The organism is Maridesulfovibrio spiralis (SeqCode), from assembly GCF_048571135.1.
In the GTDB taxonomy this organism is placed as follows: domain Bacteria; phylum Desulfobacterota; class Desulfovibrionia; order Desulfovibrionales; family Desulfovibrionaceae; genus Maridesulfovibrio; species Maridesulfovibrio spiralis.
The window spans coordinates 1492458-1604869 of the sequence record NZ_CP182344.1 but is presented as its reverse complement, the minus strand read 5'-3'; the positions used below and the strand labels follow the sequence as shown (position 1 = coordinate 1604869).

General features: G+C 49.4%; 112 protein-coding genes, 2 tRNA genes and 1 pseudogene (2 of these 115 cut by a window edge). 55 read left to right on the top strand and 60 right to left on the bottom strand.

The window, feature by feature from the left end; all coding sequences use genetic code 11:
• From ACNI29_RS07255 to ACNI29_RS07205, 11 genes are all read left to right on the top strand, one after another.
• A protein-coding gene (locus ACNI29_RS07255) for a ParB/RepB/Spo0J family partition protein (protein ID WP_419781537.1) crosses the window boundary here: on the top strand, positions 1 to 510 show its 3' portion. Its footprint begins 417 nt before the window's first position; the window shows 510 of its 927 coding nt (coding positions 418-927); its start codon lies beyond the left edge, outside the window; the stop codon is at positions 508 to 510.
• A gap of 90 nt (positions 511 to 600) precedes the next feature.
• On the top strand, positions 601 to 1611 hold the full coding sequence (gene rfaE1 / locus ACNI29_RS07250; RefSeq protein WP_419781536.1) for a D-glycero-beta-D-manno-heptose-7-phosphate kinase: 1011 nt from the start codon (positions 601 to 603) through the stop codon (positions 1609 to 1611).
• Positions 1612 to 1696: 85 nt separating this feature from the next.
• A complete protein-coding gene (locus ACNI29_RS07245) occupies positions 1697 to 2956 on the top strand; it encodes a SpoIIE family protein phosphatase (RefSeq protein ID WP_419781535.1) in 1260 nt (419 codons plus the stop codon).
• A gap of 36 nt (positions 2957 to 2992) precedes the next feature.
• The gene (locus tag ACNI29_RS07240) at positions 2993 to 3301 is read left to right on the top strand and encodes an STAS domain-containing protein (protein ID WP_419781534.1); all 309 of its coding nucleotides are present in this window, start codon (positions 2993 to 2995) and stop codon (positions 3299 to 3301) included.
• A 37-nt stretch (positions 3302 to 3338) separates the two neighbouring features.
• A complete protein-coding gene (locus tag ACNI29_RS07235) occupies positions 3339 to 4088 on the top strand; it encodes an MlaE family ABC transporter permease (RefSeq protein ID WP_419781533.1) in 750 nt (249 codons plus the stop codon).
• Between the two features lie 5 nt (positions 4089 to 4093).
• Entirely contained in the window at positions 4094 to 4897 is an 804-nt protein-coding gene (locus ACNI29_RS07230; protein WP_419781532.1) for an ABC transporter ATP-binding protein, read from the top strand.
• 16 nt (positions 4898 to 4913) lie between these two features.
• The gene (locus ACNI29_RS07225) at positions 4914 to 5876 is read left to right on the top strand and encodes an MlaD family protein (RefSeq protein ID WP_419781531.1); all 963 of its coding nucleotides are present in this window, start codon (positions 4914 to 4916) and stop codon (positions 5874 to 5876) included.
• Positions 5869 to 6495, top strand: a complete 627-nt coding sequence (locus ACNI29_RS07220; protein ID WP_419781530.1) for a hypothetical protein — start codon at positions 5869 to 5871, stop codon at positions 6493 to 6495. The genes ACNI29_RS07225 and ACNI29_RS07220 overlap by 8 nt, the downstream gene beginning before the upstream one ends.
• Positions 6495 to 6893 carry a DnaJ family domain-containing protein gene (locus tag ACNI29_RS07215; protein ID WP_419781529.1) on the top strand — a complete coding sequence of 133 codons (399 nt, stop codon included), beginning with the start codon at positions 6495 to 6497 and terminating at the stop codon, positions 6891 to 6893. The genes ACNI29_RS07220 and ACNI29_RS07215 overlap by 1 nt, the downstream gene beginning before the upstream one ends.
• On the top strand, positions 6890 to 8263 hold the full coding sequence (locus ACNI29_RS07210) for a WD40 repeat domain-containing protein (protein ID WP_419781528.1): 1374 nt from the start codon (positions 6890 to 6892) through the stop codon (positions 8261 to 8263). The genes ACNI29_RS07215 and ACNI29_RS07210 overlap by 4 nt, the downstream gene beginning before the upstream one ends.
• A gap of 48 nt (positions 8264 to 8311) precedes the next feature.
• Entirely contained in the window at positions 8312 to 9649 is a 1338-nt protein-coding gene (locus ACNI29_RS07205; protein WP_419781527.1) for an ATP-dependent 6-phosphofructokinase, read from the top strand.
• Between the two features lie 79 nt (positions 9650 to 9728).
• Here ACNI29_RS07205 and ACNI29_RS07200 read toward each other — a convergent pair whose 3' ends face one another.
• The 11 genes from ACNI29_RS07200 to ACNI29_RS07150 all read right to left on the bottom strand — a co-directional run bounded on the left by ACNI29_RS07200 (position 9729) and on the right by ACNI29_RS07150 (position 22941).
• The gene (locus ACNI29_RS07200) at positions 9729 to 12023 is read right to left on the bottom strand and encodes a calcium-binding protein (RefSeq protein ID WP_419781526.1); all 2295 of its coding nucleotides are present in this window, start codon (positions 12021 to 12023) and stop codon (positions 9729 to 9731) included.
• A 233-nt stretch (positions 12024 to 12256) separates the two neighbouring features.
• The gene (locus ACNI29_RS07195; protein WP_419781525.1) at positions 12257 to 13582 is read right to left on the bottom strand and encodes an HD domain-containing protein; all 1326 of its coding nucleotides are present in this window, start codon (positions 13580 to 13582) and stop codon (positions 12257 to 12259) included.
• A 117-nt stretch (positions 13583 to 13699) separates the two neighbouring features.
• Entirely contained in the window at positions 13700 to 14971 is a 1272-nt protein-coding gene (locus tag ACNI29_RS07190) for a dihydroorotase (RefSeq protein WP_419781524.1), read from the bottom strand.
• 11 nt (positions 14972 to 14982) lie between these two features.
• Complete coding sequence (locus tag ACNI29_RS07185; protein ID WP_419781523.1) at positions 14983 to 15906, bottom strand: aspartate carbamoyltransferase catalytic subunit; 924 nt, start codon at positions 15904 to 15906, stop codon at positions 14983 to 14985.
• 33 nt (positions 15907 to 15939) lie between these two features.
• The gene (locus ACNI29_RS07180; protein WP_419781522.1) at positions 15940 to 17046 is read right to left on the bottom strand and encodes an amidohydrolase family protein; all 1107 of its coding nucleotides are present in this window, start codon (positions 17044 to 17046) and stop codon (positions 15940 to 15942) included.
• Between the two features lie 76 nt (positions 17047 to 17122).
• A complete protein-coding gene (locus tag ACNI29_RS07175) occupies positions 17123 to 17482 on the bottom strand; it encodes a hypothetical protein (RefSeq protein ID WP_419781521.1) in 360 nt (119 codons plus the stop codon).
• A gap of 89 nt (positions 17483 to 17571) precedes the next feature.
• Positions 17572 to 18540 carry a signal peptide peptidase SppA gene (gene sppA / locus ACNI29_RS07170; protein ID WP_419781520.1) on the bottom strand — a complete coding sequence of 323 codons (969 nt, stop codon included), beginning with the start codon at positions 18538 to 18540 and terminating at the stop codon, positions 17572 to 17574.
• Positions 18541 to 18675: 135 nt separating this feature from the next.
• A complete protein-coding gene (locus tag ACNI29_RS07165) occupies positions 18676 to 19311 on the bottom strand; it encodes a LysE family translocator (RefSeq protein WP_419781519.1) in 636 nt (211 codons plus the stop codon).
• Between the two features lie 355 nt (positions 19312 to 19666).
• Positions 19667 to 19918 (bottom strand): hypothetical protein, encoded by a 252-nt coding sequence (locus tag ACNI29_RS07160; protein ID WP_419781518.1) that lies wholly within the window; start codon positions 19916 to 19918, stop codon positions 19667 to 19669.
• A 703-nt stretch (positions 19919 to 20621) separates the two neighbouring features.
• Complete coding sequence (locus ACNI29_RS07155) at positions 20622 to 21512, bottom strand: zinc dependent phospholipase C family protein (RefSeq protein ID WP_419781517.1); 891 nt, start codon at positions 21510 to 21512, stop codon at positions 20622 to 20624.
• 43 nt (positions 21513 to 21555) lie between these two features.
• The gene (locus ACNI29_RS07150; RefSeq protein ID WP_419781516.1) at positions 21556 to 22941 is read right to left on the bottom strand and encodes a phospholipase D-like domain-containing protein; all 1386 of its coding nucleotides are present in this window, start codon (positions 22939 to 22941) and stop codon (positions 21556 to 21558) included.
• Between the two features lie 349 nt (positions 22942 to 23290).
• Here ACNI29_RS07150 and ACNI29_RS07145 point away from each other — a divergent pair, with 349 nt between their 5' ends.
• From ACNI29_RS07145 to ACNI29_RS07135, 3 genes are read left to right on the top strand one after another with little or no spacing between them, the layout of a single operon-like run.
• Entirely contained in the window at positions 23291 to 24457 is a 1167-nt protein-coding gene (locus ACNI29_RS07145; RefSeq protein WP_419781515.1) for a Crp/Fnr family transcriptional regulator, read from the top strand.
• Positions 24454 to 25230, top strand: coding sequence for a motility protein A (locus ACNI29_RS07140; protein ID WP_419781514.1), 777 nt, complete (start codon positions 24454 to 24456; stop codon positions 25228 to 25230). The genes ACNI29_RS07145 and ACNI29_RS07140 overlap by 4 nt, the downstream gene beginning before the upstream one ends.
• Before the next feature lie 12 nt (positions 25231 to 25242).
• The gene (locus ACNI29_RS07135; RefSeq protein WP_419781513.1) at positions 25243 to 25968 is read left to right on the top strand and encodes an OmpA/MotB family protein; all 726 of its coding nucleotides are present in this window, start codon (positions 25243 to 25245) and stop codon (positions 25966 to 25968) included.
• Between the two features lie 182 nt (positions 25969 to 26150).
• On the opposite strand, the gene ACNI29_RS07130 is transcribed toward ACNI29_RS07135, so the two are convergent.
• From ACNI29_RS07130 to ACNI29_RS07115, 4 genes are all read right to left on the bottom strand, one after another.
• Complete coding sequence (locus tag ACNI29_RS07130) at positions 26151 to 27122, bottom strand: glycosyltransferase (RefSeq protein WP_419781512.1); 972 nt, start codon at positions 27120 to 27122, stop codon at positions 26151 to 26153.
• Positions 27122 to 28000 carry a ChbG/HpnK family deacetylase gene (locus tag ACNI29_RS07125; RefSeq protein WP_419781511.1) on the bottom strand — a complete coding sequence of 293 codons (879 nt, stop codon included), beginning with the start codon at positions 27998 to 28000 and terminating at the stop codon, positions 27122 to 27124. Before ACNI29_RS07125 ends, ACNI29_RS07130 begins: the two co-directional genes overlap by 1 nt.
• A gap of 80 nt (positions 28001 to 28080) precedes the next feature.
• Positions 28081 to 28299: a flagellar biosynthesis anti-sigma factor FlgM gene (locus ACNI29_RS07120; RefSeq protein ID WP_419781510.1), complete on the bottom strand. Its 219-nt coding sequence runs from the start codon at positions 28297 to 28299 to the stop codon at positions 28081 to 28083.
• A gap of 263 nt (positions 28300 to 28562) precedes the next feature.
• On the bottom strand, positions 28563 to 31448 hold the full coding sequence (locus tag ACNI29_RS07115; RefSeq protein ID WP_419781509.1) for an insulinase family protein: 2886 nt from the start codon (positions 31446 to 31448) through the stop codon (positions 28563 to 28565).
• 243 nt (positions 31449 to 31691) lie between these two features.
• On the opposite strand from ACNI29_RS07115, the gene ACNI29_RS07110 reads away from it, so the two are divergent.
• From ACNI29_RS07110 to ACNI29_RS07100, 3 genes are all read left to right on the top strand, one after another.
• Positions 31692 to 32324, top strand: a complete 633-nt coding sequence (locus tag ACNI29_RS07110; protein WP_419781508.1) for a peroxiredoxin — start codon at positions 31692 to 31694, stop codon at positions 32322 to 32324.
• A 226-nt stretch (positions 32325 to 32550) separates the two neighbouring features.
• Positions 32551 to 33339, top strand: coding sequence for a class I SAM-dependent methyltransferase (locus ACNI29_RS07105; protein WP_419781507.1), 789 nt, complete (start codon positions 32551 to 32553; stop codon positions 33337 to 33339).
• Positions 33340 to 33358: 19 nt separating this feature from the next.
• Positions 33359 to 33790 (top strand): RT0821/Lpp0805 family surface protein, encoded by a 432-nt coding sequence (locus ACNI29_RS07100; protein WP_419781506.1) that lies wholly within the window; start codon positions 33359 to 33361, stop codon positions 33788 to 33790.
• A gap of 70 nt (positions 33791 to 33860) precedes the next feature.
• Here ACNI29_RS07100 and ACNI29_RS07095 read toward each other — a convergent pair whose 3' ends face one another.
• From ACNI29_RS07095 to ACNI29_RS07085, 3 genes are all read right to left on the bottom strand, one after another.
• Complete coding sequence (locus ACNI29_RS07095; RefSeq protein ID WP_419781505.1) at positions 33861 to 35963, bottom strand: HAMP domain-containing methyl-accepting chemotaxis protein; 2103 nt, start codon at positions 35961 to 35963, stop codon at positions 33861 to 33863.
• A 312-nt stretch (positions 35964 to 36275) separates the two neighbouring features.
• On the bottom strand, positions 36276 to 37721 hold the full coding sequence (locus ACNI29_RS07090; RefSeq protein ID WP_419781504.1) for a glycerate kinase type-2 family protein: 1446 nt from the start codon (positions 37719 to 37721) through the stop codon (positions 36276 to 36278).
• Between the two features lie 50 nt (positions 37722 to 37771).
• On the bottom strand, positions 37772 to 38473 hold the full coding sequence (locus ACNI29_RS07085) for a FadR/GntR family transcriptional regulator (RefSeq protein WP_419781503.1): 702 nt from the start codon (positions 38471 to 38473) through the stop codon (positions 37772 to 37774).
• A gap of 270 nt (positions 38474 to 38743) precedes the next feature.
• Between ACNI29_RS07085 and ACNI29_RS07080 the strand changes: the two genes are divergently transcribed.
• Positions 38744 to 40693 (top strand): methyl-accepting chemotaxis protein, encoded by a 1950-nt coding sequence (locus ACNI29_RS07080; RefSeq protein ID WP_419781502.1) that lies wholly within the window; start codon positions 38744 to 38746, stop codon positions 40691 to 40693.
• A gap of 220 nt (positions 40694 to 40913) precedes the next feature.
• Here the strand turns inward: ACNI29_RS07080 and ACNI29_RS07075 are convergent.
• Both ACNI29_RS07075 and ACNI29_RS07070 read right to left on the bottom strand, forming a co-directional pair.
• Positions 40914 to 40989 (bottom strand) — tRNA-Lys (locus ACNI29_RS07075).
• Between the two features lie 130 nt (positions 40990 to 41119).
• A tRNA-Lys gene (locus ACNI29_RS07070) sits at positions 41120 to 41195 on the bottom strand.
• Between the two features lie 272 nt (positions 41196 to 41467).
• On the opposite strand from ACNI29_RS07070, the gene ACNI29_RS07065 reads away from it, so the two are divergent.
• From ACNI29_RS07065 to ACNI29_RS07005, 13 genes and pseudogenes are all read left to right on the top strand, one after another.
• Positions 41468 to 42733, top strand: a complete 1266-nt coding sequence (locus ACNI29_RS07065) for a phenylacetate--CoA ligase family protein (protein WP_419781501.1) — start codon at positions 41468 to 41470, stop codon at positions 42731 to 42733.
• A gap of 6 nt (positions 42734 to 42739) precedes the next feature.
• Entirely contained in the window at positions 42740 to 43918 is a 1179-nt protein-coding gene (locus tag ACNI29_RS07060) for a ChaN family lipoprotein (RefSeq protein ID WP_419781500.1), read from the top strand.
• A gap of 19 nt (positions 43919 to 43937) precedes the next feature.
• Positions 43938 to 44762: a bifunctional DNA-formamidopyrimidine glycosylase/DNA-(apurinic or apyrimidinic site) lyase gene (mutM, locus tag ACNI29_RS07055; protein WP_419781499.1), complete on the top strand. Its 825-nt coding sequence runs from the start codon at positions 43938 to 43940 to the stop codon at positions 44760 to 44762.
• Between the two features lie 24 nt (positions 44763 to 44786).
• On the top strand, positions 44787 to 46307 hold the full coding sequence (gene murJ, locus ACNI29_RS07050; protein WP_419781498.1) for a murein biosynthesis integral membrane protein MurJ: 1521 nt from the start codon (positions 44787 to 44789) through the stop codon (positions 46305 to 46307).
• 30 nt (positions 46308 to 46337) lie between these two features.
• Complete coding sequence (locus ACNI29_RS07045; protein WP_419781497.1) at positions 46338 to 47063, top strand: tRNA1(Val) (adenine(37)-N6)-methyltransferase; 726 nt, start codon at positions 46338 to 46340, stop codon at positions 47061 to 47063.
• A gap of 222 nt (positions 47064 to 47285) precedes the next feature.
• On the top strand, positions 47286 to 48623 hold the full coding sequence (locus ACNI29_RS07040) for an AAA family ATPase (protein ID WP_419781496.1): 1338 nt from the start codon (positions 47286 to 47288) through the stop codon (positions 48621 to 48623).
• Complete coding sequence (locus ACNI29_RS07035) at positions 48613 to 49566, top strand: metallophosphoesterase (RefSeq protein ID WP_419781495.1); 954 nt, start codon at positions 48613 to 48615, stop codon at positions 49564 to 49566. The genes ACNI29_RS07040 and ACNI29_RS07035 overlap by 11 nt, the downstream gene beginning before the upstream one ends.
• Positions 49553 to 49867, top strand: a complete 315-nt coding sequence (locus ACNI29_RS07030) for a hypothetical protein (RefSeq protein ID WP_419781494.1) — start codon at positions 49553 to 49555, stop codon at positions 49865 to 49867. The genes ACNI29_RS07035 and ACNI29_RS07030 overlap by 14 nt, the downstream gene beginning before the upstream one ends.
• A gap of 288 nt (positions 49868 to 50155) precedes the next feature.
• On the top strand, positions 50156 to 50800 hold the full coding sequence (locus tag ACNI29_RS07025; RefSeq protein WP_419781493.1) for an AAA family ATPase: 645 nt from the start codon (positions 50156 to 50158) through the stop codon (positions 50798 to 50800).
• 113 nt (positions 50801 to 50913) lie between these two features.
• Positions 50914 to 51168: pseudogene (fliN, locus tag ACNI29_RS07020) on the top strand (flagellar motor switch protein FliN); the annotation flags it as partial.
• A 150-nt stretch (positions 51169 to 51318) separates the two neighbouring features.
• Positions 51319 to 52911 carry an ArnT family glycosyltransferase gene (locus tag ACNI29_RS07015; protein ID WP_419781492.1) on the top strand — a complete coding sequence of 531 codons (1593 nt, stop codon included), beginning with the start codon at positions 51319 to 51321 and terminating at the stop codon, positions 52909 to 52911.
• A 265-nt stretch (positions 52912 to 53176) separates the two neighbouring features.
• Positions 53177 to 53434 carry a helix-turn-helix domain-containing protein gene (locus tag ACNI29_RS07010; protein ID WP_419781491.1) on the top strand — a complete coding sequence of 86 codons (258 nt, stop codon included), beginning with the start codon at positions 53177 to 53179 and terminating at the stop codon, positions 53432 to 53434.
• A gap of 22 nt (positions 53435 to 53456) precedes the next feature.
• The gene (locus ACNI29_RS07005) at positions 53457 to 53840 is read left to right on the top strand and encodes a hypothetical protein (RefSeq protein WP_419781490.1); all 384 of its coding nucleotides are present in this window, start codon (positions 53457 to 53459) and stop codon (positions 53838 to 53840) included.
• 88 nt (positions 53841 to 53928) lie between these two features.
• On the opposite strand, the gene ACNI29_RS07000 is transcribed toward ACNI29_RS07005, so the two are convergent.
• Positions 53929 to 54585 carry a DUF2959 domain-containing protein gene (locus ACNI29_RS07000; protein WP_419781489.1) on the bottom strand — a complete coding sequence of 219 codons (657 nt, stop codon included), beginning with the start codon at positions 54583 to 54585 and terminating at the stop codon, positions 53929 to 53931.
• A gap of 122 nt (positions 54586 to 54707) precedes the next feature.
• Positions 54708 to 55292 carry a peptidylprolyl isomerase gene (locus ACNI29_RS06995; RefSeq protein WP_419781488.1) on the bottom strand — a complete coding sequence of 195 codons (585 nt, stop codon included), beginning with the start codon at positions 55290 to 55292 and terminating at the stop codon, positions 54708 to 54710.
• 172 nt (positions 55293 to 55464) lie between these two features.
• Here ACNI29_RS06995 and ACNI29_RS06990 point away from each other — a divergent pair, with 172 nt between their 5' ends.
• Complete coding sequence (locus tag ACNI29_RS06990) at positions 55465 to 55872, top strand: bacteriohemerythrin (protein ID WP_419781487.1); 408 nt, start codon at positions 55465 to 55467, stop codon at positions 55870 to 55872.
• Positions 55873 to 55958: 86 nt separating this feature from the next.
• On the opposite strand, the gene ACNI29_RS06985 is transcribed toward ACNI29_RS06990, so the two are convergent.
• The 4 genes from ACNI29_RS06985 to ACNI29_RS06970 all read right to left on the bottom strand — a co-directional run bounded on the left by ACNI29_RS06985 (position 55959) and on the right by ACNI29_RS06970 (position 57609).
• Positions 55959 to 56309 (bottom strand): Hsp20/alpha crystallin family protein, encoded by a 351-nt coding sequence (locus tag ACNI29_RS06985; protein WP_419781486.1) that lies wholly within the window; start codon positions 56307 to 56309, stop codon positions 55959 to 55961.
• A gap of 13 nt (positions 56310 to 56322) precedes the next feature.
• Positions 56323 to 56736 carry an Hsp20/alpha crystallin family protein gene (locus tag ACNI29_RS06980; protein WP_419781485.1) on the bottom strand — a complete coding sequence of 138 codons (414 nt, stop codon included), beginning with the start codon at positions 56734 to 56736 and terminating at the stop codon, positions 56323 to 56325.
• A gap of 193 nt (positions 56737 to 56929) precedes the next feature.
• Positions 56930 to 57361 (bottom strand): FKBP-type peptidyl-prolyl cis-trans isomerase, encoded by a 432-nt coding sequence (locus ACNI29_RS06975; protein WP_419781484.1) that lies wholly within the window; start codon positions 57359 to 57361, stop codon positions 56930 to 56932.
• Between the two features lie 62 nt (positions 57362 to 57423).
• Complete coding sequence (locus ACNI29_RS06970; RefSeq protein WP_419781483.1) at positions 57424 to 57609, bottom strand: Trm112 family protein; 186 nt, start codon at positions 57607 to 57609, stop codon at positions 57424 to 57426.
• Positions 57610 to 57706: 97 nt separating this feature from the next.
• On the opposite strand from ACNI29_RS06970, the gene ACNI29_RS06965 reads away from it, so the two are divergent.
• The 3 genes from ACNI29_RS06965 (at position 57707) to ACNI29_RS06955 (ending at position 60755) form a co-directional block, all read left to right on the top strand.
• On the top strand, positions 57707 to 58564 hold the full coding sequence (locus ACNI29_RS06965) for a PHP domain-containing protein (protein ID WP_419781482.1): 858 nt from the start codon (positions 57707 to 57709) through the stop codon (positions 58562 to 58564).
• Between the two features lie 24 nt (positions 58565 to 58588).
• Complete coding sequence (locus ACNI29_RS06960) at positions 58589 to 59878, top strand: peptidase U32 family protein (protein WP_419781481.1); 1290 nt, start codon at positions 58589 to 58591, stop codon at positions 59876 to 59878.
• A 199-nt stretch (positions 59879 to 60077) separates the two neighbouring features.
• Positions 60078 to 60755, top strand: a complete 678-nt coding sequence (locus tag ACNI29_RS06955; RefSeq protein WP_419781480.1) for a CBS and ACT domain-containing protein — start codon at positions 60078 to 60080, stop codon at positions 60753 to 60755.
• Between the two features lie 66 nt (positions 60756 to 60821).
• Here ACNI29_RS06955 and ACNI29_RS06950 read toward each other — a convergent pair whose 3' ends face one another.
• From ACNI29_RS06950 to ACNI29_RS06940, 3 genes are all read right to left on the bottom strand, one after another.
• Complete coding sequence (locus tag ACNI29_RS06950; protein ID WP_419781479.1) at positions 60822 to 61118, bottom strand: hypothetical protein; 297 nt, start codon at positions 61116 to 61118, stop codon at positions 60822 to 60824.
• Between the two features lie 285 nt (positions 61119 to 61403).
• Positions 61404 to 61886 (bottom strand): YchJ family protein, encoded by a 483-nt coding sequence (locus ACNI29_RS06945; protein WP_419781478.1) that lies wholly within the window; start codon positions 61884 to 61886, stop codon positions 61404 to 61406.
• Positions 61887 to 61953: 67 nt separating this feature from the next.
• Complete coding sequence (locus tag ACNI29_RS06940) at positions 61954 to 62313, bottom strand: NifB/NifX family molybdenum-iron cluster-binding protein (RefSeq protein WP_419781477.1); 360 nt, start codon at positions 62311 to 62313, stop codon at positions 61954 to 61956.
• Positions 62314 to 62423: 110 nt separating this feature from the next.
• On the opposite strand from ACNI29_RS06940, the gene arfB reads away from it, so the two are divergent.
• The 5 genes from arfB (at position 62424) to ACNI29_RS06915 (ending at position 68308) form a co-directional block, all read left to right on the top strand.
• A complete protein-coding gene (gene arfB, locus ACNI29_RS06935) occupies positions 62424 to 62840 on the top strand; it encodes an alternative ribosome rescue aminoacyl-tRNA hydrolase ArfB (protein WP_419781476.1) in 417 nt (138 codons plus the stop codon).
• An 86-nt stretch (positions 62841 to 62926) separates the two neighbouring features.
• The gene (locus tag ACNI29_RS06930; protein WP_419781475.1) at positions 62927 to 63454 is read left to right on the top strand and encodes an OmpA family protein; all 528 of its coding nucleotides are present in this window, start codon (positions 62927 to 62929) and stop codon (positions 63452 to 63454) included.
• A gap of 67 nt (positions 63455 to 63521) precedes the next feature.
• The gene (locus ACNI29_RS06925) at positions 63522 to 64103 is read left to right on the top strand and encodes a TetR family transcriptional regulator (RefSeq protein WP_419781474.1); all 582 of its coding nucleotides are present in this window, start codon (positions 63522 to 63524) and stop codon (positions 64101 to 64103) included.
• A gap of 69 nt (positions 64104 to 64172) precedes the next feature.
• The gene (locus ACNI29_RS06920) at positions 64173 to 65279 is read left to right on the top strand and encodes an efflux RND transporter periplasmic adaptor subunit (RefSeq protein WP_419781473.1); all 1107 of its coding nucleotides are present in this window, start codon (positions 64173 to 64175) and stop codon (positions 65277 to 65279) included.
• Positions 65276 to 68308, top strand: a complete 3033-nt coding sequence (locus ACNI29_RS06915) for an efflux RND transporter permease subunit (RefSeq protein WP_419781472.1) — start codon at positions 65276 to 65278, stop codon at positions 68306 to 68308. The genes ACNI29_RS06920 and ACNI29_RS06915 overlap by 4 nt, the downstream gene beginning before the upstream one ends.
• Before the next feature lie 60 nt (positions 68309 to 68368).
• Here the strand turns inward: ACNI29_RS06915 and ACNI29_RS06910 are convergent, their stop codons facing one another.
• The 6 genes from ACNI29_RS06910 to ACNI29_RS06885 form a co-directional block, all read right to left on the bottom strand.
• Entirely contained in the window at positions 68369 to 68971 is a 603-nt protein-coding gene (locus ACNI29_RS06910; RefSeq protein ID WP_419781471.1) for an FmdE family protein, read from the bottom strand.
• Positions 68972 to 69790, bottom strand: a complete 819-nt coding sequence (locus tag ACNI29_RS06905; RefSeq protein WP_419781470.1) for an ABC transporter ATP-binding protein — start codon at positions 69788 to 69790, stop codon at positions 68972 to 68974.
• Positions 69787 to 70854 carry a FecCD family ABC transporter permease gene (locus ACNI29_RS06900; protein WP_419781469.1) on the bottom strand — a complete coding sequence of 356 codons (1068 nt, stop codon included), beginning with the start codon at positions 70852 to 70854 and terminating at the stop codon, positions 69787 to 69789. Before ACNI29_RS06900 ends, ACNI29_RS06905 begins: the two co-directional genes overlap by 4 nt.
• A 3-nt stretch (positions 70855 to 70857) precedes the next feature.
• Positions 70858 to 71967, bottom strand: a complete 1110-nt coding sequence (locus tag ACNI29_RS06895) for an iron ABC transporter substrate-binding protein (RefSeq protein ID WP_419781468.1) — start codon at positions 71965 to 71967, stop codon at positions 70858 to 70860.
• 154 nt (positions 71968 to 72121) lie between these two features.
• Positions 72122 to 72388, bottom strand: a complete 267-nt coding sequence (locus ACNI29_RS06890) for a ribbon-helix-helix domain-containing protein (RefSeq protein WP_419781467.1) — start codon at positions 72386 to 72388, stop codon at positions 72122 to 72124.
• Between the two features lie 52 nt (positions 72389 to 72440).
• Positions 72441 to 72998 carry a DJ-1/PfpI family protein gene (locus ACNI29_RS06885; RefSeq protein WP_419781466.1) on the bottom strand — a complete coding sequence of 186 codons (558 nt, stop codon included), beginning with the start codon at positions 72996 to 72998 and terminating at the stop codon, positions 72441 to 72443.
• 264 nt (positions 72999 to 73262) lie between these two features.
• Between ACNI29_RS06885 and ACNI29_RS06880 the strand changes: the two genes are divergently transcribed.
• Positions 73263 to 74042 (top strand): hypothetical protein, encoded by a 780-nt coding sequence (locus tag ACNI29_RS06880; RefSeq protein WP_419781465.1) that lies wholly within the window; start codon positions 73263 to 73265, stop codon positions 74040 to 74042.
• A 94-nt stretch (positions 74043 to 74136) separates the two neighbouring features.
• On the opposite strand, the gene ACNI29_RS06875 is transcribed toward ACNI29_RS06880, so the two are convergent.
• The 10 genes from ACNI29_RS06875 to ACNI29_RS06830 form a co-directional block, all read right to left on the bottom strand.
• Positions 74137 to 74643: a ferritin gene (locus ACNI29_RS06875; RefSeq protein ID WP_419781464.1), complete on the bottom strand. Its 507-nt coding sequence runs from the start codon at positions 74641 to 74643 to the stop codon at positions 74137 to 74139.
• A gap of 32 nt (positions 74644 to 74675) precedes the next feature.
• Complete coding sequence (cydB, locus tag ACNI29_RS06870) at positions 74676 to 75689, bottom strand: cytochrome d ubiquinol oxidase subunit II (protein ID WP_419781463.1); 1014 nt, start codon at positions 75687 to 75689, stop codon at positions 74676 to 74678.
• Between the two features lie 25 nt (positions 75690 to 75714).
• A complete protein-coding gene (locus ACNI29_RS06865; RefSeq protein ID WP_419781462.1) occupies positions 75715 to 77028 on the bottom strand; it encodes a cytochrome ubiquinol oxidase subunit I in 1314 nt (437 codons plus the stop codon).
• 28 nt (positions 77029 to 77056) lie between these two features.
• On the bottom strand, positions 77057 to 77755 hold the full coding sequence (locus ACNI29_RS06860) for a DVU0298 family protein (RefSeq protein ID WP_419781461.1): 699 nt from the start codon (positions 77753 to 77755) through the stop codon (positions 77057 to 77059).
• A gap of 174 nt (positions 77756 to 77929) precedes the next feature.
• Positions 77930 to 79135: an FprA family A-type flavoprotein gene (locus tag ACNI29_RS06855; RefSeq protein ID WP_419781460.1), complete on the bottom strand. Its 1206-nt coding sequence runs from the start codon at positions 79133 to 79135 to the stop codon at positions 77930 to 77932.
• 109 nt (positions 79136 to 79244) lie between these two features.
• On the bottom strand, positions 79245 to 79403 hold the full coding sequence (rd, locus tag ACNI29_RS06850) for a rubredoxin (protein WP_319777514.1): 159 nt from the start codon (positions 79401 to 79403) through the stop codon (positions 79245 to 79247).
• Positions 79404 to 79428: 25 nt separating this feature from the next.
• Complete coding sequence (locus tag ACNI29_RS06845) at positions 79429 to 79608, bottom strand: rubredoxin (protein ID WP_419781459.1); 180 nt, start codon at positions 79606 to 79608, stop codon at positions 79429 to 79431.
• 15 nt (positions 79609 to 79623) lie between these two features.
• On the bottom strand, positions 79624 to 80001 hold the full coding sequence (locus ACNI29_RS06840; RefSeq protein ID WP_419781458.1) for a desulfoferrodoxin: 378 nt from the start codon (positions 79999 to 80001) through the stop codon (positions 79624 to 79626).
• A gap of 31 nt (positions 80002 to 80032) precedes the next feature.
• A complete protein-coding gene (gene rbr, locus ACNI29_RS06835) occupies positions 80033 to 80608 on the bottom strand; it encodes a rubrerythrin (RefSeq protein WP_419781457.1) in 576 nt (191 codons plus the stop codon).
• Positions 80609 to 80764: 156 nt separating this feature from the next.
• Positions 80765 to 81154 carry a Fur family transcriptional regulator gene (locus tag ACNI29_RS06830; RefSeq protein ID WP_419781456.1) on the bottom strand — a complete coding sequence of 130 codons (390 nt, stop codon included), beginning with the start codon at positions 81152 to 81154 and terminating at the stop codon, positions 80765 to 80767.
• 213 nt (positions 81155 to 81367) lie between these two features.
• Between ACNI29_RS06830 and ACNI29_RS06825 the strand changes: the two genes are divergently transcribed.
• Together ACNI29_RS06825 and acs are read left to right on the top strand one after the other, a co-directional pair.
• Positions 81368 to 82234: a LytR/AlgR family response regulator transcription factor gene (locus tag ACNI29_RS06825; protein WP_419781455.1), complete on the top strand. Its 867-nt coding sequence runs from the start codon at positions 81368 to 81370 to the stop codon at positions 82232 to 82234.
• Positions 82235 to 82396: 162 nt separating this feature from the next.
• A complete protein-coding gene (gene acs / locus ACNI29_RS06820) occupies positions 82397 to 84265 on the top strand; it encodes an acetate--CoA ligase (protein ID WP_419781454.1) in 1869 nt (622 codons plus the stop codon).
• Here acs and ACNI29_RS06815 read toward each other — a convergent pair.
• Positions 84262 to 85137, bottom strand: a complete 876-nt coding sequence (locus tag ACNI29_RS06815; RefSeq protein ID WP_419781453.1) for a LysR family transcriptional regulator — start codon at positions 85135 to 85137, stop codon at positions 84262 to 84264. The two genes, acs and ACNI29_RS06815, sit on opposite strands and share 4 nt — an antisense overlap.
• Positions 85138 to 85235: 98 nt before the next feature.
• On the opposite strand from ACNI29_RS06815, the gene ACNI29_RS06810 reads away from it, so the two are divergent.
• Both ACNI29_RS06810 and ACNI29_RS06805 read left to right on the top strand, forming a co-directional pair.
• On the top strand, positions 85236 to 85502 hold the full coding sequence (locus tag ACNI29_RS06810) for a hypothetical protein (protein WP_419781452.1): 267 nt from the start codon (positions 85236 to 85238) through the stop codon (positions 85500 to 85502).
• Positions 85503 to 85530: 28 nt separating this feature from the next.
• Positions 85531 to 85863: a DMT family transporter gene (locus ACNI29_RS06805; RefSeq protein WP_419781451.1), complete on the top strand. Its 333-nt coding sequence runs from the start codon at positions 85531 to 85533 to the stop codon at positions 85861 to 85863.
• Between the two features lie 87 nt (positions 85864 to 85950).
• Here the strand turns inward: ACNI29_RS06805 and ACNI29_RS06800 are convergent, their stop codons facing one another.
• From ACNI29_RS06800 to ACNI29_RS06790, 3 genes are read right to left on the bottom strand one after another with little or no spacing between them, the layout of a single operon-like run.
• Entirely contained in the window at positions 85951 to 86628 is a 678-nt protein-coding gene (locus ACNI29_RS06800; protein ID WP_419781450.1) for a DUF47 domain-containing protein, read from the bottom strand.
• Between the two features lie 19 nt (positions 86629 to 86647).
• On the bottom strand, positions 86648 to 87883 hold the full coding sequence (locus tag ACNI29_RS06795) for an inorganic phosphate transporter (RefSeq protein ID WP_419781449.1): 1236 nt from the start codon (positions 87881 to 87883) through the stop codon (positions 86648 to 86650).
• 14 nt (positions 87884 to 87897) lie between these two features.
• Positions 87898 to 89703 (bottom strand): ATP-binding protein, encoded by a 1806-nt coding sequence (locus tag ACNI29_RS06790; RefSeq protein WP_419781448.1) that lies wholly within the window; start codon positions 89701 to 89703, stop codon positions 87898 to 87900.
• A 341-nt stretch (positions 89704 to 90044) separates the two neighbouring features.
• Between ACNI29_RS06790 and ACNI29_RS06785 the strand changes: the two genes are divergently transcribed.
• Positions 90045 to 90287 carry a phage regulatory CII family protein gene (locus ACNI29_RS06785; RefSeq protein WP_419781447.1) on the top strand — a complete coding sequence of 81 codons (243 nt, stop codon included), beginning with the start codon at positions 90045 to 90047 and terminating at the stop codon, positions 90285 to 90287.
• Here ACNI29_RS06785 and ACNI29_RS06780 read toward each other — a convergent pair.
• Positions 90284 to 92959, bottom strand: a complete 2676-nt coding sequence (locus tag ACNI29_RS06780) for a tetratricopeptide repeat protein (protein ID WP_419781446.1) — start codon at positions 92957 to 92959, stop codon at positions 90284 to 90286. The genes ACNI29_RS06785 and ACNI29_RS06780 overlap by 4 nt on opposite strands.
• A 163-nt stretch (positions 92960 to 93122) precedes the next feature.
• Between ACNI29_RS06780 and ACNI29_RS06775 the strand changes: the two genes are divergently transcribed.
• Both ACNI29_RS06775 and rlmN read left to right on the top strand, forming a co-directional pair.
• Positions 93123 to 95057: a glycosyltransferase family 39 protein gene (locus ACNI29_RS06775; RefSeq protein ID WP_419781445.1), complete on the top strand. Its 1935-nt coding sequence runs from the start codon at positions 93123 to 93125 to the stop codon at positions 95055 to 95057.
• Positions 95057 to 96091 carry a dual-specificity RNA methyltransferase RlmN gene (rlmN, locus tag ACNI29_RS06770; protein WP_419781444.1) on the top strand — a complete coding sequence of 345 codons (1035 nt, stop codon included), beginning with the start codon at positions 95057 to 95059 and terminating at the stop codon, positions 96089 to 96091. Before ACNI29_RS06775 ends, rlmN begins: the two co-directional genes overlap by 1 nt.
• A 40-nt stretch (positions 96092 to 96131) precedes the next feature.
• Here rlmN and ACNI29_RS06765 read toward each other — a convergent pair whose 3' ends face one another.
• The 8 genes from ACNI29_RS06765 to ACNI29_RS06730 all read right to left on the bottom strand — a co-directional run bounded on the left by ACNI29_RS06765 (position 96132) and on the right by ACNI29_RS06730 (position 103590).
• Entirely contained in the window at positions 96132 to 96845 is a 714-nt protein-coding gene (locus ACNI29_RS06765) for a FeoA domain-containing protein (protein WP_419781443.1), read from the bottom strand.
• Entirely contained in the window at positions 96845 to 98968 is a 2124-nt protein-coding gene (locus ACNI29_RS06760) for a heavy metal translocating P-type ATPase (RefSeq protein ID WP_419781442.1), read from the bottom strand. Before ACNI29_RS06760 ends, ACNI29_RS06765 begins: the two co-directional genes overlap by 1 nt.
• The gene (locus ACNI29_RS06755) at positions 98965 to 99228 is read right to left on the bottom strand and encodes a hypothetical protein (RefSeq protein ID WP_419781441.1); all 264 of its coding nucleotides are present in this window, start codon (positions 99226 to 99228) and stop codon (positions 98965 to 98967) included. Before ACNI29_RS06755 ends, ACNI29_RS06760 begins: the two co-directional genes overlap by 4 nt.
• A 229-nt stretch (positions 99229 to 99457) precedes the next feature.
• Positions 99458 to 99775 carry a YtxH domain-containing protein gene (locus tag ACNI29_RS06750; protein ID WP_419781439.1) on the bottom strand — a complete coding sequence of 106 codons (318 nt, stop codon included), beginning with the start codon at positions 99773 to 99775 and terminating at the stop codon, positions 99458 to 99460.
• Between the two features lie 3 nt (positions 99776 to 99778).
• Complete coding sequence (locus tag ACNI29_RS06745; protein WP_419781438.1) at positions 99779 to 100501, bottom strand: hypothetical protein; 723 nt, start codon at positions 100499 to 100501, stop codon at positions 99779 to 99781.
• Positions 100502 to 100535: 34 nt separating this feature from the next.
• Positions 100536 to 100853 carry an HMA2 domain-containing protein gene (locus tag ACNI29_RS06740; protein WP_419781437.1) on the bottom strand — a complete coding sequence of 106 codons (318 nt, stop codon included), beginning with the start codon at positions 100851 to 100853 and terminating at the stop codon, positions 100536 to 100538.
• A complete protein-coding gene (locus tag ACNI29_RS06735) occupies positions 100831 to 103038 on the bottom strand; it encodes a heavy metal translocating P-type ATPase (RefSeq protein ID WP_419781436.1) in 2208 nt (735 codons plus the stop codon). Before ACNI29_RS06735 ends, ACNI29_RS06740 begins: the two co-directional genes overlap by 23 nt.
• Positions 103039 to 103245: 207 nt before the next feature.
• Entirely contained in the window at positions 103246 to 103590 is a 345-nt protein-coding gene (locus ACNI29_RS06730) for a magnetosome protein MamC family protein (protein WP_419781435.1), read from the bottom strand.
• 345 nt (positions 103591 to 103935) lie between these two features.
• On the opposite strand from ACNI29_RS06730, the gene ACNI29_RS06725 reads away from it, so the two are divergent.
• A complete protein-coding gene (locus tag ACNI29_RS06725) occupies positions 103936 to 104367 on the top strand; it encodes a Fur family transcriptional regulator (RefSeq protein WP_419781434.1) in 432 nt (143 codons plus the stop codon).
• A gap of 109 nt (positions 104368 to 104476) precedes the next feature.
• Positions 104477 to 104698, top strand: coding sequence for a hypothetical protein (locus tag ACNI29_RS06720; RefSeq protein WP_419781433.1), 222 nt, complete (start codon positions 104477 to 104479; stop codon positions 104696 to 104698).
• Positions 104699 to 104702: 4 nt separating this feature from the next.
• Here the strand turns inward: ACNI29_RS06720 and ACNI29_RS06715 are convergent, their stop codons facing one another.
• Positions 104703 to 105689, bottom strand: coding sequence for a GGDEF domain-containing protein (locus tag ACNI29_RS06715; protein ID WP_419781432.1), 987 nt, complete (start codon positions 105687 to 105689; stop codon positions 104703 to 104705).
• A gap of 480 nt (positions 105690 to 106169) precedes the next feature.
• Between ACNI29_RS06715 and ACNI29_RS06710 the strand changes: the two genes are divergently transcribed.
• The 4 genes from ACNI29_RS06710 to ACNI29_RS06695 all read left to right on the top strand — a co-directional run bounded on the left by ACNI29_RS06710 (position 106170) and on the right by ACNI29_RS06695 (position 110192).
• A complete protein-coding gene (locus ACNI29_RS06710) occupies positions 106170 to 106406 on the top strand; it encodes a FeoA family protein (RefSeq protein ID WP_419781431.1) in 237 nt (78 codons plus the stop codon).
• On the top strand, positions 106396 to 108924 hold the full coding sequence (gene feoB / locus ACNI29_RS06705) for a ferrous iron transport protein B (RefSeq protein WP_419781430.1): 2529 nt from the start codon (positions 106396 to 106398) through the stop codon (positions 108922 to 108924). Before ACNI29_RS06710 ends, feoB begins: the two co-directional genes overlap by 11 nt.
• Before the next feature lie 24 nt (positions 108925 to 108948).
• On the top strand, positions 108949 to 109272 hold the full coding sequence (locus ACNI29_RS06700) for a hypothetical protein (protein ID WP_419781429.1): 324 nt from the start codon (positions 108949 to 108951) through the stop codon (positions 109270 to 109272).
• Between the two features lie 95 nt (positions 109273 to 109367).
• Positions 109368 to 110192, top strand: coding sequence for a DUF4198 domain-containing protein (locus ACNI29_RS06695; protein ID WP_419781428.1), 825 nt, complete (start codon positions 109368 to 109370; stop codon positions 110190 to 110192).
• A gap of 142 nt (positions 110193 to 110334) precedes the next feature.
• Here the strand turns inward: ACNI29_RS06695 and serB are convergent, their stop codons facing one another.
• The gene (serB, locus tag ACNI29_RS06690) at positions 110335 to 111546 is read right to left on the bottom strand and encodes a phosphoserine phosphatase SerB (protein ID WP_419781427.1); all 1212 of its coding nucleotides are present in this window, start codon (positions 111544 to 111546) and stop codon (positions 110335 to 110337) included.
• Between the two features lie 163 nt (positions 111547 to 111709).
• Between serB and ACNI29_RS06685 the strand changes: the two genes are divergently transcribed.
• On the top strand, positions 111710 to 112412 hold the 5' portion of the coding sequence (locus ACNI29_RS06685) for a sensor histidine kinase (protein ID WP_419781426.1). Its footprint extends 689 nt past the window's final position; only the first 703 of its 1392 coding nucleotides appear in the window; it begins with the start codon at positions 111710 to 111712; the stop codon falls past the right edge of the window.

The window sequence follows — 112412 nt, the reverse complement described above, 5'->3', positions numbered from 1 at the left end:
GGCTATCAGGAACTGATCACAAAATTCGGTCTCAGTCAGGAGCAGCTTTCCGGTCAGGTAGGTAAAAGCCGTTCAGCTCTTTCCAACTCCATGCGTCTTTTGACTCTCTCTGAACCGATGCAGGACGCCATCGGGAACGGGAAAATATCTGCAGGTCATGGCCGCGCGCTTATGGCGGTGAATGAAGATGACGCCCGTGATGAACTGTTTGACCGGCTTATGAACAGCGGCATGTCTGTACGGCAGTGTGAAGGTGCGGCAATATATTTTAAAGAACATGGGGAGCTTCCAGAAGGGGAGTTCGTTGCGCCAAAGAAATCTTCCAAAAATAAAAAGAAAGAACCTAAAAAAGTAGATGAGAATTTGGAGCGCATCAAAGACCGTCTGGAGTCTGCACTCGAAACCAAAGTCTATTTCAGCGGTTCGCAGAAGAAGGGTAAGCTCAGCATCAGTTATGCCAACGAAGAAGAGCTTGAGCGTCTGGTGGCGATTCTTGAGCTTCGTTCATAATTACCTGCAGATCATCATCTCCGGAACAAACCACAATTGATTTGCTGTTCGTGCAGCTAAACAAGATTGCATGTTAAAGGAATTGATTTAATGGATAATATAATTTTAAGCGTTCTCCCGAAACTCAAGGACCGCAAGGTGTTGATCATCGGGGATGTGATGCTGGATCATTACGTGATCGGTTCTGTTGAGCGGATTTCCCCGGAAGCCCCGGTTCCTGTTGTGCAGGTGACTGAGGAAAAATATCTGCTCGGTGGAGCCGGGAACGTTGCCCGCAACATTTCCGCTCTGGGCGGAGAGCCGCATCTGACCGGATTTGTCGGTCATGACGGCGAAGGGCAGGTTTTTGAGAAGCTTTGTACTGAATCCGGTATCCCCTGTTCCCTCTATGAGTCAGATGATCGCCCGACAACCAAGAAAACCCGTGTCATGGCTCATAATCAGCAGATGGTCAGGGTTGATAGGGAAAAGACCGTAGATTTTGCTGATTCGCTCATGGATCAGCTCTTCGAATTTTTGGAGCGTGAGATCTGTGACTATAGCGTGGTCATCCTTTCCGACTATGGCAAAGGGCTGCTGTCACAATCATTTTTCGAACGTTTCTGGAATCTTTTGGAAGAGAAGAACCACAAACCGCACATTCTGGTCGATCCAAAAACAGTTAATTACGATCGTTACAAGTCGGTAAGCATGCTTACCCCCAACTCCAAAGAAGCGGGAGAGGGTGCGAATATGCAGGTCAAAACCCGCGAGGATGTTCTGGAAGCAGGTCGCAGGCTTTTTGACCGCATTAATCCAACACATCTTTTGATTACTTTAGGCGGTGACGGGATGGCTCTTTTTGAATCTCGTGATGTGGTTAAGCATGTGCCCACGTTCGCCCGTAAGGTTTTTGATGTGACCGGGGCAGGGGATACGGTTATCGCCACTCTCGGACTCGGCCTTGCGGCGGGTCTTGATCCGCTGACTTCCGCTGTACTGGCAAACTATGCCGCCGGTATCGTGGTCGGGCAGGTTGGTGCCGCCACTGCATCTGTTGATGAACTTGCTGAGGCAGTTCGCAACTGGCCCAAGCCGGAAGTGAATGTCTGGAGCAAATGATCAGTGTATAATTTCAAATCATAATGAAATGGTGTAATCTCTTTCGCCAGTATTAAAATATCAGCACTTTGATTCGGGAGGAGTTTTGAACACGCAGGCTAACAGGTTGAAGAAATTGATTCAGGCCAATCAGGTCCTGGCAAATATTGAATCTTTGGTTGATCTGCTGCCTCAATTACTGAGGCTTGCACAGGATGTTACCGGTGCCGAGGCTTCATCAATCCTTCTCTATAATGAACCGAAGAATGTGCTGGAGTTCGCCTGGGCAATGAATGATGTGCTTGGTGATAAGGCGATGAAGAACCTGAAGACCGGATTTGAGCTGCCCATGGGGCAAGGGATTGCCGGGTGGGTGGCTGAGAAACGTCAGGCACTTAACGTAACCGATGCCCAGAATGATGATCGCTTTTCAAAAGTTGCTGATAAGAAGTCAGGGTTCAGGACCAGATGCATTCTCTGCACACCGATCATCCATCAGGATAAATTGTTGGGGGTTGTTCAGGTCTTGAACTCGGTTGATGAAGACTGCTTTGGTCAGGAGGACGAAGAACTTCTCGAAAGTTTCGGACATCTGGCCGGGGTAGCCCTTGTTCGGTCCGAGCTGATGATACAGCGTCTTAATCAGCAGAAATTCGAAACCCAGCTTGAAGCAGCCGCTCGTATACAGAAGCAGTTCAATCCCCGCCAGCCGGAATTGGAAGGCGGCAATCTTATCTGGGGCAGTTCTGTTCCGGCTCAATTCGTTGGCGGAGATTTGTATGATTTTATACCCAATTCAGACGGAAGCTGGTATATTTATGTGGCAGATGTATCCGGTAAAGGGTTGCCTGCCGCTTTGATTATGTCGGCGTTGTGGACCAGAATCAGGGCCGAGGCCTTAAATGAAAGGGAACCGGGGGCAATGCTCAAGGCCGTCAATGCCGGGGCATATGAATTTATGAACGGTGAAGTATTCGCCACTATGGCTTTGCTGCGCTATGTGCCTGAAACTGGAAAATGTGAATATGCCATGGCGGGACATCCTCCGCCGTTGTTAATAAGTGAAGGTAAGGCTGATCCCATCGAAAAAACATTTGGACTACCCGTGGGTATCCTTGATGACGGTGAGTTTGAAACCAGCGAGATAACACTTGAGAAAGGGCAATCACTGATCATCGTCAGTGACGGGGTTGATGAAGCAAGAGACGCCGAAGGAAAATTCTTCGGGGAAGAGCGCATGGAAGAGACTCTCCGCCGGAGCGGTGTGCCGCAGGCCGGCGAGACTCTGCTAAAAGCCGTTGCAGATTGGAGAGGGGATACCCCTCCCAATGATGACACAACTGTGGTTGAAATATTCAGGGCCTGAGACCGGTCTTTGAAGATATAGTTCAAGGAGATTTTTATGGGTAAAGGTTGGAAGATGGAGTCTTCTCAGGAAGATTCTCTGATAAAAATTATCGGTGAAGTTGATTTTACCGGAACACCTGAGCTGCGCGATGAAATGCATAATTTTGTGAAGCAGACCTCGGGAGAAGTGAGTGTAGACCTTTCCGAGCTTGAATATCTTGACAGCTCCGGCCTTGCTTCACTTATCGAATTACGACGGATGCTGGTCAAAGACAGCCGGACGGTAAAAATTATTGCGGTTACCGATCAGGTCGACCGGCTTTTGAATCTCACACAGGTCAAGTCGCTGTTCGGTTTAGCCTAGATATTTTTCAGGCCGGTCTGGAAAGGAGTTATCAGGAATGAATGGATTGCAGGTACTTGCATGGATGGTTTCCAGACTCCTCGGCTGCCTGCGTTTCAAGCCCGGAAAGAAAAAATCATTCTACCGCAAAAGGCTTCTGCGCGACCTTGCGTCCGTGGGAGCTGATTCCATTCCCATCGTCAGCGTCATTTCTGCTTGTACGGGAATCATTCTGGCCCTCCAGTCCGCTCAGCAACTGGAAAAAGTCGGGGCCATCAGCTATGTCGCCAACCTCGTCGGCGTGACCATCATCCGTGAGCTTGGACCTTTGCTCACCGCCATAATCGTTACCGGCCGTTCCGGTGCTGCCTTCACCGCCGAAATCGCAACCATGCAGATATCCGAGGAGATTGATGCCCTCGAAGTCATGGGTATCGAACCGGTCCGTTTCCTTGTAGTTCCCAAAATGATTGCCATGTTGATCATGGTTCCCTGTCTGACAGTCTGGGCAGATTTTGTGGGTATCTTTTCCGGCGGGGCCTTTTCCGCCATTGCCCTGGGGATTAATGAAACTACATATTTCAATAATTCAGTTGAATTTCTCAAACTGCATGACGTTCTGGCCGGCTTGGTTAAGGCCGGGGGCTTTGCTGTAGCCATCACGATTATTGGTTGCTGGCAGGGTTTTCTGGCCCGCGAAGGTGCAGCGGATGTTGGACGCAAGACTACAAATTCTGTTGTCATTTCCATATTCATGATAATCTTGTTGGACCTTTTTTTTACGGCTCTCAACTTCCTTTTCCGGTAACGCTCATGAAATTATCAAGGTATGCACAGGACATAACATTGCAGAAGCTTAGCCTCGGATATCCGGGCAAGGTGCTTATGAGGGATTTGAATGCTGTGCTTCCAGCCGGAAAGATCAGCGTGATCCTTGGCGGCTCCGGGTGTGGTAAATCCACTCTGCTGCGTCATATTCTGGGCTTGAATGTCCCGGTCTCCGGGGAAATATTTTTGGGTGATACCAATCTGACCGCATTGAAGGATGAGCAGGAATACAAGCTGATCAGAACCCGCATGGGGGTTCTGTTTCAGGACGGGGCCATGCTTGGATCACTGACTTTAGGTGAGAACGTTGCCCTGCCCATGCAGGAGCATACCGAGCTTCCCGATTCGATCATCGAGGAAGTTGTGCTCATGAAGTTGCGCATGGTCGGGCTGGGTGATTTTATGCACTATTTCCCCAACCAGCTTTCCGGGGGGATGCGTAAAAGGGCAGGGCTTGCCCGGGCTATGGTTATGGACCCCACGACCCTGCTTTGTGATGAGCCTTCTTCCGGTCTGGACCCGATCACCGCTGCCGACCTTGACCAGTTGATTCTCAAGCTCAAGGAAACTTTCAATGTGACCATCGTGGTGGTCACTCATGATCTGGATAGTTTGTTCAACATTGCCGACCATGTGGTTGTCCTGCATCAGGGGCGTTGTCTTTATCAGGGCGATCTTGAAGGGCTTAAGCATTCCGAAGATGAATACATAATCGACTTTCTTGAGCGTAGGCCTACAGAAATTGATCCCGGTATGGAACGGGCCGTGAAGTTCCGCAGCCGGGCCTGATTACAGGAGATATGTAATGGTACTCAATCCGCGCAGCTCTGCTGCAGATATGATCAAGGCCGCTTTGGCCGTGCTGGCGGGGCTTGCTGTGCTCGGCATGTTTATTGTTTTTCTGGGAGGGCATGATTTCTTTTCCGATTACTCGCAGTACAAAATACTGTTCCGCAATGTAAAAGACCTGACTCCGGGACGACCGGTCAAATATGCAGGCCTGAGTGTGGGGAAGGTTGATTCCATAACTGTGGACACTGATAATCCCGGCCGGATTTCTGTGATCATCAATGTGGACCGGGATTTTCCCCTTTACCGGGGGACGGTCGCCATGGTCACTCAGAAAGGTCTGGTGGGGGATAATTACATCCTGTTGGAATTGCGCAGTGAGGCCGGTCCAAAATTGGCTGATGGCGATTCCATGCCCTCGGCAGTTATCATGAGCATGAACGAAGTTGCCGCCCAGATGGGTCGAAGTGTGGCCGCATTGACTCCTCAGCTGGAAAGGGCCGTAAATGCCTTTGAGAGGCTCTTTTCCCCTGAGAACATGTCCAACATCGGAAAAAGTTTAAAAATGGCTCCTGATGTGCTTGCTGAAACGAACGCAACACTGGTTACTTTCAGGAATGAGTGGACTAATCTGGCCCGCTCCGGTGCAGGTGCCATGAACACCGGCTCAAAGAATATTACAGCCCTGACTATGGAGCTTACTGACACTTTGCAGAAAGTGGAAACAGCCATAGCTGCTTTGCAGGGAGACATGAGTGTTACCCTGAGCGGTGTGGGTGCGGATGTGTCGCGGGCAGTAGATGGAATCGAAGGTTTGACCGCCGACCTGCGCCGCAATGTTGAGTACGATCAGGAAGAGTTGGAGCTCATACTTATCAATATAAATCGTCTTTCCCGAGAAATGAATCGTCTGGCCCGCTCATTGCGTGAACGTCCGTGGCAGGTATTAAATCCGCCGCAGGGAGCTGAAAATGATTAATAGAATTATTTCCGTTACCGTTCTGGTTTTGCTGTTAGCCTCTGCCGGGTGTATCGGCGGAAAGTCGGTGCAGTCTTCCTATCTGCGGGTAGGTGGCGAGAGTTACAAAAACGGTTGCGACAAGGTAGACCCCGATATGCAGCGTCTGGCCCTGAAACGTTTCATCAGCCTTCCGGCTTTGGACCGTGAGACTGTAATTATTGCGAAAGGGCAGGTGTTGAAGCCCGACTTCCGCTGGAGCTGGGAAGGAACCCCGGCTGAAGTTCTGGATCTGATTGCCGGCCCTGCTTTGAACTGTATGGAAAGCCATGAAGTCGTCACCCCGTACCGTCCCGGTATTGAGAGGGATCTAGTGCTTTCGGGTGTAATTACTTCCTTTGAGCTTCAGCGTAGCGGAGACGATAGGTTTATGGTCGCTGTTCATTATTCTCTTTGGGACAGCAGCGGTAAGGAATTACTTGCCCGCAGGCTTATAGAATATGAAGCACCTGTTAAATCCGTAAGCGGGGAAGGCATCGCAGCGGCAGCGCAGCATGCTGTCGAAGGTATGATGCAGAAAACCGCCGCATGGATAGACGGTTTCAGTGTGGACAGAGATTCCGCAAGGGTGGCTGAATAGTGTATTTTATTGCTGCCATAGCTGAATCACGAATTCAGGAAGCCGAGCGCAAGGGAGATTTCAAGGATCTTCCCGGAAAAGGAAAGCCGCTTGAACTTGAAGATGACTCCATGATTCCGGCTGAATTGCGCATGGCCTACAAGGCCTTAAAGAACGGCGGATATCTGCCTCCGGAAGTCCAGCTTAGAAAAGATATTCATTCTGCCCTTGATTTGCTTGAATATATGGAAGATGAAAAGGAACGTTACAAGCAGATGCAGAAGGTTAATCTGCTTTTTGAGCGCATAAAAAATACGCGCGGCAAAGAAATAGCCATTGGTGAGGAAGATGAATACTATAAAAGTATAGTTGAGCGTATCTCCTTGCAGAGCAGGAAAATTAAGGGAAACGAGGGATGATTTTTAAACATTACAAGGCCGGGTTTGCTGCTCTGGCCTTATTGGTTTTTACCGTCGGTAATCCGGGGGATGGTGAAGCTGCATCCCGTGAAAGAGTGGGGCAGGCTTATATCGGTGTCCCCGCTCAGCTGGAAAAGGGAACGACCAAATCGTTAAAGGGTTATGTCTCCAAGCTGCTGAAAAAAAAGTATGTAAGTACCAGCAAACTGTATGAACCTCCTTTATCAGGTCTGGAAGACAAGGTTTATGTCTCCGTAGTAAGAGAAAAAGCCCTGCCGATTATAGCCGGTGGAGTTTCTTCTTATGCCGGAAATGAAGAAGGGCTTGCCGCAGCTCTTTATGACGGAACCATCAGGGTCTGGAGCAGTCACAGGTGTCGCAAACTCCGTTTGCCCGGAGGTGGCGGAGCATTGCAGACCGGGTATGGTCCCGGAAGTCCTACAATTGCTGCGACTGGTAAAGACGGTAATAATATTTATGTTTTTGACCTCAGGCAGTGTGAACGAATTCCCGGAGAGCTGCCGTTGGAACATGGCCCGGTGAGAATGATGGCCCTCTCCCGCTCAGGTGACTGGATAGGCCTGATTGATAGTTTTAATGCCTTGCTCTGCGGTCCTGTTTCCGGTCCGCTTCATGAAGTTTCAATCATGGAAGGGACACCTCTTTTTCTCGGCTATACTCCGGGGCAGGGGGTGTTGATTGCCGTTGAAGCTTCAGGAAAAATTATCAAGCAGGGCATGAAGAACCAGACGAGTCTGTCTTCGGATCAAGTGCCCGGCGGTCCTTTTGCAAATGCCAGAATGGCCGGGTACGTGGTTTGTCTGACCCGTGATAACGGCAGCGAGGTTTACTGGGATCTGCGAAAAAGGGGAACGGTAAAGAAATCTGAAGCCCTTGAGCAGGAGCCTTCATGGATATATAAACATAACGGCGGATTGGTGTATTCTACCGGGGTGGATCGCTGGAAAATTACCGAGCATCTGGGCATGCCTATGTTTATTGTTTCCTATTCAGAATCAAAAAAGTTGCTTCGGGTGCGTGATCTTGACCGGGAAACCCGTTACTATAGTGTTCTGGACGGTAAAGAAATAAGTGGTGCTGAAGCTGATGACTGGAAATTAATTTCAGCCCGCAAGGGTGTTTATAAAGCAGGCAAGAAGAATTTCCGCCTTTATGACCTCATCTGCCAGCGAGGAACCATGCTCCTTTACGGCAGGCATATCGAGGACAAGGGCTTTTATCTCTGGTGGGAAAATTCCGGAAGAAATGGCCGTCAGGACCCCCATCCGTTGGAATTGCCCATACGTAAATCCGTTCTGGCGGACAGCCCTGCAGAATGGGTCCCGCTGACAGAAGATGAAGTAAAATAACTGCTATTTACGACTGGTGGAGCCCGTGTGTTCCGCAGGAGGTTTCAAATGGTTAAAAAGGCAGACAAGACTCAGCAGATCAATACTGAAATTCCGGTTCTGGGCAAGGCAAAAATACCTTCCCCTCTCAAACGTTGCGTATTTATTGAGGATAAGGAAAGGACTCTGGTCAACCTTGCTGAGGAGGAGATGGATTCCTCTTCTGATAACGATGTTTATCAGGAATTCGAAAAGGCCGGCCCGAGGGCTTTTACATATTTTGATCCTTCCAAAACCAAATGCGCGGTTGTGACTTGCGGCGGTTTGTGTCCCGGCCTGAATGATGTCATCAGGTCAATTGTGCTTGAGGCTCACTATCTTTATAAAGTTCCATCGGTTATCGGCATCAAATTCGGGCTTCAGGGGTTCATTCCCAAGTACGGGCATGATGTTGTTGAACTGACAGCTGATAAAGTTGCCAATATTCATCAGTTCGGCGGAACCATTCTCGGATCTTCACGTGGACCGCAGGACCCTGAAGAAGTTGTTGATGCTCTTGAGCGGATGAATATTTCCGTGCTGTTTATGATCGGCGGTGACGGGACCATGCGTGCGGCCCAGAAAATTGTGGAAGAGGTTGAAAAACGCCGCATCAGGATTTCAATTATCGGGGTTCCCAAGACCATTGATAACGACATCAGCTTTGTTACCAAGTCTTTTGGTTTTGATACCGCAGTAGACAAGGCCACCGAGGCTATCATGTCCGCCCATGTTGAATCCGTGGGTGTGGTTAACGGTATCGGTCTGGTTAAGCTTATGGGGCGTGAATCCGGTTTTATCGCCGCACAGGCCACTTTGGCGCTTAAAGACGTTAACTTCGTTCTTGTGCCGGAGCATCCTTTTGAGTTTGACGGGGAATACGGTTTGCTGCGTTCCCTCGAAAAACGTCTGGAAGAACGGCAGCATGCAGTTATTGTCTGCGCAGAGGGAGCAGGGCAGGAGCAGTGCGAATATACCGGGGAAAAGGACGCTTCCGGGAACCCGGTTCTCTGTGATGTCTGTACCCTGATCATTCGCCGCATCAAGGAATATTTTAATGAGGTCGGTAAAGATATTACCCTCAAATTCATCGACCCCAGTTATATTATCCGTTCGGTTCCTGCCAATGCCAATGACTGCGTTTATTGTGGTTTCTTAGGCCAGCATGCAGTCCACGCAGCCATGGCCGGAAAGACCGGAATGGTCGTCAGCCGCTTGCAGGCCCGGTACGTACATCTGCCTTTGAATCTGGTAACCATCAAGCGCAAGAAGCTGAACATTCGTTCCGATTACTGGCGTGCGGTTCTCGAATCCACCGGGCAGGGCCACCTGCGTAATGATATGGAAAGAGATATTTGTGAATTTTAGTGAAGTTTGAAATGCAATAGAAAGCGCCCTGTCGACTGGATCGGCAGGGCGCTTTTTTGGTGGTATAGTTTAGAGTTAATCAGTGTACGGAAATGTCCCCGGAAACAACATCATCACCACTGTCGATGGTGCTGATCAGAGTAGCGCCTCCGGCGTCATCTCCATTGGAATCGTACCAGAGTTGGTTGGCGTGATCGTCGTACACAAATGTCGGGTTGCTATTGCCGATTCCGGCATTTGTGCCATCGTATACGTCCCCGGCAGCGTCAGTATTGAAGGATTTGAATCCGGCTGTGTCGGAAAAGCCCCCTGAGGATGCAAAGTTGAAGTTGTCGGTTCCAGAATCGAAATTAGTGATGTGGTCGCCACCTTCGTTGGTTGCGTTGTAATATAACTTGCTGGTGCTTAAGTTGTTCAGATTAATTGTGTCCGCACCTTGCCCACCGGTGATCGATTCAGTGCCGGAATTGTTTGCGGTAATGTTATCATCCTGATTTGAACCGATAATGGATTCGATATGACTGATGGTATCCGTTCCCCATCCGGTCGCATTACCGGTCTCAAGATTTATAGTGATACTCCCTGTGGCATTGATATAGCTCAATGTGTCTGTGTCACTGCCGCCGTCGATATTATCGTTTCCGCTTCCGGCAAAAATAAAGTCATTGCCCTGACCTCCGTCTATGGAGTCATTACCATCGTCACCGTAAAGAGTATCGTTCCCTTTTTTGCCGTCAATGGTATCATCGTCTGCACCGCCCCAGATGTAGTCACTAACACCACCTCCATATAAGGTGTCTTCTCCAGCGCCACCTTCAATTGTTGCGTTGGCGGCGGCAAATGGACCTGTGGCATCAGCCAGGATTACCTTGTCATCGCCTGCTCCCGCATACACATATGCTTTGTCCCAGTACACGTAAATTTTATCATTACCCTCTCCGCCGAAAGCAGTATCAACACCGAGGTTAATAGAAATAATATCGTCTCCTGATCCACCGCTGATGTAGTCGTTGTTGCTGCCGTCAGTAAGGTAATCGTTGCCTTCTTCGCCATAAATGGTGTTCGTACCGGCTCTACCATAAATGGTGTCATTACCGGCTCCTCCGTACAATAGGTCACTGCCGTAGTTACTATAGATGGAATCGTCCCCATCTCCGCCCTTAATGGTGTTGGAGCCTGTTGTCCCCCTGATATAATCGTCTCCTGATCCACCAATAGCATTTTCAATGCTTTCCAGACTAACGGTGTATGCTACCGCTCCAGTTCCATCTTCGATCGTTGCAGTACTGGAAGAACTGCTGAGGGTGATGTTTATATCATTGGTGATACCGGTGAAAGATACAGTGTCAGATCCGTCTCCTCCATCCACCACATCATTGTTGTTGAGTCCGGGGATTATCAGGTCGTCGCCTTCGTCGCCATAAAGGGTATCGATAGAACTTTTTCCGGTAATCGTATCGTTCCCGGCTTTACCGTAAATAGTGGTGGAGTGATCATAACCGTTAAGCGTGTCAGGACCGTCTGTACCGTTTATTACAGTGATTTTTTCCGGTTCCGGTTCCGGTTCCGGTGTCGGTGTAGGAGTTGGTGTAGGCTCCGGTGTCGGTTCCGGCTCAGGTATGGGAGTCGGGGTCGGCTTTGGAATAGGTTGCGGCTCCGGTTTCGGGGTCGGTTTTTCCGGCTCAGGAATAGGATCAGTGGGAGTTTCAATTTTTACAGGCTCGGAAATCTTAACTTCTGCTATCGGCTGTTTCACAACACCGATGCGATCATTAAACTGAACGAGCGGCTGCACAGTAGGAATCAGAGGAGTTATGAATGTTGATTCAGATTCGGAATTGGAATTTTCCCCACTTGTTTGCTCAACGTTGTCAGAACTGATCTCATTTTCATTGTCAGCTCTGGTAACTTCCGGTTCTGCTTCAGATTTGGTGTCCGGCTGCGGGGGAGTGTCTAGAAATTTCGGTTCAAACTGCTGGATGTCAGCAAGGCTTTGTTCCCCGGGGTTGAGAATACCGAGGGCAGGACTGAGGATACCGCCGTAGCGGGAACCATGATCATTGAAGTCATTTCCATTGTGAATGGTAGGACCGGAAGAAATTCCGGGATTCGATCCGCCGGGAGTATTTGTGGAGCTTTCGGTGAAATTGGGGCTCAGGGCATCGGCTCCACCTAATGGTTGGTTGAATTCGTGCGCAAGCGGATTGCCGAGTGTTTCAATGTTGTGTGGTAGATTCTCATGGCCAGAGTTAAATTGTGTCAGGTTCTCATTATTTGATGTTGATATTTCATCAATGAAACTGGAATCTGTTTGCTGTTCCTGACTAGGCACTGCGGAAATATCGTTATCTGAATTAATGTTGTTCTGGCTCATATATTAAAAACACCTCTGTTGTTTACAAGTCAGCTACGATTATATTCTTTGTGTTGCTATTTGTAACAAACAATATCTTAGGTGTTGCATAAGTCAATAAGAATTTTGTGCAGTGGGTTGATGGGTTATAGAGATTAATGTTCTTAGTATATTTTCTGTTGCAGGTATGTACGTAAAAAAGCCTCTGAAACGTATGGTTCCAGAGGCTTTTCTTGTTGATATTATAGCTGGTGTTAAGCTTTCTTGGCCTGCTCAATCACATATTCAATGGCTTCTTCCATGTTGGTTACATCGCCTGAAATCTGCGCTTTAAGCAGGGATTCGCGGATGATACCGACGCCGGGACCGGGCTTGAGTCCGGTGTGCTGCATGATCTCGTTACCGTTGAGGAATGGATCAAGAGCTTCTTCAGGAATATCTGCGCGTTCAAGCATTTTCATATTATGGTTGAACTCTTTATAGGTGGTGTCGCGGGCTTTGATGTCCGCACGTACCATCTCGATAAGACGGGGATATTCATCCAATGCCTTGAATTTACGGATACCTTTATCTGTAAGCATGAACTGGAAGCGCATGTGGTTACGTACCAGATCGCAGATGAGATCCACGTCTTCCTGCGGGAAGTTGAGGCGGGTCAGGATTTTTCTGGTCACTTTTGCGCCTACACGGTGGTGCTGCAGGAACTGCCAGCGTCCGTCAACTTCTTCAGCAGTGTAGAGTTTACCTACATCGTGGAACATGCATGCTACTACGCCGAACCAGTCGTAAGGCAGTTCTTCGGGGTAGAGGCGCATAACATCGAGAGTGTGGGTAAAAACATCCTCGGTTTCGCCGGTCTTGCTGTTCTTAATCTGAGTGAGTCTGGAAAGAGCTGCAAGTTCGGGGATCAGACCGTGCAGGAGCATGGTTTCGAAAAGCAGGGAAACGAAAACGTACATGTTTTCGGATTCAACCTTGCGCCATTCGTCCATGATTTCAGGCACGGGAACGTAATCGAGAATACGCTTGCAGGAGCGGATAATCGCGATTTTAGTGTTTGTTTCAATGGGCAGGTTATAGTTGGCTGCAAAGCGCAAAGCCCTGATGCCCATCAGATAGTTGCTTTTGAGTGCCTGATCCGGGATACCAAGCAAACGAACTTCACCGCTGCTGAGTTCAGCAAATCCTTCATAAGGATCCTGAGCCTTTGGGATGTACGGGCAGGCCAGAGACATGGGAATCTGGTGCTTTTTCTCAAGGGCTTTGAGCAGTCTCGGGGTCATGCGGGATACGCATTCTTCCGGGTGAGATGAATTACTGGTTTCAGAGGGGTAAAAATAAAAAGTGTTCCCGCCTTCATTCAAAATAGCGGTAATGTCCTTCTGATTGGAGGGCTGGATGTTTGGGAACAGTTTGGCCAGCTTTTTGAAATCAAGCTCGGTGGAAATATCCAGTTCGACTTCTTCACCTTTATCGTCAATGGTCAGCTTCTGAAGCCTTTCGTTAATAATGTAAGCATCATAGCCGTTACGCATGATGGTTTTACAAATTCCCACCGCGTCCTTGAAAGGTTCGCTCATTAATATCTCCTTATCAAAAATAAACAACCTGCAGCCTAAGCAGCAGCTGATCAACTATATAAAATTATTAGTTTTAACCTTTGTTAAACAGACTTATGTGCGGTCTGTTAAAAGAGGTCATACTATTTTTTTGCCACTAAGGAAATGGCTTATGACCCGTCCTTTCAAGGTTTGTCCGCGGAAAGGAGTGTTTTTTCCCTTGGAGTGCATGCTTGATGCATCCAGCACCCATTCTTCACTGGGATCAAAAAGGAAGAAATCTGCAGGATCACCTTTCTTGAAGCTGTTCAGGGGCAGATTGAAAGTTTCGCAAGGGGCGGTGGTCCACATGCGGATGAAATTGTCGAAGGAGAGTTTGCCGTTCGCCACCAGTGACCATGTCAGGGATAGCGCTGAATCAAGGCCGGAAATGCCGCAGGGTGCGTGCATGAATTCCACTTCTTTTTCATGGGCGGCATGAGGCGCATGATCGGTGGCGAACATGTCGATGGTCCCGTCCTTGATTGCGGCGAGCAATGCTTTGACATCATCAGCAGTGCGTAGCGGCGGGTTGACCTTGGTGTCGGAATTGTAACCATGCAGGGCTTCTTCTGTGAGCAGCAGGTAGTGCGGGCATGTTTCAGCGGTGACTTTGACCCCGCGCTTTTTGGCCCACGCAATCAGGTCAACTGATTTGCGGCAGGAGATATGGGCCAGATGGATATGCAGGTCCAGATATTCGGCCATGAGCAGATCGCGGGCGACCTGTGCGGCTTCTGCAACATCTGGCTGTGCGGCAAGGCCGAGTACTGAGGAAACTTCACCTTCATTCACCCCGGCAGCCGGAGCAAGATAAGGGTCTTCACAATGGTCGATGACCGGTTTCCCGGTATCGGAGCAGTATTCCATGGCCCGACGGAAAAGTTCGCTGTTTTTGACCGGGAGGCCGTCGTTGGAGAAAGCGGCACATCCGGCATCAGCCATTTCATGCATTGGAGCCAGCTCTTCGCCTTTCAATCCCTTGGTCAGTGCGCCGATGGGGAAAAGTCTGGGGCCACCTTCAGGGAATGCGGCTCTGGCTTTACGCAGCATTTCATCCGTAACAACGGAATTGTCGTTAACCGGATCGGTGTTGGCCATGCACATAATGTTGGAAAAACCGCCGTGTACGGCAGCTTTCAGGCCGGATGCGATGTCTTCCTTGTACTCAAAGCCCGGCTCGCGCAGATGGGTGTGCACGTCAGTCAGCGAAGGCATAACCATCAAGCCTTTGGCTGCTACGATTTCAGCACCTTCATACATCTCATCAGATGAAGGTTTTACTTCTAAAATTTTACCGTCAGCAACAAGGAGATCGACTTCTTCGCCTTTCCATACTGCCTTGCGGATAACAAGTTCAGGATGAGTCATGTTTGTTCTCCTTATTTTTTACGGGTGAGGTAGAGGTACAGTAACGCCATGCGGGTAGCGACACCGGAAGCTACCTGATCGAGCACGAGGCTGGCTTCGCAGTCGGCAAGCTCGGAGTTGATTTCAACACCGCGGTTCATGGGGCCGGGGTGCATGATCTTTACATCCGGGTTGGCCTGTTCAATCTGCTTATGTCCGAGGCCGAAGTAGTTGGAATATTCGCGCAGATCGGGAAGCAGACCGTCTTGCTGGCGTTCCAGCTGCAAGCGCAGACACATGATGGCGTCAACGCCTTTGCAGGCTTCGTTGATGTCGGTGTAGACCTCTGCAGGCCATTTTCTGATGTACGGCGGCAGCAGGGTGCGTGGGCCGCAGAAGCGGACTTTTGCCCCCATCTTGTTGAGCAGGGTCAGGTTGGAGCGTGCTACGCGGCTGTGGGCGATGTCTCCGAGAATGAGGACGGTTTTGCCTTCAAGGGAACCCCATTGCTGATAGAGGGTAAAACCATCAAGCAGGGCTTGAGTGGGGTGCGCGTGGCGTCCATCTCCGGCATTGATGATGCTGCAGTCGAGGCGCTCAGCAAGAAACTGCGCTGCGCCGCTGGCCCAGTGGCGGATGACAATGCCGTCCGGGTTCATGGCCTGCAGGGTCAGGGCAGTATCCTTGAGGGTTTCGCCCTTGGTCAGGCTGCTGGAGCTTTTGGCAAGGGAGAAGGTGTCGCAGGAAAGCCGTTTTCCGGCCATGTCGAATGAGGTTTTTGTGCGGGTGCTCGGTTCGGCAAAAAAAAGGACCACACTATGGCCTTTTAAAGTCGGTACCTTCTTTACCGGACGGGAGTTGATTTCCTGAAAGTAAGTTGCAGTTTCGAAAACGTGCTGCACTTCCTCTTTGCTGAGCTGGTTTACATCCAGCAGATCCTTATGTCGCCATTCCATGAGTGTTCCTCTTAGGTTGCGGTGCGAAAAGTATTAAAACAAAAGATCTTCAAGACGGGCGGGAACGGTCGTATAAACCGCACGTTTGCCCTTTTCCAGAGATCCGTAAGATTCGTCTATTCTCAGGGCTCTTGCGCTGTTGGTGGTCACCAGAGCAAGGGCTTCAGCCGAAGATAATGAAATTTTGATGTTTTTAAGCAGGTATTCAAGCTCATTCCACATGGAAAGATCATGGTTTGAAGCTATACTGTCTGTACCCAGACAGGTGTTTATACCTGATTTCAGGATTAATTCCCACGGGGCGCGACCTTCGCCGATGTATGTATTGGAGCGGGGGCAAAGGCAGACATTCACCTTGCGTTCGAGAAGGGTGCTGATATCTTCTTCCGCAACACGAACGCAATGGACAGCAAGAGTGTATTCATCAAGCAATCCGAGCTTTTCAGCGTATTCTACGGGGCGTAAACCTTTGTTGCCGCAATCTGCCAGCAGTCCGGCTCCCTTGAGCATTCCGGCGAATTCCCCGGTCCCGTGGGCAACAATTTCATCCTCTTCCGCATTTTCGGCGAGGTGGATCGGGAAGGGCAGTCCTGCTGCATCGTTGGCCTTTTTTACTCTCTGCAAAAGTCCGGCTCCGGTGGAGTAGAGGGAATGACCGGACCCGGCTGCGCGCCCGTACTCAAATTCTTTTTGCGGAAAGAATTTGGCCTTTTCTTTGGGGGTCTGCACTCCTATAGCCTCGCAACAGGCATAGAAGCCCATGCCCAGTTCATCAAGGACCGATGCTACTTGAGCACAATTGCGGGTGGATATGTCTACGCAAAAAGCAGTTCCGGAGTCGCGCATCTCCTGCACTGCGTTACGGACAGCTTCGGTGTCGAGATCATAAAGGGGGTTGGAAAGCAGGGACTTGATCCAGCCGGTAAATCCCTTTTCCTGCACGGTTTTGCCGCGCAAATGGGAAAGCTCTAGATGGACATGGGCATTGATCAGGCCGGGAACCAAGGTCACTTCGCCGAGGTCTTCCACTTCTCCTGAAAAAGCGTTTTTCAGTTCGGACCATGTTCCTGTTTCAAGGATACATCTACCGTCATGGATCAGGGCAAAATCCTCGATTAGAGAATTATCCCTGTTCGTCATTGTTAGGGCACGCGCCGCTCTTATGCATTTTGTCATGGCAAAAAAATGCCGGACCATTATGGTCCGGCAGGAATAGTTATTTTTTAGCTTTGGGATCTTCAAAGAATACGTAATTGCAGGCGTAGTCGCTGAATTCAAAGTAGACCTTGTTTTCACCGGGGTCCGCTTTACCGTTCAGGTTGGCATCAAGGATACCGTAACCGAATCGGTAGGGGCGTTGAGTGCGTTCTTTGGTTCCGGAAGCAGTGGAAAGCTTGTCGATTTTTATGAATCGTTTGATCAGTTTGCCACCGGAATAAATTTCAAGAACTCCGTCTACGCCGGTCCAGTTCTGAATGGAACGTCCTATACGGTTCTGGGTTTCCTGTGTGCATGCGCTGAAAACAGCGAGGGAAAAAAGCAGGATGAATACCTTGATCAGTCTGTTTTTTTTCATTCGGTTCTCCGGTTAAGGGTTGCTGTCATCAGGTCAAACGGGCAGTTCATACATGTTTTTTGCCGGAAAGCAAAGCAGTGAAACTATCATTATTCCGCAGCGGGGAGCCAGAGGTAATGAAAGCCAGCCTTGGGCGGCATGAGGTTCCCGGCATCAATATTGATCAGTGCAGGGGCTGCTGCTTGTGATGATGCGGAGTTGTAGAGCGTATCGTTGGGGTAGCTCTTGCGTTTATAGGTGATGACTTTAGAGTCTTGCGCAATCCCGGCCAGCCTGCACGCTTGTTCAATGGCATCCGGCAGGTAGCCGAGGCTGTCAACAAGACCCGCTTTCTTAGCACCTTCGGCACTGAAGACCTGAGCGGTAAATATGGTTTTCAATTGGTTTTCAGGTATTGAGCGGTGCTTTTTTACCAGCCCCTGAAAGCGTTCAGCATAATCATTGATGATACCGTCAATGATCTTTTTCTGTTCCGGTGTATCGGGCTTGAAGGGAAAACCCATGTCCTTATTGCGACCGGACTTGGATACTTCCACGGAAACACCGATTTTATCCATCAACCCTTCAATTTTGGGGCGGATGAAGATTACCCCGATGGAACCGGTCAGGGTAGTGGGGTGGGCCATGATGTGATCGGCGGGCAGGCTGACATAGTAGCCGCCGGAAGCAGCCACATCCATCATGGATACCACTACTTTGGCTCCGGTCTTTTCTTTGAATCGCACGATTTCATTATATAAAATGTCGCTTGCGGTAACCCCGCCGCCGGGGGAGTTCACTTTAAGAACCAGAGCTTTGATGTCCTCGTCTTCGGCTGCTTTTTTCAAGCGGGAGGAAACTTCCTGCACAAGGCTGGGAGAACTGCCCAGCAGGCCGCGCTTGCCCTCGGCGGAGATGGTTCCATCAACAGAAATAACGAGTACCTTGTTGTCGCCTTCACCCTGCTGGACTTTTTCAAGCAGAGGGTCGGTTCCGTCCGGGAAGAAATTAACCCTCGGCTGGCAGCCGCAGAGTATTAATGATGCGAGTACGAATATGGTCAGTAATATTTTTTTCATGATTATGCTCCTTGGTAATGGGAAAGTAGCAGATGGGGTGGGGGCGGGCAACCGGTCTTGTTGTTGGGGCTAATAAAAAGCGTCCGACGTTAACTAACGGCGGACGCAGAAATTAGTGTTATTTGAGTGTGTTTCCTATCGTTCATACATAGCCAATTTAATCCCGAAAGCCACGAATACCGACCCCAGCGCGCGGTCCAGCCAGACCTGCAATCTTTCGCTGTTGCGCAATTTTCCGGTGATGCGGTCTCCTGCATAGATCAGCGGCGGTTCCACAAAGGCTGCGGTGACGATGATCAGGGTTCCGTGCAGCATGAGCTGGGCCCAGACCGGACCCGCTCCCGGCACTACGAATTGCGGCAGGAAAGCGATAAAGAAGGTAGCAACCTTGGGGTTGAGCAAATGGATGAACATGCCCTGCTTGAAGATGGCTGCAGTGTCCAGCGAATTAGAATTTTTCCTGATGTCCAAGGCACTTCCTTTTGAGCGAAAGGCATCAATGGCCAGCCAGAACAAATAAATTACCCCGACCCATTTGACGATGTTGAAGGCTGTTGCTGATGCCGCCACAACCGCCGCAAGGCCGAGGGCTGTCAGGATTACATAGAGAAATGCCCCGGACCAGATTCCGAACATGGCGGCAAATCCGGCTTTGCGTCCTCCGGTAACGGTATGGCTGAGTATGTAGGCCATATCCGGTCCCGGTGCGATGTTGAGCAGCAGGGCGGCGAGAAGGAAGGTTGTCCAATGGGCAAGATCGTATTCAAACATGGTTGAACCTCGGAAAGTTAGAAATGCACAAGACCACGACACATGAATGTGGCGTGTGACTTTAGACAAGGTTCTGTTTTTGGCGCGGGAAACAGGACAGCTGCTTCAGGCAAAGCAGCAGAAAGGCAGGCAAAGAATATTCAAATTGCCTGAGAAAAGAAACCACGGAAATGGATTCTCATTTGAAATATACCCGGCCCACTCGCAACTGATCACAAGGGACCGGGTTTTTAAAGATTTACCGGCTTACCATGTAAAGCGGCAAAAGATGTATTTTCCGAAAGCTGACAGTACAAAATAAACTTATGTCTATTCTGTAACTCAAATTTATACCGGTAAATTTGAGTGCGTTGCCCTAGCGGGACATGCGCGCGAGCTGTCTGCGGTATTCGGGGGAGATTTCAAGACGCTCAATGTGGCGCAGGTCCACAAGAGAACTTCTCATCTGTGCGCTTTTGGTTTCGCGGATTGCGGCTACGGTCCATACAGGAAGCCAGAGACCGAGGGTCGCGATGGTCAGCACAGCGTGCATGCTGTGGTTTACTTCGCCGCCGTTGCGTGCTGCGCGGGTAGCAGCCCAAGCCTTGATGGTTCCGATTGCGTACATATTATATTCCTCCAAAAAAATTTGGTTCAATTTGCGTTGTTCACAATTCCCACCTATGCCCGAGTCCAATGCAAGTCAACAGCTGTTAATGTAAAACTTAAAAATACATGGCAAATAATATTCATAGTGTTTTACTTCAATATTATCATATAAAATCAATATCTTGTATTTATTTATAATAGCTCTAGAGAGTGCTGTGTCAGGATTCAGACAGCGTTGATTTTAAAATCAATACGTTGGTGAAAAATTTCTCAAGCATGTCTGGTGTACACACCCTTTTACAATATTGGAACAAAGGTTGAATTGATATATAGTTGATATACTTATGGTAATTTTTAAAATAACCAAAAAAATGTCATTTTTGTAAAATCGCGGACAAGCAGACGAATGACCCGGAAAAGTAGGAATCGATTATCCAGCACTGTGTAATTTTTGCTAAATATGTTTGTGTTAATGCAGTGTTGATGTGTTGCTGATGTTGTATCAGAGTTTACAACATTGATATTTTTAAAACTGCATTGGATATACATAAAAGCTGCTTTTGCTAGAATATAAAACAAATTCATACGAACGAAATTTGTGTTATTGCGAAAATGGCCGACTTTTAGAGTGTAAAAAAATAAATATGCAGAACAAAATTCATGTGTTTCTGTGATGAAAGTTTTAACGACTTGAAAACAGTCCTGCCGACCGACGTAAGGGGTCAGCTTTTGAGCATGGTGGCGACTCCGCCAAGTTTGGCGAGGCTGGTAATCTTCTCATCAATCACGAAGCGTGGTTCGAATGGAACATTGCGCTTCAGGGCGGTTTTCCAGTTGTTTGCACCTTTTGCAAGGGCGATGTTCTCCGCGCCGATGGGGTCGAAATTTGTAGCAACGCCATCCTTGGGGGAGTTGAGCATGTCCACCACCACCCGATATGAATAATCAACAATTGAATGCAGGTAATTTTGCTGAAAAGCCGGGACGACTTTTTGGGATACTTTCAGGGATTTGCTGATCGCCTTATATTCCAGCAGGGCTATGGTCTGGTGAAATACTTTTTTCTTGAACAGAAAGCTGAATTTCTTTGCGTCCATGTGTTTGCGGAGAGTGAAGTCGGCATCCTGGTTGGCTTTGCGGAAAAGGCGGGCGGCCTCCTGCGCTGACCAGTTCACCTGATCATCCGCCAGCATTTCAATGTACACATGGCTGAGCCTGCTGCCGGAGCGGGCTTGCTGCATCAGGTTCGGTACATAATAATTATGGGCAATAATGTCCGCTGCCAGATGGGAAAGGTAGCCCAGTGCGTATGCTTTCAGGTGTTCATCATCAGATTCGTCCAGCAGGTTGAATCCGGTTTCCCAGTTGTGGCTGTGCAGTCTTTTGGCTTTACTGCCTTTGCCTATGAAAATATCTGCGCTCAAGCAGCCGTATAGAAATATTGCCGAGTTGGAGAGCAGCAGTCTGGCGACTCCGTCGGCCAGTACGGTCGTGTTGGAGAGGACGGCATTGCCGATAGCCATGTGGACACCCGGACCCCATGCGAAAGATGCCGCAGCACTACCGAGCAGCATGATTGCGGAAGAAATCAAAATCAGAAGCAGTTTTCTCATATCTATAAAATATCCCCGGCTTGGTCAGGTCTAAAAATTCCGCTTAGAGCAGAGGGGCCACCAGTCTTGCCGCACCTTCAATTGTGTCGCGTACCGGGCCGACAGGAACCGTGCCTTCAGTACTTGCGTCAATGAGTCCTTGTACCCAGTCGCTAACAGGTCTGACGTCTTGTTCGGAGTATGAGAAAAGGACGATTTCATAATTCAGGAACAGGCTGCGCATATCCATATTCGCTGATCCGACAACCGCTAGACGGTCATCAACAACAATGACTTTGGCATGGACCATGTGCGGGTACTTGACGACCCGTCCTCCGCATTCCTCCAGATCGCGCAGGTGCGTACCGCGCGCAAGGTCCGCCAATGAATGGTTTGACTTTGCCGGGACCACTACCCGCAGGTCAACACCACGTAAGGCTGCGAGACGCAGGGCCTGGGCCAGAGCCTCATCCGGAACGTAGTAGGGGGTAACGATCCAAAGCCTTTTTTCGGCTGTGAAAGCGGCAGTCAGCAGGGCATCGTGCACCGGATCACGGGGTACGTCAGGGCCGGAAGGAACAACCTGCATGACTCCGTCACCGCTGACCGCAGAACCTTTGGTGCAGGGGGGGATAATATTGACCTTTTCACCGGATGCAAAGAGCCAGTCGGATTGAAATACTTCAATGTAATGTCGTACCGCAGGGCCCTGCAGTACAAAGGAAAGATCGGTCCAGCGGTCCTCGCATGGCTCCGGGCCGATGTATTCATTGGCGATGTTGGTTCCACCGGCCAGCACATAGGTCTGGTCGGCGATTGCGATCTTGCGGTGATTGCGCAGATTGCTGTTTCCGTGAAAGGGGGCCCGGAAAAGAGGCATGAAGTAAGCCACTTTTCCGCCGTTATCGATAAGTTCTTTAAGGAAACGCCGGGTGGTGAACAGGGAGCCTATGTCGTCCAGCAGCAGACGGACAGTTACACCTGATGCTGCCTTGCGGGCCAGCCTATCTACAATGTCTTTACCTACATCATCCCGTGAAAGAATGAAGGTGGTGATCAGAATCTGGTGTTCTGCATTCTCAATCAGTTTGATCAACTCATTGTATATATCAATACCGGTAGGGCAGAGCCGCAGGCAGTTGCCGCTGGTCGCACCGGGGATTCCGTATTCACGGAGCATTATATCGATGGGGTCGGCGTCATCCGCTGGGATGGTTTCCTGAACTTCAAGATGAATGTCTGCCTTGGTGTGGGCGTCCCGTTTTAGCTTGCGGCCTCCGAATATCAGATAAAAGGGTACACCCACATAGGGAACAAAGAAGATTGCCAGCAACCAGGCAAATGCGGCCGAAGAAGTGCGCTGCTTACGCAGGATGGACATTACCAGTATCGCAGCCAGCAAAAAACCGCCTACAACAGCGAGGTGTCCGAATAAGAGATTCCATTCCATAATCAGTTCCTGAAGTCCGGTTAGTGTATTCGCGGATCGGGTCATGTACGCCTTGTCCAGTCTAGCAGGATTTAGTTCAAGTGGTAAGGTCTTTAATGCTTGGTAAAATCCTTTGGATTGAGTCCTCTGTCCCGTAAATAGAAAAGGTGCAACGGATGATAGATTTGTGTTATACTTGAACGCAAATCTCCGGTGTATTGTTCTTTATTGTGAACTAATATATGTTATTAACCGCAGGTGTTGATTTTGCCGTAGCGCAACACGTTGATTTGTCGGATATTTAGGTGTCAGTTGTTTTCGGGAGTTCGTATTTCTTGCCTGTTTCAGGGCAATACCGAGGGAGTCGTTAATGGGGGCCAGCAGTCCTAACATCAAGTCCTTTTACAAAGGGCAGGAAATTTTCAAGGAAGGACAGGAGAGTTCCGTAGCCTACATGATCAAGAAGGGTGCGGTTAACATCTACAAGATCCAGAACAACGAGAAGATTATCCTTGCCCGGCTCGGAGAAGGCGAAATTTTCGGCGAAATGGGCATCATTTCCAAGGGCGCTCGTTCCGCCAATGCCGAAGCAGCCGAGTACTGTGATCTGGTTATTCTAACCGACCAGATCATCCTCAAGCTGCTGGACCAGTGCCCAAGGACAATCCAGTACATGACCCGTTTGCTGGTCAAACGTCTGGCCCGTACCGGTGAAATGATTTCCTCCAAGGGACACCGCAGTAACTTTACCAGCATCTGCAATATATTAGACCTTGCCTATCGTACCCACATCAGCATGGACCGGGAACAGGCCCGCAAGGAACGTAACCATGACCTCGGTCTTGATTACACCAAACTCTGCAAGACCATCCGTAACATAATCCTTGTTTCTCAGGCTGAGATCGACGCAGTAATTAATAAGCTTAAAAGTCTCAAGATTCTCAATGCTATCGACCTGCGCACCGGCAAGGCGTTTCCGGACCGCTTTATCCAGATCGCCGATCCGGACAGCTTTCTTGAAGTAGCCAACAATCTTTTTAAGGAATTGCAGCAGACTGCTTATACTCCCACATCCGAGCTGCAGATTGTCGATATTTATGAAATCGCCAAGATGTTGGATAGTGATCCTAAAATTATCTACAAGAAAATCGGGCAGGAAGATTTTCCGGAGACCATGTTCATGTTCGACCGTAATAAGGTTAATGACTGGGCTTCCGAGAAAGAGCCGGACTATTTCAGCAAGGTTAAGAAAAAGAAGAAGTCCATTGATGAGCTGGAGGATATTGAGGACATCGTTTTTGTGGACAATGCAACCCTCAAGGAAGTTTTCACCCGCTTGGGTTACCATAAGCTTGGTGTGCTGATGAGCATTGCCGAGAATGACGCGCGCAAGAAAATTCTGGCCAACCTTGCCAAGAAGATTGCCAAAATCGTTCAGGATGAAGTGCGCGACAATGTGGATGAAACCGAGGCGGAAGATGTCCTTACCGAGCTTTTCGAGATGGTCCGGGAGATAAAAGGGGGGGATAAGAAGTGAATATAGCCACCATAATCGGTATATTTTGCGGTATCGCCATTCTCATGGTCGCTACCTACACCTCCACTGATTCGGTCGGGGTATTTATCAACCTGCCCGGTATCGCTATCGTTGGCGGTGGTACGATTGCTTCCACATTTATCTGTTACCCCCTGCGTGAGGTTATGCGCGTGCTTGGTGTCTTCATGATGGCCATGGGCGCGGATGAACTGCCCCTCGAAAACTACATCAACGTTATCGTCAACCTTTCCAAGGATGTTTCCTCCAAAGGTGAAGAACATCTTGAGGGTAGCCTGAAAAATATTGAAAACGATTTTTTGCGTGAAGGTTTGCAGATGCTTGTGGACGGTTATTCCAAAGAGGAAATCAAAGAGATTCTCGATAACCGCATTCAGCAGTACCATGAGCAGGAATACAGTGCCGCCGGAATTTATCGGACCATGTCCACCCTGTCTCCTGCATTCGGTATTATCGGGACCCTGATCGGTCTTATTGCCATGATGCAGGGAATGGGCAGCGATATTGCCGCTATCGGTCCGGCCATGGCAACTGCTCTGACCACAACCCTTTACGGTGCGCTTTTCGCCAACATGCTTTTCATGCCCATCGCTATTAAGGTGGAGAAGAGAATTGACGAGATTACCCTGCTGATGCGGGTTATCCGGGACGGTATTCTGTTCATCAAAGACAAGACTCCTTCTGCCATTGTAATGGACAAGCTTAAGGGCTATCTGCCCCCGCGTAAGTGGGCTACTGTCAAGGCTAAAAAGTAGGCGGAGTAAACTATGTCGGATGAATTCAGTTTAAAAAAGCCTCAGCAGGGCGGAGAAGAGGGCGGCTGGGCCCTTACTCTGGCAGATATGATGACTCTGTTGCTCTGTTTTTTTGTGCTTTTACTGGCTATTGCCGACGTGGATCAGAATAAATATAAGGATGTTTCTGATTCCCTTGCTTCAGCCATGGGTGTGCCCGTGCCGCCTAAGGGAGAGGCTGATACCTTTGAAGGTGCTCCGGTGGCCCGCAGGGTTATCAGTGAGAAACAACGTAATATTTTTGAAATGCAACTGGAAATGGCCCGGTTGGTGGGGCGTGAATCCAAGGCCCTGAAAATTAAGATGCGTCCGGATTCTGTCGCTATTGTGCTCAAGGGCGGTTTTTTCTTCCCCAGCGGTAAGGCGGACCTGACCCAAGGCGCGAAAAGGGTGCTGGGCAAGATTGCCCCGACACTCGCCAAGTCGCCGTATGACGTTGTTGTAGAAGGGCACTCGGATAACATCCCCATGCGCTCAAGACAGTTTCCGTCCAACTGGGAGCTTTCCTCAGCCCGCGCCAGTGCGGTTGCCCGCTACCTGCTTGATAACGGGTTCAGCAAGTCTCGCATTAAAGTTTTAGGCATGGCCGACACTGCTCCTGCATATCCCAATATTGATGAGAACGGCAAATCCCTTCCCGAGAATCAGAAACGTAACCGCAGGGTTGTATTGCTGGTTTATCCGGCGAAGAATAAATAGGCTTGTCTTATCTGCTACCTCTGAATCACCCCTCAAGGTATCCCTTAAATTACCTCAGGATGGGATGTTGGTGGTGGTTTATAGTTTTAAATATGTTTCAAACAAAAAAACCGGGGCAGTTGAATATTCAACTGCCCCGGTTTTTTATTGCAAGTTTTAAGAAAGTCAGCGGAAGGCTTACTTTACTCTTTCTCTACAACTTCCCGTATCTGGTAGGTCTTGGTTCCCATGACGGCGTCATAGGTGTTGGCCAGTGATTCGAGGATGAACCCGGTGGACATGAAACCCAGTGAACTCAGATAGAGCAGGATGCAGCCCATGAAAGGGGGGCGGGTTCCCATGTGGACCCCGAAAAAGACTTTTTCGTAAAGCAGCCAGACCATGACCAGTGATGCGAGCATGAACATGGCCAGACTGATGCGTCCAAACAGATAGATGGGACGCTGCTTGAAAGAGGACTGGAACCAGAGCATGACAATGTCGAAAAGCACGTCAATGGAGCGGGCCAGGCCGTAGTGGCTTTCCCCGGCAAAACGCGGGGGCGCGGAAATGGGTACTTCGGAAGTGGAACCGCCCATGCCGTAAACCAGCGCGGGAATGAGTCTGTGCTGACCTTCGCGCAGGGTCATGGAGCGGGCCAGTTTACCCTTGAGTACGGAAAGACCGCCCATGTCGCGTACCTGACAGCCGCTGGTTGCGCGCATCAGGTAGTTGGCTATCTTACTGGGCAGCTTGCGTTTGATCATGGATTCGCCACGGTTGGTGCGGCAGCCGGAAACAAGGTCGTATCCCTTGCGTATTTCTTCAATTAAGGAAGGAACTTCTTCAGGTTTGTGCTGCAGGTCTCCGTCCATGATAACTACATAACATCCTTTGCTTTCCTGAATCCCGGCGTAGATTGCGGTACATTGTCCACGGTTGCGGGCGAGCATGATTCCCTTGATGTTGGTGTCTTCGGCGGCAAGCTCGCGGATGATGGATTCCGTGCTGTCTGTGGAGCCGTCATTTACCAGCAGAATTTCGTAAGTTGTGCTCATCCCCTGCAAGGCGGCGGTAATACGTTTGTGGAATTCACGTACGCAACCTTCTTCGTTGTGCATGGGGGTGACAATGCTGATCTCAATCTCGCGTTCACATTTTTCAGCTTTTATCATTATTTGATTTCTCCGCTACGGGGATCAATCTGCCCGTAGTTGATGGGGGTAGCCCCCAGTTCATTAAATATTGCCAGCCATTCCTTGTGCAGCAGGGATTCGGATTCCTCTCTCCACTGCGTTTCAACCCGCATGGGACCGAACTCAGAGGGTAACGGCTCGTCACCATGTTCAGGGAGACCGGGATGGCAGACGATTTCAACTATTTCAGGTCGATATGTTTCGACGTACTTTTTAAAAAGTTGCGGGTCCAGATTCTCTTTCTGGTCGCCTATTCCCCAGACGCAATCAGCCGTGCGCGGCTCCTTGCCGGGAAAGCTTGCACCGAGGCAGAGCTGTAAAAAACGGGCGCGCAGCATGCCTTTGTCAAAACGGTTCATGGGAGTGTGCTCGAACGGGCGGCGTATCCATTTAATGCCGTACTTACTGGCGATTTTTCCGGCTAGATTGTAGAGTCCGGGCCATGCATGGATGTGTTTTTCACTGTCAAAGTGGGTTAGGCGGACTTTGTGGTCGAGCAGGTATTCCACCTGCGCGGACCATTCCTTCTCCACTTCAGAAAGCTTGATGCGTCCGGTTATGTAGCGCAGCAGCAGAGATGTGTAGTTGCCGAAAAGCAGACCGTCATCATCCACAAGGCTGGGGATGTGGTCCGGGTTGGAGATGGGTTTGCCGCGCAGCAGGTTAAGGTGCGCCCCAAGCCCCAAGCCTTCATGCTTGTCTTGCAAAAGCACGGATTCGGATAAATCCGGTCCATTGGCAAGGACTGTGGAAGAGGTTACAATCCCGCGTCCATCACCACATCTGGCAAGTCGATCCACAGCACGGCGAACAGCCGGATGCAGTCCAAGGTCATCCACATTTATTACAACTAACATCATACCTCCGGTTACAAACGCCGGAAGTTTAAATGCATGTGGCGTGAAGGTAAAGTAAAATGGTGTGGGACAGCCTTAAATCAGTTAAAACCGCTGATTTTGGCTTCGGAGCGGACCAGATTGATGGCAATTTCCCCGATGGCAGGGCGATAGGTTCCGGCCCGAATCTGGTCGCGGAGTTTGGAAAGTCTTTCTTGCCGTTCAGCGGAATCTTCCTCATTGAATGAGTATTCCTGTTCTTCTGGCGAGAGTGTGCAGGACAGCAGCATGCTGTCGTTATCAGTCCTGTCGAAAGTCATCTCCCCTCCCGGAGTGGTTTTTCAACTTCTACTGGTTATGGTTTTGTGTGTGGTTAATAATCATATCGTCCACAATCGGGAGATATTTAGTGTTGGTTAAAAGAAAAGAGCGATTTCATAAATGTATGAAATCGCTCTTTTTATTGATCTATAAGATTAGTTCAAAACAGATAACGGTTCAAAACTATTAAAAGTTTTTGAAGAGTCCAGAGAAACTTTTTTCAAAAAGTTTCTTTGGCCCCCGGAGGGCCGCCGGAGGCATTTTACAAAACATCCACGAGATCCAGATCAAGACCGGATTCTTCCATGGCTTTTTTGCTGCCGAGAACAACTACATCGCCGTTGTCAGCCACGGACTGTGCCGCCTTAGCGAAATTGCGGAAATCCTGCTCACTGCAAGCGAGAACCTGTTCGCGGATTGCCTGCCGGAAAGCAGCATCTTCGCCGCTCAAGTGGCGTACCATGGAGGTGAAACCTTTGGCATCGGGCAGCATGTAGCTGTCGATCTCACCGATACCGCCGAGCACCGCTTTTTCCAGCTCGTCGCTGTTAACTTCGAGATTGTTAAGGTAATCGGCTACACCGTCGTAGGTATCAAGGGTGCGGGTCAGGTTGGGGTCGCGGTAGGATACAAAGCTCAAACTGCCGGAAGAGCGGTCGAACATGGAGAAGGAACCGTAAGCTCCACCCTGCACGCGGACCTTATCCCAGAGGTATCCGGTACGCAGGTAGCGGCTGATCACATGGGCAGCGCCGGAATATTCGTAACCATGTTCGTAAACATTTGCCCCCTTGGCAACGTAGTTGACCTGTGCGGGGATGCACAGACCTTCGGCCTTGGAAAAAGCCTGTCTGTTACGGGTTGCGGAAGCTGTGCTGCCTGCGGGCAGATTACCGACCATATCGGCAATAGTGCTCTCGACAGAAGCAAAGTTCTTGGCATCAAGGGTTACGTTGGTCAGCAGGTTGGCCTGATTGAGGATTGCAGCCCTGATTGCTTCAAGGTCGGCAACCACGGAATCGAAATCGCTTTCAACCCGTCCGGCAAGTTCGCGCAGGAACTCAAGGCCGGAAATACCGTTCATGAGTTCGTTGATGTATCCGGCTTCGTTGAAGCGTGCTTTCATGCGGGTGGCAGCCATGATGTGGCCGGAAGGAACAAGGGCCTGCTCCTTGCGGGCTTTGGATTCCAGTACCAGCTGGCGGATGCGTTCCTTGTTGTCCAGGGAAGCTTCGCGGAGCAGCTCGCCCATGATGGAGCAAAGGTCTGAGCTGCGCTCGGCTGTGGCTTTACCGCGCAGTATGAAACGGGTGTAGCTCTCGTCCACGCCATGCTTGGAGTTCACGAGAGAAGAGGGGGAAATTCCACCGGTCTTGGCAGCCATGCGTCTGGTCATGGTCACGAAATCTGTGGATTTGGTCCCGGTCTGAACCAGTGCCCGTCCAAAAAGGGGCAGGTAGGGGATCAGCCTGTCTTCCAGTCCCGCAAAGTCAAAGGCCATATCAAGGTAGACAATGCCGTTGGTATCCAGATCGTGATAGAGCATTTCGCCTTTTTCTTCGCAGACGATCTCCTTACCTTTCTTGTCCAGATCGGAAACTTTGAGGCGGGGAATGGTAGCCAGTGCTTCAGGATCGTCATGCGCCTCCTGCTCTTTCTGGAGTTCTTCAGCTTTGGCGACCACGGCTTTATATTCGGCTTCATCCATGCTTTTCCGTGCAGCGGCAAGCTCGGCTTTTTCCCTTTCTTCGCGCTCAGGTCCGACATTGCTGTCCGGCAGGAGCAGCACAGAGGAGCGGTAGGTGTTGTTCAGGAAAATTTCCTCAATGAGCGGTTCGAAAATCTTCTCGCCCTTTTCAATGCGCGCTTTGAGATCTGCCAGAGGTTGTTCGTAACGCACGTATTCAAGTGGATGCTCGTCATATAACCATGAAGTCATGGCGGTGATCATCACTGAAAGACCGCGCGGATAGGAACCTGTGTTATTTTCACGCATATGAAATTCAATGGTGTTCAGGGCCGCATCAATATCCTCACGTGCAATGCCGGTTGCGGTGAGTTCTTTGAGAGTGGAGAAAACCAGTTCTTCAACTTTGGGTCCGTCTTCGGCTTCGATTCCTTTCAGTCCGGTGGAGAAGTAGAGCTGACGCAGTTCATTTTCCAGCCCGACCCCGGCCATATCTTCACCCAGTCCGGAATCATTGAGTGCTTTGCGCAGAGGAGAGGAGGGCAGACCGATGAGAATCTGTTCCAGAACGCTCAGTTCAAGATCGGACATGGAATCACGGTCCCGGCCGATGCCGAAGTTGACGGTGAACATGGCTTTCTGGTTTCCGTCATCGGATGCGGCGTACTTCTTTTCAACCGCAACAGGGGCGGTGAAGGGGGCCTGAATTCCTATTTCGGATTTGGGGTCGATCTTATCATACTGGGAAAAATATTCGTCGAGCATAACCAGACGGTGCTCAGGGTCATCATCCCCGTAGAAAAATGCATAGGCATTGGAGGGATGGTAGTATTTACCGTGAAAGTCCATGAACTCATCAAAGGTCAACTCGGGAATTACTTCCGGGTCACCCCCTGAATCAAGGCCGTAGGTGATGTCCGGGAACAGTGAGTGCTGAGTGGCTTCGTAAAGCAGGCTGTCCGGGGAAGAGTAGGCCCCTTTCATTTCATTGAAGACAACGCCCTTGTAGCTCAGGGTTCCGTCTTCTTCAGGAACATAGTGCCAGCCTTCCTGCATGAGGGTGTTGGGAGTCAGGTTGGGGAAGAATACCGCATCAAGGTATACACCGACAAGGTTGCGGAAATCCTGCTCGTTGGGGCTGGCTACCGGGTAAACGGTTTTGTCCGGGTAGGTCATTGCGTTGAGAAATGTTTGCAACGAGCATTTTAGAAGTTCAACAAAAGGTTCTTTGACCGGATATTTTTTGGAGCCGCAAAGTACCGAATGTTCGAGGATGTGCGGCAGCCCGGTGCTGTTTTCCGGGGGAGTGCGGAAGCTGATGCCGAAGGTTTTGTTTTCATCATTATTAATTACGGACAGAACCCGCCCGCCGGTCTTTTCATGTTCATAGATAACGGCCTCGCCGTTAAGCTCGCTGAGATGTTCACGTGATATTTCTTTAAAGCCGTGCATATTGGTCATTTATATCTCCATAAGGTTGATGATCACCTGAAATTACCTAAAATATTTTCTCAATGCAATGAACTAAACACTATTTCATCTATGTCCAGTTTACATAAAATCAGTAGCTTAGAGGTTAATTAATAAAAATTACGATTACTGTTGACACATAAAAAAGAATTTCATACTCTGCTTTCAACAGACAGGAAAAAAATGTTATTACCATATTGATTCTGAATTTAAATTCTCAAAGGAGATAGAAAAATGAGCTGCACAGAAGTTTACGAAGAAGTTCTTTCCTCAGCATCCATCGGTGAAACCATTCCAGATTTCGTCATGGAAGCTTATGACCCCGAAGATTGCGGGTTCACAGAAGTTAAGTTTGAAGAAATACGCAAAGCGGGAAAGTGGCTGGTTCTGTTTTTCTACCCGGCGGATTTTACATTCGTCTGCCCCACAGAGCTTGCCGACCTCGCGGATAAGCAAGCTGAACTGGAAAAACTCGGTTGTGAAGTGGTTTCCGTTTCCACCGATACCAAGTTCACACATCTGGCATGGAAAAATGACGAAAGACTGCTCCAGAATGTGAAGTACAAAATGGCAGCAGACCCTACCGGCGAAGTTTCCGACTTCTTCGGTGTCTATGACCACAACACCGGTCTGGCACTGCGTGGAACATTCGTTATCAACCCTGACGGAATGCTGGTTTCATCTGAAGTCAACTTCTACAACGTGGGCCGTAACGCTGCAGAGCTGCTGCGAAAGATCGAAGCCAACGTTTACCTCAAGGATCATCCGGAAGAAGCCTGTCCCGCACGCTGGACTCCCGGTGAAAAGACCCTGACTCCCAGTGAAAAGCTGGTTGGTAAGGTCTACGAAGAACTCAACGGAGAGTAGGCAGCTGGAACTTTTAAGCTGCCTGAATATATTAAGGATTTAGTTAACCAATTACAGTCTACCCCTCAGGTTAACACAAAACAGTCATTGCACCTCGTCTCCTCTAACAGCGCAGTACGCCCGGAATCCCCCATGTTCCGGGCGTACTTTTTTGCTTTGACCGGATCATACTTGGCGTTTATCCTTAAACACTGGGTGGAATTGTTCGATAAACTTTGAGGTAAGTATGATCTGGGACGGCTTTGACGCTGAAAAATTTGAAGCATGGTTTAAGACTCCTGCAGGGAAATTTGCCCTTGAGCAGGAGGTCGGTCTTATGGACCATCTTATTTCCAGTTGGCCTCGCCGCAAAAGGAAGCTGCTTGAAGTCGGCTGCGGAACAGGTCTTTTTTTGGACCATCTTTATCGTGCCGGCTTTGATGTCAGCGGAGTTGACCATTCCCCGGTTATGCTGGAAGCAGCACATAAGCGATTGGGCAACCGTGCTTCCCTTTATCTTTGTAACGGCGAGCATCTGCCGTTTTCAGATAATGAGTTTGATTTTACAGTGCTCTGGACCGTGCTGGAATTCTGCGCCGAACCGGAAGATATGCTGAGCGAGGCCGTGCGGGTTTCCGCAGGCGGTGTCCTGATCGGTTTTCTCAACCGCCATTCAATTTATTTTTTCACCCACGGAAGGATGTGGCCTTGGGCTTCCAGCTCAACTCTGCGTAATGCGAATTGGTTTTCGCCTTCGGAAATGCGCAGGGCGGTAAAAAAGGTGAGCGGATACGGTCCCGCCATGACCCGTTCCGTTTTACCCGGTCCCATGTGGAGCTGGCAGGAGAGGACACCGTTCAAGCAGCTGAATGGTTTGATTTATCCCCCATATTTTGGTGCCTTTACCGGTAGTCGCATAGATTTCACCAACCGTAGGCCCATGAACCCGTTGCACGCATGGAAAAATATGCCTTCAGCAGTAACTTCTGCTAAAAGAAAAGCTCTTAAACCGGAGTGCTTCCGGGATTCAAAGTAAATTTTCAAGGAGATTTGAGATGAAAAAAATTGTTCCCTTTCTGATCATCTGTTTTTTGTTTGTAGCCTCAGGTTGCGCCAATAAAGCCCAGTCCGGGGCCGGGATAGGTGCTCTGGCCGGGGCGACCATCGGTGCGCTGACCTTCAAGAACAAAGCCTCCGGTGCAGCCATCGGTGCAGGTATCGGGGCTCTTATGGGGTATGTGGTCGGTAATGAATGGGATAAGTACGACGAGAAACAGGTTGCCAAGACATTAGAGGACAATCCTTCCGGTCAGGTTTCAACCTGGACCAATCCCGATACCGGAAAATCCTATAGCGCAACTCCGGCTCCGGCTTACATGAATCAGGGCAAGGTATGTCGTGATGTCGTTATAACCGAAGACGGCGGCGAAAAGATTATGGCCAAGGCCTGTCGTGGAGAGGATGGTGTTTGGAGATTGAAGCAGTAGTTAATTATTTGATACCTATATAAAAACGCGGCTCCGTTCGGGGCCGCGTTTTTTATGGATTGCAGAAGCTCTAAGAAACCATTGCCTGAATCAGTTGATCCAGTTCCTTGGTCATCTCTGCGATCTCTTCTAGTGAGTTAGCGGCTTCGTGCATAGATCTGCTCGTTTCCTGAGATATGCGGTCAACTTCTTCGCTTGACCGTGTTATCTGTTCCGCAGATGCGGATTGTTCTTCTGATGCAGTTGCTATTGAATGTACCCGTTCAGATGAGTCGTCTGAATAGTTGACTATTTCTTCAAGTACGTTTCCGGCCTGTGCTGCCAATTCGGTGCTGGTTTCAACTGCTTTGACCGCTGCTTTGGAGGATTGGATGTTAGTGCGGCTGGAGTTCTGGATGGCGGTGATCGCTTCATTGACTTCCGTGGTCGCAGTCATTGTTTTTTCAGCAAGCTTACGCACTTCATCGGCAACAACAGCGAATCCTCTGCCGGCTTCTCCGGCCCGGGCTGCTTCAATGGCTGCGTTCAGAGCTAACAGGTTGGTCTGGTCTGCGATATCGCTGATTACTTCAATAATGCTGCTGATCCCTTCTGCCTGTCGACCCATTTCGACGGTATCAATGCGCAGAGTCTGAGCCTGTTTTTGAATATCTTCAATTGCATTAACCACCTTACCGACCACATCTGCACCTGTAGAGGCCTTGTCCCGGGTCAGTTCTGTGTTTTCTGCTGCTTCTCCGGCATTGCGGGCCACCTCTACAACTGTTGCGTTCATTTCTTCCATTGCAGTGGCTGTTTCGGCAGTCCGTTCACTCTGGGTCGCAGCACCGCGGCTTGCTTCATCTACCTGTCTGCTAAGTGACTCGGCTGAGGAGTTGAGTCTTTGGGATATAGAAGAAGCTTGCTCTGCCAGTCTTGCAACTTTGCGTTGCATGCCGATAACTTCGGTTTGATCAACGATTATTTCAAAAACACCGGTCAATTGCTGTGCATTATCGGTTATGGGGATACCGGTATAAGTTATAGTTGTGTCTGGGTTTGCATCTGCTTCAAGTTTAAGCCCCTTAGCATCAAAGATTTCTTCAAAATGTCCGTTTGCCTTGCCATTGCTTAGCTGAGCAATGCATTTTTGTCTGTTATCAGCAGAAGGGGTCAGGTTCGTAGAGCTTGCTGTTTTGTTTTGGAATATAGTGGTTTGATCTGTTGTTATGCAGATTATGGGGTTTGCGATGCTGTCGAGATAGTCCACTAGAGAATCCGCAAGATTGTTAGCATTCTTCATGATTCCGGCAAAGAAACCGGAAAGTTTTTGTGCATCAGCCCGGAAGCGCAGATCGCCGAACCTGATTTTTTCAACTGTCCCTTCAAGTTCAGTTGAAATAGCGGTCAGGCTGTCATTGATTTCCAACATGGCCAGACTTACCCCTTTAGCTTTTGCCCGGTTTATTTCGCTTGCAGCAGTTAGGTCACCGGAAGAAATACGACTGGCAATGTGTTGTATTGTTCTCGGTTCTCCTCCTAACTGGTTCATTATGGAGTGGCCGATCACTATAGTAATCAATATGGAAACAAGGGTTGCGGCGCAGATGATCAAGATCATCTGCGTACGGCCGGCTGCATAATCGGATTCAGCATGCCGGTATACCTTTTCGGCTACCACAAGCTGAACGTCGATTAGTTTTGATATTACTTCGGTGGCCGGGTCAATTACCTGATAAAGATCATCCCGTATGTAGTTGATAAGTTTTTGCTCGTCCTGGTTCTGGAGTATGGCCCTTAAGTTGGCAATGGATCTGTCCGCCCGTTCAAGTTTGGGCTTTAGTTCTTGGATCAATTTTTGTTCTTCAGGGACAAGTTCTGTTTCCAAAAAGGCATCAAGTTCCGTTTTGATGTGCCTCTGGGCGGTATCAATATTTGTAATGCCCTGATTCCAGTTTAGTGCATTACTCTGTACTTTGTGCGATGTGTCCACAATATTGACCGCATATTCGTCAGATATGATTTTCAATTGTTTCAGAGGCACAATACGATCAAGGTAGACAGTCTTTAAACCCAGATTCGATTTCTGGGTTAGATTAAGCCCCAGTATTACAGATGTAACCATCATTAACAGTAGAAATGCTGCCAGGAATCCAATACGAATGCTGACTTTCATGTTGCCAAGATAATTCATAACTACCCCTAAATGCGGTATAAAGTTATTTACGCAGCAAAAATATAAAAGTGTCTGGAGTGGAATATTTGGCAGTATACACCAAAATTTTCCTGAAACACATATTTATAAATAATTATGTGTTTGGGAGGAGAGAATTGTAGCGTTGATCAGCTGCTTGGTAAGTGAGTGCTGATTATAATAGATAGAATAGGTTGCGCTCAGATTAAATGAAAGCTAAAGGAAGTGCTTGCTCCTAGTTGGAAAGAAGACCACTACCTGGGGAAGTGGAAGAATGGCAGTGGCCCTCTTTTCAGCGGAAAATCCCACCAATTACTTAACGATTAGCAATTGGACGTCGCAAACGTTAGTGTTGGTGGGGCCTGTTTTAAACAAGGCTCCTACCGTTTGAAGGAAGTGGTAGGAGTCATTGTTTTTTAAATATTCGGCAATGGAAATTCCCATCTCGCGGGATCTTTCCAGAACAGCCTGATCGGCAAATCCTCCGGCCGCGTCTGTGGGGCCGTCATTGCCATCGGTAGATGCGGCGAGAAAGTGGATGGATTCGCCGTTCCGCTCATCCTGTCCCAGCCGCATAAGAAATTGCAGGGCCATTTCCTGATTACGGCCGCCCTTGCCGTCTCCTTTCAGAGTCACCACTGTTTCACCGCCTACGATTATGCAGGCAGGTTTCTTTTCCAGCAGTTCCCATTCCCGCTCATCCTGAGCCACAGCCCAGAGCATATCAGCGGCATCAGCAGCTTCACCCTGTAAACGGGAAGTAAGCATCCTTGCATTGTATCCCAGTTCTTCAGCTTTATCGCGAGCTCCAAGCAGGGCTATGCGGTTGGTTCCAATGAGGATGTTCTCAGCCCTAATTTCACTGAACTCTTCTTTCTTAAGAGTTTCCAGGAGTTTACCGGTGTTACCCAGCTCCAGAACCCGGACAACGTGAGCTGGAATTTTGTCCCGCAACTCGTAATTGTCGATGATGGACATAGCATCACAATATGTGGAGCGGTCATAGCTGGTCAGCCCGGAGGCGATGGTATCAAGGTTGTCGCCGACAACGTCAGAAAGAATGAAGTTCAGGCTACGGGCCGGGCGCAGGCAGCGCAGCAGCCTTCCACCCTTGAGAGATGAAAGATGTTTGCGGATACAGTTGATCTCGCTGATATCAGCACCGCAGGCCAGCAGGGCTTTGGTGGTGTTCTGTTTGTCTTCAAGGGTTACTTCGATCTTTTCCCCGTCCACATCGGCAAGCATCGGGCTGGAGAGCAGGGCAGAGCCACCGCCGGAAATGAGGTTGATGACCAGAGTTTTATCGGTAGTGGAGCAGGCCAGTTCTTCTATTTCACGGGCTGCACGAACGCTGTTATCGTCCGGGACCGGATGGGCAGCTTCAATGGTGCGGATGTATTCCAGTTCTTCGGTGTGTCCGTATTTTACCGAGATCAGACCTGATTCAATGCGTGATCCCAAAATTTCTTCGATGGCGAGTGCCATTTTCGCGGTAGCTTTTCCTGCACCGATAACGACAATACGTTCGAACTCCTGAAGATCAACCACCACATCACCCTCATCCATGGCAACAGTAAGGATGTCGCCTTCGAGGGTTACCCTGTTGGTGATGATTTTATATGGATCAACGCGGTCCAATGCTTCGGCAAAAATCTGCCGGAGATGTTCCTGCTCGTTGGTCATCATATTGTTGTTCTCCAGAGTTGTATTAACGATGCGGCAATGCGTGTCCCCGCCTAATAAACAACCGTACCGCATGTACGCTTGCCACACCTTCCGGCGGGGAATGCCCGCTAAGCGCGCATTGCCTATTTATTCAAGCCGGCATCGCCCAGTGCTTTAAAAGCCTCTCTCAAGTGGGAGGCCATGAGCCGGGCGGCCAGTTCGCCATCTTTATTCTTGATCGCAGCCAGAATTTCTTCGTGTTCTTTAAGGCTCTTGTTGGGCTGTCCCGGAATCTTCAAGGGGGCTTTCCAACCTTCGATCATCGATTTGTAAAGTGCATCCATTATGGAAGAGAGAACCTTGTTCCCTGTGGCTTTGCCGATAAGGCGGTGAAATTCCGCATCGACCATGATTGACCGGGGCAGGTCTTCTTCCTCTACGGTTTTCCTGAATTCTTCGTGAGTTTTTAAAAGTTCCTCAAAGTCTTCGTCGGAAATCCGCTCGGAAGCCATGCGTGCCGTGCTGGGTTCCAGCAGGGAGCGTACTTCGAAAAAGTGGCGCAGAGCTTCGTAATTGTCAGTCAGCCAGGTGGAGAGGGGGCTGAAAATATCCCCTTCATAGCTTTTTACAAAAGCTCCGATACCGGGCTGGGTTTCAATAAAGCCCTTAATCTCGAGGATTCGCAGTGCTTCACGGATAGACCCTCTTCCAACCTGCAACTCTTTCATGAGCTGGCGTTCGGAAGGAAGCGGTTCGCCTTCAACAAAAGTCTTGTTCTGTATCAGCTCTTCCAATTGTTTGGCTGCTGTTTCAGATACTCTGACTTTCTTGATGGGTTTAAACATTTTTGCGCACATATAACAATTTTGGGGTGTTACCTATTGTCCGACCCCGGAATCCTCTTTTGTTGGTCTGACATCTTACAGTCTGCTGGTCCTACCAGTATAACTGAGAGCAAAAATAGTCAAGCGAAGTCGCACTTGAAGCGGCGGATTCTGTACATAAAGGGGATTTTATTGTTCCTTTAGAAGATTGTCTGTGTTACTTTATGTGAATATGATGTGGGTGCCAGATCTGGCATTGTATTTTATGGGGAATTTTCACGGGAGAGTGATATGAGTTGGAAGGATTTGAGGCTGGCCTATAAGTTTACTGTAGGTTTTGGGTCAGTCTTGTTGTTATTGGTATTATTAGGAGGGTGGTCCATAAAGGGAATAGGGACTATAGTGTTTGATGCTGATGAAGTCATTGTAGGGAATAAGCTACGCGGTGATTTTGTGCAAAAGATTGTAGACCATTTGAATTGGGCCAACGAAGTCAATAAATTGCTGACGGATAAGGATGTACATGAAATTGATGTGCAAACTGATCCACATAAATGCGGTTTCGGTAAGTGGTACTATAGTGAAGAACGCAAAGAAGCAGAGCTTCTTGTTCCGGAAATCAAACCCCTGCTTGCAAAGATTGAGTCCCACCACAATAAGCTGCATAAGTCCGCTATTGCGATTCAAGAAAAGTACGAAAATGTGGATCCCGGCTTGGGCAGCTTCTTACGCGAGAAGAAGGCTGATCATCTGAACTGGATGATTGCCGTGTTGAAGCAGCTTATGGATCCTAAAACTACAAAAATATCTGTTCAGGCTGATCCTCATAAGTGTGGACTTGGCAAATGGCTGTACTCTGCAAAGATAAAAGCCATGGCCCGCCAGCACGAAGAGTTTGGTGCGCTGCTTGACAAAATCTATGCACCCCACACCAGACTTCACGAAACAGTTCAAGCCTTAGATGCATATCTTGGGCGTGGGGACCGTGCCGGGGCGCAGCAATACTTTTCTGATCACGTTGAAAAGTATGCTTTGGAGACTTTGGGCCATATCGATTCGCTGATTAATTGGCATGAAGAGGAGTTGAAGATACTTGCAGAAGCCACAAATATTTATGCCACTGTAACCGTCCCGGCCCTTACCGCCGTTCAGGGACTTCTTACTGAAGTTCGACAGACCGTTGCGGATAACATCATGACTGATCAGGAAATGCTTGATGCTGCATCTAAGACCAGACAGGTGATCATTATCGTAAGTGTGGTTGCCTTGCTCATTGGTATACTTATGGCTTGGGTTATAGCTCAGGGCATTCTCGGTCCCTTGAATAAGGGGCTGGAATTCGTATCAAAGGTCAGCGACGGTGATCTTTCTGCCGATGTGGAGCTGGAGCGTAAAGATGAGCTGGGTAAGCTGGCTGGCGGTATGAGGAGTATGGTGCACAGGCTGCGCAATGTAGTCGGTGATGTGAATAATGCCTCTGATAGTGTAGCCAGCGGTAGTGAGGAGCTTTCTGCTTCAGCTGAGAGTTTGTCACAAGGGGCTACTGAGCAGGCCGCGTCCATTGAAGAGGTTTCTTCTTCTATGGAAGAGATGGCGGCCAACATTAAGCAGAATGCTGAAAACGCCGTACAGACCGAAGGAGTGGCAGAAAAGTCTCAGCAACAGGCATCCCAGAGTGCTGAAGCAGTAGGTGAGGCAGTTCTGGCCATGAAGAGTATTGCTGAAAAGATTATGATTATCGAAGAAATTGCCCGGCAAACCAACCTGCTGGCTCTTAACGCTGCAATCGAGGCTGCCAGGGCAGGAGAGCACGGCAAGGGATTTGCCGTTGTTGCTGCCGAGGTTCGGAAGCTTGCAGAGCGTAGTGGGATTGCTGCTGCCGAGATCAGTGAGTTGTCTTCTTCCTCTGTGGTTGTTGCGGAGAAGGCCGGAGATATGCTTCAGGACTTGGTTCCCAGCATTAGTAGAACCGCAGAACTGGTTCAGGAGATTGCAGCGGCAAGTAATGAGCAGAATACCGGGGTTGGTCAGATTAACAAGGCCATTCAGCAGCTCGACACTGTTATCCAGCAGAATGCTTCCGCATCCGAAGAAATGGCATCCACCTCTGAAGAGCTTTCCCGTCAGGGTCAGCTCCTGCAGCAGGCCATGTCTTTCTTTAAGCTGAGCAGACACGAATCCACACCGATGCTGCCTGCGGGCGGTTCCTCTCCAGAGGATGACGGATTTGATAGATTCTAGGTGTTGGTGCTTTATCTTAAATAGCGAACCCCGCAATCTGGGACAGATTGCGGGGTTTTTGTTTGGAGTCCAGATAATGTTAGCAGGTGTCTGGTTGTCCTTAGAAAATTATGCTCATAGACCATCTCGCCATGAAAAGGTGAATTATTGAATCAAGTTATCGTTCTAAAATAGAAAAAGGGCATTTCATCTGAAGATGAAATGCCCTAATCTTTTAAAATGGTGGGTCGTGCTGGGCTCGAACCAGCGACTCTCTGCTTAAAAGGCAGATACTCTACCAACTGAGTTAACGACCCATATATTTCAAAGCGCGTCTGGCAAGAATATCTGTTTACTTGATTAGTGTCAAGCTTTTTTGTGATAAACTTTTGACCGCCATTTTGAAAAATAGGACCTGCTGTGCAGGCTTTTTTTCGGAGTGTTTGCTGGTGGGTCGTGCTGGGCTCGAACCAGCGACTCTCTGCTTAAAAGGCAGATACTCTACCAACTGAGTTAACGACCCTCTCCGTGCGAACGAAGAAGCTTTTATCCAGACAGCACTTTCCTGTCAACAAAAAAAATAAAAAAGTTTGAATTTTCTTTGTTTGGCATTAGAATTCGAGGTGTATAATATAGCGCGAGTTCTTGGTATGTTTAAAAATTGCTAGTTTAATATCTCGTAATTATTGTACAAAATGTAAAAAAGTTGACAAATTCGTTCTGTTTTCATATATTGACCACGCTAAATGAAGTGCAGACGCACATTTGGCAATAAATTATGGAGGAAACTTATAAATGACTCGTAAAGACCGTACCGAAGGCATCTACAGCCGTCGCGAAGTTCTTGATGAAGGCGAAAGACGCCAATACTGCGCCCTGCAGCTCAAGGAACTTCTGACCTATGCCTACCGTTATTCTGAAGACGTCAAAAAACGTTTCGACAGAGCTCAGTTTCAGGTTGATAAGTTCAACGAACTCTCCGACCTTAAACATATACCTATTTTGAAGAAGAAAGAGCTGATCTTTCTTCAGTCCATGGGCCCCCGTCTCGGTGGTCTGCTGACCAAAGACCTCGGCGAGCTGCGCCGTATCTTTCTTTCACCCGGTCCCATCTTCGATCCCGAAGACCGTGCAGAGGACTACTGGGGGTGGACTGAAGGTTTTTACGCTGCCGGTTTCCGTTCCGGTGATGTTGCACAGGTAACTTTCAACTACCATCTGGCTCCCGCCGGACTTATGTTCGAAGAACCCCTGCGTAACCTGAACTGCGCGGTTGTCCCTGCAGGTCCCGGTTCCACCAACAGCCAGCTCGAAATCATGCAGAAGCTGCGTGTTACCGGTTATGTCGGTACTCCCAGCTATCTCATGCACCTTGCACAGAAAGCTGAAGAAGCCGGTTTGAACCTGCGCAAAGACCTTTATCTTGAAGTTGCATTTGTTACCGGTGAAAAATTCTCCGAAAAAATGCGTTCCGATCTGGAGAAGAAATTCGACCTGATCATGCGTCAGGGTTACGGTACCGCAGACGTAGGTTGTATCGGTTATGAGTGCTACCACAAGAACGGCCTGCACATCACCAACCGTGCTTTTGTTGAAATCTGCCATCCCGACACCGGTATCCCGCTTAAGGACGGTGAAGTTGGTGAAATCGTAATTACCGCTTTCAACAAAACCTATCCGCTGATCAGGCTTGCTACCGGCGACCTGAGCTACATCGACCGCACACCTTGTCCTTGCGGACGTTCCACACCGCGTCTCGGCAACATCGTAGGCCGCGTGGATACCACCGCCCGCATCAAGGGTATGTTCGTATACCCCCATCAGGTCGAGCAGGTCATGGCACACTTCGAAGAAGTCAAACGCTGGCAGATCGAAGTTACCAACCCCGGCGGCATTGATGAAATGATCCTCAACATCGAGGTCTCCAACTTCAAGCGCGAAGATGAGCTGCTGCACATGTTCCGTGAGAAGATCAAGCTGCGCCCGATCCTCAAGGTTCTGACTCCCGGCTCACTGCCGCCGCAGATCAGACCCATTGAAGATAAGCGTAACTGGGATTAGCCCGGTATGGCTTTTAATACCACTGACAAGTGCGCAAGGACCGTTCTGGTCCTTTGCGCACTTTTTTTTGTCCTTGGCGGTTGCGTGAAGAAAACAGTAGCACCTGAAATGGCAGTCTCTTTCCTGCCCTGTTCCGGAGATTATATCGGTCAGACAGGAGATCCTCTGTCGTTCGATAAGCTTATGGAGCAGGCTGCTGAAGCCGACTATGTTCTTATCGGTGAGGGGCATAACAGTGTCTGTGACCACAAGGCTCAATTTGAAGTTATTGAAGGGCTGACCCGTGGGCACAATAAAGTTGCCATCGGTCTTGAAATGGTCACTGCCAGTAAGCAGGATATTCTTAACCGTTTCAATCTCGGTCAGATTCCGGTTTCGGAGATTGCCAAGGAGTTGGATTGGAAAAACGGCTGGCGTTACGATTTCAACATGTTCAAACCCATCTTCGAATTGGCTGAAAAGCGCAGGCTGACCGTAGCCGGATTAAATTTTCCTTTCCGTCTGGTTAAAGAAGTTCGCAAAAAGGGCCTTGACGGGCTTTCCCCTGAAGACCGGGCCATGTTGCCGCAGGATGTAATTTCGCCCGCACAGGAACAGGAGCAGGGACTCAAGGAAGTTCTTGCCATGCATCAGGGCCGCGATGCTTCTGATCCCAAGCAGATCGAACGTTTTTTTCTTGTCCAGTCTCTCTGGGATACAGGAATGGCTGAGAAGGCCGTGGAGTTGCGCCAACGTTCCGGCCATCCGGTGGTTATTCTTGCCGGAGGAGGTCATGTTGAGCATGGCTGGGGAATTCCGCGCAGGCTGAAAGTGCTTGACCCGGAGGCCAAAGTTATGACCATCATGCCTTGGCGTGGTGATGAATTTTATCCTACTGCAGCGGATTCTTTCTTTTATTGTCCGGCTTCCTATGAGAGCCGTATGGGCATGACCATTGAAATGCGTCAGGGCAGGGCGGTGATCACCGCAGTGAAGCGGGATCGCAAAGGGTACATGCAGGGTCTGCGTCCCGGTGATATTATTGCCAAAGCGCAGGGTATCCCTGTAACCAGCCTGTCAGCCCTGCACATGGCCGGGGCAAAAGCCCACAAAGAAGATAAGCCGCTGGTATTTACCATTGACCGCCGTGGGAATCGATTTGACCTTGATATGGGCAGACTGACTCGTATGAAAAAAGATAAATAAGATATTTCAGGAAGATAAAATGCCAGAATTGCCGGAAGTAGAAGTAATAGCGCGTGGTCTTGCCGACTCTCTTGAAGGCAAGACAATTGAATCTGTGAAAATTCTTAACCATAGCTCTGTTAAAATGCCGTGGTACCTGTTTTCCTCCCGCGTTGCCGGGGAGAAGATTACCCGGGTTCACCGCCGGGCCAAGCTTTTGATCATGGATCTCGGTGATGACCTGCATATCACTTTTCATCTCAAGATGACCGGACGCGTGCTGGCTCATGACGGTCCCACCAACCCGGAACCGCATACCCGTATTGTTTTTGGTCTGACCGACGGCGGTTCAATCGAATTTCACGATACCCGCAAGTTCGGAGAAGTGCGTGCGCTGAATAATGAAGAGTTGCAGGAATGGGATTTTTACAAGAATCTCGGCCCTGAACCTCTGGAAGTCAGCGCAGAATCCCTCGCCGAGCGTATTGCCGGACGTAAGGCCCAGATTAAAGGTCTGCTGCTCAATCAGTCCGTTGTGGCCGGATGTGGAAATATCTATGCTGATGAATCCTTGTTCCGTTCAGGAATTCACCCCAAAGCCAAGGCTTCCGATCTTTCCAAAGAGTCGCTGGTCAAGCTGTTCAGCGAACTTCAGGCTGTGCTTAAGCAGGCTATTCAGGAAAACGGCAGTTCCATCCGTGACTACGTTGACGCAGGTGGAGATGCCGGTGGATTCCAGAATTCCTTCAAAGTCTACGGTAAGAAAGGCGAAAAGTGCCCCGATTGCGGCAAGATTTTCGAAGGTGCAACCGTAGCCGGACGTTCGTCTACATTTTGTACTGATTGCCAGAAGATGTCTGATTAATTAGGTTGCCGCCGGAGGCATTCTTTGACTGCTGAATCAAGTAAAATAGTTCGCAATGCTTCTGTTGTTGCAGGAGCAACATTGCTTTCAAGGGTCCTTGGCTTTGCCAGGGACCTTATTGTTGCGTTTGCCCTCGGTGCAGGTTTACCTGCCGATGCTTTTTTTGTGGCTTTTAGGATACCGAACCTGTTGCGCAGGTTGTTCGGGGAAGGGTCCCTGACCATGGCCTTTGTCCCGGTATTCAGCCGGGTGCGTAAAGAAAAAGGCGAGGGGGCGGCTTTTGAAATGGCCCGTTCCGCCATGCTCTGGCTGTTGATTATCCTCGGCGTGCTGACCGTACTGGCAATTGTGGGTGCTAAATATCTGGTCCTGCTTATTGCTCCGGGGTTCGGTTCCAACCCGGAATTGATGACCCTTACGGTTGATCTGGTAAGAGTTTGTTTTCCTTATGTTATTTTTATTTGCGGAGTTGCACTTTGCATGGGCATCCTGAACAGCATGGGCCATTTTCTGGCTCCGGCATTGGCCCCGTGCATGTTGAATATAGCCTTGATCGGAGCTGCTCTGATCGCTTATTTTACCGGGAATAGCGTGGCTCTGTTCATGGCCTGGGGCGTGCTCCTTGGCGGTTTGCTGCAATGGATGCTGCAGCAACCATATCTCAAGCGTATGGGGTTGCAATGGCGTGGCAAGGCCGAGCTTAATAACCCCGGTGTAAAGCGCATGGGTAAGCTCATGCTGCCCACTGTTCTCGGGGCGGCGGTTTACCAGATCAACGTAGTGCTTGGAACTCTGTTGGCTTCATTCCTGCCCGTTGGGTCTGTTTCCTATCTTTATTATGCCGACCGTCTGGTACAGTTTCCGCTGGGTGTGTTCGGGATTGCCGTCGGCACAGCCGCTCTGCCCAGTCTTTCCAAGCTTTACGTGGAAGGGCATTATGATGAGTTTTCCCTGACCCTGAAGCAGAGTGTCGGGCTGATCCTGTTTATTTCCCTGCCTGCCATGGCCGGGCTGGTTTCCCTTGCCGAACCGCTTATAGGTTTGCTCTTCGAGCGTGGTGCTTTCGATGCACAGGCGGTAACAGCCACAGCTCAGGCTCTGATGGCCTACGGAATTGGTTTGCCTTTCATCGCTATGTCCCGTCCGTTGGTGTCTGCATTTTATGCACAGGAAGATACCCGGACTCCGGTTAAAATTGCGATTATCTGTTTGATCATCAATGTGGGCGTCGGCTATCTGCTGATGCAGCATATCGGGCACGTGGGGCTTGCTTTGGCGGTCTCTCTGTCCTCCATGTTCAACTGCCTGCTGCTCGCGGTGATAATGGGGCACAGGACCGGATTGTTCCCGTTCCCGGCTGTAAGCGTGGCTAAAAGTGCATTACTCAGTGTGCTGGTGGGTGTCGGGGCTTGGTATTCAACCCGCTATGAAATCCTTTGGTTTGCACTTATTCCGGTTTGGATCGCGATTTACGCTGGCGGGTCATTGCTTCTTAAGTCCGAAGATGCCCGGATGTTGATTGGCGCATTGAGAAGAAAAATTTGACGTAATATTTTTATTAATCTTATTCGTTGTATGTTTGAAAAGCAGAGAAATTATTTTCCCCGTGGACTTGTTCAGCCTGAGTCCGGTTTTAGATTTTCTACTGATTCTCTTTTGATCAGCAGTTTTGTTTCTGTTCCCAGCGGAGCAAGAGTGCTTGATCTCGGAACCGGGAGCGGAGTTATCCCGCTTGGGATTATGCTGCGTCACCCGGAGAAAGGGCTTACTGTTACCGGGCTGGAGATCAACCCGGATATGGTCGCTGCTGCACAGGAGAATGTGCAGAAGCTGGGCTTTGCCGATGAGATTAACATCGTAGATGGCAATGTTTGCCAGCCGGATTTCGCTCCTGCCGGGAGCTATGACCTGATTGTTTCCAATCCTCCATACCGTAACGAGGGTAAGGGCAAAGCCTGCCCGGATGAATCCCGCAACAAGGCCCGCTTCGAGGTTGATTGCGATCTCGATGCATTTGTTGCCACTGCTTCACGCATGGTGCGTAACCGAGGCAGGGTCTGTTTTGTTTTTCTTGCCGAACGGCTGACCGAGTTGATCAATTCTTTCACCAAGCATAAGTTGGAACCAAAGCGTATGAAGTTTATTCATGGGCGCATAGGTTTACCATCCAAAGTAGTCATGCTCGAAGCAGTCAAAGGCGGGAAATCGGGGCTGATTCTTGAACCGCCAGTAATTATTTTTGAGCAGGGCAATTCGCTCACTGAAGCTGCTGTTGAATACTGTCCGTTTATAGAAAAATGATATTGATTGAATCAAGTTGTAAAAATGAACTGCACAAATTTTTGATAGTTTTTTGTCTCTCTGCGAGGTAATGCGTAAGCTATAAATTAAATTATTTTGTCCCCCAACTAACGCGTTTTGGGAAAGGGGAGAGGAGTCCAGAGGAGAGGGGAAAACACTTTTTGGCGGTAGCAAAAGGGTTTTCCCCTCACCTCTGGTCCCCGAAGGGTCGCCGAAGGCATCATGATCAAAAAAATTATTCTTAAAGATTTCCTAGCCCATGCTGAGACTGAGATAGAGCTTGGTCCGGGCATGACGGTGCTGACCGGTCCCAATAACAGCGGCAAAAGTTCTGTTGTTGAGGCTTTGCGATGCATTGCGACCAACCCCTTGCCTAAGCCTTTCATACGCCACGGGGCCAAGAAAGCCCGTGTGGAGCTGGAGATGGACGACGGTGTGCGTGTGGCTTGGGTCCGCAAGAAAGCCACAGCATGGTACGAAGTGCTGCGTCCCGGCGAAGAAGAGTGGGAAGTATACGCCAAATTCGGACGCAATACCCCGGAAGATATCTTGAATATTCTGCGTCTCAATCAGGTCCCCCTGGAAGGTGGTAAATCGCTGGATGTGCATATCGGCAACCAGCGCAATCCTATTTTCCTGCTCGACCAGCCGTCATCAGTCGCGGCTCAATTCTTTGCCTCCTCGTCTGAAGCATCCCATTTGCTGGCCATGCAGACCGAACTAAAAAGCCGGGTCCGGGCCGCCAAGCGTGAGAAGAAATTTCAGCAGCAGAAAATGGATGAGATCTGTGCCGAGCTGGATGGTTTGCAGGCAATGCCGGATGTCAATCTGGAGCTGGAAGCCGCACGGGAATTGAAAGGTCTGATGGAAAAGTTCGAAAGCGAAATCCCGGTAGTTGAAAGCTATCTCAAGCGTAAATCCGAGCTGGAAAAACACAAAACCGACCTCGGAGCACGGGGTAAAGAGCTGGTCTATTTGCAGGAAGTGCCGGAATTGTTCCCGGACGCACCTTTGGATCGTCTGGTTGCCGGGCTGGAGAACCTGCGCGATCATGGGCAGAAATTAAAGCTGAGATCGGATTCTCTGAGTGGATTGGAAATCGCACCGGAACTTTTTCCGGTTCAGCGGCTGGAAGCCGACCTTGCACGGCAAAATCAACTGTCTTTTGCAGAAGGACAGCAGTCCGCACGGCGTAAGGCTCTGGAACAGTTGACATCTCCTCCGCAGATTGAAGATCTTTCCGCGCTTTCCACAACTCTCAGCAACGTAGATCGCGGCTGCGTCTTACGAGATAATATTTTACACCGGGCCGAGGTATTGACTTCTCTGGTCGAGCCGCCTGAACTTCATGATTTTTCGCCGCTTATGCAGGTTATGAACAGCTTGTCTTCCATGCGAAAAGCGCAGGCGGATGCGCAGGACAGGCTGAGTGAACTTGAAAAGTCCGAAGTGGAGCTGAAGCAGCAGATTGAGAACCGTCTGGCTGAGATCGGCAACTGCCCGCTTTGCGGCAGCGATCTGGATGCACAGAAGATGATCGGGGAGAGCCATGAGTCTTGATAAAGTAACAGGCAACGGGCTTTTGCTGATCGGGGACCCACACATTGCGTCCACCCCTCCGGGGCAGCGCATGGGCGATTTTGCCGCAGATGTGCTGGCTAAGCTGGAAGCCTGCTTCGTGCGGGCGCAGGAGTTGGACATGGTCCCGCTCATTCTTGGCGATCTGTTCCATTGGCCGCGCGATAATGGTAACTCACTGCTGGTGGATATGATCAGTCTGTTCGGGCAGTACAAGCCTTTTGTTCTGGTGGGCAACCATGATAAATATCAGGCCCGTTTTACCCCGGATGTTTCTATGGCCGTGCTTGATGCCGCCGGGGTTGTCCGGCTGATAAGCGAGCAGGGACCTGCCTTTGAACTTGAAACACCACAGGGGCTGGTGCTGGTTGGAGCTTCTCCGGACAGCACGCCCATTCCCAAAGAGTTTGAGCGCGAAGACGGCAGGTATATCAAGGTTGTCTGGATGACCCATCACAACATTTCTTTCCCTGATTGCGAGAAAAAGCAGCATGCCATCAAGGAAAAACCGGGCATCGACTGGATCATAAACGGTCATATCCACGGCCCGCGTGATTCCATAACCAAAGGCATGACCACATGGGCCAACCCCGGTAACATCACCCGGCTGGTTTTCTCCCGCTATGCCCTTGAGCGCAAAATGCAGGCTTCAATCTGGACCCCTGATTGCGTGGATCTTGAAAAATGGGAAATCCCGCACCGTGATTTTTACGAAGTCTTCCCGGATCAGGAATTCCTACCAGAAACAGAAGACGCCGCAGCAGCGGAATCAAAATTTTTACAGGGCCTTGAGCGTCTGGCATGGAAAAGAACCCATGAAGGCGAGGGCTTGAAGCAGTTTTTAACAGATAATATCGACCCGGAAGAGCCGGAAAGCAGGCTCATCTGGGAATTGTATACGGAGGTTACCGATGGCAATGGGTAATGGAGCAAACAACGGCATGAAGCAGCCTTTGAATGGCCTGGAACAGGAACTCAATCTGCTTAAAGAACAGTATAAATGGCTGCACGACAAGAAAATCCGTACCGAGCAGGAACTCGCCAGCACCACTGGCCAGCTGGCTGCTTTGGAAGAAGAAGCCAAAGCACAGTACGGGACCAGCGATCCACAGGAACTGACCAAGCTGCTCGAAGAAAAGAAATCTGAAAACGCACGGCTGGTGACTGAATACCGCAAGCATATCATGTCCATCAAAGAAGGACTTGATAATTTGGAGCAGGGGTAATTTGCCTCCGGCGGCTGGGGAAGGGGAGAAACCCTTTTGCTAACGCCCAAAAGGGTTTCTCCCCTTCCCCAGACCCCATCCCCTTATCCCAAAAGACGTTTTAGTTATGCTGGAGCAAATAGCTTTCTAAGACGTCATTTGATGTTTATATCAGCGAAGCTTAAGAAAAGGTTTTGGGATTCTTAAACCCTTTTGCAAAAGGGTTTAAGCCGCCGGCGGCGAAATCTTTTATTAAAAAGCGCGATAGCGCATCAAAATGGCTCCCGGCAGGGTCGCCGAAGGCATACTATGATGACAAATCAATCAGATATTACACTTGAATCTTTGGAACGCAGGGCGGACCGTTTGAGCGCGAAGGCCTCCTCCCGCATGGACGATTGGCTGTCTTTGCGTGAAGAGGGCCGCAGGGTGGATGAATTTCTGGAAATTGCGCCTGTTGCGGCAGAGCGGCTGGAAGAGCTTTCCACGGCTTTGTTCGGGGAGCTGCTGAGCGAACTGGAAACCAACCTGACCCATGCCATCCGGGAAATTCTGGGGCAGGACCGGGAGGTCAAAGCTGTTGCATCCATCCGTGACAAGAAATTGCAGGTGGATTTCCAGATTCTGAATCAGGGCGGCGAAGAAGATATAATGGTCGGTCAGGGCGGTTCGGTTTGCAATATTTTATCCGTGGGCCTGCGTTTGATTGCTTTGTCTCGCCTTAATCCTGAAGCGCACAGGCCTTTTCTGGTGCTTGATGAGCAGGATTGCTGGCTGCGCCCTGATCTTGTACCCAGATTTATGGAGCTGATCGGAACCATTGCCGAGCGGCTTGGCTTTCAGGTGTTGGTTATCAGCCACCATCCCCTGGATTTATTTTCCGAAAGTGCGGATGCTATTCTGGCCCTGCAACCGCAAAAAGAGGGTGGGCCGACTGTAGAGCAGGTTAAGTAAGGGCTTGAAATTAAAGAGCAGGTCTTTTGCTGGTTGTTTGCTGTTTTTTGCTGTATCCTGCCTGCAGTTAACCAAGATTATTAGTGGAGTTTATATAAATGGCTGAGCAAAGTCTGAAACGCATTCTGGATATCCCCCTCGAAGTTAAAGTCGAAATGGGACGGACCAAGCTTCTGGTCAACGAAATCATCCAGTTCGGTCAGGGTACGGTTATCGAGCTGCATAAGCTGGCCGGAGAACCGCTGGACATGTACGTGGAAGGGAGACTGGTTGCGCGCGGAGAACTTGTTGTTATCAATGAGAACTTTGGGTTCAGGGTAACCGAGATTATCAAGCCTGAGGACAGGATTAAAAAATTGGGTCTCTAACCGGGACGGGAAAAGCGCCGCAAAGAACATCTCGAAATTACCGCCCCCTGTTAACGGGGGCTTTGTTTTGGCTTGATCTGCCACAAAAGCGGGCTGTTGTCATCTCATGCAGCCTCGGATAAGAGTTTCCTCGCAAGGAGGTCACATTAAGTGTCATCGTTAAATGATTCGTTTGAAAAACAGCCTGTTATCTGGGCTGTAACCATAATTCTTATAAGTACGTTTGCAAGGCTCTGGTTTCTGGGAACCGGGCAGCTTAACCTTGTGCAGGATGAGGCCCAGTACTGGGACTGGACCCGGCACATGCAGCTTACCTACTACTCCAAAGGCCCGCTCATTGCGTGGATTATCGGGCTTTGGACTTCCGTTTTCGGCAATACCGAGTTCGGGGTCCGCTTTGGATCGGTGGTCGGACTCTTTTTGACCCAGATTGTGCTTTATCTGGGCATGGCAAAGATATGGAAACGGCCCGTTGCCGCTATCTGGACGTTGTTCATCTTCAATGCCATGCCTGTATATCTGGCTTTGGGAATCCTGATGACTACGGATAATCCCTTTATTCTCTGCTGGAGTTGTGCGTTTTTTGCACTCTACAAAGCCTCGCTTCCGCATCCGCCCGGCTTGGAACGTGACTCCAATGAATCGCGTACAAAGCCTTTCTGGGCAATCGCTTTCTTCTTCGGTCTGGGCATCCTTGCCAAGTATACCATGCTTGGATTTGCCGGACTTTCTGTCATGTACGGGCTGCTGCTTATGCGCAGGGAAAGACTGCCGCGCGGATTCTGGCACAAGTTGCTACTTGCTTTGGGAGGGGGGATATTCCTCGGCTTCCTGCCTACTTTGATCTGGAATATGCAGAACAATTTTGTAGGCTACAAGCACGTGCTGCATCTGATCGGTGCTTCCGGTGATAAGGCTTCACATTTGTTGCGCTTTGACCGCTTCCTGCCGTTCTTTGGTGAGCAGGTTGGCATGGCTACCCCGTGGTGGCTGACCTTTATGTTTATCGGAGGCTTCACAGCCCTGTTCTTTGTACTCAAAGGCAAAGGGCGCAATCTGATGAACTTGAGCTACCGCCAGAGTGCACTGCTTTCCGTGTTCTTTCTCCCGGTCTGGATTTTCTTTTTCCTGTGGAGTTTCCACGCCAAGGTACTCGGTAACTGGGCGGTTATCTCCTATGTCAGCGGGGTAATGATTGCCGGGTTCGCTTTTGAGAGCTTCTGGGCCCGCCGTGGCCGGATGCGTACCTTGTGGGTTACTTTGAGTCTGGTAATCTTCGTAGTTCTCCATTTCCAGAACCTCGTGCCCCTTCCGGACCATCTCAATCCCACCCACCGCTTGAAAGGCTGGACCGACCTCGGTCAGCAGGTGGTGGAGCTTGAAAAGAGCCAGTTCAAAGATCCGTCCAAGGTCTTTGTAATGAGCGATGAATACGACATGACCGCAGCACTTGCGTTCTATGTGCCGGGACAGCCGCGCACCTATTGTGCATGGATCGACCGCCGCATGAACCAGTACGATATGTGGCCCGGTCCGGAAGGAAAGGTCGGCTGGGATTGCATCTACGTAATCAAGAAGTTCCATGATGAAATCAATCAGGAGCTGCCGAAAATGTTTGAACGGGTCAGCTCTCCGATTCATATTCAGACCACTTTCCGTGGCAAGCCTTCCCGCAAATTCACGGTTTATCTCTGCTACGATTACAACGGCTACTGGCCGCGTGATCCTCGTTTGAGATTTTAGATTACCAGGTTTAGACGCTAAGAAAATCCCCTTTGGCCACGGTCAAAGGGGATTTTTTGCGTGTTTTGAAGAAAAAAGGGGAAATTATTTTTGAAGATTCATTGTGGTCTATTCCTGAAAACAGGAGTGGTGTTTGTTATTTCTTGTGTAATTTCAGTCAATTTAATGATTGTTGGAGTGTTGTTGCAGAAAAGAAGAGGCATCTGTGCATTTCTTTGACAATTTTTGACAAATAGTGTCATAAGAACTACATCGTAGTGTAATTTTGAAAAATCAGGAAAAGTCTTTGACTCCCTCGCCTACGCTATACACGGTACGTGAGATTGCCGACACGCTGAGAATCCATCCCCGGACGGCCTACAGGCTTGTTCAGGAGGGTAAGATTCGGGGTATTAAGGTGGGCAGTCAGTGGCGTGTGCCGGAAAGTTCCCTGCTGGAATATATTGAATCCGGTTTGAAGGCAGCGCCAAAGAAGGAGAAGGGGGCAAAGGATGGACCTGAGCAACTGAAACTGCCCATTTGACAAACATCGGTGGACAAGGATCATGAAAAAGTCAGCTGCCCTGAAACGGGTGACTCTGGAAAATGATTTTGGCGGCCAGATTTCCTTTATCGGAAAGCTTGAAAGTGAATCTCTCAATTACAACGAGAACAGCGGGGAGCTGGTATCTGAGAAGATTTTCAGTACCGAGAAGGGGCGCACAGGCTACTCCATTGCAACCAGAAACGGTGAGGAGCGTGACAGAAGGGCATATTTGATGGAAGATCAGGGTGATACCTGTATCGTTTCCAACGGGTCCATTCTACTGGGATTGGATACGGATGTGATGCTTACTTTCTGCGCGCAGGCTCTGGCTGAAATGGCTGAAAGCAGCTCTGAAGATGAATTGGAATTTGTAAAAAAACAATTGCAGGTGGTTAACGGATAACCCGTTTTCGCTGCAGCTGATTAACAAGCACGAAAAAAGTCCCCGGAACATTTGATGTTCCGGGGACTTTTTCGTGCCTTCGGGAATGTTAATTCTTCTTCAGTTCTTTGATAAACGCATCAGCTTCGTCAATTGAACGTTGCATTTCTTTGATCAGTCTGCCGATGTCGGCTTCAAGGGTGTTCAGTTCAGACTTGAGGGAAGCTATGGCCTGAGCGTTCAGGTTATGCTTCAGGTACAGAACCTGATCCTTGAATACGCTGAGCACCGGATCGATTTTCTTTTCTGCCTTGCGCATGGCAGAGAGCAGACGTTTGAATTTGCTTTTGGTCTTGGAAAGCTTTACCCGGCTGTCGTTGCGCAGTTTGGTGCTGGAGTACTGGGAAAGTTCGTTTTTCCATTCTTCGAAGAGATCGTTACCGACTTCTTCAACAGAATCGATCCTTTTGCGGACTTCGAGTGCTGCGGCTTCGCTGTGTTCATATTCATCGTTAAGGCGTTCGTATATTTCCTGAAGATCGCCGCCATGGAATCCGGTTAATGCGCTGAATTTTTCCAGTGCGCTTTTGAATTGTTCGCTGGCTTCTTCTTGAGATTCCTGCGCTTTTTCTACGTTTGAAACAAGAATGTCCCGTTTGTGGTATCCAAAGCCTTCCATTGTTTTGTAATATGCGGACTGGCATCCGGCCAGTCCCAGCGTCAGGGCGATGATAACGCCAAAGGCGATTCTATTCTTAAGGTGCATGAAATTTCCTCCGGGGATAATTTTAGTAGCTTGGGACCTACATAAAAGTTCGGGTGTTGCTTGTCAAAAAAAAGTCCCCAGCCACTTTGTGGTCGGGGACGTGAAGTCAAATTTGAAGTTGCTTACTGCTTAAGCTCTTCTGCCTTGATGATAGTAATGGGTTTTACCGGTACATCATCAAAACGACCTTTGCGGTAAGTCACGGTTTTAGCGATCTTGTCGACTACTTTTTTACCGCCGATGACTTTACCGAAAACAGCGTATCCCCAACCGGAGCCGGATTCGGACTTGAAGTTCAAGAATGCGTTGTCTTTTACGTTGATAAAAAACTGGTCAGTGGCGGAGTGCGGATCATTGGTCCGGGCCATGGCGATGGTGTACTTGTCGTTGTAAAGGCCATTGCGGGCTTCGTTTTTAACCGGTGCGTGAGTGGGGCGGGGCTGCATGTTTACATCGAAGTTACCACCCTGAATCATGAATCCGTCGATAACGCGGTGAAAGATTGTGCCGCTGTAGTGCCCTTCTTTGACATAGCGCAGAAAGTTGGCAACGGTTTCAGGGGCCTTGTCTTTATCCAGTTCGATTACGATGTTGCCAACGCTGGTCTGGAGCTTAACGAAAACTTTGTCTTCTGCTGCATTGGCGGTTCCGGCAAAAAGGGCAGCGCAGAAAAGGGCGCTGACCAGCATTATTTTGAAGAGTTTCATGTTGTGTTTTCCTCCTTGGAAGGGTTTCTAGCGGTTTATCAGAAACCTTCACCACGGGCAAATACAGGATGATGAAAATATTAATTTTATAAAGTGGACATTGCCTTAAAATGGAGAACTTGTGTCCTATATGGAAGATAGATAATATGTTTGAGACTAAAAAGGAGCAGCTATGCCGATTCTGAAATGGGATGAAAGTTACTCTGTAGGGGTAAAAGTTATTGATGACGAGCACAGGCAGCTTATTGCCATGATTAACAAGGCGTATGACTCAGTAACCAATATGGAAGAGGATAAGGTACTTGGAGAACTTGTTAAGGACATGTGCGCCTATGCTAAGAGCCATTTTGCCACTGAAGACAGCTTGATGAATAACTATGGATATCCGGCTGCGGAGAGGCATATAAAAATGCATGAAAATTTTGCTGTGAAGGCTGAAGCTCTCAATAATCTGGTTAGTTCAGGCGATAAAGTGGAGCCGGTGAAGGTATTCAAATTTTTAGCCGACTGGCTGCGTGATCATATTTTGAAGACAGATAAAGAGCTCGGGAAATTTTTGAATGAACAGGGCTTAAAGTAGTTTTTCATACCTATTCATGAAAAGCGAAAAAGGCTCCCCGTGGCAGAGGGAGCCTTTTTTCTTGGGGTGTGAAGGAGTGAGGGTTTTTATTTGCTTGTAATCTGTATTTTTCGGGGCTGAACTTCCGGCTGTTTGGGCAGGAACAGTTCCAGCACACCGTTTTTAAGGTTTGCTTTGATGTTTTCGCGGTCTACGACGTCTGCGATGGTAAATCTGCGGGTGTATTGACCTTCGCAGAATTCCTGATCAATGAATTTTTCCCCTTCGGCGAGGGCTGCAGCTGCTTTACCGGAAACAACAAGGGTGTTTTCATCGAGATCAATTTCAAGGGCTTCCCTGCTAACACCGGGCAGGTCCACGTACATGTAAAATCCCTGTTCGCTTTCAACGATGTCGGTTGCAGGGCTGAATTTTTCAATTTTTCTTTCTTCGCTCATAGTGAACCCTCCGTTATTCTACAGCAATATCAACTTTTCTGGGTGTTGATGCTTCTGTTTTGGGGAGAACTATATTCAGTATGCCGTCTTTTACTGATGCAGAAACATTATCTACATCAACAGTAGTGTTGATTGAGATGATTCTTTGGAATGTTCCTGACGGTCTTTCCTGCCTGAAGTATCTGCCTTCCGGCAATTTGCGTTCTCCCTTGAGTACAAGGTTCTTTGCTGTGATGGTGATTTCCATGTCATCAATGGAAATTCCAGGTACTTCCGCACGAATATATATGTTGTTTTCATCTTCACAGATGTTCAACGGAGGATATGACGCTTTTCGCCTGTTGTGATGATGAGGGTTGAATGCATCATTGAAGATTTTATCAAATTCATACGGAAAGTTATAGAATGAACTAAAGTCGATAACCATAAATAACCTCCTGTTATCTTCGTCTGGAATACAAATATGCATTCAAAAAGAGTTGTCAACATTGCTGGATATAATTTTTACATGCTAAAAGTTTTTTTGTCGGTTAATGTGTTGATATAAAACAAAAAATCCCCACGTTAAAAACACGCGGGGATTTTAAATTTCTGCACGGGCTTCATGCGCCCGTTTAAAACTAGGACAGGATTTCGAGCAGTTCGATCTCGAAGATCATGGTCTGTCCAGCGAGGGGGTGGTTGCCGTCGAGGACAACGTTCTCGTCGGAAACGGATTTGATGGTAACATTGGTAACACCCTGATCAGTGTTAACCTGAAGCATCATGCCCACTTCGGGATTGATTTCCGGCGGAATCTGGTTGCGGTCCACTTCAAAGGTGTGTTCTTCGTGGTAGGGGCCGTAGCCTTCTTCAGGGCTGATGGTTGCTTTAACCTTTTCGCCGGCGGAAAGGCCTTTGACAGCGTCTTCAAAACCCTTGATCAGCATGCCCTGACCGAGAACGATCTCAAGAGGTTCGCCTCTTTTGTAGGAGGAATCAAATTCAGTACCGTCTTCGAGGGAACCGGCATAGTGGACGCGGATTTTGTCGCCATCTTTGGCTTGGGACATGGAAACTCCTTGTTGTTCGCGGCTAGCCATGGGGCTTTCATCCGCATTGTTTATATTTTGAATTATTTCTTTTCCCACTGGTCTGCGGGAACAGCTTCATCAACGAGCATGATCGGGATTTCATCTTTGACCGGGTAGACTACTTTGCAGCTTTCACATTTAAGTCCGGATTCCCCGTCAAGAAGTTCCAGCTTGTCTTTGCATTTGGGACAGACGAGAATATCGATCAGTTCTTTATTCAGAGTCATAAAGGTACTCCTTGCACATTGTTTGATCCCTACCCTATAACTATAGAAAACAAATTCCTCAACCCCGCATTTTCCAGTGCTGCTACCGGAGATTACTATGTCTGCCATTGATCTGCATACTCATTCCACTGCATCTGACGGAACCCTCAGCCCCGTTGAGCTTGTCAGGGCTGCGAAAGAAGCAGGGCTAACCGCCATAGCTTTAACAGACCATGATACCATGGACGGTCTTCCTGATGCCCTTGAGACCGGGGTCAAAACCGGAGTAGAGGTCGTGCCGGGTTGTGAACTAAGTGTCCACAGTGATGTGGGGGTGCTGCATGTAGTCGGCCTTTGGGTAGATCCCTATTCCGAGCGGTTGAAGCGGGTTTTTAATGATGTGCGCAATATGCGCACCCAGCGCAATGTGGCTGTGGTGGAAAAACTGCAGCAGCTCGGCTTTGACATATCCATGGAAGAGGTGCAGGGTCAGGCCGCCGGAACCATCGGCAGGCCGCACATGGCCAGAATCATGCTCCAGAAAGGGTATGTTAAAAGCTATGATGAGGCTTTTAACGACTATCTCGGGAAAAAGGGCAAAGCCTATTTTCCCAAGAATAATATTTCAGCTGAAGAAGCCTTTGAACTGCTGCACTCTACAGAAGCAACTCCTATTTTAGCCCATCCCTTCCTGCTAAGTAAAAATGAAGAGGTATTGGACCGGGAAGTAGGGAGGTTAAAAGAGATGGGATTGCAGGGGATTGAAGTCTATTACAGTTCCCACACCATTGAAATGACCGATCGCATCAAGCGTCTGGCCCGCAAATATGATTTGCAGCCCAGCGGTGGATCGGATTTTCACGGCTCTGTGAAACCGGATATCCAGCTGGGTAAAGGGGCCGGAAAGTTGTTTGTGCACCACAGTGTGCTTGACGGGCTTAAGTCCTTCAGGCAGTCCAAGGGACTCAGAATTTAACCACTACTATTTAAATATACCGCTATGACCTACACAGAAGAAAAACCTGATAAACCGGAAATTGCCCGTCCCATCCTTGAAGAAATGCCGGAGCTGCTTTGCCCGGCCGGGAACATGGAAAAACTCGAAACCGCTGTCGCTTACGGTGCAGATGCCGTTTATCTTGGTGCAGGGGACCTGAACCTGCGTTCTGCAGGAGCCGGGTTCAAGTGGGAGGAATTGCCTGCAGCCTTTGAACTCTGTCGCAATAATAATGTTCAGGCATATTTTTGCGTCAATGCTTATCCCAAGGAAAAAGATCTCTCCAAGGTCCGCGCTGATCTTGAAAAACTTGCTAAGTGTCCGCCGGACGGGTTGATCATCGCTGATCCCGGTGTCCTCATGCTGGCATCTGAAATCCTGCCCGATATTTCAGTGCATATCAGCACACAAGCCAATACCGGTAACAGCGAAGCCGTGAAGTTCTGGAAGAAATTCGGAGCCACCAGAGTCAACCTTGCCCGAGAATTATCCGCTTCCGATGTGACTGACATTGCCGGAAAGGCCGAGGGCATGGAGCTGGAGATGTTTGTCCACGGGGCCATGTGCATGGCTATTTCCGGTCGCTGTTTCCTCAGTGCATGGCTGAATGACCGATCCGCGAATATGGGCCGCTGTACCCACCCCTGCCGTTTTGAATATAAAGCCACTGGCTTGCGGGTGGAAGAGAAAACCCGGCCCGGTCAGGATGTCTGGGAAGCGGTGGAGCATGAAGGATACACAGAATTCTTCGCAGCCGAAGACCTCTGCCTTGTGCATTACGTGCGCATGCTGGCGAGGCTGGGTGTTGCTTCCCTGAAGATTGAAGGGCGTACCAAGAGTTCTTCTTATCTCGCGCAGGTGGTGGATGTTTACCGCACGGTAATTGATAGAGCCAAAGAGGGCGGCCCGTTGCCCGGAAATGCCATGGAAGAGTTGGTAAACGCGGCTACCCGTCCGTTGACCACCGCATTCTTCAAGTCATCAGGTCCCAGCACAATAGCCCAGCCCCCGTCCAAGGAAGAGCGCAAGCCGGTAGTGGCCCGCGTTCTGGAACAGCGCGAAGACGGCAGCTGGCTGCTTTCCGTAAAGGCCCGCTGGGAGGATGATTGTGATGTAAGTATTTTGATTCCCGGCCTGAAAAGACCGTTAGTTGCTTCCGGTGATTATTCCTTTGCCGCAACCAATGGCGAGCCGAAAGATGTGATCCATTCCGGAACACAGGCTGTGCTGCGTTGCGACCACCCCGATATTGCGCCGGGTCTTTTTATCCGCAAAGAAACACCTAAGAATTAAATTCTGCTGCAAGAATGTTGGTTTTGCGCATTTTAAGTTTATGAAGATTGACCGCAGACCTTTGTTTATATAATCATATAAGTAGGAAAATGGAGAAGTTTAGCATCAGACGTAATGTTTTTTGCGGAATATAGCTGCATTGTTAACGCTGATCATCTTATAGAAACATCACAGGCCGACGGCCATAAGGAGGTTCCACATGCTGGTTAAAAACTGGATGTCCAAGGACGTAATCACCCTGACCCACGACCGTTCCATGATGAAAGCTGCAAAGCTGCTGAAGGATAATGACATCAGCAGGCTGCCGATCGTTGATGAAGACGGCGTTCTGGTCGGTATTGTTTCGGACAGGGACATCAAGGAAGCATCTCCCTCCAAAGCGACCACTCTCGATATGCATGAGCTTTACTACCTGCTCTCCGAAATCAAGATCAAGGACATCATGTCCCGCAAGGTTCTCACCGTATCCGTCGAAGATACCGTGGAAAAAGCAGCTGTGGTCATGGAAGAAAATAAGATCGGCGGTATCCCGGTTGTGGATGCGGAGAACAAGTGCGTCGGTATCATCACCAATACCGATGTATTCAAGGTTCTGATCAGTATTACCGGTGTTCTCGACGGCGGTGTGCAGGTTGGCCTTGCTCTTTCCAACAAGCCGGGATCTCTCAACGGAGTTCTTGACTATCTCAAGGACAACGGCGGACGGGTAATGTCCATCCTTACTTCCTATGAGCCGGAGCAGGAAAATATGCGTCATGTCTTTATACGAATTCATGACATGGACAAGGCTACCCTGAACAAGATCAGGGAAGGTCTGACCGAGAAGTTTAACCTGCTTTACTGGGTCCGTGATTCCGTTCACGGACTGACTTCATAAATTAGAAATAAGATTTGAAAAAACAAAACCCCCGTTCCTAGGAACGGGGGTTTTGTTTTAGGTCGTTTATTCGTGATCGTCGTCTTCTTCGCGGTCCCGGGTGTAATTAACCGATTCAACCTTAGGCCATTGATTAACAACTTCGCTTTTCATGACTCCAAAGGAGTCCTCCTGCTCCCTCATATTGATCAGTTGATATCCTTTCTGAGAGAGTTCATCCTGAACGTAGCTGACATACGAACCTTTGAGTCTGTTTTTTCCTGCGAGATCTTTAAAGTCATCAACATCAAGTGAGTATCGACGTTTTTGGTCATCGTATATTTCTATGAGTTGATGAGCCATTTCCTCTGGTGATAAAGCCATCTATCGCTCCTTTTAGGTTTAATATATGTGTGAATATTGAAAATGTTGTTTGCTTATAGGCTATGCGTATTGGTTTATGCAAGTAAGAATTCAATTAATTTGTATTAGTTATGAACTAGTCTATATTTATAAATAATAGCATGTGATAATTGCTTGGTGTTTTGGGAGTCATATTTGCTGTATGGATGTTGGTAATGTGACTTCGTTTTAGGGATAGAAAAAACAAAGCCCCCCGTTCCAAGGAACGGGGGGCTTTCTAATATTCAGACTTGCGGAAGGTTGCGGTTAGCCGCAGCACTTCTTGTATTTCTTGCCGCTGCCGCAGGGGCAGGGTTCGTTACGTCCTACTTTCTTGTCTTTCTTGATTGGCTGCTGGGGAACAAAGTCACCTTCGATGTAGAACCATTTGCCGTCATTTTTCTCGAAATGGCTGGCTTCGTGGTGAGTCTGGATAGCTCCCTGCTGCCTGAATTTGGCGATGAATTCCACCTCACCGGTTTCGTCATCTTCCATACCCTTGGAGGTAGAAACAATTTCAAGGCCGAGCCATGTGGATGTTTCCGCCCATACTTTGACCTGTGCCTCGTCGTAGTCATGTTTGCTTTCCGGGGCGAGGGTATCGCCGAGGTAATCAACCCGTTTTACAGCGAACGCTGTGTAACGGGAACGCATGAGTGCTTCGGCGGTAGGTGCTGGCTCTTTTCCTGTAATGTAGGGCTCACAGCAGCTTTCGTAAGCTTTGCCGGAACCGCAAGGACATTCATTCATGTTTCTATCTCCAAGTAATAATTGATTTCTAGTGCTGGCCCATCAAATCAATCCGATGGGTTTGGTACTAGTGGTTACCGCAGGAACCGTGGTCGTCGCAGACAGTTGCGGAATCAGTAATGTTGCCTGCAGCCCACTGTGCAACCGCTTCCTTGAGTTCACCACCACATCCGCGGATAACCTGAATACCGCTGTTCTGCAAGAGGTTAACTGCACCCTGGCCCATGTTACCTGCGAGCAGGATTTTGACGCCCATTTCAGCAAGAGTGGGGACGATGTTGGATTTGCAGCCGCATCCCGGGGGAGGGGTGAGTTTTTCTTCTTCGATGATATTTTTGGATTCGTCGAGAGTGAAAATGGTGAAAGCTTCACAGTGGCCGAAGTGACCGTCAACCATTCCGTCTCTGGAAGGAAGTGCGATTTTCATAATAAATCTCCTTGAAAAAAAGTAAGAACGATGCAAGACCCAAGCGTCGTACTTAAAAAAGGGTGCGCCGCCATTTGCGCAACAAAAAACAAAACATCCAGCCGAAAGCAATGATAAGTATCACTTCCACATTGTCCATACCCGATAATGAAATTAGTTTCTACGCCAGCCGCAGCTCCGGGCCGGGTGGACAGCATGTAAATAAAACATCTTCAAAAGTCACTCTTGTTTTCAATGTACAGGATTCTCCTTCCTTAAGTGAACACCGGAAATTGCTGATTATCAGCAGGCTTGGCGGGCGTATGAATTCTAAAGGTGAATTGCAGATTTCCTGTGAAGAACACCGTAGCCAGTTCCGCAACAAGGAGGAGGCAATTGCCCGTTTTGCCAAAATGCTGGCCGATGCCCTGAAGCCGGTGCGTAAGAGGCGCAATACCAAGGTTCCGAACTCCGCTAAACGCAAGCGTCTTGATAACAAAAAGAAACGTTCCGAAGTTAAGCGGGGCCGCTCAAAACCGGATTATTAGACCTTGGCGCAAACGGAAATCCTTGCTCCAAAGTCGGGGAGAGGGTATTTTGATGTTATTCCAGAAACCACGGCCCGGAGGTCCTTATGAAAAAATTGGCATTCATGTTCATCTTTGTGTTCTGCTGCGCGTCTGTTTCTTTTGCCGGGCAGGACGGTTTTGCCTCCAATTCAGATGACATCCTGCGCATGATAACCGATCCCGGTGGCCGGGCTTTCCTTAAGATCGAATTCAAGGTCAACTCATCTAAAATCAGCGAAAAAGCATATCCGGTGGTGAATTCGCTGGGAGAAGCACTTACTTCCAGCACCGGAAAGGGCATGCAGGTCAAGCTTGTCGGCCATACAGATTCCGCTGGAGACAAGGGTTACAACCAGACCTTGAGTCTGAAACGTGCTGAAGCTGTTAAAAATTATCTCGCCGTTCATTTCAATATCGATCCCGAGCGCATCGAAATTCAGGGTATGGGTGAAGAGCAACCCATCGCACCCAATGACAGCTCTCTGGGCCGCGCACAGAACCGCAGGGTGGAAGTCATTAATATAACGAAGAAATCATCCCTGCCAGACATGCCGGAAACAGTTAAGGAACTGGATACCAAGAACCTCTGGTAGAAATATATCCACTGAAATTATTAATCAGGTGATTGACAATTGTTAATCGCTTGATTAATTGGGTCCTATGACAAAACGCGAAAAGATTCTCCAAGCCGGGGCCAAACTCTTTGCCGAACGTTCCTTCAACACTGTCGGGATCAGGGATATCGCCCGTGAAGCTGACGTTAATAGTGCCATGATCTCTTACTATTTCGGTGGTAAGGCTGGATTGTTGCGTGAAATTTTCAGCGCGTTCAGTGAGCGGATGGTTGCCGTAATCCGGCAGTCCATGAATGAGGCCGGTGATCATGCTGAACTGGTGGAGTTGAATGTGGCCCGGTTTTTGGCGGATGCCCGCCAAAATCGAGATCTTTATCTCGTTGGTTTAAGCGAACTTAATCATGACAGTGAAGAGTTGCAGGATCTTAGGGACGGGCTTTATTCCACTGGCTGGGAAATGTTCAATGAATTTCTTACCCGAACCGGATCCAAAGCTAACCTCGCTGAAAATGTTAAAGACATCTGTTTTACCGCAGTGATCGGTACTATTTTTTCTGACTATCTGCTTGGTGGCGGTCATTACATAGACGATGACCAGAAGGTTGAAGAATACAGAAAAGTAGTGACTCTTCTTCTCAAGGCAGGCAGTCCGGCCCTCTGGGCATAATTTTTTTTGTCTTTCAATTAATCAACTGATTGATTGATGTTTTCATAAACATAAGCAAGGGGGGAAACCATGCGTAACAAACTAATATTTCTTATTTTAACAATGATGCTTTTACCGGGGTGCAAAGAGGAAGTTCTTGTTGAACAGCCCGTGCGCCCGGTTCGGGTTATGAAAATATCAGACCGGAATGCACCTGAACTGCGGAAATTTCCCGGTAAGGTAAAAGCAACACGTGAGGCGACTCTGGCTTTCCGTGTGTCCGGGCAGATTGAGCGGTTCAACGTCAAGGAAGGGGATTTTGTCAAAAAAGGACAGGTCATCGCCGTATTGGACCAGCGTGATTTTCAAGCCTCCATTGCGAACCTTGAAGCAAAGCTGATCGGAGCCCGTTCGGTGATGAATGAGGCCAAGCTGAATTATGACCGCAATGCGGAGCTGCTGGCCTCTGATACCGTAGCCCAGTCCGCTTATGACTCCGCCCAGAGTACTTTTGAAAGTAGCCGGGCAACGGTGAATTCCCTGATTCAGGAATTACGCCGGGCCAAGCTGAACCTGCAGTACACCCGTCTTGAAGCACCTTTTAGCGGGACTATCGCGGTTAAATCTGTTGAAAACCATGAGTTCGTTCAGGCCAAGGAACCTATTGTCCAGCTCGAAGACACTTCAGCCCTTGATGTGGTTGTTGATGTGCCGGAAAACATCTGGGTGCGTGGAATTATCAAGAAAGACAGCCAGAATTTCAAAGCCCGCGCAAAGTTCGAGACCTATCCCGGTCAGGAATTCAAACTGGATATCAAGGAATTTCAGACCAAGGCCAATGTAGAGACACAGACTTACGAAGTAACCCTGAAAATGGAAAACCCCGACGGTTTGTCCATCCATCCGGGTATGACTGCCGAAGTTGTGGCCAGCATGCCGGAACAAAAAGGTGTGAACTTTGTTTCTGTGCCCATTTCTGCTGTAGTCGGTTACCCGGATCAGGATAAGTTCGTCTGGATTTATGATAATGGTGCGGTGAAAAAGCGTACCGTTCAGGTGGGCCGGATTGTGAATGCCAATTTTGAGGTCCGTGAAGGCATCCGGTCCGGTGAGCAGGTGGTCGTCTCCGGTGCCCACTATTTACGTGAGGGGCAGGAAGTTAAAATTCTCAAGGGTAGAATCGGGAGTCGCGGATGAGTCTTGCACGGCTGACCATTGAAAAGAAAACTGTTTCATTGGTCCTGACAATTGTATTCTTCCTCGGCGGGGTGAAAGCCTTTCTGGATATGCCCCGTCTTGAGGATCCTGAATTTACCATCAAGGAAGCATTGGTCGTTACTAACTACCCCGGTGCAACGCCTGCTGAAATGGCCGATGAGGTCACTGACGTTATCGAAGGGGCGGCCCAGCAACTCAAACAGCTCAAGAAAGTAACTTCTATTTCCAACCGGGGACAGTCCATTGTCACTGTAGAAGTTCAGGACCAATATGATAAGGAAACCCTGCCCCAGGTCTGGGATGAACTCCGCCGCAAAGTCGGTGATGCCCAGTCCTCTCTTCCCCCCGGGGCAGGGCCTTCCCTTGTTATCGACGATTTTAGTGATGTTTACGGTATCCTGCTCTCGATAACCGGTGACGGTTACTCGCAGCAGGATTTACAGGACTATGTGACTTTCCTGCGTAAACAGCTTCTGCTGGTTGATAACGTTGCCAAGATTACGGTCTGGGGGGAGCAGCAGGAAACGGTATTTGTGGAGATTTCACGGGCGAGGATGTCCCAGCTGGGCGTGTCCCTTGATTCTGTCTACAAAACCCTCTCCAACCGCAACCTCGTGGTCAAATCCGGTAATGTCAAAGTAGGTCGTGAATATATCGAGATATCTCCGTCCGGCGGGGTGGAGTCAGTTGAAGACCTTGGTGACCTGTTTATTCGTGACGGTTCAGGCAGGCTTGTTCCTCTGCGCGATGTGGCTGAAATTCATCGCGGTTACCAGAGCCCGCCGTCACAGATTATGTCCTTTAACGGAAAGAACGCCGTAGCCATCGGCATTGCCGGGAACCCGGCGGCCAACGTTGTGGAACTGGGTGATGCCATCAATGCTAAATTGCAGCAATTGCAGGGCCAGACCCCAGTTGGCATTAATGTGGAGGAAGTCTACTTCCAGCCCAGCAGGGTTGATAACGCGGTTAATTCCTTTGTCATAAACCTCGCTGAGGCCGTGGCTATCGTTATCATTGTTTTGTTGCTTTTTATGGGTATGCAGTCCGGCCTGCTGATCGGGGCCATTCTGCTGATCACAATCTGCGGCTCATTTATCTTTATCCAGATGGCCGGGGTTGCCCTGGAGCGTATTTCGCTCGGTGCTTTGATCATTGCGCTGGGTATGCTGGTGGATAACGCCATTGTGGTTATCGAGGGGGTACTGATCCGTTACCAGAAGGGTATGGACCGTATTCAGGCCGCAGTGGATGTTGTTGAGCAGAGTAAATGGCCCCTGCTTGGCGGTACAATTATCGCCATCATGGCTTTTGCCGGAATCGGGCTAAGTCCTGACAAAGTCGGTGAGTTCTGCCGCTCCCTGTTTATTGTTCTGTTTATTTCATTGATGATGAGCTGGGTTACTGCTGTTACAGTCACCCCTTTGCTCTGTGAAATGTTCCTGCATCCGAAGGTCAGCGCAGAGGCTGATCCTTATGGCGGCGTCCTGTTTCGTGTGTATCGCTCAATTCTTGAGTACTGCCTGAAGCACAGGGTGCTGACCATGGTGACTCTGGTGGTCATGCTGGCCGGGTCAATCTATGGATTCGGGTTTGTTAAGCAGAGTTTCTTTCCGGATTCCACCCAGCCGCGTTTCTACATCCATTACTGGCTGCCTCAAGGCACTGATATACGGGCCACGGCAGAGGATGTGAACGAACTTGCCGGGGTTATCCTCAAGGATGAACAGGTCAAGAACGTGTCTACTTTCACCGGACAGGGTGCGCCCCGTTTCATCCTGACTTATTCCCCGGAAAAGACAGCTTCTTCATATGGCCTTCTGCTGGTGGAAGTTAAGGATTACGAGACCACCGGTGAAGTCATGGCCCGCTATAAGAAGTATGTGAATGAATATTATCCGCAGGCTGAAGCCAAGGTGAAGAAGTTCAAGCTCGGCCCCGGCCGTGCCGCTTCCATCGAGGTACGTTTCAGCGGTCCCGATACCAAGGTTCTGCGCGAGCTTTCCCGTGAAGCACAACAGATCATGCTTACCACCGGACATGCTGAATCCATCCGCGATGATTGGCGGCAGGACGTAAAAGTTCTCAGCCCGGTAATCATGGAAGCGCAGGCCAAAATTGCAGGTATTACCCGTCCCGACCTTGCCAAGGCTATGAATATGTTCTTTACCGGAACCAATATAGGTGTTTACCGGGAAGGGGATAAGCTGTTGCCCATCGTGGCCCGTCCCCCGGCACGGGAACGGCTTGATGTTTCCCAGATCGGTGATGTGCAGTTGTTCAGCCCTGTTGCCGGGCGCATGATTCCGGTTGAAGAAGTGGTTTCCGGCTTTGATACCCACATTGAGCCGGGCAAGTTACAGACCCGTAACCGTATGCTGACCATTACCGCGTCCTGCGAGCCGATTGCCGGACTGCCTTCCGTACTCTTTAAAGAGCTTCGTCCGCAGATTGAGGGCATGAAAATTCCGGCAGGATACACTATGGAGTGGGGCGGGGAATTCGAGGATTCAAGGGATGCCCAGACCAGCCTCGCTGCCAGCCTTGGAGGTCCGTTCCTGATTATGATCATTGCTACTGTAATGCTCTTCAATAATCTGCGAATTCCGGCCATCATCTGGCTGACCGTGCCGTTGTCCATCATCGGGGTCAGCTGCGGTCTGCTGGCAACCGGGGAACCCTTCGGCTTTATGGCTCTGCTCGGTTTCCTTTCCCTTTCGGGGATGCTGATCAAGAACGCCATAGTACTGCTTGATCAGATCAACATTGAGCTGGCAGAAGGCAAGGAACCGTACCGCGCGGTTGTCGATTCGGCCCTGAGCCGTATTCGACCTGTAGCAATGGCTGCCGGGACAACCATTCTCGGTATGCTCCCGTTGGTTACCGATGCCTTCTTTTCAGCAATGGCTGTAACCATCATGGCCGGTCTGGCCTTTGCCACCGTGTTGACCCTGCTGGTAGTTCCGGTGCTTTATACTATGTTCTACAAAGTTAAGAATCCGGCTTAAATCACAGCACACCTAATAACAAAGCGGGCCTCGGTCATTATGACTTAGGCCCGCTTTGTTTTAAATCTTCTGTTCTACCTTGGCGAAGCAGGGCAGGCAGAGCGTCCGTCCCCCGAATCTTCGGGAGCGGGATTCCATATGCATTTCCCCGCAATCCTCACAGGTCAGTGATTGCAATATGGCCGCCGGGCGGGGCATGCGGATTTGCGGTTCTTCCACCATAAACATGTCTTCAAGTCTGGCTTCGTAATACTCTTTTTCGCATTCAGCGCGGACCTTGGTGCATTGTTGCTTTTCTTCAGCAGTCGGATCGGAGAGGCCCATGAGTCTGCCCATTTCAGCGCGCAGTTCGTTGATAAAGCCGGGATTCAGCATGGCCCGCAGTCCTTTTCCGTCATTGTGGCGATAAAAAGTAAAGGCCATCTTACCGTGATCCTTAAGGATCAGGTTGCCTTTACCCACGGAACATCCGGTCAGAAATTGGATGGCGTCTACGCCGCACATGTCGGTTTCGCAAATGGCGACAATGGATGAGTCGTTGTTATGCCCCAGTTCGCGTAAGCAGAGTTCCGCCGCCCGGATGCCGATTGCCAGCCCCGGACACTGGTGTCCATGAAATTCAATTGTTTGGTTGATTTGGTCTTCTGAAAAATATGTGGTCATTTACTGCCTCACTTCATGAATATGCCCATGAGAATGTTCGTGTTCGTAATCCAGTGCTTCTAGATCTTCAACGGGATGGATAACCGGGCAGCCTTTACGCATTTCGATTTCCACTTCAACGCCGTAGACTTGTTCAATTATTTCCGGGCTGACGCAGGTTTTTCCTCCGCAGCCGCAGACGGTTCCGTTTTTAAGGAAAATGAATTTGTCCGCGTAACGCAGGGCGGTGTTCAGGTCATGCATGGTCATAATTGCCGATACCTTGTGTCCTTTGACAACCGCCCGGACCGTTCGCAGGATTTCCAGCTGGTTTTTGAGATCAAGAGAACTGGTCGGCTCATCAAGCAGCAGCACGTCCGGCTCCTGCACCAGCGCGCGGGCAATGCTGACTTTTTGCAATTCACCGCCGCTGAGCAGGTCGATGTAGCGCAGGGAAAGATGGTTAAGGGAAAGCCGTTTAAGCGCGGCGTCTACTATACGGATATCGTGATCGCGGACCCGCCATTTGATGTGCGGTTTGCGGCCCATGAGTACGGCATCGAAGACGGTTAACCGGGCAGGCTCCACCCGTTGCGGAACATAGCCGATCAGCCGGGCTATATCGTCCGAAGCGAGCTTGAAAACGTCTTTGTCCTTGACCAGAACTGAACCTCTGGCGGGTCTGTGGATTGCATTCATGCATTTGAGCAGGGTCGTCTTGCCCGCACCGTTGGGACCGAGGATAGCCAGCAGTTCCCCCTGATCCACAGAGAAATCGACAGATTCAAGAACCGGGGTTCCGTGGTAGCTGAAATTTATGCCGTTTACCTTGATGTTCATTTATTCCCCCTGATGATCAGCCAGATGAAAACCGGAGCGCCGAGAAAGGCGGTCAGCACCGAGACGGGCAGTACGTTGGGAGCCAGCATGAGCCGGGCCGCAGTGTCAGCCGCCAGCAGCAGTACCGCACCGACAATGCAGGAAGCCGGAAGCAGGAAACGGTAATCATCACCGATCATGCGCCGGACCATATGCGGACAGACCAGCCCCACAAAGCCGATGATGCCGAGGAAAGATACAATGACCGCCGTAACCAGTGAGGCGAGCAGCATTCCGGTCATGCGGACCTGCTCCACCTTGACGCCTAAACCCTTGGCGGTCTCATCCCCGGCCTCAATGGCATTGAAATTCCAGCGATTTGCCGTGAACCAGATGTAAGCGACTACAGTCACCGCTGTGATGATAGCCAGTTCGGTCCATGTGGCCCGGGCAACGTCCCCGAAAGTCCAGAAGACCATTGCTGCCAGCTGCACGTCATCAGCGAAATATTGCAGGAACATGGTTCCGGCAGTGAAGAGTGCGCCCAGTGCCACCCCGGTCAGGACCATCACTTCAGGGGTGGCTCTACGAGTGCGTGAAATAGCGATGATTGCAAAAGTGGCGATCAGGCTGAACCCGAAAGCTACCATGGTGGTCAGGTAGGGGGAGTTGATGGTTACCGCCCCCACATTGGAACTGGCCATGGTTCCAAGATCAAGCAGCATGACTGATACGGCGGCACCGAAAGCTGCAGCATGGGAGATTCCCAGAGTGAAAGGGGAACCGAGCGGATTGCGCAGGATAGCCTGCATGACAGCTCCGGCCACAGAGAGACCAGCCCCTGCGGCCAGAGCGGTCAGGGCTTGCGGAAGTCTTATGTTCCAGATGATCAGGTCATATCTTTTGGAGACCGTGTCGCCCAGCAGGGTCAGCAGGGTTTCCAGTCCCGAAATAGATACCGGCCCCATGCCGATGGAGGTTATCAGCATAATCCCGGCTGCAAACAAACCTGCTACGATAAATAAAAACTTCCGCCTGATGTGGAGGGAGTATTCTGCGGGAATCTGACCGTCATCAAAATGCATAGGCTAGTTCAGCTCCATTTTATGAAAACCTTTGACACTGAATGCTTTTTCCATGGTTTGCAGCACAGGTTCGCCGACCATGAAGGTGTAAATTTCATCAGCCTTTGCTTCGGGGTCTATGTCCTGAAATTTAGAAGGATAGAGCACTTTGCCTACGTAGTATGCGTCCGCGATGATGGAACCGTAGTTCCGGGAATACCAGTTGTATGGCAGCACGGTATATACCTCTCCGGAGGAGACAGCGTCCAGTGACTGGTATGCGGGATCGGTCTTGATTTCGTAGATGGCCCCGGCATTTTCGCCCAGCTGAGAGGTCGAGATATCTACAAATAGAATCTCCGGGTTCCAGGCCACGATCTGTTCCTTGGAAACATTGGCATGCTGCAGGGGCTTTCCTTTGCTTTTGGGCGGGCAGGCTACGTTCATGGCATTAACAAAACGGAACGGGGGGTAAGCCGGTTCGGTTGACTGGAATCCGTGCGGGCCTTTTTTGGCAATGCCGCCTACGTAGCAGGTCTTACGCTGTTCTTTGGGGATATTTGCGGTTCTATTCTGTAAGTCGGTGATTTCTTTTTCCATAAAATCGAAGACTTCCTTGGCTCTTTTCTCCTTGCCGATAACTTCACCCATGAGTTGCAGTGATTTGTAGATAACATCCCGTTTCGCGGCGAGGCTGGCGTAGGATAGGCAGATGACCGGAATCCCGGTTTTGGCCTGAAGTTCGTCCGGGTCGTAGCCCATATCCTTGTATGTCTTGAAGATAACCTGCGGCTGCGGTTCCAGGCCGAGGATCAGTTCCGGGTTGTCGTGACCACGGAATTCACCGATCAACGGCATATTTTTGAATTGCGGATTCGCGATGGCGTAGGGCCGGGCATCGAATCTGGTTTTGCGGTGTTCAATGGAATCAACGCCGACAATCATGTCCTGCCCTTGCAGGTAGGTCAGGTATCTGAGGCAGCCCGGACCGGAACAGATAACTCTTTCCACTTTTGCCGGGATTTCCACCGTGCGTCCGGCCATATCAGTAATGGTCCGCGTTCCCGCCGTTGCGGGCAGGGAAATGCAAATGGTGATGAGCAAGGTTAGTAGAGCAGAAAGGGGTTTGTTCATGATTACCTCAGAATTAGATTTTGAGTGGTGTTCATTAGGATGTTATCAAAAATCAATATGCATTTGATGTATACAGATTAAAAAAACGTGTCAACGAGTGTCCATAAAAAAGCCCGTCTTTAAGGCGGGCTTTTTGTTTTTATTAAGGGCGGGGTCAGGAATTTTTATTTGCAAGATAGGTGGTGCAGACCACACGGAGCAGTGACGCAAAGTTGGATATCTCACCGTTCATGCTGTACGCTTCGGTATGAAGCGTGGAAATGAATTTACCGGTGCTGGTTTGCTCTTCGGCTGCCAGTTCATCCAGAATATTCCAAAACCTTCGCTCAATGCGAATGCTGGTCACAGCTCCGTTTATCCTGATGGAGCGGTTGACCTGTTCATATTCCTGCGGCGGGGTGGAAGCATATATTTCACACATGGATAGCCTCGTGGATTTGCCTCCCGCCGATCAGTGTTCCCGGTTGTCCGGATTATCCGATCTGCTCAACCAGCAGGCGCAACCATTTGGGATGAGCGGGCCATGCGGGAGCGGTTATGAGATTGCCGTCACAAATTGCATCATCAAGGTCTATTTCAACGTATTCACCGCCGGCAAGCTTAACTTCAGGGCTGCATGCCGGGTAGGCTGATACTTTCTTGTCTTCAAGTACTCCTGCTGCGGCGAGGAGCTGAGGTCCGTGGCAGATTGCGGCGATGGGGCGGTCAGAGAAGTCACGGACAATACCGAGAACATCTTCATTAAGGCGCAGATATTCGGGAGCCCTGCCTCCGGGAACCACCAGAGCAGCATAATCTCCGGTTTTAACGCTGTCAAAGTCGGCGTTGAGGGTAAAATTGTGTCCGGGACGTTCCAGATAGGTCTGGTGCGCTTCAAAGTCGTGCACAGCGGTGGCTACCTGTTCGCCTGCTTTCTTGTCCGGGCAGATTGCATCCACTTCAAAGCCCATGGCCTGCAAAGCCTGAAAAGGAACCATTACTTCGTAGTCTTCCACAAAGTCACCGACGATCATAAGAATTTTTTTAGCCATTGTTTTTCTCCTGTTTGTTGCGTTGTCCCATGAAATTATCAGAGTGGAACGAGGCAGTGGTAGCATTCCTGTACTACAGGGAAAGTGGAGGATATATCCATACGTAAATTTTTGGCTGTCGGTCTCCTTCGATTGAGTTTGTAGATGCTTAACCAATATTAATTTGCATAATTATGGGAATGATAATTGCTTAACTTTTCTTAGTGCGTTTCTAGCGGGCAATAACTTCCATTCTTCCCGTGCTAATAAACTAGGAGTATTAGGATGAGCCTTTCAGGAATTGATAGCCCTGAACTGTCGCAGGTTAATGCGGATTTTGCTCCTGATGAATCAGGAATTCTAGAGAAACAGCAGCAAAGCGATTTTCTAGATACGTTAATGATTTCGAAGGATAAGGATAGTAATGGCATCCTTAGTCTTGAAGAGTTTGGGCTGAGCAAAGAAGAGTTTTCAAAGTTTGATGCCGACGGCAATAACATGGTCACACCTGCAGAAATGCAGGCTGTGCTGGAGAAATTGCATAAGGAAAAAGGGGAATTCGGCAAGCTTGTTGTTGAGATGCAGCAGGCGGCAGAATCTTCCGCGGAAAGTCCAAATGCGGATTCCAAAAATATGGTCGGGTTCGAGACTGGCGGGTTGGATGAAGTTGCATCCAACATGCTCGATTCCGATGAAGACGATAAGGTTTCGAACGATGCGGCTGATCTTCTGAAGACCGAAGATCAGGGTGAAGGCGGAAATGGCGTTTTCTCTGAGGCTTTGTCCGAGTTTCAAAAGAATTTCTTCCGCAAGGAAGAGGATGAAGAAGAAAAGGACTTAGATAAAGACGGTGTAGTTTCTCCGGAAGAAGAGGAACAGGCGCAGCAGAAGGCAGCGCAGATTACCGGTGTGAACACCAAAGAAAACGAGAATAACGCCAGGGATTCAGAACCTCAAGGCAGGAGTTTCTCAGCGAGGCAGATGGCCGGAGTCCGGGCCTACCAGAGTCAGGCTTCAGAAATTTTTGCAACTGCCGCGCAGGCTACAGTTAATTTTCAGTACTAAAGACTGGCTTAAATATATTTAGTCTCTCTCAAAAAACAAAGCCCCCGGTACATCTGTACCGGGGGGCTTATTTTCGTCTTGCGTAAGGCGGGAACTATTCAGCGGGTGCGTTGAATACGCGGGTGCTCAGTTCCTTGTCGAGGATGAACATGCCGTTGCCTTCACCGTTGAGCAGGCGGAGCTTGTTCAGTACTGCGTTTACGCTGTCTTCTTCCTCAACCTGCTCGGTTACGAACCACTGCAGGAAGATGTTGGTTGCATGGTCTCTCTCCTGAATTGCGAGGTCAACGAGGTTGTTAACCAGAGAAGTTACATGCTGTTCGTGTTCAAGCACTGCTTCAATGCAGGCCAGCGGGGATTCCCATTCGGTTTTGGGGCCTTCGATGGCGGTAAGGAGAACACGGCCGCCGCGTTCATTGATGTAATCATAGAACTTCATTGCATGGAACTGTTCTTCCTTGGCCTGTACACGCATCCAGTTGGCGAAGCCGTCCAGTCCGATGTCGCTGAAGTAAGCGGACATGGAAAGGTAGAGGTATGCAGAGTACATTTCAGCATTGAGCTGTTCATTGAGTGCTTTTTCAAGAACTTTGTTAGACATTTGGGTTGTTCTCCATAATTGGGATCTTGTGTTTAGTAGCCCAGATCTTCGTCGGTGATCTTGGTTCCGAATACCTTATGCATCCAGACCTGGTAACCGATGACGATGGGGACCATGATCAATGCAACAGTCAGCATGATTTTCAGGGTCAGCTGGCTTGAAGCAGCATTGTGGATGGTGATGGAGTATGCCGGATTGATGCTGGAAGGCAGCAGTGCCGGGAACAGTCCGATCACGCCGAACATGGTAGTGGAAACGATGAGAACTGCGGAGCAGGCCCATGCTTTCCACCACTTGCGTGCTGCGATAAGGGTACGGACCTTGACGATTGCAAAGATCGGGATCAACAGGATCAGCATCAGGGCCGGGTAGGCCAGGAAGTTGCTGAGCAGCTGAGTGTATACCCCGGTAAGGGCCAGAAATGCAACATAAACCGCAGCAAGAACCGGCCAGATGGTTGCTGCAAGGTTGCCGGCCCGGGCATTAAGCTCTCCTTCGGTGCGTACGGCAAGCCAGAGGCAGCCATGCTGGGCGAAAAGCAGTACAAAAAGGATACCGCCGCCGAGACCGTAGGGGTTGAGCAGGGTGAACAGGTTACCCTGAAAAATGCCGTTTTCATCAATGGGGATGCCCATGAAGTTGTTTGCAAAGGCAACGCCGAGCAGCAGTCCGGGCAGGAGGCTGCCGACAACCATTGCTTTATCCCACAATTTGCGAGCCCATTCGCTTTCAACCAGTCCCCTGAATTCAAAGGCAACACCGCGAATGATAAGTGCGATGAGCAGCAGCATGAGCGCAGTGTAGAGACCGCTGAACATTACTGCGTAGGCCTTGGGGAATGCGGCGAAGGTTACACCACCAGCGGTGATGAGCCATACTTCGTTGCCGTCCCAGAAGGGGCCGATAGATTTGTATATTGCTTTTCTGTCTTTTTCATCTTTAGCCAGAAAGGGCATCACGGAACCCAGACCCAGATCATACCCGTCGAGCATGAAGTAGATGGCCCAGAGTAAGCCCCACAACAAGAACCATATGGTTTCTAACATAATATTCTCCTTGTTTTACAGCTTATTAAGCCTTTTCAGGTTCAGGGCCTCTACGGGCGAATCTCGCCAGCAGGTAAATTTCACACGCACCGAGGATGGTGTACAATGTGGTCAGGGCAATGAATGAGAACGCAACCTGACTTGTGGCAATGTGAGAGACTGCATCGGATGTCTTCATGATGCCGTATACGATCCACGGCTGGCGTCCAACCTCGGCAACAGCCCAGCCAGCCCAGATGGCTATGTAGGGAAGGGGAATAGCGAACAGCATGATGCGCAGGTAGAGCTTGTTTTCCATGAGTTCTTTGCGCTTTATCCAACCCCAGATGCACAGGAGCGGGAATACGGTTCCCAGTCCGACCATGATACGGAAAGCAAGGAAGGTAATGGTTACCGGAGGACGGTCTTCCTTGGGCCATTCCTTGAGACCTTTCACAGGAGCGTTAAAATCGTTGAAGGCGAGGAAGCTGAGTGCGCCGGGGATACCGAAAAGTTCAATGGAGTTTCTCTCGTTCTTTTCATCCGGCACGGCCAGCAGGTACATGGGGGCTCCGTCGGGTGCTGTCTCCCAGAGAGCTTCCATGGCGGCCAGTTTTTCAGGCTGCATCTTGGCAACGGTCTGGGCATGGTGATGTCCCTGAGCGGCAACAAGAATGGAGAAGATGAAAGCCACGATCAGGCCCATTTTAAAAGACTTGCTGAAGAATTCAACTTCGTTCTTGCGCAGCAGATGGTAGGCACTGATGCCCATGACGAAGAAGCTGGCGACCATGAATGCGGCAAAGCCGTTATGCAGGAACTGGCCCCATGCGAAGGGGTTGGTGATAACTTCTGTGAAATTATCCAGTTCTGCGCGACCGTTTCTGATTACATAACCAACCGGGTTCTGCATCCAGCCGTTGGCAAGGATGATCCATACTGCAGAAATATTAGAGGCGATAGCCACAATCCAGATACAGGCTGCGTGCATTTTGGGGGAAAGTTTTTTCCAGCCGAAAATCCATGCAGCGAGAAATGTCGATTCCATGAAAAAGGCGACAGTGGCTTCAATGGCCAGCAGCGACCCGAAAATGTCACCTACATATTCGGAATAGCGGGACCAGTTGGTTCCGAACTGGAATTCAAGAGTGATTCCGGTCACGATTCCGAGAACAAAGTTAATGACGAACAGCTTTCCCCAGAATTTAGTCATGCGCAGGTAAATGTCTTTTTTAGTGCGCACGTACATGGTTTCCATGATGGCGACCATGATGGAAAGCCCCAGTGTGAGCGGTACGAAAATGAAGTGGAACATTGTTGCCATGGCAAATTGCAGCCTTGACAGCATCAGAACATCCATCATTCCTCTCCTTGTTCAAGTTGTTGAGTTAGTTCCCTGAAATTTTTTCCAGAGCTTCCTGAGCCAGCCTTCCCACCGTTACAGACTGCAATGAAGAGTCCTTGTAAATATCTATAACAGTATCATTATCCGCCAAAGCTTCAAGCTTTTTAACGGACTCGGCAGCTTTCAGTCCTCCCAAAGCCCAGCAGGCCGTTCCCTGTATCACCGGGTCGGGGAAGGAAAGAAAACGGATCATATCTTCTGTGGCCTGAGCCGCTATTTGCGGGCGGTCCTGCGCCAGCCGGGCAACTCCCCAGACCGCTCCCCTGAGCAGGGTCGGGAATTCAAGATAGTTTTCCGGGCCTTTTTCGTCCTCATGGCTGTAGCTGAGCAGGATTTTTCCATATTCAGCCCCCATTGTTTCGTTTACCGCAGAAATTTCACCCATGGCTTCAGGTACGCCCCAGGCGCACCCGCCGGATTCTTCATTAAGCATCCACATGATCCTGCGCATGACGATTCGTGCCTTCGGTGCGTCTTCTTCCACCATTCGGGAAATCACCTTGCCGAAGCAGGTTATTCCGTGCCAGCGGACAATTACCGTGGGCGCACAAAGTGACGAGAAAAGTGGAGAAACAAGGCTCTGCATGGAATACTTTTCCATCAGGGTTTCAAACCCTGTTTCCCAGTTTTCACTTGCCAGAGTCTCCATGACTTCTTTTTTTATTCTGCGTCCGACAGCCATTGCGAACCTCCATTTGAAGATTATCGCTAAAAAAAACTATTATCGATACTAGTGTAACGGGTTCCTATTTTTACATTTTCAATATCTTGATAACATAAAAGGAAAGGCTTTGTGAATTAGTTTTTATTAAAAGGCAAAACTCCCGGGCAGAACAAATCTGCCCGGGAGAAGGTCTTATTTACCGGTTTTTTCCTTGATGGCAGCAGCAATGGCTACACCAAGCTGAAAGCATTCTTTCAGGGCGTCGTGGTCAGGACGGTTCTTGGCTTTGATTTTAGGATCGATAATGTCGCAACCCATTTTTTCAAGCCATTCGTTGAGAATGTTAACGCATTCGCCGGACCAACCGAAGGAACCGACACATGCACCGATTTTATCTTTGGGACGCAGACCTTTTACGTAGGTCAGTGCATCAGCCATACCGGGCAGAATGCCGTTGTTGTGGGTCGGGGAACCGATAACAATGGCAGCGGAGTCAAAAACTTCGCTCATGATATCACTGTGGTGGTTTGCCTTAACGGACATGACCTTAACGGAGATGCCTTCAGAAACCAGACCGGAAGCAACAGCGTTGATCATGCGCTCGGTGGAGCTCCACATGGTATCGTAGAAAAGGGTGGCCTTGTTTTTAGGAGTCTGATTTGCGTACTCCATGTATTTTTCAAGGGCGAAAGCACAATCATCACCGCGGTACATGAGGCCGTGGTCAGGGCAGATCATGTCTACGTCAAGGTTGAGGCCGGCGAAAGTTTCAAGGGTTTTAATTACCTTGGAGGAATAAGGGGTGATGATGTTGGCGAAGTACTGCTGCATGTGGTCTTCGACCATTTCTTTGCTCATTTCATCAACCCAGCGTTCACTGGCTGCGATGTTCTGGCCGAAAGCGTCACTGGTGAAGAGCAGTTTGTCTTCGGGGACGAAGGTGAACATATTGTCAGGCCAGTGCAGCATGCGGGTTTCGTAGAAACGCAGGGTGCGTTTACCGATGGAGACTTCTTCACCGGGCTTAACAACGTGAACAGGCCAGTCTTCGCAGTCGAAGAAAGTTTTCAGTGCTTTGCCGCCCATTACGGAAACAAAGATTTTTTCAGGCTTGCAAAGTTCAACCATTTTAGCGAGGCAGCCTGCGTGGTCGGGTTCGAGGTGGTTGACCACGATGTAGTCGATTTCTTCTGGCTTGGTCAGGTGGGAGAGGGAGCATATGAACTGGCTTTCAGATCCTTTGGATACTGTATCCACTAGAACTTTTTTTTCGTCTTCAATGTAAAAAGCATTGTAGGTGGTGCCGTTAGCGGAGCGTGCATAGCCGTGAAAATTACGGCAGTTCCAGTCTACCACTCCGATCCAGTGTACGCCTTCTTTGATTTCAACAGGTCTCACTTTGTTATTCCTAATATATTTTCTGGTTGGTGTTTGATGCGCAGAAAGCCGGGGCAGGCCCGGCTTTCTGTGTGTTTTTTTTATTCATATCCGGGAGATCCCGGAATAATTAATCTTCAGGCTCGAAATCGTCCTTGCCTGCGCCGCAGACAGGGCATTCCCAATCATCGGGAATGTCTTCGAATTTGGTACCGGGTGCAATTCCGCCATCAGGATCGCCTTCAGCCGGGTCGTAAACCCAGCCGCAAATTGTACATACGTATTTCATTTCTATATCTCCGTATTAAAGTTATTTAGCCCAACGGTTTGAAAGCTTTTTTACTTGCGCCGCATACAGGGCATTTCCAGTCTTCAGGCAGGTCGGCAAACGAAGTCCCTTTGGGAGTCTTGCTTTTGCGGTCGCCTTTGTCAGGGTTGTAGATGTAACCGCAGTTACTCATCTGACACTGGTACATATCTTTAGGTTCAGCCATATTCTTGTTCCTGTCTTATGCCTTCCAGAGGCCGTGCAGGTTACAGTATGCGCGTGCAGTTACCGGGCCTTCTGATTTTACGCAGAATTCAGCTTCGGGTTCTTCACCGGCATTAAGCTGCTTGAAAAAACGCTCATTTCCACAAACAAGCTCAATCCATTCGATCCAGTGCTTTTCGATCATGGGGTGGGCAACGTCGCCGACTTTTACCTTGTAGCCGCCTTCGATTTTTTCGATAACGGGAACGTGCTTTTCTTTAGCTGCGTCAACGGTGTTTTCAGCCATGAGGATCATATCAGAACCACAGCAGGCGAGGTTACCGGGACCGGCATGAAGAACCATAGTAATATTACCGCAACCTTCACATTTATAAACTTCGTACAGTTCAGCCATCTCTAAATCTCCACTTGGTTAAGGTTATCGACTACCAGTTTTCACAAACTACCTGAAAATGTGCCTGAGGATGGTCACATGCAGGGCATTTATGCGGTGCAGAATCACCTTCATGGGTGTATCCACAGTTCTGACACTGCCAGATGATGGAGGTGTCTTTCTTAAATACTTTATCGTCTTCAATGTTCTTGGCAAGAGCAAGATATCTTTTTTCGTGAAATTCTTCTGCTATGGCAATTGCACGGAAAACGGCTGCAATGGATTTGAAGCCTTCTTCTTCTGCAATCTTAGCGAATTCGGGGTACATTTCTTCCCATTCATGTCTTTCGCCGCCGGCAGCTTCCTTGAGGTTTTCGATGGTGGAACCGATAACGCCGGCCGGGAATGCAGCGGTAACTTCCACTTCGCCGCCTTCAAGAAGTTTGAACAGTCTTTTAGCGTGTTCTTTTTCCTGATTTGCAGTTTCTTCGAAAACTTTGGAAATCTGTACGTATCCTTCTTTTTTCGCTTTGGAAGCGAAGTAAGTGTAGCGGTTACGGGCCTGAGACTCGCCTGCAAATGCGGTCAGGATATTTTTTTCAGTTCTGGAACCTTTAAGTTGGGACATGAGTTTCTCCTTCTCACGCTGATGCGTGTATTCGGTAGTAATCGAAATTGGTAGTGCAATATTTAGCAGTTAATAACGCCGCTGTCAGGTTATTTAGGCAAAAAATAACATCTCCATATTTAAGCATTAGTATTATATGAAGATGCTATTTAAATATTAATGTACTTTATTTAAGCACTCCGGGCATAATCCGAAGTACTCAATTGAGCATCCTTTTACGTCATAACCACGCGCCGCAGTTTCGCCTATCGCGGGGGCTATTACTTCTTCCATGACATCGTCCACTTTTCCGCACTGCATGCACCGAATGTGGGGGTGCGGCTCTGCGTGGCCGTCAAATCTGTTTTTTCCACCAGTCTCGAGCTTAAGAATGATACCGTTTTCTGCAAGTAATTCGAGGTTACGGTATACGGTACCAAGACTGATGTTGGGTAATCTTTTACGAACCCGCTCATATAGTTCATCCGCAGTGGGATGGCAGGTCAATCCTTTGAGCTCCTCAAGTATGAGTTCTCTCTGTTTTGATCTTCTTTGTCCTATTTTCATGTGCACCTCTTGCTCATAAAACTAGTAATAGTTCTCGTTTAAGTCAAGAGTCTTTTTGCTATGTGTATAAAAAATTTTAAATTCAGCTGGTTGAGTACCATACTTAAATAGTGTGATAAAGGATAAGTTATTGAAAGGGAATAGAGGGTTGCAGTTGGAAGGGATTCAAGCTATCCCTAGAATAATTGAATTAATGTAGATTCTGGAGTGGTCGTGCCAAGTCTTAAAAGCTTAATCCTTCATTCGGACGCCGAGGTCCGTGCTGCAATCCGAAAAGCTCTGCGCGGGGTCGATCTGGTGCGTGTTCTTGGCGAAACAGTAAACGCAGATGAAGCGTTGGAACTGCATAAGAGTGTGGGGTACGGGATTATTTTTCTGGGTTTTGACTTTGAGGAAGGAATAAGCGGGGCTGAGCTGGCACAGGCTCTCGGCGGAAGTAAGCATAAACCGGGGCTGATCTTTATAGCGGGTGATGAAACAAGGGCTTACGAAGCTTTTGAGCTGGGTGCTCTTGATTATTTGATCTGGCCGCCTGAAGAAGAGCGTATGGAGAAGACCCTTGAGCGTATCTCACGCTTCAAAAGTCATTTCCGGGAAATTCCCGAACCTTCCGATTGGAAAGAGTCAGGAACCGGGGTGGAGACCGGCGAGGAAACCCTGCAGCTTTCCCTTGGTGAAGATGAGCAGGACAAATTTCTTTCCGCCCTCAAAAATGCATGGGATTTTTCGCAGACCCGACAACCGGAGATAGAAAAGCTTCCGGTCAACCAGGATGGGCGCATGATACTCATCCCTTACACTCAGATCATTTTTGTTGAGGCTTACGAAGACTACTCTTACGTGCACACTGCCAACCAGAAATTTCTCACCTCCCACCGCTTAAAGAATCTTGAAGAACGTCTCGGGCCGCACCGTTTTTTCAGAGTACACCGCAAATATTTGGTTAATTTGGAAATGGTTACTGAGATAGCCTCACTGCCGGGTAGTAACTTTATGTTGCGCACTGCCGGGCGAACAAGGATCGAGCTGCCCATCAGCCGCAGACGGATCAGCAAACTCAAGCAGATTCTGGGGATGTGATGATGAGCATACCGTTTACCGATACTCATGTGCCGTTTGCCGAATATGGGATGAATTGCCTCTTACCGGTGTGTATCCCTAGAATAGGAAGACCCGTTTTAGGGAAGAAGCATGTTTTAAATATCGAGGTGTGTTTGGCGGTTTTAAATAAAGGAGGTCTCTGTGGATCATAAAGAAACACTGGACAGCCTGTTGCACGAAGAGAGGGTTTTCCGGCCTTTGCCTCAGATGCTTATCGAGGCCGGAGTCAATCCGCAGGATCTGCGCGCTGCGCGGGAACTGGCGGATGTGGATCTCTGTTCTTATTGGGAAGAAGCCGCTGAAGAACTGGATTGGTTTACCAAATGGGAGCAGGTCTGTGATATTTCCGATGCGCCTAATTACCGCTGGTTCAGGGGCGCGCGCTGCAACATTGTTTATAATGCCCTTGACCGCCATATAGAGACCGTCAACAAGAACCGTCTGGCATTGATCTGGGAAGGTGAGCCGGGCGATTCCCGCCAGTTTACATATTTCGAGCTTTACCGGGCCGTTAACCGTTTTGCCAACGGTCTTAAGGGCTTGGGAGTAGGCAAGGGAGATCGGGTTGTACTCTACATGCCGCAGCTTCCCGAAACCGTAATCGCCATGCTGGCCTGTGCCCGTATCGGTGCGGTGCATTCGCTGGTCTTTTCCGGTTTTTCCGCCCGTTTGCTGCGTGAACGTGTCCGTGAAGTAAATCCCCGTGTTGTGGTCACCGTGGATGGCTTTTACCGCAACGGACAGGTCATCCGTTTGAAGGAAGAGGTGGACCGCGCGCTGCTAGATGATCCGGCAGAAGCACTTGAGTCTGTTGTGGTCGTGCATCGGGCCAACGTGGACGTGAACATGGATTCCGCCCGTGACTGCTGGTACGAGGATCTGGTCCGCCATGAGCGTCCCCATGCTCCGGCGGAGATAATGGCCGCCGACGATCCCCTGTTCATACTGCATACTTCCGGGACTACCGGTAAATCCAAGGGGCTGGTCCATTCCCACGGCGGATACATGGTCGGTGTGCAGCGCACATTCAAATGGGTATTCGACCTCAAGCCCACTGATATTTTTTGGTGTTCCGCTGATCCTGGCTGGATTACCGGGCACAGTTATCTTGTCTACGGCCCGCTTCTGGCCGGAACGACTACTGTAATGTATGAGGGGCATTCCCTCTACCCGCAGGCCGACCGCGTCTGGAATATTGTTTCAAAATACGGGGTTACAATTTTCTACACCTCGCCGACCCAGGTCAGGACCCTGATGCGTTTCGGGCCTCGTTATCCGGAGCAGCATGACCTTTCTTCCCTGCGTATTCTCGGTGCTGTGGGTGAGCCTTTCAATCCTGAAGCATGGCTTTGGATGTATGAGAACATCGGCAAAGGCCAATGTCCTGTGTTGGATACATGGTGGCAGACCGAGACCGGAATGATCATGATCAGCCCCATGCCTGTATCGGTGCTCAAGCCCGGTTCGGTAACCCGTCCTCTACCCGGTATTGATGCCGATGTGGTGGACGCAGACGGCAATCCTGTGCCTGACGGCAAGGGTGGCTTTCTGGTTATCAAGAAGCCGTGGCCGGCAATGTTCGTTGATGTGATCGGCGACCGTCAGGAGGTCATGGACCACTATTGGAAGCGCATACCGGGCATGTTCTATGCCGGGGATGTGGCCCGCAAGGATGAAGACGGTTACTTCTGGATTCAGGGACGGGCCGATGACGTGCTTAATATTTCAGGACATCGTATCGGAACCGCAGAGGTTGAATGCGCTTTGACCCGCCATGCACAGGTTGCGGAAGCGGTTGTGGTTGGCGTTGCGGACAAGATCAAAGGGCAGGTTGCCAAGGCTTATGTGACCCTCAATCATGGGGTGGTTGAGTCTGACGATCTGCACCGCGAACTGAAAGAGCAGGTCCGTCGCGAACTTGGCCCTATCGTCATTGTGCGCAGCATTGAATTCCGCGATGAGCTGCCTAAGACCTCAAGTGGGAAGATCAAGCGCACTGAGCTGTGTTAGCCTTTTAAATTTTCCAATCCCATCTCACTGCTGATGAATTCAGCAAATGAAGATACTACCTTGGAGCAGCGACCGGGAGGATAGTGCAGAGTGAGGTGGACTGGTGCAATGGCAGGCAGTCCATCCATTGGTAAGGCATGGCGGCATCCTTCGACCTGTGTATCTTTAGTTACCGGTGCAATGGCGATTCCTGCTTTGACTGCAGCTGTTACCCCGGCAAGGCTCGGGCTACGGTATACAACTTTATTTTTTTGAGAATTTCCTTCCAGAGCCTGCAAAGCATGGTGGCAATAACAGCAGCTCTGGTGATACATGGCCAGCGGCAATACGTCATGATTCGAGGGAGTGAAATATTCAGACATGATCCATACCAGCTCAAGGGGAATTGAATTGTCCGAGCTTTTCCCTTCGGCTTTTATCAGCAGGTCCAGTGAACCGTCGGTAAGCATGGGATTAAGATTATGGGTGTCATCGCAGAGTACTTCAACTTGAACCATGGGATGTGAACTGGCAAATCGCTTCAGTGCTTCCGGCAGATGCTGGGCGGCATAGTCATCCGGTGCTCCTATGCGCACTACCCCGCTCAGCTCCGGTTGAACGGTGGACGCTACTGCTTCATCATATAAATCAAGTATCTTTCGGGCATAGCCATATAGAATTTCCCCTTTCGGGGTCAGTGTGGCCTTTCTACCTTCACGTATAAAGAGATCATAACCAAGTTCTGCTTCCAACCGTTTGATTTGCAGACTGACTGCAGCCTGAGTGCGAAATACAAGTTTGGCAGCCTGGGTGAAGCTGCCGGTATCTGCAACGAGTATAAAGGAGCGCAAGACGTCCGGGGGGAGTTGCCCCAATCTATTTCGATTAGCCATTTTTATAGATTATATAAAAACGATTAATTTGTCTAATTTTAAATAGTAGGTCATATTTTTCACAGGAATAATTATGTTGACGAATTAGTGAGTTAAAGTTGAAACAACCGGTGAAAATAAGACTGCTTCAGATTGTTAATGAAAAAGGACGTATTGCCTCGGATGATCTTTTTGAGCTTTTAGTTCAAGAGTATGAAGGGGAGTCTTTTTTTACTCCAGAACTTTTAAATGAATATTTATATGCATTTACCCTAAAGGGGCTGCTTGAGTCCCGGCAGACAAATATTACAACAGCAGATGGAATAGATCAAAAAATCTGTAGTGTAACGGATGTGGGTAAGCGGAGCCTGCAGGCTCTGTTGTGATTTATAATGAATAAGGAAATGAGATAGTATGACCGCTTATGTTAATCTTATCATAGCAATTGTATTTGAAGTTGTGGCGACCAGTGCTTTAAAAGCTTCAGAAGGCTTTACCAAGTTGATCCCCAGCCTGATTGTGATTGTCGGGTATGTGGCAACTTTTTATTTCTTTTCACTGGTTCTTAAAACTATGCCGGTAGGCGTTGCTTATGCCATTTGGTGTGGGCTGGGAATTGTTCTGGTAACACTTATGGGTATTTTCCTGTACGGACAGACTCCAGACCTGCCCGCTGTTCTGGGTATGGGCCTGATTCTGTCCGGAGTCTGTGTCATTAATTATTTTTCTAAAACTATTGTTCATTAAGTAATCTTCCTCCCTTATAGCAAAGCCCCTCCTGCAAACCGGTGTTCGCAGGAGGGGCTTTGTTTTTATTCTATGTCGGCTTGTTATTTATCGTGCGATCATAGCGCGGAGCATGTCAGCGCATGTTTCAGCCTGATGTGCCATTTCGTTCAGGCAGTCAACGAAGTGCATGAGCTGGTAGATGTCTTTGAAGTCCATGTCGGAATTGTAAATGCGCTTGGAGAGTTCTCTGCGCAGTTCCATGGAGCGTGCGTAGTGTTTACGCACTTTGCGGAACTTGTTCTTGGTTCCTTCGCGGTCGATGGATTTACCTTCATTCAGGGCGATGGTTGCCTTGAGTGCGGGGCCGAGGCTGGTTGTGGTGTCGTTAACCTCGGAGAGCAGCAGGATCAGGTCCTTCTGGTATTCTGCGGGGATGGATACCTTGCGCATAGCCAGCCAGTGCAGGGCTTCCTGAGCGTTGTCCAGAATGTTGTCCTGACTGCGGGTGTAGTTAAAGAACAGAACCTTATCCACGGCCATGAACATGGAGTGGGGCAGATGGTTGCGGATGGAACGCTTGATTTTGTCTGCCTGTCCTTCAACTGTGTCGATCTGTTCGATCAGTTCGGTGAATTCGCGGCAGGTGTCGTTTCCGGCAACATAACACTCAACGGAATCATTGATGATGTGAATACACTCAGCGATTTTGTTGTAGTGTTTGACCAGCCCGTCCATAGGGTTCTTGTTGACTATAAGACCTAAGAAAGGAAGACGAAAGTGCATAGTGTTCTCCTTGTGTTATCTAAATGAAAGCCCATTTAAGCAGGCTGAAAATTGTTATACTTGTGATCGCGGCAATGGGTACTGTCAGTACCCAGTAGAGCACGATTCTTCCGAGAATTTTAAAGTTGACGGCTGAGAAGCCTCTTGCGAGACCAACACCAACAACTGCGCCGACTGCGGCGTGGGTGGAAGATACTGGCAGGCCGAGGTTGGAGGCTGTGAGTACGGTCGAAGCGGCACCGAAGTCGACAGCAAACCCGCGTGTGTTGGTCAGGACTGTGATTTTTTCACCAACAGTACCCATGACCTTGTGGCCCATAAGCGAAATACCAATCGCAATACCGAGTCCACCCATTACCAAGAGTCCCATAGGAACATCCGCTTTGGCAAGCAGAACATGTTCCTTGGAGATTAGGTAAATAGCAGCTACCGGGCCGATGGCGTTGGCAACGTCGTTTGCACCCTGAGAGAGGGCTACGTAACAGGATGTGCCGACCTGAAGCTTACGGAAAGTTGCTTCAACTGCTTCTGCGCCATCTTCCGGATCGCCTACAAGCTTATTAATCGCCAGACGTCCGGCAAACCAGACCAGTGCGGCAATACCGAAGCCGAGAGCCAGTGAACCCAAGAAGGGCAGCTTTAAATCCTTACCCATGGGGGTCTTATATAAGAAAGAAAGGGAAATCAGCAAAACTGTCAAGCCCATCCAGATGGGAGCCCATTTTTTGGCCTGATTGATAAAATCCTTTTTAAACAGGATTGTTTTCCTGATGTGGGTGAAGATGGCAAAGGCGATGGTGGCTGCAAAGAACGGTGAAATAATCCATGACATCACAATGCCGACCATTTTCAGCCAGTTGACAACATCAGGTCCGCCTGCAACCAGACCGAAGCCGAGAATAGCACCGACAATGGAGTGGGTCGAAGATACCGGCAGGGCGGTAAACGTTGATATCAGTACCCATAATCCCGCTGCCAGCAATGCCGAGAACATGCCGATCATGATGATTTTGGGATCGGCAATCGCTGCCGGGTTGATGATTCCCTTACTTACTGTTGCTGTTACGTGCGAGCCGAGGAAGACCGCACCTGCAAAGTTCAGTGTCCCTGCGATCAGTACTGCCTGCCGGATTGTGATGGCCTTAGCGCCTACAGCAGAGGCCATGGAGTTGGCTACGTCGTTTGCGCCGAGGTTGAAAGCCATCATGAACCCTGCAAACAGGGACATGTAGAAAAACAGATCGTAAATATCCATTAGAGATAATCCCCTTATTGTGAATCCTGAACGGACTCAGAAGCTTGTTCAGCTGTTACCGGGAGTTTCACACAAAATGAAGATCCGGTTCCTGTTGCTGCGTCAACCGGGCTTTCCACCCAGATGTCGCCGTTGAAGTTTCGTGCAAGGCTGCGGCACAGGGCCAGTCCCAGACCGGAACTGCCATGTCCCACAGCGTTCTCATCCAATTTGAAAAATCTTTCGAAAATACGTTCTTTGTCAGCGGGAGCAATGCCCGGACCTTCATCTACAACCCTAATTACTGCGCAGCCATCGACAATTTCGCCTTGAATGTTCACTTCGGTATTATCCGGAGCGTATTTAATGGCATTTTCAATAAGATTGTCGAAAATCTGGACCAGTCCTTCGTTGGTTCCGGTGACGTTAACCTGCGGCAGCTTTCCACGGTTTAAATTAATACCTTTACTTTCAGCAGTTGAGATCAGGTTGGCTATGCTCAGGGTTATGCACTTGTGCAGGTCCGTAGGTCTGGTGCGTAATTTTTTCCCTGAATATTCACTGCGGGCAAGTGCGAACATGCCGGTGATAACCTTGGACATATGGTCGGCGTTATCACGAATAGTTCCGAGAAAATTTGTCAGTATTTTTTGATCATCAGGCGGGTTGTCTATAAGTGTTTCAGAATAACCCTTGATGCTGGTCAGCGGGGTGCGCAACTGGTGGGATGCATTGGAAACAAAATCCCGGAGGACTTTTTCCACCCGCCTGACTTCGCTTATATCATGGAATACAAGGATCAGCTTTCTGCGTTCTTTATAGTCTTTGTAAGAACAGATTGTTACGCTCATGGAGCGGCCGTCTGTAAGATCCACGATGAGTGAAACGGAATCTTTGTCGCTGTCATGTTTTATTATCTTGTCTACCGCGTCTTGTATTTCATGCTTAGTCAGAACTTCAAGAGGTGCTCTGCCGACAAATTCCTGTGTATCCGGGACCAATGCGGTCATGGATTTGTTGACCGATTCAATTTTCCCCCTCGGGTCGAGGACCATGATTCCTTCGGTCATGTTCTCGAACATGGCGTCCAGTTGGTTGCGCTGGTCTTCTATTATGCGAATGTGGCCCTGAATCTTTTTGGCCATGGTGTTGATGGATTCAGCCATCAATTTATATTCCCCACCCGGAATGATGCGGATACGCTTACTGTAATCGCCATCCCCGATAGCCTGTGCAGTGGCAGAAACTTCTTTGACTGCGGCGGTAGTCTGACGGCCGACAAAAATGAGGATTATGGCAGCACCGAAAGTGAGCAGGGCAAGCGTGACTGTGAGGTGGAGCATTACCCGGTCGAGTCTTTCTCCGATGACCGAATACGGCATTGCCATACGTAGAAATTCCCCATGAGCGTCCATTCCCTGTGCTACGTAGAGCATGCGGGTTTGTAAGGTGGTGCTGTAGCGGATGTTTTGTCCGGTTCCGGAGGCTTCGGCGGCAATCACTTCAGGTCGGTTGGAGTGATCGTCCAGTTCCGGCAGTCGTTCTGATTTTACGCCGGAATCGGCGAGAACCTTACCGCTCTTAATATATGTAATGCGAATATTGAGATGTGAACCCAGCTCTTTGATTTCATTTTGAAATTGGGGGGTTCCGGGTTTGACAGGACTATGGCTTATTTTCCAACGTACATAGTTCAGCAAGCGGGAGGTATTCTGATTACTGGAGCTGGTGAGTTCTTCTGTTACTGTTCCATAATAGAACCAGAAACTCAGCAACAGGGTGCAGAGCATGATGGCCCAGCCCCAGAGTAGAATTTTCATATGCAAAGATTTGTTAGGCAAAAAAGTCCTCCCTGAGGATTACCTTGAACAAAATATAACTACCTTTTTGTAACAGAGGAGTAACAAGCACGTTAATATACTTAGGTCAAGTTTTGTTACAAATGGCTGTTTTTGGTTTAAGCTTTTGAAATATTGCATAATGTTAAGGTGAGCTAGTGCCGGACGGCCAAAAGTGACTGTTACAATACTGTGACAATTGGCTTTTGTCAGCAAAGAGTTTCTGTAATGGGTGGAATTGAGGCTAAAAAAAAGATCATTGCGAAGGGATATTGAAGGGTGAATCATTTTAGTTTATTAAATGTCTTAGGAACTCGAAATGAACAATGATAGGGCAAATATAAATGTCAGAAAAAGTAGAAAAAGCGATTCAGGAGTTGGTCCTGAACGGACCTGTTTCAATTGAGGAATTGGCTGAGAAGTTGGGTAAGTCACCCAAAACCCTTGCGCGTGAAGTTAATCCGGAAGACAAGAAAGCCAAGCTTGGCGCAGAAACCCTTGTTGAAATCATGCGCATCACGGGCGGGGTTGAGCCGTTGCGCCTGATGGCTGAAGAATTGGACCTTACTATAGAATCTCTTGATTAATCCCTGCCGGTGCTTTCCAGAAACGGCAGCAGCCAGATATTGCTGCTGTAGTTGAAATTGATCCACAGACCTGAGTAATTGTCATAACCACTTGAAATGTAGTGGCTCTCGTTTAAGAAGTTAGTGCTCATACTCTGAACTGCTTCTTCTTTAGTTGCGCCTGATTCATTTTTGGAAGCTTTGTTCTTGAGCGAGGCGAAGAAACCTTTACCTTTAAGACTTTCCAGTGCCGCCTCTTTTTCTTCCTCGGAAAGGGAAGATATTGCTTTACCCAACTCAACGGCCTCAGGGATTTTCGGGGAGCTGTCCAAAGCTTCATCATAGATGTCGTCAGCTTCATCCGTCATGCCGAGGGCAAGTGTCACACAGGCCAGATTGTTCAACAGTCTGCCGTCTCCCTTTTCATTTGAATCCAGTACCAGAGTATAGAGTGATCTGGCTCTTTCAAGTGTTTCAGTAGAATTATTGTACATTCCGGCAACAGCCAAAGCGTCGGCTTTCAGGATAACTGCTTGTTCTCTGTTTATTGCATCGGAAAAGCTGGACCTTCCGGCCTGTTCCAGAGCTTTAGCCATGTCAGCGGAAGGTGCAAGGACCATTTCGCGGATCAACAGGTTGAGCTGCAGAAATCGCGGTTTTATGCTTGTTTTTACAGACAGGGGTTTGAAGAGCAGTTCTTCGGCTTCATCCTTTTCTGAAGCACTGCTTGAAAAGTAGAGGTTGGCCGCCATAATTTCCGGCTGTTCTTCCATTTCCTTTGCAAGGTCCTGAGTTCTCCTGAACATATTTTCATAGGCTTCTTCCGTGGTCATGGCAGGGTATGCCAGCCATTCTCCGAGGACATCTATACCGGCGTTAATAAGTTTTGCCTGCGGACGGTTGTATGCTTCATACCCGGTCGCATAGCCCCGGGCCTTGGGTAAAAGAAATCTGGTGGCTGATGCTTCTTCTGAATCTCGCCCGTGCAGTTTAATGTTCGGCAGGGCTTCCGCTGTGATGCGCTCCAGTTTGTAGGCCAGTGCCAGTTCGTAAAAAAAACGGTCCTTGTTGCGCAGGTGTTCGGCCCTTTCAATATATGGACGAACCGAAAGCAGGGTTCCGGTTCTTTGGAAGGCAAGGCGTCCGAATCCGGTGAGGGGTCTGGCATCATCTGGTTTTATGCCGTGCAGTCTATGGAATAAGGGTTCGGCAAGGTCAGGTCTGTCCAGTAGGATGAGTGCGTCACCTTTATCCAGCAACCGTTCAAAGCTATCGTTTTCGGATATGGATATGGCTGTTTCACAAAGGGCTGCCAGTCGGGGCAGGGCTTGGATTTCCCTGCGCAGTTCACTGTCCAGCTCAGGGTCGGCGAGCAGAGGCTTGAGCTCTGAGGATGCGGCCCCGCCTGCTTTACCGTCCAGATTGCTGTACTGCGCTTTAGCGGTGGTCAGCAGCATTTCAGGGGAAACAGGCAGGGATGAGATGGAAACTGCACCATTCAGCAAGGGGGCGGCACGGGTAATGTCTTCGGCTTTAAGGGCTTGTTCTCCGAGTGAAAAGAGTATCCACGGAACAACCGGTGAATGGGTCCTGCCATGGAAGATTCGGGAAGCCAGCACCTGCTGTGCTTCACGCGCCGTGTTGTGAGCTTGAGTCAGAAACTCGATCCGTTGCAGGTTTTTTTCCAATGTTTCAGGGTTTTGCTCACTGAGAACCATGGATTGCTGAAGTTTCTCAGTGATCGCACGGGTGGTCTTTGAATCCAGCATGGAGCACATTTTGAGCAGAATGATGCACATGTCCCGGCAGGAAGTATCATAGGTGGCAATACTGTTTCTGATTTCACCGGCGATCATAACCAACTCTTCAACATCTTCAACATTGAAATCAGTATCGCTGTGTCTTAACCGTGTGAGGATGCTTTCGGCACGGTAGGCAAGGTATCCTGTAGAGGCATTGGTGTTTTGCTTCGGTAGAGCAGCAGTGGTAACCGGAAATTCCGGCAGGGTGGTTTCAGGCGGTCCCAGAATATTATCAAGCATGGCTTTTCCCGGTCCGGGAATTGATGCCGGAATGATTGAATCCCGCTCGGTAACTGAAATTTTGACTTTGCGTCCTTGTGGTCCGGGGGTCAAATAAATACGGGCCTTTTCAAAAAGGCCGCAATTTTCAAGAATGATCCTTCCTGCAATGATCTTTTGTGGAGTTGCTTGTTCTCCGGGCAGGATCTGGGCCAGTGCCATGACTGCATTGGGTGTTAAACGGGAATATCCGGTTACTTCAATGGAGGCTACGGACTGGTTGGAAATGAGTTCAGCGGTGGATTCTGCAAGTTCTGTTGCGGCAGGTTCCGAAGTGCTGCCGCCGACCTGTTTTCCTTTGAGAAATACATCCGGTTCCAGATGAAAGTTATCGGTCAGCAGGGCGGAAAAAGAAGTGCCTTTTCCGTCTTTAAGCATCAGTCCGGAAAGGGTGTATCTGGTTTGAGCTGATTCAGCGGTGCAATTCGCGCAACTCAGTCCGGAATCTACCAGTTTATCGGTTACATACCCTTTAAATTCAACAGAAGGCATGCCGGAGGGGCTCAGAAAGTCACCGATGGAGATAAGCGTGGGGGATGCGTTGGCTGCGGCTGGCAGTATAAAAATAGTAACTGCAAAAATAAGAACTCTTATGGAAAATGAAAAACGCATCTAGTCCTCGTAGTAGATATGGTATGATCTTTTTTAATCATTACCCTATCGCGCCCATTTAATCCAGCCCCGCATGTTTCGACTTGCTGTGCGAACTCTGGTAGAGCTACACCACAAAGTGAAAATGTGTTTTCTAAAATAGATTATGAACCGGAATTAACAAATGGATAAGAAACCAGAATCAGGACTTAATGAATTTTGCCGCAAAAACTGGCCCCTGCTGCTCGGTTTGCTGCTTTTGTTTTCTGCCGTTGTTTCTTTTTACGGAACATGGCTGAATTATTTCTACGATATTGATGAGCCGAAATATGCCCGTGCGGTTTATGAGATGATCCATAGCGGTAATCCGCTGGCTCCCATGTTCGACGGCATGCCGCGTATGGAAAAGCCGCCGCTGGTTTACTGGGTCATGTATCCCTTTGCATGGCTGGCATCCCTTGGTGATTTTCAAGGAAATGTGCTGACTCTTCTGCGTCTGCCCACAGTCATCTGTTCCGTGCTCATGGTGCTTGGCACAGCCCTGACCGGGCGTAGGCTTTTCGGTCCGGCGACCGGACTTTTGGCGGGTATGATCCTGCAAAGCTCATTACTGTTCAAATTCATGGCAGTAATGATGAAGGTCGATGTGGTCTTTGCATGCTGCGTTACCTGGGCCACATATTTCTACCTGTTGCGCTATCTCGGCGATAAAAGTTCTCGCGTGGCAGCCGGAGGTGCAATCCTGACAGCGCTGGGCGTGTTGGCTAAAGGGCCTTTCGCTTTCCTGCCCATGGCCGGGTATGCACTGGCAGTAGGTGTCCGCCACAACGTCAGCAAAAAGCACGCAGTTGATGAATCTGCTACTTTCATGTCCGCGTTTAACATCAAAGGTTTGGTTGCGGCCAAGTGGGCGGACCGCAATATCCTGCTGTTCTGGTTCATTGCCGGATGTGTGCCTTTTTTCCTCTGGCTTTATTTTGCGTGGCTGAGCAGTGGTTTCAACTACACAGAGGGGCTTCTGGGGCAGTTTTTCCATAACACCGCCTCCTCAAGTTCCAAAGTTGTGGATAAATTGAGTGGTCTCGATCCCTATTTTGATACCCTGACGGTCATATTTTTCCCTTGGGGCGGTTATGTGTTCGGAGCCTTTTATGGGATATACCGGACTGTTCGTGAGAAATTTAATGAGAAGTATGTGTTCATGGCCTGCGTTTTTCTGGTTTACCTGCTGGTCTTCACCCTGCTTTTCAAGCTGAAATCCAACCGTTATATGCTCCCGGTGCTTCCGCTGCTGGCTATTGCGGTCTGCGATTGGCTGCTTAATGCCAAGCGGGATAAAACATACAGCACCCTCTTTGAGATGGGCTTTGTCTGGATTTTATCAATGGCCGGCATGCTCGGATACCGTTCCGTGAAATCTGCCAGTGTATCGGTCAATCTTGCTGACCGTGTCCCGGTGGGCCAGTATATGGAGTTGATGTTTCCATTTTTTATCGCTCTCGGTGCTTTTTTTCTGGTCATGCTTGTGGTCAGCATTAAGCAGTATAAACGTCCGGCCCTGCATATAGTGGTCGTTTCGCTGGCGATTACATGTGTGATGCCTTTTTATTACAATGCACTACCATCTTATACTTCACTGACTGAAAATCGGCCCATGCCCATTCTGGGACAAGCCCTGACTGACAGGATTGCTGAATTTTCAGATGGTAACACCCTCGTTCTGCACCGTCCGTTCTTCATTAAAACCTTCCCGGACGTGGTTTACTACCTTAAAAAGCTTGATAAGGGCGGGAACTGCGTGTACTCGCTCGGTTCCAACGCACGGTCCGGTGATCTGGTGCAGGCTTTGGCTACCCCGAATATTGCTGCGGACCTGTTTAAGAGGGAACATCCCGATGCGGAGAAATATCCGCTCTACCAGTTCCTGAAGAATACAAAATTTAAAAATGCAGTATTAGTGCTTTCACCTGCAGATTATCAGAATGTGAAACTTTTCATCGACTCTCTTCCGTCTATGTTTAAAAAGTTCATTGAAGTCGAGGAAAGGGATATGCTGACTATTAAATGGATTAAGGACAAAGTTTTCATTGTCCGTTTCAATCCGGGTAAAATTAAATAATGATAGATATACTTGATTTGGAATACAGCGAGCTGGAATCATTTGTCTCGCAGGAGCTTAAAGCCCCTCGTTTCCGTACTGACCAGATCTGGCAGTGGCTTTGGCAGAAGGGTGTCGCGGATTTTGATTCCATGACCAACCTTGCCAAGAATCTGCGTGAGGAAATGAAAAAAAAAGCAGTCATCAACCATCCTCAGGTTGATGTGGTCCAGACCAGCAAGGACGGTACCATTAAGCTGTTGCTGCGTCTTAATGACGGTGCGCTGGTGGAAACAGTGCTCATCCCCATGGAAGGGCGCTACACTCAGTGTCTGTCCACTCAGGTGGGCTGCGCTATGGCTTGCACCTTCTGCAATACCGGGCTGATGGGATTTGAACGCAACATGTCCATGTCCGAAATGCTGGGGCAGGTTCTGGCCGGACGCAAATATCTGCGTGAAAACAACCTTGATCCGCTCAAGAATCTTGTTTTCATGGGTATGGGCGAGCCGCTGCTAAACCTTGAGAACCTGATCCGTACCCTGCGTAATCTCAATAATCAGGACGGTCTTTCCTTTGTGCCCCGGCGTATAACCGTTTCTTCTGTTGGCTTCGTCAAGCAGTTGGAAGAGTTGGGTAAAACCGGTTTGACACTTCCGGCCATTTCCTTGCATGCCCCCACTCAGGAATTGCGTGAGAAGATCATGCCCAAGGCTGCCAAGACCCATATCAAAGACCTGCTTGCAGCAATGGACCGTTTCCCGCTTAAGCCGCGTGAAAAAGTAACCTATGAATATCTGCTGCTGGGCGGTGTCAACGATTCCATTGAGCACGCCAAGCAATTGGTCAAGCTGCTCGGCCATCGCCGCTGCAAGGTCAACCTCATCGCCTACAACCCCGGTGATGAGCCGCTGTACAAGGCTCCCACAAGGGAAAAGGTGTTGGCTTTTGAAAAGTATCTCTGGGATAAAAAGATAACCGCAACCATCCGCAGATCCATGGGACAGGATATCAAAGCGGCTTGCGGACAGCTTAAAGCTGATCAGATGAAGTAAATAGAAAAGGGGTAGTTAAAACTACCCCTTTTTTTTTATTTTACAGCTCACTCACAACCATTGATTCTGCCTGATCCTGCCGGAGGTGCAGGCGCAGACCTTCTTTGGTCATGATGATTATTCTAGCGCCGGGATTCATGCCGATGGACCGGGCAGGTTCAACCGTTTCAAGGGTGATTTTTGCTCCGGGCTTGATACCTATAGAGCTGATCGATTCAGCAGCCCTTGGACCTCCGAGAATACTTTCTACTTCGAAAGGACGTCTCTTGCCGCAGGTTGCCAGCTGGCAGGGAACATTGTCGCAATTGCCCCAGAGCTTGGCGGCCATGCCTTCTGTGAGGCTGGTCCTTTTGCCGTCGACTACGGTTTTATATTCCATGGGTGGCAGACAGCGGATTAGCTCGATGTTGTCCCCCTCGGAAATACCTAGAATTTTAAGGCTTTTCTCCAGATGAGAACCGGCAATCAGACCTTCGATGTGGCCTTTTTCTCCGGGATTCATTTCAAACACCGGAGTCTTGTGTCCGTCATCATGGTGGACAATCACCTTGGAGGCCATTCCTGCTGCCAGCAGCACTTCACCCTGCGGGCCTTTGATGCGTACCGGATGCTGGACCGAATCTTCGGACATGATTTCCAGTTCCGATCCTATATGAAGCCCCATGCGTTCAAATCTGGTTTTAAGTGATTCAATCCCAACCTCTCTGAGCATCAGGGGCTTTTCTACGGGGGCTTTATCAAGTGTCAGGGACATTAGTCGATCTCCTTTGCAGCCTGTGGTGTTGATTGCCCAGGGGAAGATGTTTTCATTGCTGCGTAGCCAAGTATACCCACGGTGCTTAAGTTGTGGGTCATGGCTGCGGCGAGGGTGGATATCTTACCCATCCCGGCAAGCAGCAGGGTGGCGGAGTTGATGACTACAGCAGACCACAGGCAGTTGTTCAGTGTGTCGCGGTTGGTAAGGGCAATGCGGTGGGCTTCCACAAGGGTACGCATATCTTCGTTAAGCATGACCACCTGTGCGGATTCACGGGCGAGGTCGGCCCCGGAAGGCATGCAGATTCCGACATCGGCGCAGACAAGGGCCGGGGTATCATTCACCCCGTCTCCGGCAAAAGCCACTCTGGCCCCGCCTTCCTTGAGTTCCTTGACAATGTTGGCTTTATCCTCAGGCTTGAGTTCCCAGTGGACAGCATCTACCGGGGACAGCTGTGCCGCGAGGGCCAGTGCTGTTGATTTATGGTCTCCGGTGAGGATTTCAATACGCTTGATTCCGGCAGCCTTGAAAGCTTCGAGTGCTTCGAGTGCTTCCGGGCGCAGTTCGTCGCGCATGGCAATAATGCCGATCAGCTCTTCATCCATAGCAACGAAGAGCAGGTTCTTACCTGCATTACGCAGCTGGCGGGCTTTCTTTTCCATGTAAGAGCAATCAACATGCTCATCTTCTTCTACAAAATGCTGGCTGCCGACCAGAACTCGTTTACCATCAACATAGGCAGAAACACCGTGGGCCACGATGAAGTCGACCCCGCTGACATCAGGAAGTTCTATCCCCTGCTTTTTGGCCTCGTTGACCACAGCCTTGGCTACAGGATGTCCGTAGTGCTCCTCTGCTCCGGCAGCGATGGAAAGCAGTTCTTCCTCTTCGTAAAGAGGCATGGGTACGATATCGGTGACAATGAGTTCCCCTTTGGTCAGGGTTCCGGTCTTGTCAAAAACGATGGTGTCGATTGCTGCGAGGTTGTCGAGAGCCTGACCGCCCTTGAGCAGCACGCCGCTTTGGCTGGCGGTGTACATGGAAGTACGGGTGGCAACCGGAGTGGATAGCTTGATGGCGCAGGAATAATCAACTGTCAGTACTGATGCCGCGCGGGCTGCATCTCCGGTCAAGGCGTATACCCCCAGTCCGGCCCCGAAAGTCAGGGGAACCAGCTTATCGGCCAGTTCGGCGGATTTGATCTGGTTCTTGGATTGTGAGCGCAGTGAGCTTTCAAGATAGCGGTTGATACGGGCCATTCCGGTTTCAGCGCCGACTTTATCGGCCCTGATTTTCAGAGTGCCTTCTTCGACAACCGCGCCGGAAAGGGTAGAGTCTCCGGGCTGCAGGTGTACGGGAACAGATTCACCGGTGATGGAACTTTGGTTTATTGAACCGTCGCCTTCAATAATTGTCCCTTCGATGGGAATAAGTTCGCCAGCACCGCAGACCACAATGTCGCCTACTTGCAGATCATTGAAGTTTATTTCAAGTTCACGGCCTTCTTTTTCAATCCATATTTTTTCCACCTGCGGTCTGAGCAGGGTTTTAAGCAGGTCGGTTGATTTCTGTTCGGACTGGTCTTCGAGATATGCACCAAGACTGAGCAGGGCGCCCACTGAGTTGGAGGTGAAGTAGTCGCCGCGCAGCAGGGAAAGAGCTTTAACTGTACCATCCAGTACTTCGATTTTAACCCCGCGGGTGAACAGGGTTTCCAGCCCATCCATGATGCCGGGGATGCCCAGCATCCAACTTGTTGCAGTCTGAACTGGCAGGGGCAAAAACGGGGTAGCTGCAGCCGCTGCGGTCCGTGCTCCTACTTCAAGCATGTCCACGCCGTGTTCCCTCTCCGCCCCTTTGAGGAAAGCTTCTTTTGGAATGGTATCCAGAGCTGCTAAAATAGCCGTGCGAACTGCATGGCTGCCGTCATACTCCACGGCAATAGAGAAGGCCGGGCCGTTGATACGCACCGAGGTTACCCCGGTAAGGGATTCAACGCTGGCTTGCAGATAGTTGTGGTCCAGATCAGGTGCGAGCAGAATCAGCGATTTAAGTCTGATCCTTTTCGGCAGCTCATGGACTATCTCAAAACGTTTTTTTCTACTGGGAGTTCCGATCATCTGGTGGTCCTTTGCGGTCTTGTGGAAACCGCCCAATGCAAAGCAGTGAATCCGATAAAAGCTACCGAAGCCCAAAGGTGAAGCGGTTTAGCTCCCTTGAATTTCAATAACCCGGAAGCCGCTGAGGCCCCGAGTGTGGCAACCATTCCGACTTTGGCGGCAGTCTTGCTCTTACTGGGTGTAAGAGGACAGTCCCTGCACTGGCGAAACGGTTTCTTCCTGCTTTTGGTCAAGTCGGTCTTTTCAGGTAAAGCGTTCATGTTAAGCTCCCTTCTGATTTGCCTCCGGCGGCTGGGGAAGGGGAGCCTTTGGGAAAAGTTCCCCTTCCCCAGACCCCATCCCCTCAAAACTTTTTAGTATGCTTCGTATCTAGCGCGCTAAAACGGCCTTTGATTAACAAACATGCGAAGCCTTAATAAAAGGTTTTGGGATTCTTAAACCCTTTTGCAAAAGGGTTTAAGGCCCCCGGCAGGGTCCCCGAAGGGATAATTATTCAGATTGTGCTTCTGCTTTGATGTCGTGGATTTTTTCTTTGGCTTCTTCGATGCCGCCTTGGACAGCGGACCATGTTTTCACGGCTCCTGATACTACTGCTTTCTGCACCTTGGGATTGGAGGCTACGAGAGCCACTCCGGCCCCGACGAGGAAACCTTTCAGGTAGCGTGAATCGGTGAAATTAACCCAGCTTTTTGCTGTGTTGTCCTGCTGGACAGGTTCAACCTGCTGCAGGGTGTCAACGCGCTGTTGTTCAGTCAGCTGCGGGTCCTGATAATTATATACGTAGTCGTTGTTGTAATCCTGACTCATTGTCTACTCCTTTTCCGCTGCTGCTTTTGCAGCCTGTGCGGCCATGTATTCTTGTTCGGCTTTGAGGTCTTCCATTCTTTCCATTTCTTCTGCGGACATTTCTTCTTTGCCGCCGGAAGTGAAGATGGATCTTACTGTTTTGCTGGTGCAGACAAAGGTAATGCCTGCGCCGACGAGGAGTCCTTTCCAGAAACCGTCGTCAATGCCATTGAAAAAGCTTAAGAAACTTGCGGGGTCCGCTTTGCCTTCAGCAGTATCTTTAACGAGGTCGACGAATTGCTTAACCTGTTCTTCGGATGTGTTGGGAGCTGCTTCCGGGGCCTGCTGGACGGGCTGCTGCAGAGGTTGTTGGTAGACCGGCTGCTGAACGGGTTGCTGAATCGGCTGCTGGTATACTGGTTGCTGCACCGGCTGCTGGTAAACCGGCTGCCCGTACACCGGCTGAGCGTAATAAGCCGGCTGTTGTATCGGCTGCTGGTAAACCGGCTGCTGCATGGGTTGCTGAGCGGGCTGCTGGTAGACAGGCTGCTGCACGGGCTGTTGCACGGGTTGCTGGTAAACGGGCTGAACAGCCTGCATATTCCCGGCAACCGGTGCGCCCTGATAGGGATCACCGGGAGTTGTGTATGAAAAATGGGGCTGACCCTGGTCCGGGCCCATGACAGGCTGGGATGTGTTGGGCTGCTGCGGTGCTGCTGTTTCGGTATGGCTGGTTTCTGTGCTCATCTCTGGCTCCTGTTTTGTTTTCAGGGGGTTGTTTTTATGATGCGTTCTTCATCAGCCGTCCGTAGAGGTCGCTGACTATTTCCGCTTTTTTTGCCTGATCCTTTCCTTGAATGAGTTCTTCAATCAATTCAGGGCTTATCTCTTCAGGATCGTACTCAATCACCACCGAGCGGGCGGACATATTGACCCGTGCATCCTTGATAGCTTCAGGGAGTTCCGCGTGTTCTTTCATGGCCGCTAAAGCCACCGGGCGGGTGAGAATGAGCGGGCTGAATTTTATCCTGATCCGGCCCGGTATGTGGTGGGCCACATCAAGGTATTTTTCCAGTTCAACTATTTTGTGGAAGTTCATAAATTTTGCCTTGTCTGGTTTCAATTGATTCAGGGGAATGCAGGAGTAATCTTGATGAGTTGGCTATTACTCCCATGGTATGAAGAATGTGCAGGAATCCGGCCATTACCGGGGAGAGATACCCGGCAGCACCCATGATGACTCCCGCAATATTTGAACCTGTCGCCAGCCAGAAGTTCTGGTAGGCGATTCTGGTTGTATCCTGACTGAGCTGCTGCACGTACATCAGCCCTCTGAGGTCGTCGTCCACCAGCGCGATGTCTGCGGCTTCTACCGCAACTTCCGCACCCCCGGTTCCCATGGCGACACCTACATCGGACTGCGCAAGCGCGAGGGCATCGTTGATGCCGTCACCGACCATCATGACTTTGCCGCCTTCTGCCTGAAGGTTGCGGACCAGTGTCGCTTTTTCTTCGGGCATGGCCGAAGCGTGTATTTCCGGGATGTTCAGGGTCCGGGCGAGGTCGTTTGCAGTCGCAGGTTCATCCCCGGTCACTAGAACGGTTCGGCTCACACCGCCTGCTTCCAGCGAAGCAAGGGTCATGGCAGATTCTTCGCGGATGGTATTGGCAAAAGCCAGCAGCCCGATGGGTTCCTTGTCCTTAACCACATAAAGGACGGTCAGTCCTTTGCGTTTGAGGTTGGAAACCTGTCTGCTGACCGAGCCGATGCGCACATCAAATTGTTCTGCGAGCTTTTTGTTACCGACGAGGATTTCCATGGAATGGTTTTCATTATCAGGTAGTTCTGCGCGCATACCCTTGCCTAAGAAATATTCACACACAGTGTGGGGTAGGGGGGAAAGCTGTCGAAGCTCGGCTTCGTGCTTAATAGCCTGAGCCAGCGGATGGTGGTTGTGGGTTTCCACAGAGAAAGCATAACTCAGCAGATCGTTTTCGGTAATGCCTTCAATCACGTGGATATGCTCAAGTCTTGGTTCACTTCCGGTAAGAGTCCCGGTTTTATCAAAGCAGGCCACATCACAACGCCCGACTTCTTCAAGATACCTGCCGCCCTTGATGAGAATATTGTTTTTAGCTGCGGTGCTGATGGCTGCGCTGATGGGAGTTGAGGCAGAAAGCACGGTGGCACAGGGGCAGGCCATGACCAGCAGGACGGTGAATGCCCGCCAGGGATCAAGGGTCAGGGCAAGTGTTCCCACTGTACAGGCAAAGCCGATTTTAACCAGCCTTACGGAAAGTTTATCTGCCGTGGTTTCAATGTCGGTCTTGTTTTCGAGGGAATCCTCAACCTTGTGGAGAATGCGGGCCAGATATGTTTTATCGCCGACTTCATCCGCTTTGACATAGATGACACCTTCGCGGACAAAAGTTCCGGCAAAAACCTGATCATCCTGTTGTTTGTGGATGAAATCGGCCCGTCCGGTGATGGGTGCTTCGTTAATCAAGCCCTGACCGTCCACGATAGTCCCGTCTACGCAGATTTTCTCACCGGTATGGAGAACAACAACATCACCCTTTTGGAGATTGTTGATTTCAACCTCAACTTCCACTCCGTCCTTAAGGACAAATGTATGGTGGGTGGTGTTATCCAGAATGCTGGAAATCGCCCGGCGGGAACGTTCGGTTATCCATGCGGTAAGCAGTTCCGCGCCCGCATTGATCCAGAGAATCTCAAAGGCGGTCATGGCTTCCCCGGCTACGACGGCAGCAATTATCCCCCCGGCCAGAATTCCTTCAAGCCCGAATTTCTTCTCGCGCAATTTTTGGACCGCTTCCTTAACCAGCGGTACTGCAGCAAGCACCGTCAGGAAGCCAAGCGGACTAAGCAGAGTCTGGGCTACAGTGATTCCTAGAAGGGATTCGCTGATCAGCACCGCACCGCCTACAGCGGAAACAAAAGAGAAATATCCGAGAGCACTCTTAACCTGCGGACAGCCGCATTCACTTTTGTCCTTGATGGGGCAGATTTCAGTGCTGTGTACGACCACAAGTTCCCTGACAGTTTCATAGATAGCTTCAGGGGATATGCTAAGCGGGTTGTAGCGGATAACCAGTGCTGCACATTTGTAGTTAGTTCGTGTCCGGCTGACTCCGACCACTCGTTGCATGTTGCGTTCAATGGTACTGCAAAGGAGCTTGTCCTTTTTCAGTTTAGGAACCTTGAACCGCATCCGCCCGGGAATAGAGTGTTTTACGGTTGCGTATGTTTGTTCTGTTTTCACTTGAAAGTCCTGTTTGGTTGCTGGATTATCAGACGGACATCCTGTGAGATTGAAATTGAATATCAACGCCACGGAATTGGAAATACAAATGTGTACTCTGTTTGTCAACGGAAATATGATTTTAGTTTTCAATCTCGTTTAGTGCTGAGACAGCCCCATATTCGCTAGGAAAAGGGGGCTGTCATAAATTTTTCAGACTTTATCGAACTAGGACGTTTCTGGCAGTTTTTTACTGCATTTCCTGTCGAGAGGAGTAGGGACCGCTTTATCCCAGAGCATTTTAGCCCCGGTAGCGGCAATGGTGAATCCCAGCAGTCCTGTCAGTCCTCCCAGCCCGAACATTGCGGTAGCAGCGACCCCGGCAGCAGTAGCGAGGCCGGTTCCGGCTGATTCTTGTGCAACTGTTTTTACAGCTTCTCCACTTGTGATGCGTCCTTCGTTAACTGCGATAGTAGAGCGGACTGCCGCTACGGTTCCGCCCACCAAGGCTCCGGTGGCGGCAGCGGAAGCAGATATAACCGGAAGAACCCGAGTTGTTGTGGTTGTGGTCATAATATCCTCCTTAATTTTGACGGCAGTTCCGTCACTTGTGTTTGGGGTATGTGTATAATTACTTTGCTTTGAAGTTTTAGAAAGCAGCACGATTGAGTTTCAATTGCAGATTTTCAATAGTATACTATGATCTTGACAATTGTTATCATCTTCGGCAGGTTTGAACTTCTTTCTTCCCCAGCCAAGAATGCGTTTTAAACTTGAGAAATGTGAGTTTCTGCTTTTTCAGGTTTCATTATTTATGGAAATTGAGGATTTGCGAGTGAGTGCTTAGTGGTTGACAAGCGTTCTCACTTGAGAATAGTCGTCAGTTTCATTTTCACAAAATCCACAACGGAGGAAAGGATGTCAAGTCCGCAAACCACATTTCTGGAGTATCTTTCCAAAAACAATATGGCAGCCACAGAGCAGCGTCGTATAGTCCTTGAAGTTTTTCTCGGGACTGAGGGCCATCACTCATGCGAAGAGCTTTATGTGCATGTCAGCAAACGGGATTCGTCAATCAGCCCGGCGACTGTTTACCGGACCATCAAGCTGCTTGCCGAGAGCGGTATAGCTGAGTCCCTTGATTTCGGTGACGGAGTGACCCGCTTTGAATGCCGGCATAACAAACATCACCATGACCATCTTGTCTGCATCCGCTGCAATCGCCGGATTGAGGTGATCGAGGATCGAATTGAAGAACTTCAAGATAAGCTGGCCCGCAAACATAGCTTTGCTGTTAAGAGGCATAAAATGGTGCTTTACGGAATTTGCCCGGATTGTCGTACCCAATAGTGTGCATAAGCAATTCGTTTTCAATTGCAGTCGTTGGCGATAGCGGTCAGGAGTTGTAACTGCAGATCTGCACAACTTATGCGTAAACTAACATCAAGGAGAATCTGCTATGAGTTTGAATCTTGGAAGAGTGTTGCTTGTTTCTGCTGCGGCAACAGTAGCCGGAGCAGCTGTGTACGCAGTTTATAAAGCAGGCGGGGTAAAGCCTGCGGTTACCAAGGCTGTCAAGGGGGGAGTAAGGGCCGGCAGCTGGGCCACCAAACAATACTCCTCTGCAAAAGACGAAGTGGCTCGTCTTGTGGATGAAGCAAAGGCGGATATGGCTGGGTAGCAGCTTAGTTTTGCGGCGATATTTCTCTGTATCGAGCGGGACTGATAACTTTATCCCTTCCGGTCTGTTTAGCGAAATATAGAGCTTTGTCTGCGGTGGCGATGAGTGAGTCCGCTTCAGTTTCAGGGTCGTTCGCATGGCAGCAGAGCTTTGAAATGCCGATGCTCAGACTGGCTCTGCCGATTTTCATATCCGCGAATCTGATTCGAATTCTTTCAGCAATTTGTTCGCAGCGGGTTGAATCCACTCCGACAAGGATTGCACCGAATTCATCTCCGCCGAAACGGAAGGGGAAGTCTGTGCCGTTACGCACGGATGATTCAATGATCTGCCCTAGTTTTGCAAGGAGACGGTCTCCTTCCTGATGCCCGAATTTGTCATTTACTTCTTTGAAGTGATCGCAGTCAATGAGCATCAGGTGGAGCGGAGTGTTGCAGGAGATGCAGCGGGAACAAGTCTCAACAAGTTTTAGTTCGAAAAAGCGTTTATTGAACAGTCCGGTAAGATGGTCGGTGTAGGAGAGCAGGTTGAGCCTGTCTTTATCCCGGCGTGTTTTCACTAAGGACTGGGTCAGCCTCTGTTCGCGTTTGGCAACAGAGTGTGCCAGCCAGTTGAGGTTGTGCTGCAGACGTATCATTTCGTCGGTGTCAGTACCTACTTTACGTTGGTAAAGCTCTAGGCGCTGGTCAAGTTTTCCTTGCTTTAGTTTAACGCAGAAACTGTTCATCCGGCGCAGTTCCATGTTGATCAGAAGTTCCTCAAGCCATCCGGCTATGGGGACGCATAAAGCAACGCAAAGGCTGAAATGCAGGCATAGGAGCATGGCCAGATTGGATTGTTTTGTGAATTCTACAGCAATAAGCATGGCCCCGGAAGGCAGGACAACCAGAAGCAGGACGGCAAAGAACGCTCGGGTTTTAAGGCGGCTGCGGATATAATTATTTTTGGTACGTCTGCTGAGCGTTCGGAGTTTATCTTTATAGTTAGTCATTAATTTTTTACCTCCCCGGTATGAATTAATTTCAGAATATTGATGCTGTGTACTGCTTTTATGATAATTGTTTGCGCAGGGCAGAGTTGCTCATTGCGCTTCAGGTCTCTTTCGATTAATGAAATCGAAAATCAAATTCAAGTAAAAAAGAGACTCAATAAGGGTTAAGTATTAACCTGATTTTTCCAGACTGCGTAAGGAGGTGATTAAAAAGGATAAATTTTAATGTCTTTCCAAAAATATTTTTGGGTCTGTTTCATGATTTGAAGGCGGCAGATATTTTGTCAGCAAGGACCATTATTTCTGGTTGACAACAAAAACATGGCTATATAGTAATTGATTTCGAATTTCATTATCACAATGATTAAGAACTGAGAGGCAGTGTAAATGTTTAACAAATTTAATTTCTTTAACCGCGAAGTGTTCTCCGGACGGCGGAGGAGCGGTTTTGGCGGAAGAAAGCAAGGTAGAGCCTGCCCCATGCGCGGAAAGAGTCTGCTGGATATCCCGGTTGGGGAGAGTGCTGTTATTAAGAGGCATTTCTCCGGCGGGGCAGTCAGGCAGAGACTGCTAGATCTGGGTTTTGTTCCCGGAAGAAAAATCGAGGTTGTACGGGTTGCGACTCTCGGCTGCCCTCTTGAGTTGCGTGTTGCAGGGTACTGCGTGACCCTTCGCCGTACAGAGGCTTTTCAAATTGAGGTGGAAGATGAGCGCTGATGGTAAACGCATGATGAAGGATAATTTCCTCATCGCCCTTGCCGGGCAGCAGAACGCCGGAAAATCGACTACATACAACATGCTTACCGGAGCCAACCAGCATGTGGCTAACTATCCGGGTGTAACTGTTGATAAAAAAGTAGGTAGTTATCGTGAGGGCAAGGTCCGCTATGAAGTTGTGGATCTTCCCGGTACGTACAGCCTGACTTCATTCTCTCTTGAAGAAAGGGTTTCCCGCGAATTCCTGCTGGAAGAAAAGCCTGATGTCGTCGTTAACGTTATGGACGCGACCTGCCTGCGCCGCAGCCTGTATTTTACTTTTCAGGTCATGGAAATGAATTTTCCTGTTACTGTGGCCCTCAATATGATGGATGTCGCTGAAAGTCAGGGTATTTCAATTAATTTGAAGGAACTTACATCCAGACTGGGAGTTGATGTCGTCGCCACGGTCGGCCGAAAAGGGAAGGGTAAGCAGGCCCTTAAAGCTGCAATACGCAAGTCTGTTAAGCAGGAAGCCTATTCTCGTCCGGTGGCTATTGATTACAGTGAGCTGGAAGTACACATTAAAGCCCTTGAGGACATGTTGGCTGCAGATGCCAGTCTCGGTGTGCTTTATCCGCTGCGCTGGCTGGCAATCAAACTTTTGGAGAATGATGCTGAAGTCAGGCGTATTGTTGAATCCAAACATGCTGAAGGCAAGCAGATCGTTGAAGAAGCACTGACCCGCAGGTTGGATTTCGAAAATGAGTCCGATGTGGATACCGGAGACTTCATTGTTGCCTGCCGTGACCGTTTGGCTGGAGAGATCGTGGATGCCTGCGTCAGTAAAGAAGATGAAAGCAAGCAGCCTGTTTCCGAAAGGATTGACCGCTGGGTCCTGAACCGCGCACTTGCTCCATTCTTTTTGTTGGCGACAGTTTACATCATCTATGAGCTTTCCATTGTTCAGGGCTATGAGCTGACCAAATATACGTGGCCAATCCTTGCCAAGTTCAGAGATATTGTAGCAAATGTGCTGCCTGCCGCCGGATTGATTGAAGATTCTCTCTTGCGCTCCATGGCTTTGTGGATGGTGGACAGCGCCAACACATTGCTCAACTATGTACCCATTTTCTTCATTCTCTTTGCCCTGATCGCCATTTTAGAAGATTCAGGTTACATGGCCCGAATTGCCTTTATTCTGGACCGCATCTTTCACAGTTTTGGTCTGCACGGGCAATCCACGCTGCCATTTATTCTGGGCGGTGTTTTTGCCGGAGGCTGCGCTGTGCCCGGAATTATGTCTACCAAAGGCATACCGGACGAGCGATCCAGACTGGCGACCATCTTGACCGTGCCGTTCATGAACTGCCTGGCCAAGATTCCGCTCTATACATTGCTGGTGAACATTTATTTTGCGGAACACAAGTCATGGGCCATGTTCTTTATCTCGACCATTACCATCATAATGGCCCTGATTATTGCCAAGATCCTGACTACCACTGTCCTTAAAAGCCGCGAAACAGCACCGTTCATCATGGAAATGCCTAACTATCACGCGCCGACTCTTTTTGGTGTGGCCCAGCGGTCCATTGAACGGACCTGGGAATATATCAAAAAAGTAGGTTCCATTGTTGTTGCTGTATCCCTTTGTGTCTTTTCGCTCCTGCAGTTCCCCGGATTGAGCGATGAACGCATGGATTATTACGAAACCGAAATGAGTAAGGCTGTCGCTGTCTATGATTCCAAGATTGCAGCCAATCCTTATGCTGAAGTTGCCGGCGGTAACAACATGTTGCCTCTGTTGAATCTTTACGAAAATTATAAGCGTGCCCGTATGAACACTTCCGGTAAGGAAGGGGCCGCACGGGTGGACAGCTCCTTTAAGGAAGCCAATCCCGGATTGTTTGTCCTGCTCAAACCCCGTGGTGATAAAGAAGCCAAGACCGTGAACCGTGCCCTGCGCAAGCTTTCTTCAGAAAGAAAATCCCTGCGCCGGAAGATTAAGGAAGAGAAGATTAAAACATCCTTTTTCGGCATGATCGGCCGTTCTCTTGAGCCTGTTACCAAGTACGCAGGGTTCGACTGGAAAGTGAACATCGCTCTGATCAGCTCTTTTGCAGCCCGGGAATCATCTGTTGCTACAATGGGTGTTCTTTACCAGCAGGGTGCTGACGACAACCAGACTCTAGAACAGAGAATGGACAACGAGAGCCACAGCAGCGGCATGAACTCCCTGCATGCACTCGCTGTCATACTGTTCTTTGCCCTTTATCCTCCATGCCTTGCAGCGACCATCATGGTTAAAGTGCAGACCGGATCGTGGAAATGGATGGTTTTTGCCATCGTTTTCCCCACAGCTGTGGGTTTCGGAGTTGCTTCAGCTGTATTCACATTAGGTAATGCCATTGGAGCAAGTGGTATAACCATGATGAAGGGTTTTTACTTTGTGGCTTTTGCCGTGGCGCTGCTGATAGCCCTTGTCCATAAATTCGCTTCGGACAAAGTAGCAGAGTCATACGTATATCAACCTGAGTAAACCAATATATCTAAGGAGACAGATATGAAAAAAATATTCTCAAAAATCGTTGTTTCAGCAGGACTGATCGCTCTTTCCGCTACTGCCGCTCTGGCGCATTCACCTCTTTGCAGCTGCTTTGATAACGGTGACGGCACTGTTCTTTGCGAAGGAGGATTCTCTGACGGTTCTTCCGCATCCGGGGTTAAAATATTCGTTCGCGACGATTCCGGTGCAGTTGTTCTGAAAGGGGTGATGAACGAAAACAGCGAGTACGAATTCAAGAAGCCCGCAGGCCACTACACTGTTACTTTTTCCGGCGGCGAAGGGCATTCTATTGAGATCGACGGGTCCGATATTGTTGAATAGTTTATGTGCGGTTTGTGCTGCCCATAATTTATAATGCTGATCCAGCTTTTCTTTAGTTGATAAGAAGGATCAAAATCATAATCAGGAGAAATAAGATGAAGATGAAGGTAGTATTTCTTAATTTGTTGCTGGCTCTGGCCATGGCTGTCCCTGCTTCCGCGCATTTCCAGATGGTTTACACCCCTGAGATTGCCAAGAATAAGGGTGCTGAAACCCAGTTCAAGCTGGTATTCACCCATCCTTACGAAGCCGGACACACAATGGGTATGGGCATGCCTGAAGAGTTCTACATGCTGCACCAGAAAGGTGAAGAAGGTAAAACAAAGAAGTATGATCTCAAAAAACTGCTCAAACCCATCACCTGGACCAGCCTGACCAATTCGGGCGAAGCTTACGAAGCAACCCTGCCCAAGAAGATCGTCCGTTCCATGGGCGATTATACCATGGTTCTGGTGCCTGCTCCCTACTATGAAGGTGAAGAAGATATCTACATCCAGCAGATTACCAAGACTTACATGAACGTGGGTGGCCTGCCCGGCAACTGGGCTGCTCCTGCAGGTCTGAAAACCGAATGGGTTCCCCTTGTTAAGCCTTACGCAATGTGGACCGGTATGACCTTCAAAGCTCAGCTGTTTTCCGGCGGTAAGCCCGTTCCCAATGCTGATGTAGAGGTTGAATACATGAACCACGAACCTGACATGAAAAACAATGCTTTCAAAAAAGAAGAAAAGTCCCACGCTCCCCACGATGCTTTCGTGACCATGGGTGTTAAGACCGATGCACAGGGGTACGTAACTTTCACTGTCCCCAAAGCCGGTTGGTGGGGATTCTGCGCACTGGGTTCCGGTCCTGATAAAGAGTTCAAAGGCAAAGAACTCTCTCAGGATGCTGTAATCTGGGTTAAGGCCGTAGATATGTAGTTTGATTATTGACTAGAGTATGGAATAGCCCCCGGAGAGTAGTGGATTTTCCGGGGGCTTTTTTTTGGGTAAATATAAAGAGCTAAGCGGCGAAGACCTGATAAATATTTCTCTGGCCCCCGTAGGGTAGCCGAAGGCATTTTTAATCAGTATCTCTATCGCGTAACCCAATAAGGTAAAGGATGGAATCCAGTCCGAAATGGGAGATGGACTGGCGGGCATCCTGCTTGACTTTGGGCTTGGCGTGAAATGCAATTCCCAGTCCGGCAATGGAGAGCATGGGCAGGTCGTTCGCACCGTCGCCGACTGCAATGGACTGCTGCAGACTGATCTGTTCTTTCTCGGCGATTTTGCGTAGCAGTTCCGCTTTTTTGGCACCGTCAACAATATCGCCGATAACGCCGCCGGTCAGCTTGCCGTCTTCGATTTCCAGACGGTTGGCGTAGACATAGTCAACACCCAGCTTCTCCTGCAGCTTTTCACCGAAATAGGTGAACCCACCGGAAATGATTGCGGTCTTGTAGCCGAACTTTTTGAGGTTGGCGATGAGCCTTTCAGCACCTTCGGTGATGGGCAGTTCGCGGGCGATACCTTCCATTACGGATTCATCCAACCCTTTGAGTGTTGCAAGACGCTGGCGCAGGCTCTCTTTGAAGTCGATCTCGCCGCGCATTGCGGATTCGGTTATCTGACTAACTATTTCACCGGAGCCTGCCGCTTTGGCAAGTTCGTCGATGACTTCGGCCTGAATGAGGGTGGAGTCCATGTCAAAGGCTACCAGTCGGCGGTTGCGGCGGAAAACGTTGTCTTCCTGCAGTGCTATGTCCACCCCGTCTTCGGCTGCCATGTCAAGAAAATTGGAGCGCATGCGGTCAAGATCTTCAGGGATTCCACGGATAGAGAATTCTACGCAGGCATGGCGCGGGGCAGGTTCCCCGTTCATGGGAATCCGGCCTGACAGACGGTGGATCATGTCGATGTTCAGGCCGTTGTCGGCGATGATCTGGGAGATGCGGGAGATATGGGACCCGGTCACTTTGTCACCTACGAGAGTGACAATGTGTCGCGGTTTACCCTGTGCATTAACCCAGTCCATGTACTTGTCTGCTTCAATGGGCCGGAACTTGACGTTGACTCCCAGTTCGTACCCTTTGAACATGATGTCCTTAAGAACGGGGGCGGATTCAGCTTCGCGGGGAATTCGGATCAGGACCCCCAGCACAAGCTGGTTGTGGATTACTGATTGGCCGATATCAAGAATATCGATGCCGTAGCCCGCCAGAACTCCTGTAAGAGCAGAAGTCAGGCCGGGTTTGTCCTCGCCGGATATTTGGATGAGAATTATTTCGGGCATGGTATTTTCCCTGAATAGGTTTGGTGGTGCGGACTTTCTCATAAAATACGTTCACAGTAAATAAGTGCCGGAGAGTAAAAAATAATCTTCCTGCTTGCTCCTTTGCTGCTGGGGCCGTATGATGCATAGGAGAACCGTCTTATATTGAACCCCGGATAGATGTATGAGCAGTGAAAAGAAAAGTGCAGATGTGTCTTCATATGAGCCGGAAGGGCCGTTGGGAGAGGGCTTTCAGCTTTCTGCAGGTCCCGGTCCGGACAAAATGTTGCATATTCAGCGGCGTATTCATGAGAAAATGGAAGACTATAAGGATTACAGCTTTTCCGCAACGGAAAAGCGGGCGCTGATGATTTTCTTTGATCTCGCACAAGAGTTTGATTCTCTTGAAGATTTTTTCGCTGTCTGTTCCGCAGTCCCCAGATCTCTGTTCGATCTTGATTGCAGGCTTTACCTCGCAGTGGGGCCGGATGAATTCGTTACCGTAGGGAGGACTGAAAGTCGTGCCCCGGTATGCAGTGCGGTTCCTCTGGAAAAAGTCTTCAATGCCGGACATCTCTTTATTCCTATCCGTGGCAATCTTGAGTTGGTTGACCAGCTGCCTTTCAAACCTGCCGGGGACGTTATCGGCTGTTTTGAATTTTATAAAATGGATGAACTTTCCGATCACCAGTCTTTGTTTTTTGAAAAATTCGTTAATCGGGTCGGCTTTCAGCTGCACAGCAAGCTCTTGCGTCGCAAGGGGCAGGAACATCTGGATTTCGTGCGCAATCTTGTTAAGGATGTCGGGCATAATGTTATTGTCCCTAATATGTATTTCAAGCTTTTTTACAATCGTTTACGTGACCGCATTGAAAATATCCGCCAGT

Coding starts and splice junctions, on each gene's coding strand:
- ACNI29_RS06800 (WP_419781450.1), bottom strand. CDS start 86,628: ATGCACTTTCGTCTTCCTTTCTTAGGTCTTATAGTCAACAAGAACCCT.
- ACNI29_RS06725 (WP_419781434.1), top strand. CDS start 103,936: ATGTCAAGTCCGCAAACCACATTTCTGGAGTATCTTTCCAAAAACAAT.
- ACNI29_RS07125 (WP_419781511.1), bottom strand. CDS start 28,000: ATGTTAGTTGTAATAAATGTGGATGACCTTGGACTGCATCCGGCTGTT.
- rd (WP_319777514.1), bottom strand. CDS start 79,403: ATGAAATACGTATGTACAATTTGCGGCTGGGTTTACGACCCGGCTGAA.
- ACNI29_RS06985 (WP_419781486.1), bottom strand. CDS start 56,309: ATGAGCGAAGAAAGAAAAATTGAAAAATTCAGCCCTGCAACCGACATC.
- rbr (WP_419781457.1), bottom strand. CDS start 80,608: ATGTCCCAACTTAAAGGTTCCAGAACTGAAAAAAATATCCTGACCGCA.
- ACNI29_RS07080 (WP_419781502.1), top strand. CDS start 38,744: ATGAGTTGGAAGGATTTGAGGCTGGCCTATAAGTTTACTGTAGGTTTT.
- ACNI29_RS07135 (WP_419781513.1), top strand. CDS start 25,243: ATGTCGGATGAATTCAGTTTAAAAAAGCCTCAGCAGGGCGGAGAAGAG.
- ACNI29_RS07030 (WP_419781494.1), top strand. CDS start 49,553: ATGGCAATGGGTAATGGAGCAAACAACGGCATGAAGCAGCCTTTGAAT.
- ACNI29_RS07155 (WP_419781517.1), bottom strand. CDS start 21,512: ATGAGAAAACTGCTTCTGATTTTGATTTCTTCCGCAATCATGCTGCTC.
- ACNI29_RS07220 (WP_419781530.1), top strand. CDS start 5,869: ATGATTAATAGAATTATTTCCGTTACCGTTCTGGTTTTGCTGTTAGCC.
- ACNI29_RS06750 (WP_419781439.1), bottom strand. CDS start 99,775: ATGAGTCAGGATTACAACAACGACTACGTATATAATTATCAGGACCCG.
- ACNI29_RS07110 (WP_419781508.1), top strand. CDS start 31,692: ATGAGCTGCACAGAAGTTTACGAAGAAGTTCTTTCCTCAGCATCCATC.
- ACNI29_RS06970 (WP_419781483.1), bottom strand. CDS start 57,609: ATGACTCTGAATAAAGAACTGATCGATATTCTCGTCTGTCCCAAATGC.
- mutM (WP_419781499.1), top strand. CDS start 43,938: ATGCCAGAATTGCCGGAAGTAGAAGTAATAGCGCGTGGTCTTGCCGAC.
- ACNI29_RS06760 (WP_419781442.1), bottom strand. CDS start 98,968: ATGATCGGAACTCCCAGTAGAAAAAAACGTTTTGAGATAGTCCATGAG.
- arfB (WP_419781476.1), top strand. CDS start 62,424: ATGATAAGTATCACTTCCACATTGTCCATACCCGATAATGAAATTAGT.
- ACNI29_RS06995 (WP_419781488.1), bottom strand. CDS start 55,292: ATGAAACTCTTCAAAATAATGCTGGTCAGCGCCCTTTTCTGCGCTGCC.
- cydB (WP_419781463.1), bottom strand. CDS start 75,689: ATGTTAGAAACCATATGGTTCTTGTTGTGGGGCTTACTCTGGGCCATC.
- ACNI29_RS07105 (WP_419781507.1), top strand. CDS start 32,551: ATGATCTGGGACGGCTTTGACGCTGAAAAATTTGAAGCATGGTTTAAG.
- ACNI29_RS07065 (WP_419781501.1), top strand. CDS start 41,468: ATGACTCGTAAAGACCGTACCGAAGGCATCTACAGCCGTCGCGAAGTT.
- ACNI29_RS06730 (WP_419781435.1), bottom strand. CDS start 103,590: ATGACCACAACCACAACAACTCGGGTTCTTCCGGTTATATCTGCTTCC.
- ACNI29_RS06915 (WP_419781472.1), top strand. CDS start 65,276: ATGAGTCTTGCACGGCTGACCATTGAAAAGAAAACTGTTTCATTGGTC.
- ACNI29_RS07115 (WP_419781509.1), bottom strand. CDS start 31,448: ATGACCAATATGCACGGCTTTAAAGAAATATCACGTGAACATCTCAGC.
- ACNI29_RS06710 (WP_419781431.1), top strand. CDS start 106,170: ATGCGCGGAAAGAGTCTGCTGGATATCCCGGTTGGGGAGAGTGCTGTT.
- ACNI29_RS06905 (WP_419781470.1), bottom strand. CDS start 69,790: ATGAACATCAAGGTAAACGGCATAAATTTCAGCTACCACGGAACCCCG.
- ACNI29_RS06830 (WP_419781456.1), bottom strand. CDS start 81,154: ATGAAAATAGGACAAAGAAGATCAAAACAGAGAGAACTCATACTTGAG.
- ACNI29_RS06860 (WP_419781461.1), bottom strand. CDS start 77,755: ATGGCTGTCGGACGCAGAATAAAAAAAGAAGTCATGGAGACTCTGGCA.
- ACNI29_RS07180 (WP_419781522.1), bottom strand. CDS start 17,046: ATGACGAACAGGGATAATTCTCTAATCGAGGATTTTGCCCTGATCCAT.
- ACNI29_RS06900 (WP_419781469.1), bottom strand. CDS start 70,854: ATGCATTTTGATGACGGTCAGATTCCCGCAGAATACTCCCTCCACATC.
- ACNI29_RS06990 (WP_419781487.1), top strand. CDS start 55,465: ATGCCGATTCTGAAATGGGATGAAAGTTACTCTGTAGGGGTAAAAGTT.
- ACNI29_RS07205 (WP_419781527.1), top strand. CDS start 8,312: ATGGTTAAAAAGGCAGACAAGACTCAGCAGATCAATACTGAAATTCCG.
- ACNI29_RS06765 (WP_419781443.1), bottom strand. CDS start 96,845: ATGTCCCTGACACTTGATAAAGCCCCCGTAGAAAAGCCCCTGATGCTC.
- ACNI29_RS07210 (WP_419781528.1), top strand. CDS start 6,890: ATGATTTTTAAACATTACAAGGCCGGGTTTGCTGCTCTGGCCTTATTG.
- ACNI29_RS06940 (WP_419781477.1), bottom strand. CDS start 62,313: ATGAAAATCGCACTTCCTTCCAGAGACGGAATGGTTGACGGTCACTTC.
- ACNI29_RS06965 (WP_419781482.1), top strand. CDS start 57,707: ATGTCTGCCATTGATCTGCATACTCATTCCACTGCATCTGACGGAACC.
- ACNI29_RS07235 (WP_419781533.1), top strand. CDS start 3,339: ATGAATGGATTGCAGGTACTTGCATGGATGGTTTCCAGACTCCTCGGC.
- rlmN (WP_419781444.1), top strand. CDS start 95,057: ATGATAGATATACTTGATTTGGAATACAGCGAGCTGGAATCATTTGTC.
- ACNI29_RS07060 (WP_419781500.1), top strand. CDS start 42,740: ATGGCTTTTAATACCACTGACAAGTGCGCAAGGACCGTTCTGGTCCTT.
- ACNI29_RS07240 (WP_419781534.1), top strand. CDS start 2,993: ATGGGTAAAGGTTGGAAGATGGAGTCTTCTCAGGAAGATTCTCTGATA.
- ACNI29_RS07130 (WP_419781512.1), bottom strand. CDS start 27,122: ATGATAAAAGCTGAAAAATGTGAACGCGAGATTGAGATCAGCATTGTC.
- ACNI29_RS06840 (WP_419781458.1), bottom strand. CDS start 80,001: ATGGCTGAACTGTACGAAGTTTATAAATGTGAAGGTTGCGGTAATATT.
- ACNI29_RS07000 (WP_419781489.1), bottom strand. CDS start 54,585: ATGCACCTTAAGAATAGAATCGCCTTTGGCGTTATCATCGCCCTGACG.
- ACNI29_RS07100 (WP_419781506.1), top strand. CDS start 33,359: ATGAAAAAAATTGTTCCCTTTCTGATCATCTGTTTTTTGTTTGTAGCC.
- ACNI29_RS06795 (WP_419781449.1), bottom strand. CDS start 87,883: ATGGATATTTACGATCTGTTTTTCTACATGTCCCTGTTTGCAGGGTTC.
- ACNI29_RS06980 (WP_419781485.1), bottom strand. CDS start 56,736: ATGGTTATCGACTTTAGTTCATTCTATAACTTTCCGTATGAATTTGAT.
- ACNI29_RS07045 (WP_419781497.1), top strand. CDS start 46,338: ATGTTTGAAAAGCAGAGAAATTATTTTCCCCGTGGACTTGTTCAGCCT.
- ACNI29_RS07090 (WP_419781504.1), bottom strand. CDS start 37,721: ATGCGGTACGGTTGTTTATTAGGCGGGGACACGCATTGCCGCATCGTT.
- ACNI29_RS07185 (WP_419781523.1), bottom strand. CDS start 15,906: ATGGAATGGCGACATAAGGATCTGCTGGATGTAAACCAGCTCAGCAAA.
- ACNI29_RS06920 (WP_419781473.1), top strand. CDS start 64,173: ATGCGTAACAAACTAATATTTCTTATTTTAACAATGATGCTTTTACCG.
- ACNI29_RS07200 (WP_419781526.1), bottom strand. CDS start 12,023: ATGAGCCAGAACAACATTAATTCAGATAACGATATTTCCGCAGTGCCT.
- ACNI29_RS06960 (WP_419781481.1), top strand. CDS start 58,589: ATGACCTACACAGAAGAAAAACCTGATAAACCGGAAATTGCCCGTCCC.
- ACNI29_RS07145 (WP_419781515.1), top strand. CDS start 23,291: ATGGGGGCCAGCAGTCCTAACATCAAGTCCTTTTACAAAGGGCAGGAA.
- ACNI29_RS06865 (WP_419781462.1), bottom strand. CDS start 77,028: ATGGATGTTCTGATGCTGTCAAGGCTGCAATTTGCCATGGCAACAATG.
- ACNI29_RS07095 (WP_419781505.1), bottom strand. CDS start 35,963: ATGAATTATCTTGGCAACATGAAAGTCAGCATTCGTATTGGATTCCTG.
- feoB (WP_419781430.1), top strand. CDS start 106,396: ATGAGCGCTGATGGTAAACGCATGATGAAGGATAATTTCCTCATCGCC.
- ACNI29_RS07085 (WP_419781503.1), bottom strand. CDS start 38,473: ATGTTTAAACCCATCAAGAAAGTCAGAGTATCTGAAACAGCAGCCAAA.
- ACNI29_RS07165 (WP_419781519.1), bottom strand. CDS start 19,311: ATGTTTGAATACGATCTTGCCCATTGGACAACCTTCCTTCTCGCCGCC.
- ACNI29_RS06815 (WP_419781453.1), bottom strand. CDS start 85,137: ATGGCTAATCGAAATAGATTGGGGCAACTCCCCCCGGACGTCTTGCGC.
- ACNI29_RS06885 (WP_419781466.1), bottom strand. CDS start 72,998: ATGGCTAAAAAAATTCTTATGATCGTCGGTGACTTTGTGGAAGACTAC.
- ACNI29_RS06925 (WP_419781474.1), top strand. CDS start 63,522: ATGACAAAACGCGAAAAGATTCTCCAAGCCGGGGCCAAACTCTTTGCC.
- ACNI29_RS07195 (WP_419781525.1), bottom strand. CDS start 13,582: ATGAGCGAACCTTTCAAGGACGCGGTGGGAATTTGTAAAACCATCATG.
- ACNI29_RS06950 (WP_419781479.1), bottom strand. CDS start 61,118: ATGGCTTTATCACCAGAGGAAATGGCTCATCAACTCATAGAAATATAC.
- ACNI29_RS07005 (WP_419781490.1), top strand. CDS start 53,457: ATGAAAAAGTCAGCTGCCCTGAAACGGGTGACTCTGGAAAATGATTTT.
- ACNI29_RS07040 (WP_419781496.1), top strand. CDS start 47,286: ATGATCAAAAAAATTATTCTTAAAGATTTCCTAGCCCATGCTGAGACT.
- ACNI29_RS06875 (WP_419781464.1), bottom strand. CDS start 74,643: ATGTCTAACAAAGTTCTTGAAAAAGCACTCAATGAACAGCTCAATGCT.
- ACNI29_RS06930 (WP_419781475.1), top strand. CDS start 62,927: ATGAAAAAATTGGCATTCATGTTCATCTTTGTGTTCTGCTGCGCGTCT.
- ACNI29_RS07120 (WP_419781510.1), bottom strand. CDS start 28,299: ATGACTTTCGACAGGACTGATAACGACAGCATGCTGCTGTCCTGCACA.
- ACNI29_RS06745 (WP_419781438.1), bottom strand. CDS start 100,501: ATGAGCACAGAAACCAGCCATACCGAAACAGCAGCACCGCAGCAGCCC.
- ACNI29_RS06805 (WP_419781451.1), top strand. CDS start 85,531: ATGACCGCTTATGTTAATCTTATCATAGCAATTGTATTTGAAGTTGTG.
- ACNI29_RS06780 (WP_419781446.1), bottom strand. CDS start 92,959: ATGCGTTTTTCATTTTCCATAAGAGTTCTTATTTTTGCAGTTACTATT.
- ACNI29_RS07035 (WP_419781495.1), top strand. CDS start 48,613: ATGAGTCTTGATAAAGTAACAGGCAACGGGCTTTTGCTGATCGGGGAC.
- ACNI29_RS06880 (WP_419781465.1), top strand. CDS start 73,263: ATGAGCCTTTCAGGAATTGATAGCCCTGAACTGTCGCAGGTTAATGCG.
- ACNI29_RS06715 (WP_419781432.1), bottom strand. CDS start 105,689: ATGACTAACTATAAAGATAAACTCCGAACGCTCAGCAGACGTACCAAA.
- ACNI29_RS06775 (WP_419781445.1), top strand. CDS start 93,123: ATGGATAAGAAACCAGAATCAGGACTTAATGAATTTTGCCGCAAAAAC.
- ACNI29_RS07190 (WP_419781524.1), bottom strand. CDS start 14,971: ATGACTCATCCTGAACTTGTTATCCGCAAGGCAGTATGGAAAGGCGAA.
- ACNI29_RS07175 (WP_419781521.1), bottom strand. CDS start 17,482: ATGAAAAAAAACAGACTGATCAAGGTATTCATCCTGCTTTTTTCCCTC.
- ACNI29_RS06755 (WP_419781441.1), bottom strand. CDS start 99,228: ATGAACGCTTTACCTGAAAAGACCGACTTGACCAAAAGCAGGAAGAAA.
- sppA (WP_419781520.1), bottom strand. CDS start 18,540: ATGAAAAAAATATTACTGACCATATTCGTACTCGCATCATTAATACTC.
- ACNI29_RS06895 (WP_419781468.1), bottom strand. CDS start 71,967: ATGAACAAACCCCTTTCTGCTCTACTAACCTTGCTCATCACCATTTGC.
- ACNI29_RS06975 (WP_419781484.1), bottom strand. CDS start 57,361: ATGTCCCAAGCCAAAGATGGCGACAAAATCCGCGTCCACTATGCCGGT.
- ACNI29_RS07025 (WP_419781493.1), top strand. CDS start 50,156: ATGATGACAAATCAATCAGATATTACACTTGAATCTTTGGAACGCAGG.
- rfaE1 (WP_419781536.1), top strand. CDS start 601: ATGGATAATATAATTTTAAGCGTTCTCCCGAAACTCAAGGACCGCAAG.
- ACNI29_RS06945 (WP_419781478.1), bottom strand. CDS start 61,886: ATGAATGAATGTCCTTGCGGTTCCGGCAAAGCTTACGAAAGCTGCTGT.
- ACNI29_RS06720 (WP_419781433.1), top strand. CDS start 104,477: ATGAGTTTGAATCTTGGAAGAGTGTTGCTTGTTTCTGCTGCGGCAACA.
- ACNI29_RS07225 (WP_419781531.1), top strand. CDS start 4,914: ATGGTACTCAATCCGCGCAGCTCTGCTGCAGATATGATCAAGGCCGCT.
- ACNI29_RS06910 (WP_419781471.1), bottom strand. CDS start 68,971: ATGACCACATATTTTTCAGAAGACCAAATCAACCAAACAATTGAATTT.
- ACNI29_RS06955 (WP_419781480.1), top strand. CDS start 60,078: ATGCTGGTTAAAAACTGGATGTCCAAGGACGTAATCACCCTGACCCAC.
- ACNI29_RS06740 (WP_419781437.1), bottom strand. CDS start 100,853: ATGAACTTCCACAAAATAGTTGAACTGGAAAAATACCTTGATGTGGCC.
- ACNI29_RS07230 (WP_419781532.1), top strand. CDS start 4,094: ATGAAATTATCAAGGTATGCACAGGACATAACATTGCAGAAGCTTAGC.
- serB (WP_419781427.1), bottom strand. CDS start 111,546: ATGCCCGAAATAATTCTCATCCAAATATCCGGCGAGGACAAACCCGGC.
- ACNI29_RS06890 (WP_419781467.1), bottom strand. CDS start 72,388: ATGTGTGAAATATATGCTTCCACCCCGCCGCAGGAATATGAACAGGTC.
- ACNI29_RS07150 (WP_419781516.1), bottom strand. CDS start 22,941: ATGGAATGGAATCTCTTATTCGGACACCTCGCTGTTGTAGGCGGTTTT.
- ACNI29_RS06700 (WP_419781429.1), top strand. CDS start 108,949: ATGAAAAAAATATTCTCAAAAATCGTTGTTTCAGCAGGACTGATCGCT.
- ACNI29_RS06845 (WP_419781459.1), bottom strand. CDS start 79,608: ATGGCTGAACCTAAAGATATGTACCAGTGTCAGATGAGTAACTGCGGT.
- ACNI29_RS06695 (WP_419781428.1), top strand. CDS start 109,368: ATGAAGATGAAGGTAGTATTTCTTAATTTGTTGCTGGCTCTGGCCATG.
- ACNI29_RS06785 (WP_419781447.1), top strand. CDS start 90,045: ATGTCAGAAAAAGTAGAAAAAGCGATTCAGGAGTTGGTCCTGAACGGA.
- ACNI29_RS07160 (WP_419781518.1), bottom strand. CDS start 19,918: ATGTACGCAATCGGAACCATCAAGGCTTGGGCTGCTACCCGCGCAGCA.